Origin of the sequence: Pseudoalteromonas sp. MMG024, assembly GCF_021654175.1 — a bacterium.
Lineage (GTDB): Bacteria > Pseudomonadota > Gammaproteobacteria > Enterobacterales > Alteromonadaceae > Pseudoalteromonas.
This window is the reverse complement of record NZ_JAKFZO010000001.1, coordinates 173,014-288,356: the sequence shown is the minus strand read 5'-3', so window position 1 is coordinate 288,356 and position 115,343 is coordinate 173,014. Positions and strand designations below refer to the sequence as shown.

General features: G+C 41.2%; 110 protein-coding genes and 1 tRNA gene (1 of these 111 running past the window's edge). 58 read left to right on the top strand and 53 right to left on the bottom strand.

The genetic code is table 11. From position 1 onward, the window contains the following. Window positions 1-563, bottom strand: partial view of a DUF3025 domain-containing protein gene (locus L1068_RS01310; protein ID WP_237128720.1) — the 5' portion only. The gene continues 247 nt to the left of window position 1, outside the view; only the first 563 of its 810 coding nucleotides appear in the window; it begins with the start codon at window positions 561-563; the stop codon falls past the left edge of the window. A gap of 107 nt (window positions 564-670) precedes the next feature. Between L1068_RS01310 and L1068_RS01305 the strand changes: the two genes are divergently transcribed. Together L1068_RS01305 and L1068_RS01300 are read left to right on the top strand one after the other, a co-directional pair. Continuing rightward, the gene (locus tag L1068_RS01305; protein WP_237128719.1) at window positions 671-2,296 is read left to right on the top strand and encodes a M28 family metallopeptidase; all 1,626 of its coding nucleotides are present in this window, start codon (window positions 671-673) and stop codon (window positions 2,294-2,296) included. A 91-nt stretch (window positions 2,297-2,387) separates the two neighbouring features. Next, a complete protein-coding gene (locus tag L1068_RS01300; RefSeq protein ID WP_237128718.1) occupies window positions 2,388-3,545 on the top strand; it encodes a putative manganese transporter in 1,158 nt (385 codons plus the stop codon). A 37-nt stretch (window positions 3,546-3,582) separates the two neighbouring features. Here L1068_RS01300 and L1068_RS01295 read toward each other — a convergent pair whose 3' ends face one another. From L1068_RS01295 to seqA, 6 genes are all read right to left on the bottom strand, one after another. Beyond that, entirely contained in the window at window positions 3,583-5,130 is a 1,548-nt protein-coding gene (locus L1068_RS01295) for a dihydrolipoyllysine-residue acetyltransferase (protein ID WP_237128717.1), read from the bottom strand. Window positions 5,131-5,139: 9 nt separating this feature from the next. Then, window positions 5,140-6,117, bottom strand: coding sequence for a transketolase C-terminal domain-containing protein (locus tag L1068_RS01290; RefSeq protein WP_237128716.1), 978 nt, complete (start codon window positions 6,115-6,117; stop codon window positions 5,140-5,142). After that, window positions 6,117-7,331, bottom strand: a complete 1,215-nt coding sequence (locus tag L1068_RS01285) for a thiamine pyrophosphate-dependent dehydrogenase E1 component subunit alpha (protein WP_237128715.1) — start codon at window positions 7,329-7,331, stop codon at window positions 6,117-6,119. Before L1068_RS01285 ends, L1068_RS01290 begins: the two co-directional genes overlap by 1 nt. 288 nt (window positions 7,332-7,619) lie before the next feature. Then, complete coding sequence (astE, locus tag L1068_RS01280; RefSeq protein ID WP_237128714.1) at window positions 7,620-8,654, bottom strand: succinylglutamate desuccinylase; 1,035 nt, start codon at window positions 8,652-8,654, stop codon at window positions 7,620-7,622. A 67-nt stretch (window positions 8,655-8,721) separates the two neighbouring features. Further along, complete coding sequence (pgm, locus tag L1068_RS01275) at window positions 8,722-10,362, bottom strand: phosphoglucomutase (alpha-D-glucose-1,6-bisphosphate-dependent) (RefSeq protein ID WP_237128713.1); 1,641 nt, start codon at window positions 10,360-10,362, stop codon at window positions 8,722-8,724. Between the two features lie 18 nt (window positions 10,363-10,380). Continuing rightward, on the bottom strand, window positions 10,381-10,908 hold the full coding sequence (gene seqA / locus L1068_RS01270) for a replication initiation negative regulator SeqA (RefSeq protein ID WP_237128712.1): 528 nt from the start codon (window positions 10,906-10,908) through the stop codon (window positions 10,381-10,383). A 132-nt stretch (window positions 10,909-11,040) separates the two neighbouring features. On the opposite strand from seqA, the gene L1068_RS01265 reads away from it, so the two are divergent. The 5 genes from L1068_RS01265 to fur all read left to right on the top strand — a co-directional run bounded on the left by L1068_RS01265 (window position 11,041) and on the right by fur (window position 13,727). Further along, a complete protein-coding gene (locus tag L1068_RS01265) occupies window positions 11,041-11,811 on the top strand; it encodes an alpha/beta fold hydrolase (RefSeq protein WP_237128711.1) in 771 nt (256 codons plus the stop codon). 342 nt (window positions 11,812-12,153) lie between these two features. Then, window positions 12,154-12,375 carry a DUF2788 domain-containing protein gene (locus tag L1068_RS01260; RefSeq protein WP_010560163.1) on the top strand — a complete coding sequence of 74 codons (222 nt, stop codon included), beginning with the start codon at window positions 12,154-12,156 and terminating at the stop codon, window positions 12,373-12,375. Continuing rightward, on the top strand, window positions 12,375-12,653 hold the full coding sequence (gene ybfE, locus L1068_RS01255) for a LexA regulated protein (RefSeq protein ID WP_010560164.1): 279 nt from the start codon (window positions 12,375-12,377) through the stop codon (window positions 12,651-12,653). The genes L1068_RS01260 and ybfE overlap by 1 nt, the downstream gene beginning before the upstream one ends. 6 nt (window positions 12,654-12,659) lie before the next feature. Continuing rightward, on the top strand, window positions 12,660-13,187 hold the full coding sequence (gene fldA, locus L1068_RS01250; RefSeq protein WP_010560165.1) for a flavodoxin FldA: 528 nt from the start codon (window positions 12,660-12,662) through the stop codon (window positions 13,185-13,187). A gap of 96 nt (window positions 13,188-13,283) precedes the next feature. After that, window positions 13,284-13,727 (top strand): ferric iron uptake transcriptional regulator, encoded by a 444-nt coding sequence (fur, locus tag L1068_RS01245; RefSeq protein WP_237128710.1) that lies wholly within the window; start codon window positions 13,284-13,286, stop codon window positions 13,725-13,727. 134 nt (window positions 13,728-13,861) lie between these two features. Here fur and L1068_RS01240 read toward each other — a convergent pair whose 3' ends face one another. The 11 genes from L1068_RS01240 to lrp form a co-directional block, all read right to left on the bottom strand. After that, window positions 13,862-15,145, bottom strand: a complete 1,284-nt coding sequence (locus L1068_RS01240) for an ATP-binding protein (protein WP_237128709.1) — start codon at window positions 15,143-15,145, stop codon at window positions 13,862-13,864. Continuing rightward, window positions 15,132-16,499, bottom strand: a complete 1,368-nt coding sequence (locus L1068_RS01235; RefSeq protein WP_237128708.1) for a sigma-54 dependent transcriptional regulator — start codon at window positions 16,497-16,499, stop codon at window positions 15,132-15,134. The genes L1068_RS01240 and L1068_RS01235 overlap by 14 nt, the downstream gene beginning before the upstream one ends. A gap of 6 nt (window positions 16,500-16,505) precedes the next feature. Continuing rightward, window positions 16,506-18,902, bottom strand: coding sequence for an ABC transporter permease (locus tag L1068_RS01230; RefSeq protein ID WP_237128707.1), 2,397 nt, complete (start codon window positions 18,900-18,902; stop codon window positions 16,506-16,508). A 3-nt stretch (window positions 18,903-18,905) separates the two neighbouring features. Continuing rightward, complete coding sequence (locus L1068_RS01225) at window positions 18,906-19,628, bottom strand: ABC transporter ATP-binding protein (protein ID WP_237128706.1); 723 nt, start codon at window positions 19,626-19,628, stop codon at window positions 18,906-18,908. Window positions 19,629-19,640: 12 nt separating this feature from the next. After that, entirely contained in the window at window positions 19,641-20,804 is a 1,164-nt protein-coding gene (locus tag L1068_RS01220; RefSeq protein ID WP_237128705.1) for an HlyD family efflux transporter periplasmic adaptor subunit, read from the bottom strand. A gap of 329 nt (window positions 20,805-21,133) precedes the next feature. Next, complete coding sequence (gene serS, locus L1068_RS01215) at window positions 21,134-22,426, bottom strand: serine--tRNA ligase (protein ID WP_237128704.1); 1,293 nt, start codon at window positions 22,424-22,426, stop codon at window positions 21,134-21,136. 6 nt (window positions 22,427-22,432) lie between these two features. Then, window positions 22,433-22,819, bottom strand: coding sequence for a fluoride efflux transporter CrcB (gene crcB, locus L1068_RS01210; RefSeq protein WP_010560173.1), 387 nt, complete (start codon window positions 22,817-22,819; stop codon window positions 22,433-22,435). After that, window positions 22,806-24,149: an AAA family ATPase gene (locus L1068_RS01205; protein WP_237128703.1), complete on the bottom strand. Its 1,344-nt coding sequence runs from the start codon at window positions 24,147-24,149 to the stop codon at window positions 22,806-22,808. Before L1068_RS01205 ends, crcB begins: the two co-directional genes overlap by 14 nt. Next, window positions 24,142-24,807 (bottom strand): outer membrane lipoprotein chaperone LolA, encoded by a 666-nt coding sequence (gene lolA / locus L1068_RS01200; protein ID WP_237128702.1) that lies wholly within the window; start codon window positions 24,805-24,807, stop codon window positions 24,142-24,144. Before lolA ends, L1068_RS01205 begins: the two co-directional genes overlap by 8 nt. A gap of 1 nt (window position 24,808) precedes the next feature. Further along, a complete protein-coding gene (locus L1068_RS01195) occupies window positions 24,809-27,415 on the bottom strand; it encodes a DNA translocase FtsK (protein ID WP_237128701.1) in 2,607 nt (868 codons plus the stop codon). Between the two features lie 96 nt (window positions 27,416-27,511). Next, a complete protein-coding gene (lrp, locus tag L1068_RS01190) occupies window positions 27,512-27,979 on the bottom strand; it encodes a leucine-responsive transcriptional regulator Lrp (protein WP_054979927.1) in 468 nt (155 codons plus the stop codon). 146 nt (window positions 27,980-28,125) lie between these two features. On the opposite strand from lrp, the gene ald reads away from it, so the two are divergent. Beyond that, window positions 28,126-29,244 (top strand): alanine dehydrogenase, encoded by a 1,119-nt coding sequence (gene ald, locus L1068_RS01185; protein ID WP_054979926.1) that lies wholly within the window; start codon window positions 28,126-28,128, stop codon window positions 29,242-29,244. 70 nt (window positions 29,245-29,314) lie between these two features. Here ald and pssA read toward each other — a convergent pair whose 3' ends face one another. After that, window positions 29,315-30,640, bottom strand: coding sequence for a CDP-diacylglycerol--serine O-phosphatidyltransferase (pssA, locus tag L1068_RS01180; RefSeq protein WP_054979978.1), 1,326 nt, complete (start codon window positions 30,638-30,640; stop codon window positions 29,315-29,317). Window positions 30,641-30,885: 245 nt separating this feature from the next. Here pssA and trxB point away from each other — a divergent pair, with 245 nt between their 5' ends. The 4 genes from trxB (at window position 30,886) to infA (ending at window position 33,612) form a co-directional block, all read left to right on the top strand. Beyond that, on the top strand, window positions 30,886-31,839 hold the full coding sequence (trxB, locus tag L1068_RS01175; RefSeq protein ID WP_237128700.1) for a thioredoxin-disulfide reductase: 954 nt from the start codon (window positions 30,886-30,888) through the stop codon (window positions 31,837-31,839). Between the two features lie 40 nt (window positions 31,840-31,879). Next, window positions 31,880-32,599, top strand: coding sequence for a leucyl/phenylalanyl-tRNA--protein transferase (gene aat, locus L1068_RS01170; protein WP_237128699.1), 720 nt, complete (start codon window positions 31,880-31,882; stop codon window positions 32,597-32,599). After that, on the top strand, window positions 32,592-33,296 hold the full coding sequence (locus L1068_RS01165) for an arginyltransferase (RefSeq protein WP_237128698.1): 705 nt from the start codon (window positions 32,592-32,594) through the stop codon (window positions 33,294-33,296). Before aat ends, L1068_RS01165 begins: the two co-directional genes overlap by 8 nt. A gap of 97 nt (window positions 33,297-33,393) precedes the next feature. Next, on the top strand, window positions 33,394-33,612 hold the full coding sequence (gene infA / locus L1068_RS01160) for a translation initiation factor IF-1 (protein WP_010560183.1): 219 nt from the start codon (window positions 33,394-33,396) through the stop codon (window positions 33,610-33,612). A gap of 64 nt (window positions 33,613-33,676) precedes the next feature. On the opposite strand, the gene clpA is transcribed toward infA, so the two are convergent. Both clpA and clpS read right to left on the bottom strand, forming a co-directional pair. After that, window positions 33,677-35,947, bottom strand: coding sequence for an ATP-dependent Clp protease ATP-binding subunit ClpA (gene clpA / locus L1068_RS01155; RefSeq protein WP_237128697.1), 2,271 nt, complete (start codon window positions 35,945-35,947; stop codon window positions 33,677-33,679). A 23-nt stretch (window positions 35,948-35,970) separates the two neighbouring features. Further along, on the bottom strand, window positions 35,971-36,288 hold the full coding sequence (gene clpS / locus L1068_RS01150) for an ATP-dependent Clp protease adapter ClpS (RefSeq protein WP_010560185.1): 318 nt from the start codon (window positions 36,286-36,288) through the stop codon (window positions 35,971-35,973). Window positions 36,289-36,545: 257 nt separating this feature from the next. Between clpS and cspD the strand changes: the two genes are divergently transcribed. The 8 genes from cspD (at window position 36,546) to L1068_RS01110 (ending at window position 44,929) form a co-directional block, all read left to right on the top strand. Beyond that, window positions 36,546-36,761, top strand: coding sequence for a cold shock domain-containing protein CspD (cspD, locus tag L1068_RS01145; protein WP_010560186.1), 216 nt, complete (start codon window positions 36,546-36,548; stop codon window positions 36,759-36,761). Window positions 36,762-37,035: 274 nt separating this feature from the next. Next, window positions 37,036-39,264 (top strand): NADP-dependent isocitrate dehydrogenase, encoded by a 2,229-nt coding sequence (locus L1068_RS01140; protein ID WP_237128696.1) that lies wholly within the window; start codon window positions 37,036-37,038, stop codon window positions 39,262-39,264. 89 nt (window positions 39,265-39,353) lie between these two features. Continuing rightward, a complete protein-coding gene (locus tag L1068_RS01135) occupies window positions 39,354-40,022 on the top strand; it encodes an rRNA large subunit pseudouridine synthase E (protein WP_237128695.1) in 669 nt (222 codons plus the stop codon). 87 nt (window positions 40,023-40,109) lie between these two features. After that, the gene (gene mnmA, locus L1068_RS01130) at window positions 40,110-41,210 is read left to right on the top strand and encodes a tRNA 2-thiouridine(34) synthase MnmA (RefSeq protein ID WP_237128694.1); all 1,101 of its coding nucleotides are present in this window, start codon (window positions 40,110-40,112) and stop codon (window positions 41,208-41,210) included. Next, window positions 41,210-41,809, top strand: coding sequence for a high frequency lysogenization protein HflD (gene hflD / locus L1068_RS01125; RefSeq protein ID WP_100913301.1), 600 nt, complete (start codon window positions 41,210-41,212; stop codon window positions 41,807-41,809). Before mnmA ends, hflD begins: the two co-directional genes overlap by 1 nt. A gap of 28 nt (window positions 41,810-41,837) precedes the next feature. Then, a complete protein-coding gene (gene purB / locus L1068_RS01120) occupies window positions 41,838-43,208 on the top strand; it encodes an adenylosuccinate lyase (protein ID WP_237128693.1) in 1,371 nt (456 codons plus the stop codon). An 81-nt stretch (window positions 43,209-43,289) separates the two neighbouring features. Further along, the gene (locus L1068_RS01115; RefSeq protein ID WP_237128692.1) at window positions 43,290-44,459 is read left to right on the top strand and encodes a cupin domain-containing protein; all 1,170 of its coding nucleotides are present in this window, start codon (window positions 43,290-43,292) and stop codon (window positions 44,457-44,459) included. 8 nt (window positions 44,460-44,467) lie between these two features. Beyond that, entirely contained in the window at window positions 44,468-44,929 is a 462-nt protein-coding gene (locus tag L1068_RS01110; protein WP_237128691.1) for a GNAT family N-acetyltransferase, read from the top strand. Here the strand turns inward: L1068_RS01110 and L1068_RS01105 are convergent. From L1068_RS01105 to L1068_RS01080, 6 genes are all read right to left on the bottom strand, one after another. Next, window positions 44,913-45,353 (bottom strand): DUF4826 family protein, encoded by a 441-nt coding sequence (locus L1068_RS01105; RefSeq protein WP_237128690.1) that lies wholly within the window; start codon window positions 45,351-45,353, stop codon window positions 44,913-44,915. The genes L1068_RS01110 and L1068_RS01105 overlap by 17 nt on opposite strands. Before the next feature lie 68 nt (window positions 45,354-45,421). Then, a complete protein-coding gene (locus L1068_RS01100; RefSeq protein ID WP_237128689.1) occupies window positions 45,422-45,952 on the bottom strand; it encodes a DUF924 family protein in 531 nt (176 codons plus the stop codon). 1 nt (window position 45,953) lies between these two features. After that, entirely contained in the window at window positions 45,954-47,153 is a 1,200-nt protein-coding gene (gltS, locus tag L1068_RS01095; protein WP_237128688.1) for a sodium/glutamate symporter, read from the bottom strand. A 6-nt stretch (window positions 47,154-47,159) separates the two neighbouring features. After that, complete coding sequence (locus L1068_RS01090; RefSeq protein WP_237128687.1) at window positions 47,160-48,386, bottom strand: FtsX-like permease family protein; 1,227 nt, start codon at window positions 48,384-48,386, stop codon at window positions 47,160-47,162. Next, on the bottom strand, window positions 48,383-49,066 hold the full coding sequence (gene lolD, locus L1068_RS01085; protein ID WP_237128686.1) for a lipoprotein-releasing ABC transporter ATP-binding protein LolD: 684 nt from the start codon (window positions 49,064-49,066) through the stop codon (window positions 48,383-48,385). Before lolD ends, L1068_RS01090 begins: the two co-directional genes overlap by 4 nt. Then, window positions 49,059-50,255: a lipoprotein-releasing ABC transporter permease subunit gene (locus L1068_RS01080; protein ID WP_237128685.1), complete on the bottom strand. Its 1,197-nt coding sequence runs from the start codon at window positions 50,253-50,255 to the stop codon at window positions 49,059-49,061. Before L1068_RS01080 ends, lolD begins: the two co-directional genes overlap by 8 nt. Window positions 50,256-50,448: 193 nt before the next feature. Here L1068_RS01080 and L1068_RS01075 point away from each other — a divergent pair, with 193 nt between their 5' ends. From L1068_RS01075 to L1068_RS01035, 9 genes are all read left to right on the top strand, one after another. Further along, entirely contained in the window at window positions 50,449-52,110 is a 1,662-nt protein-coding gene (locus L1068_RS01075) for a SulP family inorganic anion transporter (protein WP_237128684.1), read from the top strand. Window positions 52,111-52,189: 79 nt separating this feature from the next. Further along, window positions 52,190-52,771 carry a PilZ domain-containing protein gene (locus L1068_RS01070; protein WP_054979907.1) on the top strand — a complete coding sequence of 194 codons (582 nt, stop codon included), beginning with the start codon at window positions 52,190-52,192 and terminating at the stop codon, window positions 52,769-52,771. Between the two features lie 60 nt (window positions 52,772-52,831). Continuing rightward, the gene (locus L1068_RS01065) at window positions 52,832-53,869 is read left to right on the top strand and encodes an agmatine deiminase family protein (protein WP_237128683.1); all 1,038 of its coding nucleotides are present in this window, start codon (window positions 52,832-52,834) and stop codon (window positions 53,867-53,869) included. Between the two features lie 2 nt (window positions 53,870-53,871). Then, entirely contained in the window at window positions 53,872-54,759 is an 888-nt protein-coding gene (locus L1068_RS01060) for a carbon-nitrogen hydrolase (RefSeq protein ID WP_237128682.1), read from the top strand. Window positions 54,760-54,774: 15 nt separating this feature from the next. Further along, entirely contained in the window at window positions 54,775-58,242 is a 3,468-nt protein-coding gene (mfd, locus tag L1068_RS01055) for a transcription-repair coupling factor (protein WP_237128681.1), read from the top strand. After that, a complete protein-coding gene (locus L1068_RS01050) occupies window positions 58,242-59,318 on the top strand; it encodes a CsiV family protein (RefSeq protein ID WP_275419442.1) in 1,077 nt (358 codons plus the stop codon). The genes mfd and L1068_RS01050 overlap by 1 nt, the downstream gene beginning before the upstream one ends. Window positions 59,319-59,330: 12 nt before the next feature. After that, entirely contained in the window at window positions 59,331-59,579 is a 249-nt protein-coding gene (locus tag L1068_RS01045) for an outer membrane protein assembly factor BamE (RefSeq protein WP_237128679.1), read from the top strand. Between the two features lie 238 nt (window positions 59,580-59,817). Further along, window positions 59,818-60,762: a LysR family transcriptional regulator gene (locus L1068_RS01040; RefSeq protein ID WP_237128678.1), complete on the top strand. Its 945-nt coding sequence runs from the start codon at window positions 59,818-59,820 to the stop codon at window positions 60,760-60,762. A 136-nt stretch (window positions 60,763-60,898) separates the two neighbouring features. Continuing rightward, window positions 60,899-61,351 carry a hypothetical protein gene (locus L1068_RS01035; protein ID WP_237128677.1) on the top strand — a complete coding sequence of 151 codons (453 nt, stop codon included), beginning with the start codon at window positions 60,899-60,901 and terminating at the stop codon, window positions 61,349-61,351. Here the strand turns inward: L1068_RS01035 and L1068_RS01030 are convergent. From L1068_RS01030 to L1068_RS01015, 4 genes are all read right to left on the bottom strand, one after another. Then, window positions 61,343-62,452: an isocitrate/isopropylmalate family dehydrogenase gene (locus tag L1068_RS01030; RefSeq protein ID WP_237128676.1), complete on the bottom strand. Its 1,110-nt coding sequence runs from the start codon at window positions 62,450-62,452 to the stop codon at window positions 61,343-61,345. The two genes, L1068_RS01035 and L1068_RS01030, sit on opposite strands and share 9 nt — an antisense overlap. Before the next feature lie 54 nt (window positions 62,453-62,506). Further along, entirely contained in the window at window positions 62,507-63,616 is a 1,110-nt protein-coding gene (locus tag L1068_RS01025) for a DUF3083 family protein (RefSeq protein ID WP_237128675.1), read from the bottom strand. Between the two features lie 239 nt (window positions 63,617-63,855). Next, window positions 63,856-66,450, bottom strand: a complete 2,595-nt coding sequence (locus L1068_RS01020) for a TonB-dependent receptor (protein WP_237128674.1) — start codon at window positions 66,448-66,450, stop codon at window positions 63,856-63,858. Window positions 66,451-66,845: 395 nt separating this feature from the next. Continuing rightward, the gene (locus tag L1068_RS01015; protein ID WP_237128673.1) at window positions 66,846-67,241 is read right to left on the bottom strand and encodes a hypothetical protein; all 396 of its coding nucleotides are present in this window, start codon (window positions 67,239-67,241) and stop codon (window positions 66,846-66,848) included. 335 nt (window positions 67,242-67,576) lie between these two features. Between L1068_RS01015 and ccoN the strand changes: the two genes are divergently transcribed. From ccoN to L1068_RS00955, 12 genes are all read left to right on the top strand, one after another. Continuing rightward, a complete protein-coding gene (gene ccoN, locus L1068_RS01010; protein WP_054980100.1) occupies window positions 67,577-69,007 on the top strand; it encodes a cytochrome-c oxidase, cbb3-type subunit I in 1,431 nt (476 codons plus the stop codon). 10 nt (window positions 69,008-69,017) lie between these two features. Further along, window positions 69,018-69,668, top strand: a complete 651-nt coding sequence (ccoO, locus tag L1068_RS01005) for a cytochrome-c oxidase, cbb3-type subunit II (protein WP_100913281.1) — start codon at window positions 69,018-69,020, stop codon at window positions 69,666-69,668. Between the two features lie 6 nt (window positions 69,669-69,674). Beyond that, window positions 69,675-69,863, top strand: coding sequence for a cbb3-type cytochrome c oxidase subunit 3 (locus L1068_RS01000; RefSeq protein WP_010560215.1), 189 nt, complete (start codon window positions 69,675-69,677; stop codon window positions 69,861-69,863). Continuing rightward, window positions 69,860-70,807, top strand: coding sequence for a cytochrome-c oxidase, cbb3-type subunit III (gene ccoP / locus L1068_RS00995; protein ID WP_237128672.1), 948 nt, complete (start codon window positions 69,860-69,862; stop codon window positions 70,805-70,807). Before L1068_RS01000 ends, ccoP begins: the two co-directional genes overlap by 4 nt. A gap of 158 nt (window positions 70,808-70,965) precedes the next feature. Next, a complete protein-coding gene (locus L1068_RS00990; RefSeq protein ID WP_100913279.1) occupies window positions 70,966-71,457 on the top strand; it encodes a FixH family protein in 492 nt (163 codons plus the stop codon). Between the two features lie 3 nt (window positions 71,458-71,460). Next, window positions 71,461-73,830: a heavy metal translocating P-type ATPase gene (locus L1068_RS00985; RefSeq protein WP_237128671.1), complete on the top strand. Its 2,370-nt coding sequence runs from the start codon at window positions 71,461-71,463 to the stop codon at window positions 73,828-73,830. Window positions 73,831-73,844: 14 nt separating this feature from the next. Further along, the gene (gene ccoS, locus L1068_RS00980; RefSeq protein ID WP_010560219.1) at window positions 73,845-74,015 is read left to right on the top strand and encodes a cbb3-type cytochrome oxidase assembly protein CcoS; all 171 of its coding nucleotides are present in this window, start codon (window positions 73,845-73,847) and stop codon (window positions 74,013-74,015) included. Further along, entirely contained in the window at window positions 74,005-74,667 is a 663-nt protein-coding gene (locus L1068_RS00975; protein WP_237128670.1) for a sulfite exporter TauE/SafE family protein, read from the top strand. The genes ccoS and L1068_RS00975 overlap by 11 nt, the downstream gene beginning before the upstream one ends. A 47-nt stretch (window positions 74,668-74,714) precedes the next feature. Further along, window positions 74,715-75,446: an FNR family transcription factor gene (locus tag L1068_RS00970; protein WP_010560221.1), complete on the top strand. Its 732-nt coding sequence runs from the start codon at window positions 74,715-74,717 to the stop codon at window positions 75,444-75,446. 80 nt (window positions 75,447-75,526) lie between these two features. Continuing rightward, entirely contained in the window at window positions 75,527-76,456 is a 930-nt protein-coding gene (gene uspE / locus L1068_RS00965; protein WP_054980106.1) for a universal stress protein UspE, read from the top strand. A 58-nt stretch (window positions 76,457-76,514) separates the two neighbouring features. After that, window positions 76,515-77,417, top strand: coding sequence for a tRNA 2-thiocytidine(32) synthetase TtcA (ttcA, locus tag L1068_RS00960; RefSeq protein ID WP_237128669.1), 903 nt, complete (start codon window positions 76,515-76,517; stop codon window positions 77,415-77,417). A gap of 135 nt (window positions 77,418-77,552) precedes the next feature. Next, a complete protein-coding gene (locus L1068_RS00955; protein WP_237128668.1) occupies window positions 77,553-78,545 on the top strand; it encodes an ATP-dependent 6-phosphofructokinase in 993 nt (330 codons plus the stop codon). A gap of 68 nt (window positions 78,546-78,613) precedes the next feature. Here L1068_RS00955 and L1068_RS00950 read toward each other — a convergent pair whose 3' ends face one another. Further along, window positions 78,614-79,174: a TetR/AcrR family transcriptional regulator gene (locus tag L1068_RS00950; RefSeq protein ID WP_237128667.1), complete on the bottom strand. Its 561-nt coding sequence runs from the start codon at window positions 79,172-79,174 to the stop codon at window positions 78,614-78,616. Between the two features lie 113 nt (window positions 79,175-79,287). On the opposite strand from L1068_RS00950, the gene L1068_RS00945 reads away from it, so the two are divergent. Continuing rightward, window positions 79,288-80,223, top strand: a complete 936-nt coding sequence (locus L1068_RS00945; protein WP_237128666.1) for an NAD(P)-dependent alcohol dehydrogenase — start codon at window positions 79,288-79,290, stop codon at window positions 80,221-80,223. A 145-nt stretch (window positions 80,224-80,368) separates the two neighbouring features. Here L1068_RS00945 and L1068_RS00940 read toward each other — a convergent pair whose 3' ends face one another. From L1068_RS00940 to L1068_RS00915, 6 genes are all read right to left on the bottom strand, one after another. Beyond that, window positions 80,369-81,193: a LytTR family DNA-binding domain-containing protein gene (locus L1068_RS00940; protein WP_010560227.1), complete on the bottom strand. Its 825-nt coding sequence runs from the start codon at window positions 81,191-81,193 to the stop codon at window positions 80,369-80,371. A 2-nt stretch (window positions 81,194-81,195) separates the two neighbouring features. Continuing rightward, window positions 81,196-82,260, bottom strand: coding sequence for a histidine kinase (locus L1068_RS00935; RefSeq protein WP_054980152.1), 1,065 nt, complete (start codon window positions 82,258-82,260; stop codon window positions 81,196-81,198). Window positions 82,261-82,727: 467 nt separating this feature from the next. Beyond that, entirely contained in the window at window positions 82,728-84,284 is a 1,557-nt protein-coding gene (locus L1068_RS00930; RefSeq protein ID WP_237128665.1) for a SulP family inorganic anion transporter, read from the bottom strand. Between the two features lie 198 nt (window positions 84,285-84,482). Next, window positions 84,483-84,941, bottom strand: a complete 459-nt coding sequence (locus L1068_RS00925) for an Lrp/AsnC family transcriptional regulator (RefSeq protein ID WP_054980111.1) — start codon at window positions 84,939-84,941, stop codon at window positions 84,483-84,485. 78 nt (window positions 84,942-85,019) lie between these two features. Then, a complete protein-coding gene (locus tag L1068_RS00920) occupies window positions 85,020-85,664 on the bottom strand; it encodes an MBL fold metallo-hydrolase (protein WP_237128664.1) in 645 nt (214 codons plus the stop codon). Between the two features lie 2 nt (window positions 85,665-85,666). Beyond that, a complete protein-coding gene (locus L1068_RS00915; protein WP_237128663.1) occupies window positions 85,667-87,424 on the bottom strand; it encodes a M14 family metallopeptidase in 1,758 nt (585 codons plus the stop codon). 106 nt (window positions 87,425-87,530) lie between these two features. Between L1068_RS00915 and L1068_RS00910 the strand changes: the two genes are divergently transcribed. Then, window positions 87,531-88,358 (top strand): SDR family oxidoreductase, encoded by an 828-nt coding sequence (locus L1068_RS00910; protein ID WP_237128662.1) that lies wholly within the window; start codon window positions 87,531-87,533, stop codon window positions 88,356-88,358. A 251-nt stretch (window positions 88,359-88,609) separates the two neighbouring features. Here the strand turns inward: L1068_RS00910 and rplT are convergent, their stop codons facing one another. The 4 genes from rplT to thrS form a co-directional block, all read right to left on the bottom strand. Beyond that, window positions 88,610-88,969: a 50S ribosomal protein L20 gene (gene rplT / locus L1068_RS00905; RefSeq protein ID WP_010387194.1), complete on the bottom strand. Its 360-nt coding sequence runs from the start codon at window positions 88,967-88,969 to the stop codon at window positions 88,610-88,612. Between the two features lie 15 nt (window positions 88,970-88,984). Further along, window positions 88,985-89,185, bottom strand: a complete 201-nt coding sequence (gene rpmI, locus L1068_RS00900) for a 50S ribosomal protein L35 (protein WP_010560234.1) — start codon at window positions 89,183-89,185, stop codon at window positions 88,985-88,987. A gap of 170 nt (window positions 89,186-89,355) precedes the next feature. Further along, window positions 89,356-89,913, bottom strand: a complete 558-nt coding sequence (gene infC, locus L1068_RS00895; protein WP_010560235.1) for a translation initiation factor IF-3 — start codon at window positions 89,911-89,913, stop codon at window positions 89,356-89,358. A gap of 62 nt (window positions 89,914-89,975) precedes the next feature. After that, window positions 89,976-91,886 carry a threonine--tRNA ligase gene (thrS, locus tag L1068_RS00890; RefSeq protein ID WP_237128661.1) on the bottom strand — a complete coding sequence of 637 codons (1,911 nt, stop codon included), beginning with the start codon at window positions 91,884-91,886 and terminating at the stop codon, window positions 89,976-89,978. A gap of 232 nt (window positions 91,887-92,118) precedes the next feature. On the opposite strand from thrS, the gene L1068_RS00885 reads away from it, so the two are divergent. Both L1068_RS00885 and L1068_RS00880 read left to right on the top strand, forming a co-directional pair. Beyond that, window positions 92,119-93,039 carry an endonuclease/exonuclease/phosphatase family protein gene (locus tag L1068_RS00885; protein ID WP_237128660.1) on the top strand — a complete coding sequence of 307 codons (921 nt, stop codon included), beginning with the start codon at window positions 92,119-92,121 and terminating at the stop codon, window positions 93,037-93,039. Window positions 93,040-93,134: 95 nt separating this feature from the next. Then, window positions 93,135-93,575 (top strand): DUF3010 family protein, encoded by a 441-nt coding sequence (locus L1068_RS00880; protein ID WP_105171482.1) that lies wholly within the window; start codon window positions 93,135-93,137, stop codon window positions 93,573-93,575. A gap of 64 nt (window positions 93,576-93,639) precedes the next feature. Here the strand turns inward: L1068_RS00880 and L1068_RS00875 are convergent, their stop codons facing one another. From L1068_RS00875 to cobU, 4 genes are all read right to left on the bottom strand, one after another. Beyond that, window positions 93,640-94,887 carry an amidohydrolase family protein gene (locus L1068_RS00875; RefSeq protein WP_237128659.1) on the bottom strand — a complete coding sequence of 416 codons (1,248 nt, stop codon included), beginning with the start codon at window positions 94,885-94,887 and terminating at the stop codon, window positions 93,640-93,642. A gap of 11 nt (window positions 94,888-94,898) precedes the next feature. After that, entirely contained in the window at window positions 94,899-96,281 is a 1,383-nt protein-coding gene (locus L1068_RS00870) for an amidohydrolase (protein ID WP_237128658.1), read from the bottom strand. A gap of 106 nt (window positions 96,282-96,387) precedes the next feature. Further along, window positions 96,388-96,987, bottom strand: coding sequence for a histidine phosphatase family protein (locus L1068_RS00865; protein ID WP_237128657.1), 600 nt, complete (start codon window positions 96,985-96,987; stop codon window positions 96,388-96,390). Next, window positions 96,968-97,492, bottom strand: coding sequence for a bifunctional adenosylcobinamide kinase/adenosylcobinamide-phosphate guanylyltransferase (gene cobU / locus L1068_RS00860; RefSeq protein WP_237128656.1), 525 nt, complete (start codon window positions 97,490-97,492; stop codon window positions 96,968-96,970). Before cobU ends, L1068_RS00865 begins: the two co-directional genes overlap by 20 nt. 69 nt (window positions 97,493-97,561) lie before the next feature. Between cobU and cobT the strand changes: the two genes are divergently transcribed. The 4 genes from cobT (at window position 97,562) to L1068_RS00840 (ending at window position 100,548) form a co-directional block, all read left to right on the top strand. Continuing rightward, complete coding sequence (cobT, locus tag L1068_RS00855) at window positions 97,562-98,575, top strand: nicotinate-nucleotide--dimethylbenzimidazole phosphoribosyltransferase (RefSeq protein ID WP_237128655.1); 1,014 nt, start codon at window positions 97,562-97,564, stop codon at window positions 98,573-98,575. Further along, window positions 98,575-99,342: an adenosylcobinamide-GDP ribazoletransferase gene (gene cobS, locus L1068_RS00850; protein ID WP_237128654.1), complete on the top strand. Its 768-nt coding sequence runs from the start codon at window positions 98,575-98,577 to the stop codon at window positions 99,340-99,342. The genes cobT and cobS overlap by 1 nt, the downstream gene beginning before the upstream one ends. Window positions 99,343-99,344: 2 nt before the next feature. Beyond that, window positions 99,345-99,941 carry a cob(I)yrinic acid a,c-diamide adenosyltransferase gene (gene cobO / locus L1068_RS00845; protein ID WP_237128653.1) on the top strand — a complete coding sequence of 199 codons (597 nt, stop codon included), beginning with the start codon at window positions 99,345-99,347 and terminating at the stop codon, window positions 99,939-99,941. Between the two features lie 256 nt (window positions 99,942-100,197). Next, window positions 100,198-100,548, top strand: coding sequence for a DUF3718 domain-containing protein (locus L1068_RS00840; RefSeq protein ID WP_237128652.1), 351 nt, complete (start codon window positions 100,198-100,200; stop codon window positions 100,546-100,548). Between the two features lie 95 nt (window positions 100,549-100,643). Here L1068_RS00840 and L1068_RS00835 read toward each other — a convergent pair whose 3' ends face one another. After that, window positions 100,644-101,348 carry a DUF445 domain-containing protein gene (locus tag L1068_RS00835; RefSeq protein WP_237128651.1) on the bottom strand — a complete coding sequence of 235 codons (705 nt, stop codon included), beginning with the start codon at window positions 101,346-101,348 and terminating at the stop codon, window positions 100,644-100,646. Between the two features lie 211 nt (window positions 101,349-101,559). Between L1068_RS00835 and L1068_RS00830 the strand changes: the two genes are divergently transcribed. Together L1068_RS00830 and L1068_RS00825 are read left to right on the top strand one after the other, a co-directional pair. Next, window positions 101,560-102,435, top strand: coding sequence for a fructosamine kinase family protein (locus L1068_RS00830; protein ID WP_237128650.1), 876 nt, complete (start codon window positions 101,560-101,562; stop codon window positions 102,433-102,435). A gap of 60 nt (window positions 102,436-102,495) precedes the next feature. Then, window positions 102,496-102,699, top strand: coding sequence for a CPXCG motif-containing cysteine-rich protein (locus tag L1068_RS00825; protein WP_237128649.1), 204 nt, complete (start codon window positions 102,496-102,498; stop codon window positions 102,697-102,699). A gap of 15 nt (window positions 102,700-102,714) precedes the next feature. Here L1068_RS00825 and L1068_RS00820 read toward each other — a convergent pair whose 3' ends face one another. Then, on the bottom strand, window positions 102,715-103,344 hold the full coding sequence (locus L1068_RS00820; protein ID WP_237128648.1) for a riboflavin synthase subunit alpha: 630 nt from the start codon (window positions 103,342-103,344) through the stop codon (window positions 102,715-102,717). 66 nt (window positions 103,345-103,410) lie between these two features. Between L1068_RS00820 and L1068_RS00815 the strand changes: the two genes are divergently transcribed. The 7 genes from L1068_RS00815 to L1068_RS00785 all read left to right on the top strand — a co-directional run bounded on the left by L1068_RS00815 (window position 103,411) and on the right by L1068_RS00785 (window position 110,659). Next, window positions 103,411-104,766 carry an MATE family efflux transporter gene (locus L1068_RS00815; protein WP_237128647.1) on the top strand — a complete coding sequence of 452 codons (1,356 nt, stop codon included), beginning with the start codon at window positions 103,411-103,413 and terminating at the stop codon, window positions 104,764-104,766. Further along, window positions 104,738-105,751 (top strand): DUF3080 family protein, encoded by a 1,014-nt coding sequence (locus L1068_RS00810; RefSeq protein WP_237128646.1) that lies wholly within the window; start codon window positions 104,738-104,740, stop codon window positions 105,749-105,751. The genes L1068_RS00815 and L1068_RS00810 overlap by 29 nt, the downstream gene beginning before the upstream one ends. A 182-nt stretch (window positions 105,752-105,933) precedes the next feature. Next, a tRNA-Val gene (locus L1068_RS00805) sits at window positions 105,934-106,010 on the top strand. 164 nt (window positions 106,011-106,174) lie between these two features. Then, window positions 106,175-107,287 carry a hypothetical protein gene (locus L1068_RS00800; protein ID WP_237128645.1) on the top strand — a complete coding sequence of 371 codons (1,113 nt, stop codon included), beginning with the start codon at window positions 106,175-106,177 and terminating at the stop codon, window positions 107,285-107,287. Continuing rightward, the gene (locus L1068_RS00795; protein ID WP_237128644.1) at window positions 107,284-107,925 is read left to right on the top strand and encodes a TIGR00730 family Rossman fold protein; all 642 of its coding nucleotides are present in this window, start codon (window positions 107,284-107,286) and stop codon (window positions 107,923-107,925) included. The genes L1068_RS00800 and L1068_RS00795 overlap by 4 nt, the downstream gene beginning before the upstream one ends. 20 nt (window positions 107,926-107,945) lie before the next feature. Further along, a complete protein-coding gene (aceK, locus tag L1068_RS00790; RefSeq protein ID WP_237128643.1) occupies window positions 107,946-109,652 on the top strand; it encodes a bifunctional isocitrate dehydrogenase kinase/phosphatase in 1,707 nt (568 codons plus the stop codon). A gap of 65 nt (window positions 109,653-109,717) precedes the next feature. Continuing rightward, window positions 109,718-110,659: a LysR family transcriptional regulator gene (locus L1068_RS00785; RefSeq protein ID WP_237128642.1), complete on the top strand. Its 942-nt coding sequence runs from the start codon at window positions 109,718-109,720 to the stop codon at window positions 110,657-110,659. A gap of 66 nt (window positions 110,660-110,725) precedes the next feature. Here the strand turns inward: L1068_RS00785 and L1068_RS00780 are convergent, their stop codons facing one another. From L1068_RS00780 to edd, 5 genes are all read right to left on the bottom strand, one after another. Continuing rightward, window positions 110,726-111,058, bottom strand: coding sequence for a membrane lipoprotein lipid attachment site-containing protein (locus L1068_RS00780; RefSeq protein WP_237128641.1), 333 nt, complete (start codon window positions 111,056-111,058; stop codon window positions 110,726-110,728). A gap of 97 nt (window positions 111,059-111,155) precedes the next feature. Continuing rightward, entirely contained in the window at window positions 111,156-111,434 is a 279-nt protein-coding gene (locus tag L1068_RS00775; RefSeq protein ID WP_237128640.1) for a hypothetical protein, read from the bottom strand. Between the two features lie 79 nt (window positions 111,435-111,513). After that, the gene (gap, locus tag L1068_RS00770) at window positions 111,514-112,518 is read right to left on the bottom strand and encodes a type I glyceraldehyde-3-phosphate dehydrogenase (RefSeq protein WP_237128639.1); all 1,005 of its coding nucleotides are present in this window, start codon (window positions 112,516-112,518) and stop codon (window positions 111,514-111,516) included. 1 nt (window position 112,519) lies between these two features. Continuing rightward, window positions 112,520-113,149 carry a bifunctional 4-hydroxy-2-oxoglutarate aldolase/2-dehydro-3-deoxy-phosphogluconate aldolase gene (locus tag L1068_RS00765; protein ID WP_010560260.1) on the bottom strand — a complete coding sequence of 210 codons (630 nt, stop codon included), beginning with the start codon at window positions 113,147-113,149 and terminating at the stop codon, window positions 112,520-112,522. Window positions 113,150-113,161: 12 nt separating this feature from the next. Next, window positions 113,162-115,024, bottom strand: coding sequence for a phosphogluconate dehydratase (gene edd / locus L1068_RS00760; RefSeq protein ID WP_237128638.1), 1,863 nt, complete (start codon window positions 115,022-115,024; stop codon window positions 113,162-113,164). Between the last annotated feature and the right edge of the window lie 319 nt (window positions 115,025-115,343).

The window sequence follows — 115,343 nt, the reverse complement described above, 5'->3', positions numbered from 1 at the left end:
CCAAGGTAAGGGCGTGTTGCCATCTCGTAATTAGCGTGGCCAAACATAAACGGATAAATCGTACTGTGCCAGTGTTCACGCTGATTAAAAAAACCTTCAATCCATAAATGATTTTTCAATAAATCTGCCTGTGCTTGGTCACATACGACTAACACGCCGCATTCATCCAATAATGTGATAGCATTGCGCTTTTTTGAGCGCTCGGTTTTACCATGTTTATTTATTTGCTCAATATGTAATTGATTAAGCAATGCCTTTGTCTTTGGAAAGAGTAACCAAATAAAGGCACCAAACAAATCGTGCCAGTTCTCCAAACGCGTTGGGATCTCTCCCTTATCAAAAATGATTTCTTCGTAATAACCGTGTTGCCAGTCAACATCGTCATTGGCAACAAATAAAATTTGCTGGTTATTTCGGTTTGTTATGTTTATAGCTAAGGAGTTTAGCCAATCAACTGTTGGCCAGTTGGAAAATTGCGTTAAATTAAATAAGGCGTTTAAATCGTCAAAGATCCCATGATGTAAAAAATCAGTCGTCCAATGTGCTGGGGCTTCAAATTTCATTCTGGTGATTTAAAAAGTAAAAACTAAAACGCGTACTTTAACGCATTTACTAGCACAACACTAAACTAGTTTTTATAATCGCCTAAATTTGTGACACAGGTTGAATTATGAAAAAACTAACGCCAATCGGTATTGCCGTCTCTTTATTGTTAAGTGGCTGTGCAACTACCAATGATCAACACGCGCTAGATGCTGCTTATAACAGTATTAATGCCGAGCAACTCGGACAACATATAAAAACAATTGCATCGGATGAGTTTGAAGGTCGTGCGCCATCAACTAAAGGTGAAGAGCTCACCCTAGCCTATTTAGAAAAACATTTTAAAGCATTAGGCTTTGTAGGTGGCAACAAGGGTAGCTTTTATCAAGAGGTACCACTTGTATCAATCGAAGCTTCACCTGATATGTCGCTAACGATTGATGGCAAAGCATATCAATACAAAAAAGATATGGTAATGGGTACGAGTCGCATGAGCGAGCTTGAAGCCATTGAAAATTCAGAGCTGGTATTTGTCGGTTATGGTATTAACGCGCCTGAGTATAACTGGAACGATTACGAAGGATTAGACGTAAAAGGAAAAACCGTCGTAATGCTGGTTAACGACCCTGGTTTTGCTACGCAAGACGAGTCACTCTTTACTGGTAACGCAATGACCTATTACGGCCGTTGGACGTATAAATACGAAGAAGCATCACGCCAGGGTGCTGCTGGCGCAATCATTGTTCATGAAACTGCCCCTGCATCTTACCCTTGGTCGGTGGTTGAAAACTCATGGTCAGGCCCACAATTTGGTTTTCAAAAAGAAAACAAGAATATGGATCGCGTAGCAGTTGAAGGTTGGATCACGCTTGATGTTGCCAATGAACTATTTACGAAAGCCGGACTTGATTTTGCTAAAGAGAAAGCAAAAGCCGCGAAAGGTGGCTACTCAGTTGACATGGGTGATTTAACGGCTTCTGTAACGGTTAAAAGCGAAATCAAAAAATCAGTTTCGCGTAATTTTATTGCAACATTGCCTGGCGCAGAAACACCTGACGAACACATTATATACTCAGCGCATTGGGATCACCTCGGCAAAGATCCAAGTAAAAAAGGCGACAACATTTATAACGGTGCGCATGATAATGCAACCGGTACAGCGGGTATGATTGAAATCGCAGAAGCATTTGCAATGCTGCCGAACAAACCTGCACGTTCAGTGACCTTCTTAGCAGTAACAGCTGAAGAGCAAGGCTTATTAGGGGCGAAATACTACGCTGCAAACCCAGTTATCGACGCAAGTAAGTCGGTTGCCAATATTAATATGGATAGTTTGAACCTGCTAGGTCGTGTAAAAGACATGAGCGTAGTTGGCGCTGGTAAATCAGAAATGGATGAATACTTAGCGCGTGCCGCGGCAAAGCAAAGTCGTACTTTATCAGGCGATCCGCGCCCTGCTGCTGGTGGCTATTATCGTTCTGATCACTTTGCATTTGCACAAATGGGCATTCCAGCAATGTACTCAGGCGGTGGCACCGAAGCGATTGACGACGAAACAGCCCGTTATCGCAAACGTATGGGACTGATTTTACGTGGATGCTACCACCAACCATGCGATCAATACCGTAATGGATGGGACCTTTCAGGTGCTGTAGAGGACTTACAGCTGTTTTATCAAGTTGGTTTAGATATCGCTGACAGCACGGCTTGGCCAAAGTGGTACAGTCAATCAGAGTTCCAACGAAAAAAATAATCACCACGATTGATTAAATTAAACGGTAATGTGATTGATTCGCATTACCGTTAGTACTATAGTGAAGCTAATATTCGATTAGGTACACTGTATGTTGTTTTCCCTCTCACAATTCGCGCTACCAAAACACGCAATTAAAAGCACTCTCGCTTATAAACGCTTGTTTTTACCAATAGCATTGCTCTGCCTTATTTTTAATGAGTCTACCCGCGCTGTAGTGCTTGGCGCACTCGCCGATGCGTTTTTACAAGTAACTATGTTTGTTGCTGCAACGCTTTATGGCTATTACTTATTGGTAAACCGATTTCCTAAACTCGAGTTAAGTTATATTGCACAGGTTACACCAAAACTTGAAATTCCGTTTGCCGCTTTGCTCGGTGCACTACCAGGCTGCGGCGGCGCAATAATAGTAGTAACACAATACACTAAAAAACAAGCCAGTTTTGGCTCCTTGGTAGCAGTACTCATTGCCACTATGGGCGATGCGGCATTCTTACTTATCGCGGCAGAGCCAAAAACAGCACTGTTGGTATTAACCATTAGTTTTACGGTTGCAACACTGTTTGGTTGGCTCGTGAACTTGCTGCACCCAGCTGATTTTCTTGCGCCAAATACACCATCATATCAACAATTACAGTGTCAAAAATTACCTAAGCCTGTTGGTTTTATTAGCCTTCAATTTTGGCGTATTGTCGCGTTACCGATGATACTTGCCGCTCTGCTTGTCGCATTTCAATATGACTTTGGTGAAAATATTAACCAAGGCTTAGGTTATATCGCTGCGGCCTGTTGTTTTATCGTGGCGCTATTGTGGGCGTGCTCATCTCCTGGTAAAAGTTATCAAGATGTCACCGCTGAAGACAACTGCAGTAAAGAAAGTTTAACGACAAAGGTACTTCAAGATACACACTTTATCACTAGTTGGGTGGTGGCTGCGTTTATTGGCTATGAATTATTCGTGCTGTGGTCTGATGTGAATATAGCAGCTCTTTTTCAAAACTACGCAGTGTTACTGCCGCTTATTGCCTGTTTAATTGGTTTACTGCCAGGGTGCGGGCCACAAATTCTTGTCACCTCACTTTATATGCAAGGATTAGTGCCCTTTTCGGCACTTATGGCGAATGCCATTTCAAATGATGGTGATGCCCTTTTCCCGGCGATTGCACTTGCACCAAAAGCGGCGCTAATAGCAACCTTGTATACCTCCATACCTAGTTTAGCTATCGGCTACTTAATCTTCTTTTTTTAGTCAATTAAAAAAGGGGTCATGTGACCCCTTTTTTCTATTAGCTCATTGCCATTAACATGGCACTTGGCGTTTCCAAATAGTGTTTCCACAAGTTATTGAATCGTGCCATCGTTGCACCATCAATAATGCGGTGATCGCCTGACCATGATATTTGCATAATTGCACGTGATTCAACCTCACCTTTTTCATTAAAGCGCGGTAAATGTTGTAGTTTACCGAGCGCCACAATCGCAACTTCTGGCTTATTGATAATTGGTGTTGCTGTTGTGCCACCAATTGCACCAATATTTGAGATTGAAATTGTGCCGCCTTTTAAATCGGCAGGCGTTACACGGCCTTCGCGCGCTTGCTCTGTTAAGCGAGATACTTCATTGGCAATGTCCACCATGTTTTTAGCTTGGCATGATTTGATATTGGGTACTAACAGGCCGAGTTTTGAGTCAACCGCCATACCAATGTTGTGGTCATTAAAGTATGTAAGCTCTGTGCAATCCGCATTAACTTGCGAATTGATCACAGGGAACTCTTTTAACGCTAAAGACAATGCCTTAATAAAGAACGGCATCATGGTGAGCTTAACGCCCTGCTTTGCATACTGTTCTTTAAGACTTTTACGCAAGCTAATAAGTTCTGTTAAATCAATCTCATCGCTCAATGTGAAATGTGGAATGGTCGATACCGACTCCATCATTTGTTTCGCCATCGCGGCTTGCATACCACGAATTGGTTCAACGCGCGTTGCTTGCGTTGCTACTGGGGGCGATGTGTCTTCTGTACGCTTAGAAGCTGTACTGCCGTCATTTAAAAAACGTTTAATATCATCTTTATAAACACGGCCATTTTTACCAGAGCCGTCCACTTTCGCAATATCAATGTTATGCTCTCGCGCTAAACGGCGTACCGCAGGGCTAGCAACGGCTTTGCCGCTCGCAACAACTTGTGAAGGTGCTGCTTCGACCTGCGTAGCTGAGGCATTTTGTTGGGCGTTAACCACTTTTTCTTGGATATTGATAACTTGTGCACTGGCAACTTGCATTTGGAAAAGCGGAGCGTGTACTTTGGCAATCTCACCTTTTTGATGGTAAAGCTTGGTTACTCGGCCTGTGTGTTTAGCAGGAATTTGTACCAGCGCTTTATCTGTCATTACATCACAAACCGCTTGGTCTTCTTTAATTTCATCGCCTTCAGCAACTAGCCAATCTACAATTTCACACTCAACAATACCTTCGCCGATATCCGGTAAAATAAAATCTTCAAGTGCGGTGCCTTGTGGCGCTTCGCTTGCCACTGGCTGCTCAGTGCTGGTTTCTGGCGCTACTTCTTGAGGTGCACTCGCAACCGCTGCACCATCAACATCCATCGCAAAAAGCGGCGCATGCACTTTTGCAATTTCACCTTTTTGATAATACAGCTTAGTGATCACACCATTATGCACCGCAGGAATTTGTACCAATGCTTTATCGGTCATTACATCACAAATAGGCTGATCTTCAGCTACCGTATCGCCTTCGCTAATAAGCCATTCGACTACTTCGCATTCAACAATGCCTTCACCAATGTCTGGTAAAATAAAATCTTGACTCATAACCACTCCTTAAAACTGCACTGACTGCTTAATTGCTGATAACACTTTTAATGCATCAGGAATATATTCTTTTTCCAGTGCAAGCGGATACGGTGTATCTAAACCACATACGCGACTAATTGGCGATTCTAAATGTAAGAAACATTCTTGCTGGATTGTTGCAGCAATTTCGGCACCAAAACCGCACGTAATAGGTGCTTCATGGCTGATGATTAAGCGGCCAGTTTTAGTTACTGACTTAGCGACTGTTTCAACATCCCAAGGTTGAATACTCCGTAAATCAATCACTTCACAGCTAATGCCATCTTGCTTCGCCATTTTAGCTGCTTTTTCAATGATTTCCATTTGTGCTCCCCATGCGAGCAGCGTGATGTCTGAACCTTCAGAAACCACTTCCGCTTTACCAATTGGGATAATAAAATCATCTTCTGGTACGTCGCCGATAGACGCGCGATATAAACGCTTAGGCTCAAAGAAAATAACTGGGTTATCGTCTTTAATACATGCACGTAACAAACCTTTTGCTTGGTAAGCGTTGCGTGGCACAACCAATTTTAAGCCGGGTGTATGAGCAAAATATGCTTCTGGCGATTGAGAATGGTATAAACCGCCGGCGATACCGCCACCGTATGGTGTACGAATAGTTAGCTTACCTACATTAAATTCATTACCACTGCGGTAACGGAACTTAGCAGACTCGTTTACGATTTGGTCAAATGCTGGGAAAATATAGTCAGCGAATTGGATTTCTGCGATGGCAGGAGCACCTGCTGCCGCTAAACCGTTAGCAAAACCTAAAATACCTTGCTCTGTAAGCGGCGTATTAAACACACGGTGTTTACCGTATTTTTCTTGCAAACCACTTGTTGCACGAAATACACCACCAAAGTAACCCACATCTTCACCAAAAATACAGGCAAGTGGATGTTCCGACATTGAAATATCAAGCGCAGAATTGATCGCTTGCAACATATTCATTTGTGCCATTATTTGATTCTCCCTGCGGTTGTCGGGTAAGCGTCTGGATGCGCTTTTACATGCTCTTTTAATGCTTCGAGTTGTTTTTCAAGTAATGGAATTGGTGTGTCGTACACATCTGTAACTAAATCTTCAATCGGTGGCTTAGCCACTTTTTCAGCTACTTTTACAGCGTCTAAAATCGCTTCTCGCAAGCTTTCATCTTCTGCGTTATCTTGCGTTTCATCTAACCAATCTTTGCTTAATAAGTAGCCTTTAAAGCGTTGAATTGGGCATTTAGTATTGGTGCTTTCTTCTTCTTTTGAACGGTAGCCCGTTGGGTCATCCGACGTCGAGTGCGCACCTAAGCGATATGCAATCGATTCAATTAAAACTGGCTCACCCGTTTCAACACTGTATTGACGTGCTTTTTGCGTAGCAGCATAAACTGCAAGTGCATCTGCGCCATCAACACGAATTGTTTTTATGCCATAACCAACACCGCGACTGGCAATACCATCGCCTGCAAATTGCTCGTCTGCCGGTGTTGAAATCGCATAACCATTATTACGTGCAAAAAAGATAACCGGCGCTTTTAACACTGCAGCCATATTCAAGCCCGCGTGAAAGTCACCTTCAGATGCAGCACCTTCACCAAAATAACACAAGGTGATATTATCAATTTCAGAATCAAGCTCGCCCGATTGTACATTGATGTGTGGAATTTTTTGCGAATATGCATAGCCTGTTGCTTGTGGAATTTGCGTTCCAAGCGGCGATGAAATCGTCATATAGTGCAATTCTTTTGATCCGTAGTGAATTGGCATTTGACGACCTTTACCCAAATCTTTCTCATTGGAGAACATTTGGTTCATAAACTGCTCTAAGCTAAAACCGCGATAACGCAATGCGGCTTGCTCGCGATACTGCGCCATAATCATATCGCTGTCTTTTAGCGCTGCGGCACTGGCCGTAACTGCGCCTTCTTCACCTAAACATTGCATATAGAACGAAACGCGACCTTGGCGTTGGGCTGCTTGCATACGTTCATCTAACGCACGGATGAATCGCATGGTTTTGTAAATTTTTAGTGCAGTGTCTTTATCAATGTTTGGATCTACCGCGCCTTTTACTAAATGACCATTTTCATCTAATAAACTAACAGTAGGTATGTCTAATGCGGATGGATCGATAAACTCGAGTTCCGTTGACGCATTTAACGACACATTTTGCGGGTTCGTCATAGCTTACCTCTAATGATGTAGCGCTTTAAAAATGAGTAAATATCCAATTTAGCAACATAATTAGCAATACGTTGAGATACGCATAACAGCTAGGTTATTTGAAATAAATGCATCAATTCAACTAACAATAACCATTAAACAACTAATTTATGCAAATGACTGGTATGATTAGTACATATCACCCATAAATTGGACTGATATTAAATTAAAGTTAGCTCGACTTTACGTTAACGTAAACGGATATTCAACTAATTTTAGCTGAATATCCGAAAAGGCGTGGCAAGATATTTATACAAAATCTGTTTTATTTTGTAGCGGGATAACAGTCAATAATGCGCGTTGGCCAAGTGCCACCTTTGCGTTAGGGAAAATAATGGCTTCGCCATCGACATCAGCAAAATATTCGGTATTGCCGTCGGTTGCCAATAGCGCTCCTTGTGCAAAGCCTGTAAAGTTTGCAGCGCTGTCGCTAAACGGAAAACTAAAGTTTTGCTCTGTACGATTAATGGTGCGGTATACATCGAATAACTCAAAGTCATCAAAGTTAAACTCCGGATATTGCATCTCATGTTGAGAGATCAGCTGAATTAAGCTCTGCTTTGCCTTTTCAAAGCGTGACATATCGTTTTCGCCAAACGGCCTTACTTTACCTAGTTCGATTGTGAACGCATCGGCTCCAAAGGTGCTGCTAGAAAAATAGCTGAATGTGGTTGCAGCAGATTTCATCATCATTACAGTATTTACACCGCAGCTTAATAAAAAGCTCAATTCTTCTTTTTTCCAGGGTTTACCGTGTAAAAATGGGTATACCGCGAATTTTTCATTCTTAGAATCACGAATGGCTGTGTGTAAGTCGTAATGGATACGTTTTCTGTCTTCAGCGGCTTCTTTATTAAAGAAATCACTCACGTAGTTTTCGAGTTTTGCCGCACGTATTTTTTCATTATTCTGCTCACCTGCTTTGTGTGCGCCACAAAACAAACGATTGAGGTTTTCTTCAACAAAACGCTTCGCAATATTAATAGATGCAGGGTTACCAAAAATAAACAGCACACGATGCGCTAGGGTTAATTTACCCTTAATAATGTTTTGGATTAGCTCATCGCAAATTTCTATAGGCGCAGTTTCATTGCCATGCACAGCTGACGATAACACAATGTCTTTTTTGCCATAGCTAGGAGGAGTAAACTCAATTATGCCTGTATCTTTAACGCTAACATGAGTGCCGTTATCTAAAGTGAACTCAAAAGGATCTAAATGCCATTCATGATTACGGGTAATTGATAAAAAATCGCCTGAAGTTGCTAGATTTGTTGTTGTCATAGTACTCATCTTTGTTCTTTACATAATAAAAAAGGCGGTAAACCGCCTTTTAAAAATTCTAATAATGTTATGAAATAACTGAATTAACTAAAGCGATGGCTTCAGTTTCAAGCTCGTTTAAATGTGCCTCAGAGACAAATGATTCAAGATAAATTTTATAGATATCTTCGGTACCTGAAGGACGGGCCGCAAACCAGCCATTAGCCGTTGTTACCTTTAAGCCACCAATTGCCGCGTCGTTGCCCGGTGCGTGCGTTAGCTTTGCGGTAATTTCATCACCTGCTAAGGTATTTGCACTAACGTCTTCCGCCGATAGTTTTGACAGTTTGGCTTTTTGCGCCGTATTTGCAGGGGCATCTAAGCGCTTATAAAGTGGTGCACCGAATTCGTCAGTAAGTGCTTTATAATGCTGACTAGGTGTTTTACCAGTTACCGCTAAAATTTCAGCGGCTAGTAAAGCTAAAATAAAGCCGTCTTTATCGGTTTCCCACACACTACCGTCGCGTCGTAAAAATGCGGCTCCTGCACTTTCTTCACCGCCAAACAGTAAACTTGATTCTAGTAAACCATCAACGAACCATTTAAATCCAACAGGCACTTCAAATACTTCACGACCGTGCTTGGCGACAACTTTATCAATCATGCCGCTTGATACTAAAGTTTTACCTACTTTGGCGTTGTCCGGCCAATCTGGGCGATGGCTAATAAGGTAATCAATCGCAACAGCTAAATAATGGTTCGGGTTCATTAAACCGTCGGGCGTTACAATGCCGTGGCGGTCATAATCAGGATCATTACCGACCGCAATATCAAACTTATCTTTCATGGCAATTAAGCTTGCCATTGCGTGTGGTGATGAACAATCCATACGAATTTTGCCGTCTTTATCTAACGACATAAACGAAAACTGTGGGTCGATTTGCTCATTAACCACAGTAATATCAAGATTGTATTTTTCTGCAATCAGTGGCCAGAAATTAATACCAGAACCACCAAGTGGATCAACGCCAATTTTAATGCCTGCTTTGCTGATTGCTTGCATATCAATAATGTTAGCCAAATCGTCAATATACGGTGTCATTAAGTCTTGGTATTGAATAAAGCCCGAACGCTTTGCTTTTACAAATGGAAATAGCTCAACTTCAACCAAGTCTTCAATTAACAATTGGTTTGCTCTATTTTCAATCCACTTTGTAATGTCGGTATCAGCAGGACCACCATTTGGCGGGTTGTACTTAAAACCACCATCCTGTGGCGGGTTGTGTGAAGGTGTAATCACGATACCATCCGCAAGTTCGGCACTGTGCGTTTTGTTGTGCGTGACAATCGCATGACTAATTACAGGTGTCGGTGTGAAATCATCATTTTCTTGCGTTACAACCTGCACTTCGTTCGCAACTAATACTTCAATAGCAGAGTTAAACGCAGCTTCTGATAACGCATGCGTATCTTTGCCTAAAAACAGTGGGCCAAATATATTGTTTTGTTTACGGTAATCACAAATCGCTTGAGTGATTGCCAATATATGAGACTCGTTGAATTTTGTGTCTAACGAACACCCACGGTGTCCTGATGTACCAAAAGCAACGGCTTGCTCTGGGTTTTGCTCAATATCTGGTTCATACAAATAATAAGCTGACATCAGTTTAGGAATGTTGACTAAATCAGATTGTACGGCGCGCTGCCCTGCTCTTTCATGGTTTGCCATGATTCACCTTCAATATATTTATAAGTAATCGCGTAGCTTTTCGGCTTCTTCTTCACTGTAGCCTAATGATATGGCAACTTCGTGAACCATCATTTTTTTACGTGTCGTGTTTGAGTTCGTCATAACCCAATAGCCACTATCCATAATATTTTTTGGGTTAGTACTACTACCCGATGCAATTAAATCTTCTTTATTGGTTGCAAAATAAATACGGTCGCGCCCTTTAATGTCCAGTACACGATTAAAAATGCCTTTATGTGTACGGTGCAACGCAGAAAGAATAAACAAAAAGCGGCCAACCACGCCTTTTTGCATTGCCAACTCTTCTTTATTAAGAATATTAAATACGTTGTCGCATTTATGTTCTTTTTGTTCTGGTTGGGCGGCTTCTGGAGACTCTTCTTGCGTTTCTGTTACTGCCTTTTCTGGGAGTTCCGTATCCAGCTGTAACAAACGGCGCAATATTTGCGATGCACTTTCACCAATACTCTGCGTATTACTTGCTATATACTGATATAACTCGTCGTCGATTTCGATTTTTTTCATGGTTATCCTAATTGTTAGACGAATTTAGCAAAAATCCCGCATAGTATACCCAGTTTAAATTCATTTCTCTATGTTTGCTTTTTCAAGTTTCACTCGGCACAATGCAGCTTTTACATTAGCTTAGCGACCCCTATGCAATTAAATTACACTCAGCTAGGTGAGAAAACCGACGCACTGCCAATTGTCATTATTCATGGACTATTTGGTTCAAAAGAAAACCTAAATGTAATCGCCAAACCTCTGAGCGAACAAAATAGTGTAATCAACATTGATCTACGTAATCACGGACAGTCATTCCACAATAGCGAAATGACATACACTGCGATGGCAGATGATGTTTTTAAACTATTAGATGAGTTAACTATTTCTCGTGCAATTGTGATTGGTCACTCTATGGGTGGTAAAGTCGCAATGCAAATGGCGTTAACAAATAGTAACCGTATTGAAAAACTAGTTGTACTCGATATCGCGCCAACTAAATATTCACCTCGTCATCAACAAGTATTTAATGGATTAAATAATGTTGATTTACAGGCAATCACAAACCGCAGCGACGCCGATAAACAATTGGCAGAGTACATTCAAGAGGCTGGTGTTAGGCAATTTTTATTAAAGAGCCTCGCTAAAACAGATAGCGGGTTTACATGGCGCTTTAATTTGTCTCAATTAATTGCATCGTACGATAATATTTTAGATAAGCCGCAAGGTGATGCGTTTAAGAAGCCAACTTTATTTATAAAAGGCGCTAACTCAGACTATATTTTAGAAGCACATCGCGGTGAAATTGCAGCGCTTTTCCCAAATGCGAAAGCCAAGATCATCGCAGGTGCAGGTCACTGGTTACACGCTGAAAAACCAAGCCAAGTGAATTTGGCAATAGCGCAGTTTTTAAGTGCGGATTAATTAGTTTTGTTTTTATAAAGAGCCTAGCTGTTTTTAGCATCCAAACGATTCGTTAGGTTCTTTTCCTCTCCATGTCTTATACATTTAGTAAATTGCTATTCATTACATTCACTAAATTCACGCTTTTGTACGTGATGTTATTAGCGTACGCGAAATTTACAAAACACACTAAAATGCTTTAAATACAAAACAAAAACACACCAAGTGGATTTACTTATTTGTGATTTTGTTAGCCTTAAAAACCACACTTTTTAAAGTGGTACTATTTTTGATCTTTGATAATGTATTTAACGGCTTACTATGCTATAGTTGCGGCCGTTTTCGCGCAGATACAGAATAATAATGTTAGATAAATTATTAGATGGTATTGATATACTTGGACTCTATTTCGGCTTAGCCGGAATATTCTTTTTAATCGGTATGGCAATCCAAGACGTTTTAAAAAAAGGTGACGTTCCTAAATTTGGGCGTTACGTCGTTTGGTTAGTGCTGTTTTTAGGCTGTTCTGGGTTTATTGCGAAAGGGCTTATTCAGGTATTTTGGCAAGGTGCTGGAGTTGGATAATGGCCAAAGCGGAATCTGACAGAACGACCCGAGACTTATTTGAACATGATAAGCGACCGGGACGTCCAAAAACCAACCCCTTACCACGAGAATTACAGCTTAAAATCAATAAGCGTAATCAGCTTAAACGTGATAAAGCACGTGGTTTAAAACGCGTCGAATTCAAGGTGTCTTCAGAGCTATATCAAGCATTAAATGATATGGCTGAAGAGCAGAACGTGAGTCGAAGCGCATTAATAGAAATTATATTACAAGAGAAATTAGCGACAAAAAGGTAATAAACTATGGCAAGCGTAGGCATTTTTTTTGGTAGTGATACAGGTAATACAGAGCACGTCGCCAAGCTAATTCAAAAAGAGCTAGGTAAGAAAATGGTTGATGTTCATGACATCGCTAAAAGCTCAAAAGAAGACATTGCTGAATTTGATTTAATTTTATTTGGTATCCCAACTTGGTATTACGGTGAAGCACAATGCGATTGGGATGATTTCTTCCCTGAACTGGAAGAAATTAGCTTCGACGGTAAGCTAGTTGCTATTTTTGGCTGCGGTGACCAAGAAGATTACGCCGAGTACTTCCTTGACGCTATGGGCATGATTAACGATATCGTTACTGAACGTGGCGCTATTGTTGTTGGCCATTGGTCAACAGAAGGTTATGAATTTGAAGCGTCAAAAGCATTAGTTGATGACAACCACTTTGTTGGTTTAGGTATTGATGAAGACCGTCAGCCTGAACTAACAGAAAAGCGCATTAAAGATTGGTGTGCTCAAGTGTATGATGAAATGTGCTTGGCAGAATTAGAAGATTAAAGTTAAACCTGCGTTTACATTAGGCTATATCTAGTATAGCCTTACTAAAACGTCGTGCAAATATAGACAAAACAATAGAAAAACGAGACCAAGTTGATGACTGATCACAATTTAGAGCTAAAAAAAGCAGGTTTAAAAGTAACACTGCCGCGAATCAAAATCTTAGAGATTTTACAGTCGCCAGATAATCAACATATCAGCGCTGAAGATGTTTATAAAATCTTATTAGATAAAGGCGAAGAAATTGGTCTTGCCACTGTTTACCGTGTTCTTAACCAATTTGATGATGCAGGTATTGTTACCCGTCACCACTTTGAAGGCGGCAAATCAGTATTTGAACTAGCTGGCAGCACACACCATGATCACTTGGTATGCTTAAAGTGCGGTAAAGTAGTTGAATTCGAAGACGACGTGATTGAAACGCGTCAAGAAGAAATTGCTAAAGACAACGGCATCACGCTTACAAACCACTCGCTTTATCTTTATGGTGAGTGTGAAGATAAAGACGCATGTAAAAAATATGCAGACGATAACAGCTAATTGTTAAGTCGATGATTTAAAAGCGCCAATTGGCGCTTTTTTTGTTTGTATTATGTTGTTTTTATTTATGTAGTTGCTGTACATTTTAAATGCTAAGGCAGTTAGCACTATATTTAGTCCGCTAGTATGATCAGCTACTTAAGTGAATTGGTATTATTAATAACCCGTTCTAATGCAAATTGCACCCACGCCCCACCCTCTGTGTGGTTTTGAAGTTTAATTGCCGCACCATGATTTTCAATAATTACGCGTGACAACATTAAACCAATACCATTACCTCCGCTTTTTGTTGTATAAAACGCAGTGCCGGCGTCTCCCAAATTAGAAAAGCCAGGTCCAGTATCGATTACATCAAATATAATGTCTGTTTCGTTTGCGCTAAGGTTTAAAAACACATGTGGTGATGGACTAGATGCTTCACGTGCATTATTAATTAAATGACAGAGCACTTGTTTTATCTGACTTATATCGAAAAAGCCAAACAAGCTTTGCTCATATTGAATTCTGATATCTGGGTAAATTGCCGTTAACTGCTCGCATAACGTATCACAGCTTTCAATGTTTTTGTGAGCCGCTGGTAATTTTGCCAGTGACACATAGTTATCCATAAACGACTTTAAGTAATTCGCACGTTCATTAATTAACGTTAAACCCGTTGCAAAACTATCCTTGTCAATGTCATTTTCGAGCCGTTTATTTAGGCTGCGCGCTACTGTGCCTATTGGCGCCAGAGTATTATTAATCTCGTGACTTAGAATACGAACAAACTTTTTAAGCGCGTCTTTTTCTTGTTGATATAAAATAGAATCCAATTGCTTTAATACTAACAAAATGTAATTTTGTTCACCGATACGACAGTACGATTGCTCGATTAAAAATGCATGCTGTTTGCCATTAATTGTTAAGGCGACTTTTCCTTGTTGTTGATTGGCTAGTAACGCCTTGTACCAAGCCCACATATTATTTTGATCACTTGCATCGAATGTTTGCGCCGCGTATTGATTTCTGAATATACAGCTGTGTTCGTTAAACACCAGTAATGCAAAATCAACCTTCTCGATAACCTGTGCTAGTAAATCTTGTTGCTCGGTTACTAACCGCTGGTCTCTTTGCATTTTAGTTGCAAGGGCATTTAAGTGTTCAACCGTAGAGCTTAACGCGCTATCTTGTGCCTCATTTGCTCTAATTGCATACTCACCTTGGCGTAATGAAATCAATAACGTATCGATTAAATTAATAGTATTGCGTTTAGCTATCGCATCGCGATAGGTCTCGATTAAAAACCATAATGCTGAGGTTAGGTTTACCAATAAAATAAGCGCTAACGGATAACTATGAGTGATCAGTAAGCCATTGACGAGTATCAATAACAGCAGGCTTGTCAGCCAGCGCCCTGAAAATGCGTTAAACCGCATCATACTTAGACATTTTGCGATACCAAGCACTGCGCGACATACCTAAACTTTTGGCCGCTTTTGATGCATTGCCATTAAAGTGTTCGAGTCGCGTTAATAACGCTTGTTCTATGACTTCATCGATACTGAGCGTCATATCAACTGCGTGTTGTACATTTGGTTTATTATAACTTGTTGTTGAACTTAACATTAAATCTTGAGCAGTTATCTGCTGTCCATTCGCCATAAATATAACGCGCTCAATAATATGTTTCAGCTCCCTAACATTACCCGGAAAACCATAGTTAAGCAGTGCCTGTTTGGCGCACTGTGTTAGTGACAGAGCAGGCTTATCGTATTGCTTACAGAATGACGTTAAAAATTGGTTTGCTAGCGGTAAAATATCGTCTTTGCAAGATCTTAACGGTGGGATTTCAATTTCAACTGTGTTTAAACGGTAATATAAATCTTGGCGAAATAATTCGTTTGCAATTGCATCAGATAAATCCGCATTGGTTGCAGAAATAATACGCGCTTTATTTTCTAACACCTTGCTGCTACCAAGGGCCGTGTACTTTCGCTCTTCAAGCACATGCAATAACTTTGCTTGTGATTGCGCAGACAAATTAGCGATTTCATCTAAAAACAAGGTGCCATCTTCAGCTAAGGTAAACGCTCCTAAACGGTCTTGGCTTGCGCCAGTAAACGCTCCTTTTTTATGCCCAAACATTTCTGAATTAAACAATTCATCAGTAAAAGCTCCCATATTGAGTGCAATAAAACTGGCATTAGAGCGATTAGAGTGCTGATGAATAAACTGCGCGTAATAGCTTTTCCCTGTGCCGTTTTCACCCGTTAGCAGTATATTCATATCACTCTTTGCAAGGTTTTCGAGTTGACTCAATACTTGTTGCTTTTGTGGGCTATATGCTAATAATGACGATTGACTTAAAGCCTCACGTTGTTTTTCTTGGGTTAAGCGCGCTAAATCTTGTTTGTCACGTCGCGTGCTTAGCTGAAGTTTAATTGCATGGGCTAAGCGTTCGTCTTGCCAAGGTTTCTCGATGAAATCGGCAGCCCCTGTGGTTAACGCTTTAACGGCTAAATCAAACGTTGCCCAGCCCGTCATTACAACCACGGGCAAAAGTGGGTCTAATTCTTTCAGCGCTTCAATTGCACTTAAGCCTTCTGCGCCACTTGTTGTATTTTGGCTAAAATTCATATCTAGCAGCACTAAATCGACATTGTTTTTTGCAACATAATCAAGTGCTGTATCAGGTGAAAGCACACCGTGACAAAGATACCCTTCGTCTTCTAAAAAAAACTTAAGACTCGCTTGAATATCAAGCGAGTCGTCGACAACTAAAATTGTTTTCAAGAAACCTTAATCCATTCTTAAACTTGTTGCAGGCTGCTGTTTAATAACGTGCCTTACTGGTACATATAATGCGAGACAAACCGCTGCAAGTACCACAACTACAGTCAATGCACCTGCCTCTAACATAATGTTAATTGGCACATTTCCTCTTAAAAAGCTTTCTGCAAGATAACATAGAATGCCAAACACTAACAACGACGTACCAATGCCGTACAAAATATGCGTAATATTCTTTTTAATAAATAACCGCATGATTTGACTATCTTTAGCACCAATCGCACGGCGAATACCTATCTCATAACGGGATTTGTTGATATTACTAATACCCATCGCATAAATACCGATTAGTGACAGCGTTAAAGCGAAACCACCTACCATTAAAAATACATAAATAATCGCTGCAAATGAATTAATCATAGATGTGTGGTTATCGTAATGGTCGAACATGTAATACATGGTTAAATCATGAGATAACTGCATCTTAACGCGATAGAAGTCCTCCAACGCCTCATTAGCCGTGTTATTGGTCAATAATCGAATGTTTACACTGTCATCCATAAAATGGGTTTGGCGTAAACTAAAGTAAAGCTCATGGCGCGAGTCACCTGATACTCCGCTGATTACATCTTTTGCAACGCCGATAATTTCAACACTTGGCCACATTGCGTCTTGCAACATTAGCTGAAACCCGATCACATTTTGATTACCAAACAAAGCGTTAGCAAGTGACTCACTAATGATTACTACTGGTTTTGATTCACTGTTGTCATTGCTATTGAAATTTCGCCCAGTTAACAACTCTCGGGCAAACAAATGTGACTCTGCACTAATACTGATAAACTTCTCATTATAGACATCACCATTTGGGTACAGTACGTCAGCATGGATATGCGAATCAAACACTTCCGCGTCAATAATATTGCCTTGCTTTGAAAGCCCCGCCGCTAATGTATTTATTAGCGTTAATTGTTCGTCGTTGGTTAGCTCATCATTATTATCAAAATCCAGATAAACCGAGTAAACGCCTTTTTCTCGCTCGCCATCAATATTCGTTGCAATTGAATACATCACATAGCCAACAGTACTTGCAATCATTAGCAAAAAACTCACCAACGATACTTGCACGCATAATAAACGTCGCGACATCAATGTGGTTTCTTTACCCGTTGCGCCTCGTGTACCATCGCGCAGTACATTACTAATATTAAACTTTGCCGATTTATATGCTGGTAGTAGCACGGCAAATGTAAAAATAATGGCTAATAATAAAAGCGAGACTAATACAGTTTGCATATTTAAATGCCAATACCACCAATACGGCATTTTTCCGCCAAACATCACATTCATGTAAAAATTCAGTATTTCCAGCCCTAACGATGTAAAGATCAGGGTAAATATCCAGCTAACAATGCAATATATTAAACCTTCTGTAACATGCTGCTGGATCACACGCTTTTGTGTTGCACCGATTGCTGCGCGAATAGCTGACTCCTTTTGCTTTTCCATAATTTTCGCAAACAGTAAGTTGCCAATATTCACCCCAGAAATAAACAGCACAATCACAATACCAAACACAAACAAACCAAATACGAATACGGCTTCGCCATCGGTATTGAGTTCAACCAAAGTGAGTGACTCAATACGCACACCCTTCCCGGTTTGTTTATCACTGTCACTTATCTGGTCTTTGATTGCATTGTAAAAATAATGAGCGATTTGTGTTTCGAAGGTGCGTTCGAATTCGGCATTTGGCAGCTTATAAATAATATCGATACCATCATCAGGCTTCATATTCGCCTGCTTTAGCGGCAGCCAAATCTTTGAAAAAATGGGAAAATGATTACGCTTTTCCATTACGCCAACAATAGTATGCGGCTTACCTGCCACGTTTAATTGTTTACCGAGTACAGCGCTATCGCCCTGAAATAGTTGCTGCCACACGATATGTGAAATCACTACCACATCGGGCGCATTATTACTGTAATCGACGTTCGTAAAGCCTCGCCCAAGCACCGGTTCTTGTCCCAAAAACTTAAAAAATGACGGGTCAACATAAGATGCTCGAAAATGCTTACCATAATGTTGCGTGCTTAACCATAAACTGCTGCGCTTAATGGTGATCCAGCTATCAAGGGATTCGACCTCATCCAGTTGTTTAAAGCCATCTAACATCGAATACGTAAATTCTCGTTGCGATGTTAACGAATTCAATACCTTTAAGATGCGAATGTCTTCTTTGTTGTGATTAAAACTTGAGTGCGAAAACGCGATGGTATGAATAAAGTTAAACCCTATCAATGAAATGGTTAAACTCCCTACCATAATAAATATCATTAACAGTGAAAAACGCAGTGATTTAACGATATTACGCAGCGCGTAGCGAAAGTCTAATAACAGCCCCATAACTTATACCTCTAACGCCACTGAAAGATTAGTATCCGAGGTTTTCTGTTTATCGCGCACAATTGCACCGTCTAACATGTTCAACGTACGACTGGCATAGTGCGTTGACTCTACATCATGGGTTACCATGCAAATTGTTTTACCCGAAAGGTGTAAATCTTTTAGTAACTGCAGTACTTGTTGCGCGTTTTTCGAATCTAAGTTACCGGTTGGTTCATCCGCTAAAATTAAATCAGGCTCATTAATGAGCGCGCGAGCTACCGCAACGCGCTGCTGCTGACCACCTGATAACTGTGAAGGAAAGTGATTAATGCGATTTTCAAGGTCAACTAACATCAACGCCTTGCGCGCTTTTTCAATCATTTCTTGTTCAGAGTAGCCACCGATATAGGTCAGTGGCAACATCACATTTTCAAGTACGTTTAAGTCACTTATAAGGTTAAATGCCTGAAAAATAAAACCAATATGATTTGCCCGAACGTGTGCTCGCTGGTCAGAGCTTAAATCTACGGCTTGTTTGCCGCTAATGGTATAGTCCCCAGCTGTTGGTTCATCAATCAGCCCTAACACCGAGAGTAAAGTCGATTTACCGCAACCAGAAGGCCCAGTGATGGCGACAAACTCCCCTTGATTGACTACGAGATTAATACCGTTTAGTGCTTGCGTTGCAATTTCATCCGTTTTGAATAACTTTTCGATGTTTTTTAACGTGATAACTGGGTTCATTGTAATTTCCTTCTAGCGTACAAGCACTTGCGTGTCGTTGGTGTATTTTTCCATATCGGAAATAATAATTTCTTGGTCGATTGTTAGCCCTGCCACAACCTCTATATAATTCACTGAGCGTTTGCCAAATTTAACCGGTTGTTTGGTTGCAAGATGCTTTTCCAACACAAATACGTTGTTTGTACTCTCGGCAATAGCGTTACGCGGTAGCGCTACATACAAGGTGTGTGATTTGAAGCTGGTATTAATAATGCCTTCGATATTGAGTTTATCGCGCGCCTCGGAGGGGATCGCATCAGTTATTGCAAGCTCAACCTCCACATGGCCGTTGTTCACCTTTGGCGATACACGAGTAACTTGTGCATCTAAGCGAGAAGTATAGGTATCAATTGTAGCCTGCTGGCCTACTTTAACGTTAGGTGCGTCGAGTTCTGCTACATTTATTTTGGCAATTAGTTTGGTTTGATCTGCAACTTCGGCAACTGAGCCTGTACTTGCCAGCTGCGTGCCTAGCTCAACAAACACATCTTGGATTTGCCCAGTAATTGGCGATTTCACATCTAATTGTGAAATATGTTGGCTAAGCAAACTGATTTCTGATTTTAAGCTTTGCTGCTCTGCTTGTTGCGCGTTTTGTTTTGCGGCGAGTATTTCTTTTTGCGTCGCCACTTTCGCTTTTTGTAACGCAAGTTGCTTTAAACTGCGCTTTACGGTGAATTCGCTGCGCTGATGTTCAAGTTTCGAAATGGTACTATTGCCTTGTGCGATTAAGGTTGCCTGCGCTTGCCATTCCATTGTGTTGGCTTTATGCGCAAGATCAGCATCATGGTAGGCGGTTTCAGCTTCTTGAAGATAGGCTTTTTGCTGTGCCAACTCCGCTTTATGTTGCGCAACCATTTTAAGTAAAAGGCTATTTTTTTGAATGAGTGTCTCTTTGATTTGCGGGTTGTCTAAGCGCGCTATAATGTCGCCTCGCTCAACATATTCACCCGGCTTTACCAACACTTCAACAACCTTTCCGCCCGCATTTGTCGTTATCAAATGGCGTTTTTCAAGTGCTAGACTGCCCAGCCCTTTAACGTCTATCGCAAAATCGCCCTGTTTAACTTTTGCGACCAAGATTTCGTCTCGTTTAACTAAGTTTGACGCACCTTGGGTATAATGACGAATAAACATAACAGCGCTTAGTAACAGACACGCAAAAACTGCGTAGGTCAATGGCCTTTTAAGCTTATGTGATTTGTTCTCTATTTTTATGTCCATAAAGCATAATCCAATAATTGCATTACATGGTTAATTACAATTATCAGGCCAAAATTATTTTATATATTTTTCAAACGTTTATAATTTAACATTAGAATAAATCCAGATAACTGTGCCACTTCCGATACAGTTTCTATTTTTAATGTGTGTCGATAGCGAAACACTATTTTGGGAATAACAGATAGGCTATTCAACAGGCATAAAAAAACCGGCATATCGCCGGTTTTTAATATTATTAACTATTATGCAGTAATAACGTCTAAGCCGCCCATATATGGACGCAGTACTTCTGGTACAACTACCGAGCCATCTGCTTGCTGGTAGTTCTCTAGAATCGCTACAAGTGTACGACCCACAGCTAAACCAGAACCATTTAGTGTGTGCAATAACTCAGGCTTTTTCTCACCTTGACGACGGAAACGTGCTTGCATACGGCGTGCTTGGAAATCTTGCATATTTGAGCAGCTTGAAATTTCACGGTAGGTGTCTTGCGCTGGCAACCATACTTCTAAGTCGTATGTTTTGCTTGCGCCAAAGCCCATATCGCCTGTACATAAAATTACTTTACGGTACGGTAGTTCAAGTGCTTGAAGAATACCTTCTGCGTGGTTAGTTAGCTCTTCTAGCGCTTGCATTGAGTCTTCAGGCTTCACAAGTTGTACTAATTCAACTTTATCAAACTGGTGCTGGCGAATAAGACCACGCGTGTCACGGCCATAACTACCTGCTTCACTGCGGAAACACGGTGTATGTGCAGTCATTTTTAATGGTAATTCAGCTTCATCAAAAATAACATCGCGGCCAAGGTTAGTTAATGGTACTTCTGCCGTTGGAATTAGGCTAAACCCTTCATTGTGCTCACTGATTGCTTCAGTGTGGAATAAATCTTCAGCGAACTTAGGTAACTGACCTGTGCCGTATAAGCTGTCTTTGTTTACTAAATACGGTACATACATTTCGGTATAACCGTTTGTGTCTGTGTGCGTATCTAGCATAAATTGCACAAGCGCACGGTGCATACGTGCTACTTTACCGCGCATTACAGTAAAGCGTGCACCTGACAGTTTAACACCCGCTTCAAAATCTAAGCCTTTTGCTAAACCTTCACCTAAATCAACGTGATCTTTTACTTCAAAGTCATACTGTTTTGGCTCGCCCCATTTAACCACTTCAACGTTATCGTCTTCGTCGTTACCAAATGGCACTTCGCTATCTGGTAAGTTAGGGATCGTTGCAGCAATGGCATTTAATTCAGCAAGGATTTCGTCTTGCTCTTTTTTAGCAGCGTCTAGCTCATCACCTAATGAACCTACCGCAGCTAATAGTGGTGCAATGTCTTCACCTTTAGCTTTTGCTTGACCAATTGCTTTGGAGCGTGTGTTACGCTCATTTTGTAATTCTTGTGTTTTAACTTGTAGCGCTTTACGCTTTTCTTCAAGCGCTTGAATTTCTGCTACGTTTAATTCAAAACCTCGGCCTTTTAGGCGCTCTGCGGCTTCTTCGATATCCTGACGTAAAAATCGTGGGTCTAACATTCTTTTTTAACCTTTTTGCATTGCTAGCTGCATACCTAAATAGGCAACAAAAACACAACCAATTACATTTAAAAATACATTGAGTGTTGCTTTCAACCAGTGCCCTTGCTGTAACAGCAATAGCGTATCTATCGAGAAGGTTGAAAACGTTGTTAACGCCCCTAAAAAGCCAATTCCGATGAGTGATTTGGTGGGGTTAACAACAATTAATTCTTTTTCTAGTAGGCCATATAAAACGCCTAACATTAATGAACCGAGAATATTAACTGTCAGGGTAGCAAAAGGGAATCCCTTTCCCAAAAGTTTTATCATTGATTCACTAATAAAATAACGAAGACACGCACCTGTTGCACCGCCAAGAGCAACGTAAAAATAGAGTTTAATCCCTGTCATAACGTTTCCTAGTGGCTAAATTGTCTTGCTCGGTTAAATAATCGAGCTTTGCTTTTATCTTTTGCTCAAGACCGCGCTCTGTTGGTTGATAGTATTTTCTATCTGAGATTTCTTCCGGCAGATATTTCTCACCTGCAGCATAAGCACCTGGTTCGTCATGGGCATAGCGATACTCTGCACCATATCCAAGGTCTTTCATTAGATTGGTAGGTGCATTACGAAGATGATGCGGCACTTCAAAGCTTGGCTCATTGGCGATATCGAGCTTTGCTTGCTTAAACGCTGTGTAAACCGCATTACTCTTTGGTGCGCTGGCTAAATAAATCGCAGCTTGGGCAAGCGCCCTTTCACCTTCAGAAGGCCCTACACGATGATAAATATCCCAAGCATTAAGCGCTACTTGCATCGCACGAGGGTCGGCGTTGCCGATATCTTCAGTAGCAATCGCTAATAATCGTCTACCAACGTAAAGCGGGTCGCCACCACCTGCTAAAATACGGCACAGCCAATAAAGCGCGCCATCAGGACTAGAGCCGCGAACTGACTTATGAAACGCTGAAATCAGATCGTAAAATAAATCGCCGCCTTTATCGTATTTTGCAATATGTGCAGGCAGAACATTCGCCAACACATTCTCGCTCACAATCAGTTTATCATTTTGTTGATCGGCCATATCAATGGCTTGCTCAAGTAAATTAAGCGTGCGTCTAGCATCGCCATCTCCTGCGAGTGCCAGTTTTTCAATCGCAGCATTATCAATTTCGATATGTTTTTGCTGTAGCTGCTCATCGTTATTAAGCGCGCTATGTATGGCTTGCATTAAGTCTTGCTGTTCAAGCGCTTTTAATTGATAGACGCGTGCACGCGATAAAATTGCATTATTTAGTGAAAACGAAGGGTTTTCCGTTGTGGCACCAATAAATATAAAGGTGCCATCTTCGATGTGTGGTAAAAACGCGTCTTGCTGCGACTTGTTAAAGCGGTGCACTTCGTCAATAAATAACAGTGTACGCTGCCCCTGCATTGCTAAATGATCTTTTGCCGATGCAACGCTTTCTCGTATTTCTTTCACACCTGAGGTAACTGCTGATAAGCGGATCACGTTTGCATCTGCATGATGGGCGATGACTTCAGCTAATGTTGTTTTACCAACGCCGGGTGGCCCCCATAAAATTAAACTATGGCAACGACCGGCTAAAATAGCGTTGTATAGCGGTGAACCTTCGCTAAGCAGATGTTTTTGCCCTATATATTGACTTAAATTAGTTGGCCGCATGCGTGCTGCAAGCGGCCTAATTTCTGGGGCAAATGAAAAGCTTAAATTACTCACCTTGACTTTGATCGTCCACTAATACATCAGCTGGAATGGTGAATTGAAAATACGCATCATCAATGGTTTGATTAACTTGCTGTTTTGAGAACACATAAACAGATGTTTGACCTGTGTTATCAAACACTGTCATCGAGCGTAATGCATCTGCATCAAATTTAAGCTCTAAGCGCTCTACTTGGCTTTGTCCTTGATTGGTCGGTGTAATCACAAACGCGTTATCTGCGTGCGTTACTGCGTAATGTTGCCATAAGCTTTCATCCGCAGATGTTAACAACGCAAACGGCGTATTATCGATTAGTTTTTTACTATCTAAAATAGTGACTTGTTCAGCAAACTCATCGTAATAAAAGGTTTTAGTGCCATCAGAAACCAGCACCGTTTCATCTGGTGATGTTTGCTTCCAATAAAGTTTTTCTGGGCGCTTAATTTTTAATAAACCCGTACCTTGCATAATTTCGCTACCGGTATTGTCAATTACGGTTTGAGAAAAATCTGCTTGTAAGTTGTTTAGCTGTGTTAAACGCGTTTTTAATTCACTTTGCGCTTTGCTGTCTACGACGTGTTGCGCTGTTTCTGTTTGCGCGCGCACTGCTGTTACACTTGCCGTGCTCATCGCTAATACGCTCGCAACAATTAATGTGATTTTTTTTGTCATATTATCCTGCATTATTCGGAACAATTACTTCACGAGTGCCATTATGCCCCGGCGCTGATACGATACCGGACATTTCCATCTGCTCGACTAAGCGTGCTGCACGGTTGTAACCAACACGCAATTTACGCTGAACACTCGATACAGACGCACGACGACTTTCAATTACAAATGCAACCGCTTCATCATAAAGCGGGTCGCTTTCTTCGTCGCTTTCGGCAGTCTCACCTGGAAGTAAGACATCTTCAACGGCTTCTCCGTTCAATATCTCGTCGACATAATTTGGTTTACCGCGCGCTTTCCAATCATTTACCACCGCGTGAACTTCGTGGTCATCAACAAATGCGCCATGCACACGAATTGGTACACTAGTACCTGGCGGCAAGTAAAGCATGTCACCCATGCCTAATAAATGCTCTGCGCCTTGCTGATCTAAAATCGTACGCGAATCAATTTTACTTGATACTTGGAACGCCATACGCGTTGGAATATTCGCTTTTATAAGACCGGTGATCACGTCAACCGATGGGCGCTGTGTTGCAAGTACTAAATGAATACCCGCGGCACGTGCTTTTTGAGCAATACGTGCAATTAGCTCTTCAACTTTCTTACCAACAATCATCATCATGTCGGCAAATTCATCAATAACCACAACGATGGCTGGTAGCTTGCCTAAGTCAGGCGCTTGTGTTTCCATACCATCTGTATCTTTCCATAGCGGGTCTTTAATTGGGTCACCTGCTTCAATGGCATCTAACACTTTTTGGTTGTAGCCCTTTAAGTTACGTACACCCAATGCAGACATGAGTTTGTATCGGCGTTCCATTTCACCAACACACCAACGCAGCGCATTAGCCGCTTCTTTCATATCTGTTACAACTTCACACAACAGGTGTGGAATGCCTTCGTAAACCGATAATTCAAGCATTTTCGGGTCAATCATGATCATGCGAACATCATCAGGAGTTGACTTAAACAGTAACGATAAAATCATCACGTTTACACCAACTGATTTACCAGAGCCTGTTGTACCGGCAACTAGAAGGTGTGGCATTTTTGCAAGGTCAGCAACTACAGGCACGCCTGCAATATCTTTACCTAACACCATTGCTAAGTCAGACGGGTTATTAGCAAATTTTTTCGCACCAATAACTTCTGAGAGGCGTACAATTTCGCGGTGCTGATTGGGTAATTCTAAACCAACATAGGTTTTGCCAGGGATCACTTCCACAACTCGCACGCTTACTGCTGAAAGTGAACGCGCTAAATCTTTCGCGAGGCCGCTAATTTTCGCGACCTTAATACCCGGTGCTAAATCCAGCTCAAAACGTGTAACGACAGGACCAGGATACACTCCTACTACCTGAGCTTGTACACCAAAATCTAATAACTTGGTTTCAACTAAGCGTGAAACAGCATCTAGCTCTTCTTGTGTAATTGGGTTTTCTTTTTTATCTGGTCTATCGAGCAAGTCTAACGTCGGCATTGGCGTTGCTGGCGGTGTCGCCTCAAGTAAGTCTTCAAACTGTTCTTTGGCTGTTTTTGGCTTAACATAAGTAGATTTGCGTGCTGGCTCTGTTGGAGTTTCATTTTCGCTCGGTTGCGCAACAGCAGCCAACGTAGGCTCTGCATCTGATTGTGGTTCTAGCGTGCTTAGAAAATCTCCCGATACTGCCTTTGGCGCATTCGTTTGTTTATCGTCATCAAACGGAATATCGTCAAGCGCTGAGAAACTCAAGTCATCACTAATGATCTCATCGAATTCTTGTAATGCCGGGTGCATTTCGCTTTTATTATTCGGCTCAGGCTGTTTTGCTGTTTCAACCTCTGTATTTGCAATGTCATCACCAAAAGTTGGCTCGATTGTGGTTTCAGGCTGAACATCGATTGTCGGTTCCTGTGGCTCAGCGCTTACTTCTTGCTCTGGTAATTCGTCGACATGATAGGTTACTTGTTTTGGTGCTTGAGAAACCGATTCATTAGTTACGGTTTTAATCGGTGCGTTATTCGCCTCTTTTCGTTCTGCTAATAGTTCTGGTAACGCTTTTAACCATAGAAAAGCATGCATTGCAAAACGGCCAATTTGGTCGACAAACTGTACCCAAGAGACCCCTGTTAGCAGGGTTAAGCTTGAAAAGAAAAAACACAGTAAAATGATACTTGTGCCAGTAAAGTTAAAGGTCGGTAACATGGCGTTTGCAAACACATCGCCAATTACTCCACCTGAAGAAAACTCATAGAAGTCATCGAAATTAATGCTGCTAATTGCCGTTGATGACACGACAAACAGCACCAAACCAACAACGCGTAATGACAAAGTGAGGTAATCTAGCTTAAATACTTGGTGTGTTTTTTTGAACAGTAAATAACCGATGACTTGAATAATAACAGGGACAAGTAACGCCAACCAACCAAAACTAAAGTACAGTAGATCGGCAGTCCACGCCCCTGCTGTACCTGTCATGTTTTTTACTTTGATATAGTCACCCGTTTGAGACCAAGACGGATCGATTGGGTCAAATGTTAATAAAGCAACTAACACAAACGCTGCGAATGCAGTCGTTAAAATAAGGCCTGCTTCTAATAATCTTTGAACACCATTAAGGCGCATTACAACTCCCCTTTTTATTATTCTTTACTTCCGACTACATCAGCGCAAATAACACTTTCTAAGATACAAATAGTGTGTAGTGTGCTTATTCTATTACTATGGTGCTACTTTTAGAAGCGAAACATCATCACTTTTCACTTCTTCCATGACAACATAAGTACGACTTTCTGAAACTGCCGGTAAACGTAGCAATATATCACCTAATAAGTCACGATATGCAGACATATCTGCTACACGGGTTTTTAATAGAAAGTCAAAATTACCAGAAACAAGGTGACATTCTAAAATCTCATCATGGTTTTTTACTGCGCTACTGAATTCTTCAAATACATCGGGTGAGGTTTTGGTTAGAGTAATTTCAACGTAAACTAATAACGCAGCACCTACTTTTTTTGGGTCGACAATGGCTTTATAGCCTTTTATATACCCTTCCCTCTCGAGTTTTTTTACTCGCTCCAAACAAGGCGTTGCACTTAAACCTATGCGGCGCGCAAGTTCCACATTCGAAATTCTGCCATCTTTTTGTAATTCGACTATTATCTTTTTATCAATGCGATCTAACACTAGCTAACCAAATTAGAATATTAATCTTTGTTTTTTGATTATATGGTTTTATTAACCAACTTTTCAATTAAATAAAGTTACATCGACTAATAAAAGCTAGATAAAATAGTATTATCTATTACCACAGTTCAAAGTAAGGTGAAGTTATGATTATCGGTGTACCTAAAGAGATTAAAAACCACGAATATCGTGTAGGTATGGTTCCGGCAAGTGTTCGTGAGTTAATCAACCACGGTCACAGTGTGTTTGTAGAAACGAATGCAGGTATTGGCATTGGTTTTACAAACGAAGATTATGAAGCCGCAGGTGCTGAAATTCTAAATACTGCTGAAGAAGTTTTCGCTAAAGCAGACATGATTGTTAAAGTGAAAGAGCCTCAAGCAGTTGAGCGTGCAATGCTACGCGAAGACCAAATTCTATTCACTTACTTACACTTAGCACCAGATCTTCCACAAACTGAAGACCTAGTTAAGTCTAAGTCTATCTGTATCGCTTACGAAACAGTAACAGACGCACGCGGTGGTTTACCACTTCTTGCGCCTATGTCAGAAGTAGCGGGCCGTATGTCAATTCAAGCAGGCGCACAAGCACTTGAAAAATCAAATGCAGGTCGCGGCATGCTGCTTGGTGGTGTACCAGGTGTTGAGCCAGCAAAAGTTGTTGTTATTGGTGCGGGTATGGTTGGTAACAACGCAGCGCAAATGGCAGTTGGCATGGGCGCTGATGTAGTTGTTCTTGATCGTAACGTTGATGTTTTACGTCGTATCGATGCACAGTTCGGTAACCGCGTTAAAGCTGTTTATTCAACTTCTGATGCATTAGAAAAGCACGTACTAGACGCTGATCTTGTAATTGGTGGTGTACTTATTCCAGGTGCTGCAGCTCCTAAACTAGTAACAGCAGACCACATCAAACGTATGAAGCCTGGTGCTGCTATTGTTGACGTTGCAATCGACCAAGGTGGTTGTATTGAAACTTCTAAAGCAACAACGCACGCAGATCCAACTTATATCGTTGATGACGTTGTTCACTACTGTGTTGCAAACATGCCAGGTGCCGTTCCTCGTACGTCAACATTTGCACTTAACAATGCAACATTACCTTACATTATCAAGCTAGCTAACAAAGGCTACAAAGCTGCGTTACTTGAAGACTCACACTTCATGAATGGCTTAAATGTATTCAAAGGCAAAGTCACATGTAAAGAAGTTGCTGAAGGCTTCAACATGGAATACGTAGCGCCAGCAGATGCTTTAAATAGCTAATCATTCTGCAAAGCACAAAAAAAGCAGCGAAAGCTGCTTTTTTATGTGTGTTTTTTATATTAAACATTACTTAAATAAAGCGCTTAATAATAAAATCCACTTTAACACGCTTTGCTTGCCCTAAAAGTTTAGCAACCGGTTCTGGGTAATCATGCATTGTTTGCAGCTCTTTGTAGCCGTTTAACTTAGTACAATGCGTTAATATTTGTTGCTTCTCTTGCTCAAGTACATCAGTTAATAAACCTTGGCTGTCATCAAATAAAATACCGTTTTCGATATCTAAACCCCACGCTCGAGGGTTTAAGTTGTGTCCTGTCATCATTTGATAACGGTTATCGACACTAATGCCCTTTAAGTGAAAAGAGTTGCTGTCGTGACGCCATAGATGCACATTTAAAAGGCCATCTTGCACAAATTTATCATTAAGTTTTAAAAACTTAGCCAATATGGTTTCGTACAAATATGGCAACGCACCAATTTTACTAAACGGCTTATCGGGCGAAATATAAAAGTCGTTCGCGGTTTTATCACCCACAACAATGGTCACTTTAAGGCCTTGTTTTAATTTCTTTCTAAGTACACGCAAGAGTGGCGCCGGAAAATTAAAGTAAGGGGTATAAAGAACCAGCTCTTTTTCACCGAGTTCAAACAGATTTTTAATCGCTCGGTTAAGCATATTGCCGCGACGACCAAAACCTAAGAATAAAAAGCTATCAATTGGGCCTTCATCAGTTGACGTAACATACGGATACTTGGCACGTTTTAGCGACTTCATCAGAGCTTTATGGTCAGATTTGCACTCTGCTAACTTTTTAATCGGACGTACATCAAGACGAATTACCGCACTTGACGCAATCAGGTAATCATCAACAAACTGTGTGAATGAATCTGCCAACGCTTGATTCGCAATAGTGAAATAACGATCAAGGCGATAGCGCTCTTCATATTGTAAATAAACATTATTTAAGCTCGCACCGCTGTAAAGCACGGTATCGTCAATCACCATGCCCTTTAGGTGCAATACACCAAATACTTCTTTGCCTTTTACCGGAACGCCGAAAACTCGCACACGATTTTTATAGGCTTGTTGTAGTTTTAAGTAAAGTGCGGCATTACCTTCACTTTGAGCTTCACCAATTAAGCCACGCTGGGCACGGTGATAATCAACCAAAATGTCGACGCGTAGTTCAGGGTTCGCATTTGACGCTTGATGAAGTGCCTCTAAAATTTCACGGCCTGCTTCATCATCCTGTAAATAGAGCGCGGTAATAACAATGCGCTGTTTAGCATTTTTAATTAACGATAATAATTTTGCTCGATAAGACGACGCATCAAGCAATATTGATATTTGCTCGCTATCAAGTTTAAAGCTTGGCTCTTTTTGCCAAAAATCCAAACGCACGCTGTTATCCTATAGCATCAGTTTTGTATAAAAGCGTCAACATAACAAATTATTAGATTAAACGCACAATTTTTGAGAGAAAGATTTGCTAAGTGGCTAAATTTACGACGGGTGTTACGTTAAATTGACGCTTACGCTAAGTTAGTAATATCAAATTCCGTAAAATAATTTACATCTGCCTTGTTTTTAATAGAATCAACCGCATTAATTAGCAAAAGCAGTATTAATTAGGAAATGCGATGAGCGCAAGCAAACACAGTAAATTACTTATTTTAGGCTCAGGCCCTGCAGGTTACACAGCTGCAGTTTACGCCGCACGAGCAAACTTAAACCCTGTATTAATTACAGGTATGCAACAAGGTGGTCAGCTAACAACGACAACTGAAGTTGAAAACTGGCCTGGTGATGCGCACGGTTTAACCGGCCCTGCTCTTATGGAACGTATGAAAGAGCACGCTGAACGTTTTGAGACTGAGATCATTTTTGATCATATTCACACTGTTGATGTAAATAACCGTCCATTCACCCTAACAGGCGATTCAGGCACGTATACATGTGATGCACTTATTATTGCAACAGGTGCGTCTGCTCGTTACTTAGGCTTAGAGTCAGAAGAAGCATTCAAAGGCCGTGGTGTTTCAGCATGTGCTACTTGTGACGGTTTCTTCTACCGCGATCAAAAAGTAGCGGTTGTAGGTGGTGGTAACACAGCTGTTGAAGAAGCACTTTACCTATCTAACATCGCGTCTGAAGTACATTTAGTACACCGTCGTGATACTTTCCGCAGTGAAAAGATCTTAACCGACCGTTTAATGGATAAAGTTGAGAACGGTAACATTACCCTGCACCTAAACCAAACGCTTGATGAAGTACTTGGTGACGATATGGGTGTAACAGGTCTTCGTACTAAATCAACCACAGACGAAAGCACTAACGAGCTTGACGTTGCAGGTGTATTTATTGCTATCGGTCACTCGCCAAACACGGGGATGTTTGAAGGCCAGCTTGACATGAAAGACGGCTACCTAGTTGTTGAGTCGGGCTTAAACGGCAATGCAACTCAAACCAGTGTTAAAGGTGTATTTGCAGCAGGTGACGTAAGCGACCACATTTATCGCCAAGCAATTACCTCAGCGGCTACTGGTTGTATGGCTGCACTTGATGCTGAGCGCTACCTAGACAATCTCAAGTAAAATTCGCTAAACTGAAGGCTGCCACTAACGCAGCCTTTTTATGACAGCACAACTTACACTACTCGATTCATTATCAACCCAATTTCCTCCCGCAGATCTTGCTTTAGCCGAGCCTGATGGTTTGCTTGCAATTGGTGGCGACTTATCAACGCCACGATTAATAACCGCCTATCAAAGTGGTATTTTCCCTTGGTTCAATCAAGGTGAGCCAATTATGTGGTGGTGTCCAAGCAACAGAGCGGTATTAAATATCGGCGACATCAACATCAGCCGCAGTTTGCGTAAACTAGCTCGCCAAGGTAAATACACCATTACTGTAAATCATGATTTTAGCGGTGTTATAAATAATTGTATTAAGCAGCGAGAACAACTTGAAGGTACGTGGATAACCGATGATATGAAGGCAGCCTATATCGCACTTCACAATCAAGGGTATGCGCATAGTATCGAAGTATATAATCAAGACAACATGTTAGTTGGCGGGCTTTATGGCATTATGGTTAACCACGTGTTTTGTGGTGAATCTATGTTCCATTTTGAAAGTAACTGCTCAAAACTCGCATTTTGGGCGCTACATAATCACTTACGAAATCATGATATTACCTTGATTGATTGCCAAATCGAAAACCCGCATTTGTCGTCATTAGGTGCTACTTGCATTACACGTGAAGAATTTTTAGCTAAACTTACTGTAAAAGATGATCAACCAATTCATCCCACTATGTGGAATAAGGCAAAATTGACGGATATTTATGACTGAGCATATGCCGGTAAAATTGGGGATAAGCCAACAATTCCCATGCAGTTATATCGATAAAGAGCAAGAGCGTTTACTAGTGGTACTAGACCACGATTTTTATACCCATCAGCGTTTTGAACACCTTCTTGCGCTTGGCTTTCGTCGTTCTAGCGACCAAATTTATCGTCCACATTGTGCTAATTGTACAGCCTGTGAAGCTATCCGCCTTGATGTGTCACAGTTTTCGCCAAGTAAATCACAAAAGCGCATCATTAAAAAAAGTAAGCAGTTCGAACTTAAAGTAAGTAGTGTCAGCAAAGATATTTATTACACACTGTACGAAAAATACATCACACTAAGACACCAAGATGGCGCTATGTTTCCGCCATCTGTTGAACAATACGAAAGCTTTTTGACCTGTAGTTGGTTACCAATTAACTATCTTGAACTTTGGCACGACAACACGTTAATTGCAGTTGCGGTAACAGACACATTGAGTAATGCACTTTCAGCTATTTACACTTTCTTCGATCCTGATTTCGAAGATTACAGCCTTGGCACCATGATGATTTTGAAACAAATCGAATTTGCTAATAGTATCAACAAGCAATATTTGTATTTAGGTTACCAAATCGATGAATGTCGTAAAATGAACTACAAAACTAAATTTAAACCTTACCAAAAGCTCAATAATAATGTTTGGCATCTGGAATTATAAAAAGATGACTGTAAATGCCAATCATAGCTTTACATATGCATGGGTTTTCGGCAAAATCTGCAGCTTTAAAGAATACAACTGAGGTTATACGCTCAATATGGCGAAAGAAGACGTAATTGAAATGCAAGGCACTGTCCTTGACACACTCCCTAACACTATGTTCCGCGTTGAATTAGAAAACGGTCACGTGGTTGTTGCACACATTTCTGGTAAAATGCGCAAAAACTATATTCGTATTTTAACAGGCGACAAGGTTACGGTTGAGTTAACGCCATATGACCTTTCGAAAGGTCGCATTGTATTCCGTGCTCGCTAATTTTTAAGTAGTATCGAATATAAAAAAAGCCCGCTAATTGCGGGCTTTTTTATTGACGTTTTATTTATGCTTCAACGCTTTCATTTTCGTAACTAAATGTAAGCTGCTTATCTTTAATGCTTACCTTCACGTTACCACCATCACTGAGTTCACCAAATAGAATTTCATTGGCTAATGGCTTTTTAAGCTTTTCTTGGATCAGGCGAGCCATTGGACGAGCGCCCATCGCTTTATCGTAGCCTTCTTTTGCAAGCCATTTACGTGCAGGCTCGGTTACTTCCAGTGACACTGATTTAGCATCGAGTTGCGATTCCAGCTCAACAATGAACTTATCAACCACTTGCAAGATCACTTTTTCATCTAAGTGATTAAACCAAATCGTGTTATCTAAGCGGTTTCTAAATTCAGGTGTAAACGTTTTATTAATCTCACTCATCGCATCGTGGCTGTGGTCTTGTTGTTTAAAGCCAATTGATTTACGAATTGTTTCTTGCACACCCGCATTAGTCGTCATCACGAGTACAACGTTTCTGAAATCTGCCTTGCGGCCGTTGTTATCCGTAAGCGTTCCGTGATCCATTACTTGCAATAATACATTGTAAATATCAGGATGCGCTTTTTCGATTTCATCAAGCAATACCACGCAATGAGGTTGTTTAATCACTGCATCAGTTAATAAGCCACCTTGTTCATAACCCACATAACCAGGAGGTGCGCCAATTAAGCGACTTACCGCATGTTTTTCCATGTATTCAGACATATCAAAACGTACAAGTTCAACACCTAAACACTTTGCAAGTTGCTTGGTGATCTCGGTTTTACCGACACCCGTTGGACCTGCAAATAAGAACGAACCAATCGGTTTATCTTCGCTAGACAGACCTGAACGCGATAATCGAATTGCTGCACTTAGCGCATCAATGGCATCATCTTGGCCAAATACCACCATTTTCAGATTGCGATCAAGTAATTGCAGAACTTGTTTATCTGAGTTTGATACATTTTGCTCTGGAATACGTGCGATTTTCGCAATAATGTGTTCAATATCCGATACCGTTACCGTCTTCTTACGACGCGATACCGGTAATAAACGCTGGCTTGCACCTGCTTCGTCAATCACGTCAATCGCTTTGTCTGGTAGGTGACGCTCATTGATATACTTAGCTGATAGCTCAGCAGCAGCTTTTAGTGCTGTTTGCGTATAGCGAATGCCATGGTGCTCTTCATAACGTTCTTTTAAGCCCATTAGAATCTTAGTAGTGTCGGCAACTGACGGCTCAACGATATCGATTTTTTGGAAACGACGTACTAACGCGCGGTCTTTTTCAAAAATATTTTTAAATTCGTTGTACGTGGTCGAACCCATACAACGAAGCTTACCGCTTGATAGTAACGGTTTGATTAGGTTTGATGCATCCATCACACCACCAGAGGCTGCACCCGCGCCAATAATTGTGTGGATTTCATCAATAAACAAAATTGCGTTTTTGTGTTGCTGAAGCTGTTTTAGCAACGCCTTAAAACGTTTTTCAAAATCGCCGCGGTATTTTGTACCAGCAAGCAACGCGCCCATATCGAGTGAAAATACTGTCGCATCTGAAATAACTTCTGGCACTTGCTCGTTAAAGATACGATAAGCAAGACCTTCAGCGATTGCGGTTTTACCAACGCCCGCTTCACCCACAAGCAATGGATTGTTCTTTTTACGACGGCATAACACCTGAATCGTGCGCTCAATTTCACTGTCGCGCCCAATCAGAGGGTCGATTAAACCAAGCTCTGCTTGCGTATTAAGGTTTGTGGTAAAGTTTTCTAGCTTAGATTTTTCATCCGCGCCCTGCTCGGCACTGTTTTCAATCTCTTGCTCTTCTTCACTTGGGTGGTGACTTTCTTCCTCGTCTAAACGCGAAATACCGTGTGAAATGTAATTAACGATATCGAGTCGAGTAATATCGCATTTTTTAAGTAAGTAAACAGCTTGGCTTTCTTGCTCGCTAAAAATTGCAACAAGTACATTAGCACCGTTCACTTCACTTTTACCCGACGACTGCACATGAAATACAGCGCGTTGCAATACGCGCTGAAAACCAAGCGTTGGCTGTGTTTCGCGCTCTTCCTCTAAGTCGGGGATTAATGGTGTGGTTTCATCGATAAAATCTGATAACGCAATTTTAAGTGATTGTAAATCGGTGCCACAGCTCGACAACGCATCAATTGCCGATGGGTTATCTAATAGCGCTAACAGTAAGTGCTCCACAGTCATAAATTCATGCCTGCGACTACGCGCTTCTCTGAATGCGGAGTTTAAGGTAATTTCTAAGTCTTTATTAAGCATAATAAACTCCTCTAAATACTTCTTTATTCGGGCTCAAAACTACATAACAGTGGATGTTCATTATCACGCGCGTATTGGTTCACTTGCGCTACCTTGGTTTCAGCGACTTCCGCACTGTAAACGCCACAGACAGCTTTGCCGTCATAATGGACCTTTAACATAATTTCAGTCGCCCTGTCTGAATCCATATTAAAAAATCGTGCTAAAACTTCAACAACAAAGTCCATTGGCGTGTAATCGTCATTATTTAAAATGACTTTATACTTGCGCGGCGGCTTAATACTTTGTCGCTGTTTTTCCTTTTGGCTATCTACTAAATCTGAAAATTGTGTCCCACTCATAATTTAATATAGTCATCTCTTGTAAACTCAAGCAACTTTGAGTCTTAAAAATTAAAAAATTATTTAAATTGTTAAAAACAATTAAAAAAAACTTGACTGTTTGGTCAATTAAACTACAGTCAATATGTGATTATTTACTAAGCAATTTACGAACGAAAGCTTGTGTAATCCGCAGCACTGGTTCGTTTTAAGCTTGTTAAGTAATTTACCATGTAGAATAACATGATTTTAGTCAACTTATAGAAGGATGTTGAGGTATGGCTTGCGGAAAAGTCAAATGGTTCAATAACGCAAAAGGGTTTGGGTTTATCGTAGAAGAAGGCAGCACGGAGGATATCTTTGCGCATTTTTCAACCATTCAAATGGATGGATACAAAACACTTAAAGCCGGCCAAGATGTAACATTTGAGTTGCAACAAGGTCCGAAAGGCCTACACGCGACCAATATTGCGCCAACTGAAGGCGAAGTCTAAGTAGTACTGCTTACGACACATTATAATAATAAAGAAGCGGATCGCCCGCTTTTTTTATGCCTAAAATTTACCCTCCCATGTCAATTGAACATTTTGTGATTGCTAATTCTTTTTATTTAAACTAGCCCTGCTATACTATCGGCCAATTGTCAGCACTATAAATAACGCTAGACTAAGTCAATTACATTCAGTTTTTGTGATTTTGCAAAATCACGCCCCTTTCAATGTAAGTATTGAACGCCATAGTAATGGCATTTAAAAGTTAGGAATAATAATGACTAGTAAATCTAAGATAATTTATACAAAAACGGATGAAGCACCGGCACTTGCCACGTACTCGTTTTTACCAATCGTTAAAGCCTTCAGCGCTGTATCTGACGTAAACGTTGAAACACGTGACATCTCTCTTGCAGGTCGCGTAATCGCAAACTTCCCAGAGTACTTAACCGAAGAACAACGTATCGGTGATGCACTAGCTGAATTAGGTGAACTAGCAAAAACACCTGACGCAAACATCATTAAACTACCAAACATCAGTGCATCTATTCCTCAGTTGCAAGCAGTAATCAAAGAATTGCAAGCTCAAGGCTACGCACTTCCTGAATACCCAGAAGAGCCTAAAAACGAAGAAGAAGCGAAAGTTAAAGCAACTTACGACAAAATTAAAGGCAGCGCTGTAAACCCAGTACTACGTGAAGGTAACTCTGACCGTCGCGCACCTGGTTCTGTTAAAAACTATGCGAAAAATAACCCGCACTCAATGGGCGCATGGGCAAGCGATTCTAAATCACACGTTGCATCAATGAACGAAGGCGACTTTTTTGCATCTGAGCAATCAGTAACGCTTGATTCAGCTGATGATGTACGTATTGAATTCGTAAACGATAATGGCGATGTTGAAGTATTAAAAGCATCAGTTCCATTACTTGCAGGCGAAATCATCGACAGCTCTGTAATGAATGTTGCAGCGTTAAATACATACTTAGAGCGTGAAATCAACGCAGCAAAAGACGAAGACGTATTACTTTCATTACATATGAAAGCAACGATGATGAAAGTATCTGACCCAATCATCTTCGGTCACGCTGTAAAAGTATTCTACAAAGATGTATTTGCAAAACACGCTGCAACGTTTGAAAAGCTAGGTGTAGATGCTAAAAACGGTATTGGTGATGTTTACGCTAAAATCGCACAGTTAGATGACGCAACACGCGCTGAAATTGAAGCTGATTTACACGCTGTTTATGCAAACCGCCCTGCACTTGCAATGGTTGATTCTGACCGTGGCATTACAAACCTACATGTACCAAGCGACATCATCATTGATGCTTCAATGCCAGCATGTATTCGTTCATCAGGCCAAATGTGGGGCCCAGATGGCAAACTAAAAGACACCAAAGCACTTATTCCAGACCGTTGTTATGCAAGTGTTTACCAAGCAACGATTGATTTCTGTAAAGAAAATGGCGCATTTGATCCAACAACTATGGGTAGCGTACCAAACGTTGGCCTTATGGCTCAAAAAGCGGAAGAATACGGTTCACACGACAAGACATTTGAAATTAAAACAAAAGGTCAGGTTCGCGTAGTTAATCAAGCAGGTGTTGCTGTAATGTCTCACGACGTTGACGCGGGCGATATCTTCCGTATGTGTCAAGTTAAAGACTTACCAATTCAAGACTGGGTTAAGCTTGCAGTAAATCGTGCACGTGCAACTGGCACGCCAGCGGTATTCTGGTTAGACGAAAAACGTGCTCACGATGCACAGTTAATTAAGAAAGTTAACCAATACCTACAAGACCACGATACTAACGGCCTTGATATTCGCATTCTTGCACCATTTGAAGCAACGCAATTCTCATTAGCACGCATCAAAGAAAGTCAAGATACTATTTCAGTAACTGGTAACGTACTACGTGACTACCTAACTGACTTATTCCCCATTCTTGAGCTTGGTACAAGTGCTAAAATGCTATCAATCGTTCCATTAATGAACGGTGGTGGTTTATTTGAAACAGGCGCAGGTGGTTCAGCGCCTAAGCACGTTCAGCAGTTCGAAAAAGAAAACCACTTACGTTGGGATTCACTTGGTGAATTCTTAGCGTTAGCGGCTTCTTACGAGCACCTTGCAGTAAACGCAGATAACACTAAGGCACAAGTATTAGCAGATACGCTTGACGCGGCAACAGCTAAATTCTTACTTGAGAACAAATCACCTTCTCGTAAGGTAAACGAATTAGATAACCGTGGTAGCCACTTCTATCTAACGATGTTCTGGGCACAAGAACTTGCTGCACAAGACAAAGACGCTGAACTTAAAGCAAAGTTTGCGCCAATTGCAGAGCAATTAACAGCAAATGAAGCTGTTATCGTTAAAGAGCTTAACGATGCACAAGGCGTTGAAGTTGACATTAAAGGTTACTTCCAGCCTAGCGAAGAGCTTGCATACAAAGCAATGCGTCCAAGCGAAACATTCAACAACATTATCGCGCAAATCGCATAATCGTAATGTTTGAATAAGAAAAAGGGCAACATGTTGTTGCCCTTTTTTATTTGCTACAATACCTACCTTGCTTGTAATTAATCAAAGTCATGACTCGATTATCTAAACCTAAATCTGTACAAATTACTAAAAAGCCAACACGACCAAATAAACAACGTGTCGCCGCAGCTAAAAAACACATCAAAACGCGCGATGTAAAGCCTCACCAAGGGCCAACGCATATCGTGCTATTTAACAAGCCTTTTGATGTACTAAGCCAATTTACCGACGAAGGTAATCGCAAAACACTGGCTGATTTTATCGACATTAAAGATGTCTATGCAGCAGGTCGTCTCGATAGAGACAGTGAGGGATTATTACTGCTTACCAATAACGGTAAGCTCCAACATAAAATCGCGTCACCTAAACATAAATCACCGAAAACCTACTGGGTGCAAGTAGAAGGTGATGTAACACAAGATGCCATAAACGCCCTATCGCAAGGCGTTGTGCTGAAAGATGGTAAAACCCTACCGGCAAACGTTAAGCGCATCAATGAGCCTAATGTTTGGCCCCGTAACCCACCTATTCGTGAGCGCAAAGCAATTCCGACAACTTGGCTGTCAATCACCATCACTGAAGGTAAAAATCGCCAAGTTAGACGCATGACAGCACATGTTGGCTTTCCGACGTTACGCTTAATTCGTTACGCCATTGGTAAATACACCTTGGACGGTATTGAAAATGGCGAATATAGACTTATAACAGAGAACAAATAAGCACCTTACTCGCGCATTTTAGAACATGTTTTATTAAAACAGCTATGATATAATTCGCGCCTCAAATTTTCGGAGTAATTCAATACCATGAGTGATAACAGTAACATCAAAGTCATCGTTGGCATGTCTGGCGGTGTAGACTCTTCCGTTTCAGCTTATTTACTTAAGCAACAAGGCTATCAGGTAGAAGGCTTGTTTATGAAGAACTGGGAAGAAGATGATACTGATGAATACTGTGCAGCTGCGGAAGATTTAAAAGATGCGCAAGCTGTATGCGAAAAACTGGGTATTGAGTTACACACGGTAAACTTTGCCGCAGAATATTGGGATAACGTGTTTGAGTATTTCCTTGCTGAATACAAAGCAGGCCGTACACCTAACCCCGATATTATGTGTAATAAAGAAATTAAATTTAAAGCGTTTCTTGAATTTGCTGCTGAAGCACTCGGTGCAGACTATATTGCAACCGGTCACTATGTTCGCCGCGCTGAAAAAGACGGTAAAGCTACATTAGTGCGCGGCCTTGATGACAATAAAGACCAAAGCTATTTCCTATACACCCTTGGTCATGAGCATGTTGCGCAAACCTTATTCCCAGTAGGCGAAATTGAAAAGCCTGAAGTACGCCGGATCGCGGAAGAACAAGGCCTGATTACCCACGATAAGAAAGATAGCACAGGTATTTGCTTTATTGGTGAGCGCAAGTTTAAAGACTTCTTACAAAAATTCTTACCAGCTCAACCTGGCAAAATTGAAGATTGCGAAGGCAACGATGTTGGCGAGCATGAAGGTTTGATGTATCACACCCTAGGTCAACGCAAAGGCCTACTCATTGGTGGTATGAAGGAAGGTTCGGGTGAGCCTTGGTATGTTGTAGATAAAGATATTGCGCGTAACGTACTTGTTGTTGGTCAAGGTAAAAATCACCCTCGCCTATATTCAAACGGCCTAATGGCAAATCAGCTGCACTGGGTTGACCGCGTAGGTCCGCAATCAACGCTACGTTGTACAGTGAAAACCCGTTATCGCCAAACTGATATTCCATGCACTTTACTGGTTGGTGAAGACGGCGTTGCACGCGTGTTATTTGATGAGCCGCAAAAAGCCGTTACCCCAGGTCAGTCTGCGGTATTTTACCTAGATGAAACATGCTTAGGTGGCGGTATTATTGATTCGGTGATCCGCTAATGGATAAAAATCAGGTTATGGCGCTTGCCGCCATGTGCCAAATTACCAAAGCAGTGCAAAAAGTTGCGCAAACCGGTTCAATTACCGATTATGAAATGCAGCAACTACTTTCGGGTATTTTAGTAACTAATCCAGATGCACCATCAGATGTGTTTCGTGATATGGATTTACGCCAAGGTTATCAATTAGTTGTTGAACAACTCGAATCAGGCCAAAATAAAAGCATTGAGCTTGTAAAGTACGTTGGCGGTTTAATTCAGTTAGAACGTGCTTTAAATGCAAACCCCAAAGCATTAAACGAGCTTGGCTCACGAATTAATTCAATCGACGCACGATTGGCACATTTATCAATTTCAGATGACGCCATTATTGCAAGCCTTGCGGACATTTATGCCGATGTAATTAGTCCGCTTGGACAACGTATTCAAGTATTTGGTAAACCAGCATTGTTACAACAAAAATCGGTGCAACATCGTATTCGCGCCCTGTTGTTAGCTGGTATACGCGCCGCAGTATTATGGCGCCAAGTGGGTGGTAAACGCCGCCACTTTTTCTTTGGCAAAGGTAAAATTGTCAAAATTGCAAAACAGTATTGTTAATCTCTAGTACAAATATTTAGGAGTGATTATGGAGCTTTCAGCGTTAACTGCTATTTCACCTGTTGATGGTCGTTACGGCAGCAAAACAACTGAGCTTAGAGAAATCTTTAGTGAGTATGGCCTAATTAAATACCGCGTTACTGTAGAAGTTCGCTGGTTACAAGCACTTGCTGCTGCCGAGGGTATCGACGAAGTACCATCACTAAGCGCTGAAGCAAATCAAATCTTAGATAACATCGTTGCAAACTTTAATGAAGAAGATGCAATGCGTGTTAAAGACATTGAGCGCACCACAAACCACGACGTGAAAGCGGTTGAATACCTACTAAAAGAAAAAGTAGCTGACAACGCCGAGCTTAATGCAATCAACGAATTTATTCACTTTGCATGTACCTCAGAAGACATCAATAACCTATCGCACGGTTTAATGTTAAAAGAAGCACGTGAAAACGTTCTTTTACCTTACTGCGATAAGCTACTTGATGCTGTTCACGCACTTGCAAGAGAATACCAAACAATTCCGATGATGTGTCGTACACACGGTCAGCCGGCTTCACCTTCAACTATGGGTAAAGAAATGGCAAACGTGTACATGCGCTTAAAGCGTCAACGCGACCAAATCGCTAATGTTGAACTACTTGGTAAGATCAATGGTGCCGTTGGTAACTACAATGCACACCAGAGTGCTTACCCTAACTACGACTGGCACGCGCATGCTGAAAAGTTTGTAACAAGTCTTGGTCTTGAGTGGAATGCGTTTACAACACAAATCGAGCCACACGATTACATCGCGGAACTTTACGATGCAATTGCACGTTTCAATACTATCTTAATTGATTTTGACCGTGACGTTTGGGGCTACATTGCGCTTAATCACTTCAAGCAAAAAACAATTGCAGGTGAAATTGGTTCATCAACCATGCCACACAAAGTTAACCCAATTGATTTTGAAAACTCAGAAGGTAACTTAGGTATTGCGAACGCTATTTTTGCTCACCTAGCGCAAAAACTACCAGTATCTCGCTGGCAGCGTGACCTTACGGATTCAACCGTATTACGTAACTTAGGTGTAGGCATGGGTTATGCGTTAATCGCTTACCAAGCAACACTTAAAGGTATTAGCAAATTAGAAGTTAACCAAGAGAAGTTACTTGCTGAACTTGACCAGAATTGGGAACTACTTGCTGAGCCAATCCAAACTGTAATGCGTAAATATGGCATCGAAAAGCCATATGAAAAACTTAAAGAGTTAACACGTGGTAAGCGCGTTAACAAAGAGATCATGGCTGATTTCATCGATAATCTTGATTTACCAGAAGCGGTAAAAGAAGAATTAAAACAACTTACACCTGCTAATTATATTGGCCGTGCAGTTGAATTTATCGACGACATCAAATAACCAGCAGTTTTAGCTTGAATAAAAAGCGAAAGGTATTTCTAATATCTTTCGCTTTTTTATTATAAATTTTTAGAGACGTCTATGTATCAACTCAGTTTCAATATCAAAACACCAGACGGTGTTAAAACCCTCTCTCAGCAAGAATTTATTAATGAGTATTGGCAAAAAAAACCGGCATTGATTAAGTCAGGGTTTGCTGACTTTGTTGATCCAATTAGTCCAGATGAACTTGCAGGCCTTGCGATGGAGGAATGCATTGAGTCGCGTCTTATTTCAAACCACAACAATGAATGGCAAGCACACCACGGCCCGTTTGAAGATTTCGAATTATTAACACCAAAAAACAGCACACTTCTTGTGCAAGCCGTTGACCACTGGCACCCTGAGGCTGCCGAGTTAATCGAACCGTTTCGCTTTATTCCAAACTGGCGTATTGATGATTTGATGATCAGCTTCTCTACGCCTGCTGGCGGCGTTGGTCCTCACTTAGATCAATACGATGTATTTATTATTCAAGGCCAAGGTAAACGACATTGGCGCGTTGGCGAATCTAAACAAGCCTTCAATGAAGTTATTCCGTGTAAAGATCTGCTGCAAATTGACGGGTTTGATGCCTGTATTGATGAAGTACTTGAACCAGGCGATATTTTATATATTCCACCTGGCTGCCCTCACGAAGGTTACGCTGTCGAAAATGCAATGAACTATTCGGTTGGCTTTAGAGCGCCAAATCAGCGCGAATTATTGTCGTCATTTTCAGATTACCTCATTGATAACGATTCGGGTAACACACGTTACAGCGATCCAGCACTTCGATTACGTAATAACACCGGTGAGTTTTTAGCAAATGAAGTCGCAGATGTTAAACAACAAATGCTAGATGCACTTAATAACAATCAAGATTTTAATTTATGGTTGTTACAAAGTCTGAGCGAAGCTAAACACGATCTCGATTTAGCGCCGCTTGAAGATGAATACGAGCCAAGTTGTGTACTTGAATTACTAAACCAAGATATTGAAATTCATCGTCTAGGTGGTCTTCGCTGCTTTTATTTATCAACAGAAAGCAATGTGTTATTTGCAGTAAACGGTGATGTACTTACCCTACCACTTTCGTGCCTTTCATGGGTAGAAACACTTTGCCAAAACGTAACAGTGACATCCGATCAGATTAAAAGTTCCACAACTTGTTCACACTTTATGCAAAACTTTACTAATCTTTTAAATGAGGGCTATTGGTATTTCGATTAGTAGAGGAAATGATGAGCTTCACATTTAAACAGGTCACATGGCGAGAAAAGCGTAACGAACTCAAACAAGTGAGGGAAAAAGTATTTGTTTATGAATACCATATCCCAAAAGACGTTGAATTTGATAAGTGCGATTTAAGTTGTCAGCATCTGCTTGGGTTTGATAATCACGGTAACAGCATAGCAACCGCAAGAATTACGCAACACGGTGAAATTGGCCGCGTTGCTGTGCTGCAAGCTTACCGAACTCATGAGTTTTATAATCTAATGTTTGAGCAGATTGCGTTGTGCGCGAAAGAATTAGGTGCCGAAGAGCTAAGTTTCAATTGTAATATTGTTGAGAAAGAAAAGTTTAAGCGCTGCGGTTATGCCGAACAAGGCAATGTGTTTATGGAGGCTGGAATAGCGCGACAACGATTATCGTGTCCGTTATCGCGTTTTGATCCTAAACCCTTTACTTTGGTTCATTAGTCCAAAGTTTTTCATTGCTGTATAAGTCATACAGACCTTCAGCACGGTTCACAAGCAAGTTAGCAAAATCGATTTGCGCTTTGTCACCTGCACTATTTTTTGCAAGCTCGTCTGCTTTTAATTGCCATTGAAAAGAAAAATGGCGAAGTGCGTCACGGGCATTTGTTGCCGCAGTCACTTCAACGTGATCGGTCGGTAAATTGCCAGACACAACCCAATAAGTTTTGCCTTGTTGGCTTTTGATTTTCCAAATCGCACACATCGGCGCAATATAACGGCTTTCTTTATCTAGAATTGTCTTTGGAATAACGCCTTTTTCTGCTAAGTGTTTATTAGCGCGATCAAGTGTAGAGCGGATCCATTCATTTTGAGCAGCTTGAATTTCTGCTTGAGTTGGTTGTGGTTTTTGTTCTTGGTTTTCCATAATACATCTTTAGAAAATTTCAATTTCATCACTGTACTGTGTCACCCTTTGCAAAGCAAGATGTAACGTTAAAAAGATGAATTTGGTTGTGTCAAAAATGTTAACTCTTGCTCACTCGCTTTGCGGCCTAATATGGCGTTACGGTGTGGATAACGCCCAAACTGGTCGATTATTGCCTTATGCGCCACTTCAAACTCATAACTAGGGTGATCTTTATACAACGTCATCGCCAATTCATGAATTTTCGCGCTTTCACTGTGCATAAATGGCAAGTACATAAACCCGACTTCAGTTTCATTAAGTTGCTTATCAAAGCCCTTATCAATTGCTGTTTGCGCCAAAGCTAACGCCAACGGATCTTGGCGAAACGCCTCTGCTTGGCCTCGGTAAATATTCCTTGAAAACTGATCGAGCACTATTATCTCACACAGTGACCCCATCGCTGTGCTTCGCCAATGATGTAATTCGCCTGCAATCACTGCATCAAGAATAACCTTAAATTTATTGTTGATTGTTTTATCTAGCGCTTCATTGACAGAAAACCAATCATTCGGTGTTAATTCCGTAAACCAAAAGTCATATATATCTTGATAGTTCATATCATCCCAGCCAACTAATAAACTGATTAATCACCAACGCATTTACAATATCAATAAAAAATGCGCCCACTAAAGGTACAACGATAAACGCTTTAGCTGAAGGCGAATAATGTTGCGTTACCGCCGTCATATTAGCAATTGCTGTTGGTGTCGCGCCTAAGGTCAACCCAGCATAGCCAGAAGCCATTACCGCTGCGTCGTAGTTCTTACCTAAACTCGGAAATACCACATAGGTGCTATAGAGTATTGTCGCCAACACTTGAAAAACAAGTAATACAACAAATGGCATTGCTAAACTCGTCAACGTCCAAATCTTGATACTCATTAACGACATCGCTAAAAATAGCCCTAAGCAGACATCGGAAATAAATGACAACGATGCACTATTAGTGGGCCAAAGTTTAACTGACATTAAACGTGGCACCGTGTTACTAATAATGATGCCGGCAAATAGACAACAAACAAAAAATGGTAATTCAAAATCAAAATAAACTAATGCAGCTTCAATACGATTACCTAATCCAATTGCCAGTAAAATAACAAAGATACTGATCAGAAACTGATCTATGTTAACACTTGCAAATTTAGCATTGTCATGGGAAACCCCTACTTTCAGTGGCTTAGCAGAATAAACCGTTTGTTTTAGCTGGTGTTTCTCTATTATGAACTTCGCGATAGGACCACCAAGCACACCACCAAAAATTAAGCCAAATGTCGCGCACGCCAAAGCGAGTTCCAACGCCCCTTCAATCTGATACTGCTCACTAAAAAATGGAGACCAAGCGATTGCCGTGCCATGCCCACCGCTTAATGAAATCGAGCCACCTAGCAATCCGCTCACCGGTGGCATGCCAAACGAGGTAAAGACACCAATCCCAACAAGGTTTTGTAAGATTAAAAAGCCGACTGCCAGTAGTAACAGAATCATTAAGCTTTTACCGCCTTTTATTAGGCTATCTAACTGTGCATTTAAGCCAATCGTGGTAAAGAAAATGATGAGTAGCACATCGCGCTGTTGAAGTGAGAAAGTGATTTCAGTATTGAAAACATAAAACGAGAAAGCGGCTAAACTTGAAGCAACAATGCCGCCAGTAACGGCTTCTGGAATATTAAAGCTTTGTAACGGCTTATAACGACGGTTTAACCATTTACCTAAAAAGTAAACCAATATTGCCGCCATTAAGGTAAGCCGTTCATCCATCAGCATCTAATGTCCTAGTATTTTTGCAGGGTCCGTTTTGCTGGCTTTAACTGCTGGATAAATGCACGCAATTATCGCCATTGTAAACGTAATCACCGTGGTGATCAGTAAATCGTTTACGTTAAGTTGACTTGGTAGATAGTCTATAAAGTAAACACCAGACAACACATTTTTGCCTAACAAATCACTTATTAATAAATAAATATCGCTTACTGTCAGCGATAAAATAATGCCTAAAATCAGGCCAATACCTAACCCTATTGCCGCTTGATGAATACCTTGCAGTAAAAAACAGCGCACAATTGTGCCATCGGTTGCACCCATGGTTTTTAAAATCGCAATACTTGCGCTCTTTTCTTTCACTTCCATAATCAAGGTAGAGACAATATTGAAGCTGGCAACAGCGACAATTAAAAACACCGTGATGTAAACAATTAAGCGCACCATCTGTATATCTTGATACAAATTGCCCTGACTACGGTACCAGGTTTCGATATACACCAATTCATCTAATTTTTGACCTATCGCAAGGGCGCTGTTTCGCACATTAAATACATCACGTATCTTAACTTGCAGCCCATCAAACTGGGTATTGCTCACGTTTTTTAGCTGTTGCGCTTGGCTTAATGCAATTTGGCCAAAATTCATATCAAGTTGACCACCTAAATTAATGGTGCCAACTAAGCTTAAATTAATTCGCTTAATACTCGCGAGCGATTGAGTGCCCGGCTCTGGCAGTAACACAAATACCGTATCGCCAATTTCCAGCTGTAACTTATTTGCCAGAGCCTTACCGAGAATAACCTCACCTTTTGCAAGATTAACGCTGCTTTTAGGAGAAATGTACTTAGCACTGTCTGACACGGTCTCGTCTAACTCTGGCACAACGCCTTTTAATAGCACGCCATGCATTTTACCTTTGTGCGACACCATTGCATTTAGCTTGATATAAGGGGCAATTGCGACCGCTTCTGGGTGACTGAGTAGTTTTTCTTGGTGAGAGGCAAAATTATCCAGCGGTTTTGCTGGCGCATAATACTCAATATGCGGAATAACGCTTAATAAACGCTCTTTTAGTGCAACTTCAAAGCCGTTAATCACCGACAGCGCCAAAATAAGCACCGCCACACCAAGTGAAATACCAATTGTTGATGACTTACTAAAAAAGCCACTAACCGTGGTATCGCCTTTGCCGCGTCGAAAACCTTTAACTAAATAAACACTCAAACTCATTGGCTAACCAACTTTCCCTGTTTAATAAACATGGTTTTATCAAGCTTTGCCGCTAACTCTAAATCATGGGTCACCACAATAAACGCAGTATTGTGAGTGGTTTTTAACTGGTTAATCAGTTCGTATATGTTCTCACCGTTATCTTTATCAAGGTTACCTGTCGGTTCATCAGCCAGCACTAATGCAGGTTTGGTGATAAGCGCTCGGGCAATGGCAACACGCTGACGTTCACCACCCGAGAGTTGATCCGGTTTATGCGTAATTCGATGGCTTAATCCCACGTTTTCGAGCATTTCGCTTGCTTGAATTTTGGCGTCTGATTTTGCCATTCCCCCAATCAATAACGGCAGCATCACATTTTCAAGCGCACTAAACTCCATCAATAAATGGTGAAATTGATATATAAAGCCAATGTGTTTATTACGAAAATCGGCTTGCTGCTTGCGATTAAGCATCGTTGTATCGACACCTTTTATTTCGATTTTACCAGTATTAGGCTTATCTAATGTGCCAAGCAAATGTAATAAGGTACTTTTACCTGAACCTGAGCTGCCAACTATGGCAAGTGTTGTACCCGCTTCGAGGGTTAAATTTAAATCATCTAAAATATCAACTTTAACATCGCCATCTTGATAAGACTTAGCGAGGTGTTCACATTTTACTACAAGGTGATTATTCATATCGTAAAACCTGTGCTGGTGCTAATTTCGCAGCGCGTCGTGCGGGATAAAAGGTAGCTAAATAGCTCATCGCAATACTTAACGTAAAGATCACACCTACTTGTAACCAAGATACATCGATCGGTAACTGCATACCTGCAATAATTTGAATGCCAATCAGTGCTAATATTTCATTAATGTTTAGCGCAACAGCCAAACCAAGTAATACCCCAAGTACACTGCCAACTAAGCCATTGTATAAACCTTGTACCATAAATACCTGTAACACACCGTTGGGTGTTAAACCTAAGGTTTGTAAAATCGCAATTTCAGACTGTTTTTCAGATACCATCATGGTCAAAGCCGAGAGAATATTAAATACCGCAACCAAAATAATCAGTCCAAGTAATAAGCTCATAATGCGCTTTTCCATTGCCACTGCAGAAAAGAGCGAGCCTTGCGTATCTTTCCAATCTGCTACTTTTAGCGTTTTAAGCTCTGGCATGTCTTTAATTAGGTCATCTAATTTAAATGGATCGGTTAAATACAGTGCAAATTCATTAAAACTCGATGGTTTTATACGATTAAGCCTTAGTAGGTTTGGTGTACTCGTTAAAATTACCTGACTGTGAAACGCGCTGTTATCAAGCAGTACTGCAACGGTAAATAAACGTTGCGATGGCATACGTCCAACTGGGGTAAAGGTAGTGACACTCGGTAGCATTAAGCGAATTTTATCGCCGACAGAAACATTAAGCTCTGTTGCTAAGCGCCGCGTAATCGCCACTGAATATTTAGTGTTTGCCAGTTGTTTAACGGTTTCACTGTTAAGCATGGCTGTCAAAGGCGTGTCTTGGCTATCATCTATGCCATAAATTTTTGCCGCTAATAATTTGGTATTCGACACAACCAACCCTTCACTGCTTTTAAAACGTGATATTGAAGTGACATCTGGATGTTTTGCCAAGGTTTGATACAAGGGGTGGTTTTGCTTGTCAGGTAGTGCAACAGATAAATGCGGCGTAATTTGCAGCATAGATTGCTTAAGTCGGTTCTCAAACCCGTTCATTACACTGGTCACACAAATTAGCGCAATGATACCGATCGTAATACCGGCGATAGAGAAAAATGAAATAAAAGAGATAAAGCCGTTGCCCTTGGCTAATTTCGCATAGCGCATGCCAATAAACAAACTAACTGGCTGAAACATAGATTACTGATTGTTTAATAAGTGTAATTTTTTGGAAGTTTAACACTTATTAATAAGAAGTGTATTATTTTCTAGGCAATCTCAGAATAACAGATCTGATCAGTGAAATTTTTGCCATAATTCCAGCTAAGCTACTGTAACTATTTAAACAGTCTAGGTAGAATACCGCGTCTGCAATATAGAGGTATGCCTTTTGTTCGAGCGATTTAAGCACTTTCAACTCCGTGGTGACTTATTTGGTGGTGTCACTACTGCAATTATCTCACTACCACTTGCCCTAGCCTTTGGTGTGGCGTCAGGCGCGGGTGCCGAAGCCGGTATCTGGGGCGCTATTTTAGTGGGTTTATTCGCTGCACTGTTTGGTGGTTCTAACTCGCTCATTTCTGAGCCCACCGGTCCGATGACCGTGATAATGACGGCGGTACTCACTGCAATGATGGCCAAACACCCAGAACAAGGCATGGCAATGGCCTTTACCGTGGTGATGATGGCCGGCGCATTTCAATTTTTGCTTGGTTCATTAAAACTGGGTAAATACGTTACCTTAATGCCTTACAGTGTTATCTCCGGTTTTATGTCAGGCATTGGTGTTATTTTAATTATCTTACAATTAGCACCACTTTTAGGCCATCAAACGCCATCTGGTGGCGTAGTCGGCACGCTTACTGAACTCCCCAGTTTAATTTTCAATCTTCACTTTTCAGAATTATTTTTAGGTCTTGCAACGCTCGGTATCTTATTTTACTTCCCAAAGCAATACCGTAAGTATATCCCCGCTCAACTCGTTGCACTTATCGCAATTACGCTTGTTTCCGTTATTTTATTTAGCGATGAATCGATTCGCCGTATCGGTGAAATTCCTACTGGTTTACCTAATTTAGTCTTCCCGACATTTACCGCCGACCAATTCGTTACCATGATCATTGAAGCCATGGTACTTGGCACACTTGGTTGTATCGATACCCTGTTGACTGCCGTAATCTCGGATTCATTGACGCGTCAAGAACACGATTCAAATAAAGAACTCAAAGGTCAAGGTATTGCTAACATGATCTCAGGTTTGTTTGGCGCACTGCCGGGCGCAGGTGCTACCATGGGCACAGTGGTGAGTATTCAAGTAGGTTCTCGCTCTCCTGCCGCGGCAATTATCCGCGCCGTTATTTTGATGCTTGTGGTATTGGTTGCGGGCAGTTTAATTGAGCCAATTCCAATGGCGGTGCTTGCAGGTATCGCGCTGTACGTTGGGATCTCGATTCTCGATTGGAGTTTTTTACAGCGCGCACACAAAGCCAGCATGCAGCAAACCGCGATTATGTATGCGGTAATGCTATTAACTGTCTTTGTTGATTTACTTATTGCTGTTGGATTAGGTGTATTTATCTCAAATATCATCGTGATTGAACGATTAAGTCGTGAACAAGCAAAACAAGTCAAAGCGATTAGTGATGCTGATGACGATGATGTACCGTTAAATAAACAAGAGCGCGCAATTTTAGACAAAGCAAAAGGCAATATTCTGTTCTTTTACCTGTCGGGTCCAATGATTTTCAGTGTATCTAAAGCGATTTCTCGTCAGCATTCTTCTGTACATAAGTACAAAGCGATGATCCTAGATTTAAGTGATGTGCCGATGATCGATATGACCGTTGGCCTCGCCTTAGAAAATGCCATTAAAGATGCTATAGAGGCACGCTGTGAAGTCTTTTTATATTGCCCAAATAATGATGCTAAACATCAACTTGAAAGGCTTGGCATTGATGAATTAATCGGTAAAGAACGTTTTGTAAATACACGACTTGACGCACTGAATCAGTCGTTAGAAGTTATCGAGAACGTCCCGTTCACCGGCAGCTAACTGAAAGTTAAATAAATTCTTTGCCTGAACTCCCCTGTTCAGGCTAAGATTATTTATTATTTAATGATTTACAGTGCATATGTCCGACCTCATCGAACAATTTAATCAATACTTTCAAATCGAACACGCAATTAGCGTTAACTTAGAACAGGTTAACGAAGATAAATTGCCTAGCGATGACAGTGACATAGACAAAATAATCCCACCGCTATTTAAACTAGCCAATGAAGTAAACGTGCTAGAGCAAACCGCCCTTCGCCCACTCAGACAGTTAGGTGATGTAGCAGATGATTTAGCGCAGTACCTTAAATTACAGTCACGTAAAATTGACCTTATTTTGTCGCATATATTAGCAACGGAAAATGAAGATGAAGCTCAGCTAGAAACGGTAAGTTTTGGTGGCAGCGGCTTTGTACTGCAAACAAACACTTGCTATACCCCCAACAGTTTTTTCCGTAGCAAACTGTTTTTAGCGGATGAAGCGGCAGCGGTGTTTTGCTTTACCCAAGTTGTGGATAGTGAACCGCACCAAGATGGATATAAGACACGATTTATATTCAGCCACATTCGAGAACAAGATCAAGAACTTATGGTTAGAGCAAGCCTGCATACACAAGCCAAAGTGTTAAAAAAGAAGCAATCAAAGAAAAACATCAATTAAACACTAATAAATAGTGTCGCCATTTGCTAATATTGGCCAAAATTACCCTTGTTAACTACTATGAACACTGTTTTTCCAGCTGAATGGGCATTGCAAGATGCCGTGCTTTTAACTTGGCCGCATAAAGATACTGATTGGGCCGATATTTTGCCTCAAGTTGAGCTCACCTACCTTGCTATCGCAAAAGAAATTCTGTCGCAGCAAGCACTTGTGATTGTTGCGCATAACGATGCGTTAAAACAACATATTAGTGCGCTTTTTCATAGAAACGATCTACCATTAGACAAGGTCCATTTTGTTGTATGCCCAACTAATGATACTTGGGCGCGTGACCATGGGCCAATTAGCACATATCGTGGTGACACTCTTCATGCCCTTGATTTTACCTTTAATGGCTGGGGTAATAAGTTTCAATCAGAACTTGATAATGCGATTAATCAGCAGCTATTCAACACAGTATTAGCCAATAGCGCGTCATCACAAAAAGTGCCGCTAGCACTCGAAGGTGGCGGTATTGAAAGCGATGGTAACGGCACACTGCTAACAACCAGTGAATGCTTGTTAAACGACAATCGTGAAAACAATTTAAACAAAGCAGAGCTAGAAGAGAAGCTATCAGGATTATTAGGCGTTAATCACTTTCTTTGGCTTGATCACGGTTACCTTGCAGGAGACGATACCGACAGCCATATCGACACGTTAGTGCGTTTTGCGCCAAATGATGCCTTAGTTTACGTTTCATGCCCTGCTCAAAACGATGAGCACTTTCAAGCGTTAGACGCAATGGCCAAGCAGTTACAGACATTCACTACACAAAGTGGCAAACCTTATACTTTGCACGCCTTACCTTGGCCAAACGCGAAATACGATAACGATGGTGAGCGCCTTCCCGCAACCTATGCCAATTATTTAATTATCAATAACAAGGTATTGGTACCTACTTACCAAGATGCTAATGATCAAGCTGCACTTGATGTAATCGCAGCAGCCTACCCTCAACATCAGGTTGTTGGTATTGACTGTGTGCCATTAATTCACCAATTTGGCAGCTTACACTGTATTACCATGCAATTACCTAACGGTTTTTTACGGAGCTAATTATGTCTCAAACGATTAAAGTCGCGGCAATTCAACATTCAAATAGCGGTGATTTACAGCATAACCAAGACAAAACCGTACTTGGCATAAAAGAGGCCGCAAAAAATGGCGCCAAGTTAATTGTATTGCAAGAACTGCATCGCAGCCTTTACTTTTGCCAAGTAGAAAGTACCGATAACTTTGACTTAGCAGAATCAATTCCAGGCCCAAGTACCGCGCTTTACGGTGCGCTTGCCAAAGAGTTAAATGTCGTTATTGTTACCTCATTATTTGAAAAACGTGCAACGGGCTTGTATCACAATACCGCCGTTGTACTTGATGCTGACGGAGAAATTGCGGGCACTTACCGAAAAATGCATATTCCTGATGACCCTGGCTTTTATGAAAAGTTTTACTTCACACCGGGGGATTTAGGTTTTCAACCTATCGATACCTCAATTGGTAAACTTGGCGTGTTAGTATGCTGGGATCAATGGTTCCCTGAAGCTGCGCGTTTAATGGCAATGGCAGGAGCAGAGTTTTTAATTTACCCAACCGCAATTGGTTGGGATTTAGACGACGACAGCGCTGAACAACAACGTCAACTCGATGCTTGGGTTATTGCCCAGCGTGCTCACGCTGTATCAAATGGACTGCCTGTAATTGCCTGTAACCGCCAAGGCCATGAAGCTGATCCGAGCGAGCAAAGTAAAGGAATTCAGTTCTGGGGCAATAGCTTTATTACAGGTCCACAGGGCGAAATTTTGGCGCACGCGTCAAATAATGACGATGAAATCCTGTATGCCGATATCGATCGTGCACGCAGTGAATCCGTACGTCGTATTTGGCCGTATTTACGTGACCGTCGTATCGACCATTACCAAGATCTAACGAAATTATACCGAGATTAGTAAGGAGTGACATTAATGCAAAGTCAGTGGCTTAACTTACCCTGGATCAAAACCCAAAACGACAAAATTGCGTGGGGCAATTTAGCAGGTTCAGCCTTAAGTTTAGCAATTTCAGATGCGGTAAAAAGCCATGCTGGGTTTAAATTAATTGTCACTCAAAACACGCAGCAGGCGCTTAAGCTTGAAGCTGAGCTAAATTACCTGTTGCCTAATATCCCAGTTAACTTGTTTCCAGACTGGGAAACCTTGCCTTACGACCATTTTTCACCGCACCAAGATATAATTTCGCAGCGTTTAAGCCTATTAAGTCAGCTTAGAAATCAGCATGACGGAGTGTTGATTGTGCCTATTGCGGGGCTTATGTTGCGCACCGCCCCGTGTGAATTTATTTACGGTAAGGCAATCAAATATAAAGTTGGTGACACACTCGATAGCATGACGTTGCGCACCGCACTCGAGTCGGTTGGCTATATCAACGTACAACAAGTAATGGCCCATGGTGAATTTGCGATTCGTGGTTCCATCATCGATCTATTCCCGATGGGCAGTAATACGCCGCTGCGTATTGATTTATTTGATGATGAAATTGACTCAATTCGCCAATTTGATCCGGAAACCCAACGCTCACGGGACAACATTCAAGAAATTGACTTATTGCCTGCGCACGAATTTGGTACCGACGAAGACGACATAGAGCGTTTTCGTATTAACTATCGTGAAACCTTTGGCATGGCACATGAAAAAGGCTCTGTCTATTCACAGGTCAGCCAAGGTAGTTTGCCCGCAGGTATTGAATATTATTTACCCTTATTTTTTGATACCACTGCAACCCTGTTTGATTATTTACCAAGCGACAACGTTATTTTTACCTTGGGCGATATTGAACACAGCTGCCGTGAAACTTGGCAAGATATTGAAAAACGCTTCGAAAATCGTAAAGTTGATCCATTACGCCCACTGCTCGAACCGTCTAAGCTTTATCTTAATGTAGAAAACTTATTTTCTGCGCTCAATGATTCTCCGCGCGTTGCGCTCTCTCAAGCAATGCTTGGCACGAAAGCAGGCAATAGCAATATCGCCCTTGATGCTGTGCCTGATATCCGTGTAAACCATCAACTTAAGCAGCCGTTTGAACACGTCTTAAACTACATTAGCGCGTTAAAAAGTAATAACACGCGTATTTTATTTTCGGTAGAAAGTGACGGCCGCCGTGAATCATTATTAACCTTGCTGAAACCAACTGGGTTAAAGCTTTCAGAGTTCGAGTCTATTGATCAATTTAGTGCAGCAAACAGTGATGTTGGCTTAATTGTTTCACCGCTTGAGCAAAGTATTCACCTTACTACGCAGAACTTATGCATTATCACTGAGCAAGAGCTTCTTGGTGTAAAAATATCTCAAAGACGCCGTCGCAAACATAAATACGAAGTCAGTCAAGATTCAATTATTCGTAACCTTGCTGAACTGCAAATTGGTCAACCCATCGTACATTTAGATCACGGTGTCGGCCGTTACCAAGGGCTAGAAACCATTGACGCCGGAGGTGTCAGTACCGAGTTTGTTACCATTCATTATTTAAACGACGCGAAGCTTTATGTGCCTGTGGCATCACTGCATTTATTATCGCGTTATTCAGGTGGCGACTTAGAAACTGCACCACTCAATAAACTGGGCTCCGAAGCGTGGGAAAAAGCCAAACGTCGTGCCGCCGAAAAAGTCCGCGATGTTGCCGCTGAATTACTTGATATTTATGCCCAGCGCGAAGTTAAGCCAGGTTACGCATTTAATCACGACAGCAGCGCTTATCGCCAATTTGCCGATAGCTTTCCATTTGAAGAAACCGATGACCAACAAAATGCCATTGGTGCCGTGCTGAATGATATGCAAAAAGCGCAAGCAATGGATCGTTTGGTGTGCGGTGATGTTGGCTTTGGTAAAACTGAAGTTGCAATGCGCGCCGCGTTTGTCGCGGTAAACGACTCTAAGCAAGTAGCAGTTTTAGTGCCAACTACCCTGCTCGCTCAACAGCATTTTGAAAACTTTAAAGACCGTTTCGCCAACTCTGCCGTTGAAGTCGCCTTATTGTCGCGATTTAAAACTGCAAAAGAGCAAAAACAAACGCTTGAAGGCTTAGCCGAAGGTAAAATTGATATTGTTGTTGGAACACATAAGTTACTGCAGCAAGACATTAAGTTTGATGATCTTGGCTTACTGATTGTTGATGAAGAACACCGTTTTGGCGTACGCCAAAAAGAAAAAATTAAGTCGTTACGTGCTGATGTTGATATTTTAACGCTCACCGCAACGCCAATTCCGCGTACGCTGAATATGGCAATGAGTGGCATGCGCGATTTATCAATTATTGCCACACCACCGGCTAAACGTTTAGCAGTCAAAACCTTCGTTCGTCAAAACGACGATGAACTGATTAAAGAAGCAATCATTCGTGAAATTAAACGCGGTGGTCAGGTTTACTTCTTACATAACAATGTTGAAACCATCGACAGCTTTGCGAGCGACATTGCTGCATTAGTACCTGAAGCAAATGTTCAGTACGCCCACGGGCAAATGCGCGAGAAAGAACTCGAATCATTAATGTCGGATTTTTATCACCAAAAATTTAACGTGTTGGTGTGTACCACGATTATTGAAACTGGTATTGATATTCCAACCGCAAATACCATTTTGATTGATAGAGCCGACCGTTTTGGTCTTGCACAATTGCACCAATTACGTGGTCGCGTTGGTCGAAGTCATCACCAAGCCTACGCTTATTTACTGACACCAAATGAAAAACTGATCAGTAAAGATGCGAAGAAACGTTTAGAAGCGATTTCATCACTGGAAGATCTTGGTGCTGGTTTTACTTTAGCGACGCACGATTTAGAAATTCGTGGTGCGGGTGAACTATTAGGTGATGAGCAAAGCGGTCAAATTGAGAGCATTGGCTTTAGCTTGTATATGGAAATGCTCGACCAAGCTGTTGAAGCGTTAAAACAAGGCAAAGAGCCAAGCCTTGAAAACTTGCTACGCAAACAAAGTGACGTTGATTTAAAAATTCCTGCGCTTATTCCAAACGACTACATTCATGATGTAAATACGCGATTAAGCATGTACAAACGTATTGCAAGTTGCACCGAAAAAGATGCAATGGATGAATTGTCTGTTGAATTAATTGACCGATTTGGTTTACTACCAGAAGCATTGCAAAACCTATTTGCAATTCAACAACTCAAAATTACAGCCTCTAGCCTTGGTATAACTAAGATAGATGCCAATATCAAAGGCGGTTATTTTGAATTTGGCCCAGATACTAAAGTCGATCCGAGCTTTATTATTGGATTACTGCAATCCAATCCGCAATTTTATAAGATGGAAGGCGCCAGTAAATTGCGTTTTATGATTGAAGAAAAGAATAACCAAGAGCGCTTAAAGCTCGTTACTGCAATGCTAAAAGACTTTGCCCAAAAGGTTGTAAAATAATGATAATAAAATATGTTTTGCCGTTAAGCCTGCTTAGCGCAAGTTTTATGGCTAGCGCCAATTTACGTTGGTTTGATATTGAATTGATCTTTTTTGAAAGACCTACCGATAGCGAATTAAAAGAAGATCTTTCAGCCGAAGACTTCCCAGCGATTAACTACACTAACAGTAAAGACATTATCGCTGAAGCGTATCAAGAACTGCAAAATGTGAAATATAAAGAATGCATGGGCATCGAAGTCGATACCGAAAATGGCGAACAGATTGACGGCCTTGACCAGCCTGCCATTAGTAAAGACGTTAATGAAGCATTTGAGACATCATCGCAAATTAACAACGATGATGAACTTGATAACTTAGCGCAGCTTGAGTGCCAACGTTATATTAATGTAGCCGAATTAGACGCGTTACCGCTTACACCTGAGGCACTGACGTTCGAACACACTGATTACATTTATTTGTTATCAAAAGAGCAGTTAGAGCTTAACGAAACCGCAAGCCGCTTAAAACGACGTGGCTTAACGCCGTTGCTGCACACGGGTTGGCGTCAACCTGAAAGTAATATTCGTAACGCGACACCTATGTACTTGTATGGTGGCAAGAACCTATCGGCAGTTATTAATAAATCAGAAAATGATCAGTCACTTGAACAAATGCTTAATGAATATACGCAATTTGAACAAAGCGAGGTAATTGATTTGAATGGCGTGCCGCAAAGTTCAGACATAGATGCGTTTCCAAGCGATATTGTTAACGACGTTGAACCGTTCGAAAACACGCCTAGTCCGCTTTTAACTGAACAAACATGGCAGCTACAAGGCAAATTTAAAGTATTTATTCGTCGCAATTATCTCAATATTGAAGCCGATTTTGATCTTAACGAGTTAGTGGAACAGACCGTTGACAACATCAACTTTACAGATGGTGACAACGGCTTAGCTTTGCAACAACTCACTGAAACTGTATTAAAAACCGAACGATTTTCACAATTCCGTCGTGTGATAAGCTCCGAAATACATTATTTCGACCATCCAAAGCTCGGCATTATTATGCAAATTCGTCGTTATAACCATTAAGGACTTTGTCTTATGAAAAAATTATTTATTACTGCTGCTGCACTACTTACGCTAACTGCATGTTCAAAAGTGACCTTAGAAAACTACGAAAAAATTAAAGTAGGTCAAGACAAGCAGGAAGTTGAAGCGATCCTTGGTAGCGCATCACAATGTGAAGAAAAAACCATGCACTCAGACTGTACTTGGGGCAATGATAGCACAAACATTAAAGTAACCTTTGTCGGCGGTAAGGTAACCCTTTATTCAGAGAAAGGCCTTTAATCGCTTATTGCCAATACCATATAAAAAGCCGAGCTATCTCGGCTTTTTTTATTTTTAAAAACACTAAGTTTAACTAATACTAAGCCGTAATCACCGCACAAACATATTTATTATTAAGCTAAGTGCATTCACATCTAACTGTTCTAAATACATATGTTTATGTGCGAGAAGCATCGCATAAATATTCAAATTGGTATAAGTTGTACTCTGATTTAACGCAAAGCTTGTACAGAAACTTATGAATATTCGTAATATTGACCTAAATCTGCTGGTATATTTAAACGTCTTATTAGAAGAACGAAATGTTTCACGCGCTGCAAACAAGCTTGCTTTAACACAGCCAACTGTCAGTGCGGCATTAAAACGACTACGCGAATATTTTTCTGATCCTTTATTGGTTCGCACCGCAGGTGGCATGCAACCAACTGAAAAAGCATTAGCACTTAAACCGCAGATCAATGAATTTATTCGCCTTAGTGAATCAATCACCCAATCCGACAGCCAATTTGACCCGGCTACTGCGCAACACACCTTTAAAGTTTTAACCAACGATTATATTGAAAGCTGTTTACTGTTTCCGTTTATAGCCAAAACCGCTGAGTGTTATCCCAATATTAGCTACAACATTACGTCCCCTGGCGACAGTTCACTTGCTGAATTGCAAGAAGGCAGTGTCGATATCGCAATTAACCGCTTTAAACAAGCGCCGACGTCATTTCACCAAAAACGATTATGGCGCGATAATTTTAGGGTGATCTGTCATCAGGACAATCTGTTTGCACAAACGCCAAACCTTGATAGCTATTTAACACAGCCACATATTTGGGTGAGTCGCAGTGGTATTATCAGTGAAAACCGCATTTCAAAAGATAGCCATCCTAGTAAGCTTGGCGAACTTGACGAAGCCCTTTGGCAGATGGAAAAAAAGCGTAATATTCAAATCTTTACCCGCCATTTTCAAGCACAAGCGTTAATCAGCGGCAGTAAAAGTTTACTGCTAACTATTCCTAACCGCTTGGCATTGGCGAGTTTTCAAAACGAACCATTGGTTACCCTGCCATTACCATTTCAAATGGTGCCGCAAGAGATCAGCATGGTTTGGAGCCCCATAAAGCACTACGACCCTGCGCACACTTGGCTACGCCAGCAACTGACAGAGTTTGCATCGAGTTTACCGAGTTAAACTTAGGTTTAGCACAACAATATAGACAACATCTATATCAATAATTGAATTATTCAATTTTTAAATTTTGTTTAGGTTAGTTACTCTTTTTGTTAAGGCAAATGCCAATTTATCAACAAAAAAGAGGAACATTACAATGAGCTCAGGTCAATTTCATAAACATCAATTCTTATACATTGAAGAAAACTTATTTAACCAGTTAACAGCAACTTACCATTTAGATAACGCAGAATGTCAGGCGCAGTTTATCGAGAATTACATCAAACTATTGAAAGAATTTGGTGGCAAAATCAGAAAAGCGATTACTAAGCCATGTGAACACACTATTAGTAATGAGTCACTCTGTGAACTTGCAAGCGTTAAAACACCAAGCATTACGGCTCGCCTGTTGGCTGGTGAAACCTTAGAAATTAAAGATAAATACAGCTGCCCCACGCCAACGTTAGTATTTGCAGCTTTTATTGCTGCAGCAGGTAATGCACAAGTCGTTGATGTTAAAAACATTGATGCCGAGCTGCTGTCGGTATATCAGCAATGCGTTGATTACTTGCGACCGCTTTATCAATCACAACTAAAACTATCAGCCTAATGTTAAGGCTAATGTTTCTTGAAATTGCTTAAAGGATACTGTGTTATCCTTTAAGCTTTTTTCCGCCTCAAATAAACCCTTTGTTAGGTAGTTAGCCGCTTCTAAACAACCCAAATGATAAAACAGCGAAACAACCGCATTTATCAGTGCCACTGGGGTTATCTCATCACTCCCTACTAAACTGTGTAACGGTCCGTGTTTTGGTTCAAAAATACAAATTTCATTGCCAAAATTAGTTTGGCTTACCTTGTTTATTTGCCCTAAGCTACCCGTAAAATATTCATTTAAAATGGTCGCTAAATAGTTAGCTGAAATATAAATGGTATCGCCCTGCTCTGTGCGGTTTTGAGTGAAAAACTGCAGCAAAGAGCACACATCAATTGCAATATCATCAATATATTTTGGCAATGAATTTTCGTCTGAGTTCTGACCATAACGCTTAATTGAACTGAGCGCCCAACGCACAACACTGCCCTCAGAAATCGGTAAACTATTGGCATGGTGCACTATGGTGATGCGTTTGATATTACGCGATTTTGCGAGCTCGATTGCAGAAGATAGCAACATATCTACGCCACTTTTTGAAATGTATTTAAGTGCCATCACACTTTTTTCTGCCAGTGGCACCTTATTGACACCGAGCTCTTCTTTTAAAAATGTCGCAAGTAAATTGCCATCAAATGAATCCGTTTGCCACTCAAGCTTTATCGGCAAATCTTCACTGTTATCGCGCAGTACATAAAAGGAGTTACCATTATGTGATACATATCGTGTATACGATGCGCGCAGTCCAAGTTCGTGGCGTAGCGCGACATTAAGGGATTTAAAACCATATCCTATCGGTGCGGTAATAGGCCCTATTAATGCGCATTTGTATTGTTCGATTACATTCAGTGTTTCTTCAGGAAACCAATCACCTTGATACTGCGCTGCGGCTTTCTCACCGCAAAGTACAGCTTTCCAAATAATTCTACGCTGCTCGCCATAGCACTTTTTAAGCACCTGCTCAGCGACGGTACGGGCATAGGTCATTAACTCAGGGCCTACACCATCACCTTCAACGTAAGGTACACAAAATTCTTGATTAGGCTGGATTGTCATAGTGCGGTTGATAAATTTATTTTCCTACACTATGACAAATATGTAAGCTTAGATTCAAGCTTTATAACTAAAGTGTTGATAAAACCTTAGTAGCATGGCTTTGTCGTGCTCGGCTAGATGCAATTTTTGACCAAGTTTATCAATCAATTTAATCACCTTGTTAATGTAGGCAGCATACCCAGCTTTCACTACACAGTTTTCAGGCATGTAAAATACTAAATAGGCGTTACTATTGATGTAGTCGTCGTCAATCAGTTGGATTACTTCATGTTCTGTATTGCCAAAATTTAAACTCACTAGCTCACCGTTTTGATTAGCACTGCCAGAGACTAAGTTTGATTTAACAACTGGGTAGCGATTCGATGCAACATAGGCTAAGTGACTTATGCCCGCTTCTTGAGCAAGTTGAATAAGCAGGTGAGATACTTCACCATGCATCTGACTGACATCGTACTCATGATTCAGCACTTTTTCACTAAGCAGTTCACCAAAGTTGGCTTTTACCACAATAAAGGCTTTACTGTTGCGCTCTTGTGGCAAGGTTAAACCAGAGCTTTCATAACGTTTTTCAATAACACGAAAACCATGGGCTTTAGATTGGGTCGCCGATGAGTGCTTTTCAAGCCCAAAACTAATGTGTTGGTGATCTTGCAGTTTAATTGCATCAACAAAGCTAAACGCCGCTTTGATTTCATTTACCAACATCACAACTTTTTGATGAAATAACGCTGCATTTTCACGTAAATTTTCGCCGGTAGCGAAACACACTAAGCGAAAAGAGTGGATGGCGTTTGCATCGTCCGCACATACACCCACAACGCCTTTACTTTTTTCTGGGTTGTAGTAAACGATGTGCTGCTCATTAGTGGTGTTAATTTCATTATCAACACCATAACGTACTCGGATAAACTTGTTTGACGCAATCAAGGCAACAAAGTCTATCTCATGGTTTGCGACGATACGTCTTACTTTGTTAAGCAATAACGAAAGTAATTCTTTTGGCGATGGGTTAAGTGTTTTGTCAGATAATTGTGCAACAAGCGCGTCATTTACTGCGAGCTCTGCAATCACATACTGATTGTCCCTTGAATCAGCCGGTACATAAACGCGATTATCTTGCTGCTTATTACGACTAATTAAAGTTCTATTCCTGATGATTCCCATGTGCTTTCAACTCAATTGTGGATTTGCCGAGAGCTTAGGCGGGTTTAATGACAATTAGTTTACAGTTTAGTGACAGGTAAATTAAATAGGCAAGCAATGCATTCTAGAACTAGTTTACAACACGTTTTATTCGATAATTAATGCCAAATATTACAATTGAATGGCATAGCGATGATCGTTTTGAGAATAAAAAAGCCGCAGGTTATTAACCTGCGGCTTTATCGCTAATTATTCTTAAATTAGAACTTAACGTTTACACCAGCGAAGAAACGACGACCAAGTACATCGTACGTGTACGGGTCAGTGTTTGAATCGTTGTTACCTGTGTAGTAAGGCGCTTGCTTGTCAAATAAGTTGTTTACGCCAGCTTGCAATGACACAGTGTCATTAAGCATGTAAGAGCCGCTGATGTCGTGGTAAACCACAGTACCAACACTTGGTACTAAACATTTTGCGTCTGCTTTTTGGCATGAGTAGTCATCAACACCGTCGATCATACGCGCTTCGTACTGTGCATCCCAGTTGTCGCCAGACACTTTAAGGTTTAAGTTAGTTTTTAGCTCCGCGTAGCTACCTAGACCCGAAGTGATTAGGCCTGCGTAATCTACGCTGCCTGCACCTGCCGATTCAACTGTGTATTCGTCTAGAATGGTTACATCTAGACCTGTACGCCAAGCTAAACCAAGTGCATCGAATGTATACTTAAAGTTTACATCGTAACCTTTAGTGTGCTCAGTACCAATGTTTTTAAGTTGGTTGTTAAACGTTACACGACGTGTTTTGTCGTTATATTTAACAGATGCGAACTGACATAGTGCTAAATCGTTATTAACGTTTTGACCTGTCGCGTCAAGACATGTTTCAACAATGTATTGCTCGTTTTCACGTGCGATTGCATTTTCAATTTCGATATCGAAGTAATCAACCGTCATTGAGAAACCGTCTAACCAAGATGGAGCGTATACAAAACCAGCTGTTAATGTGTCAGCTTGTTCTGGTGTTAGGTTTTCGTTACCGCCAACCGTTACTTCAGCTTGCTTTTGAGCATATGGTAAATCGATTTGCTCGAATGACGGACCTTGACCTGCATATAGTTCGTTAACTGTTGGTGCACGGAAAGCGGTTGAACGTACTGCACGAGCCATAAACTCATCATTTACACGCCATGTTAAACCTAGCTTCCATGTTTCGTCAGAACCAAATGTGCTGTAATCGAATGCACGTACTGCTGCACTTAAATCAACCATTTCAGCAAACGGTCCGTCAGCTAGAAGTGGTACTGCTAATTCAACGTAAGCTTCGTTTACGTCAAAACGGCCACCTGTAGGATCAACTCGCGGGTCATTAGCTAAACCTTGTGATGTAAGTGAATCTGGCACATACCATGCTTTTTCTTCACGGTGCTCGATGCCTGCAGCGAAACCTACGTAACCTGCTGGTAGTTCCATTACTTCGCCGTTTAAACCAGCCGAAAGAACTAATAACTGGCTACCACCTGAGTTGTTTTCAGTGTAGTTGTAAGGCTTTAAGCTCTCTTTTGACCAATCGCTTTGATCTAATGGGTTGAATTCTTGCTTGCTGATAGCGTCTTGAATTGAGCCCATGTTTAGTAAGTTTGTAGCGCGGTCAACTGAGTCGTTACGACCGAATACAACTGACGTATCCCAGCCCCAACCGTTATCGAATTCACCGTTTAAGCCAATTACTGCGCGAACTGTATCAACAACTTGCTCGTAACCACGAGGACCAACGTCAGTCATACGACGACCGTAAGAGATCTCCTCACCATCAACTACACCGTGAGATAATAGTGAATCACCCATTGCGTCAGCATCGTATTTAAAATCAAACCATACTGGCTGTGGTGCCATTTGCTGATCTGACCAACGCTTTGAGTAAGTGAATTCAGTTACTAAACGTGTATCGTCAGTTAGGTCAAAGTTACCAACACCTGTCAGGTTTAAACGACGCATTGGCGTATATAAATAGCTCGCCTCTGAGAAGTTATAAGCATCGTTTTCAGTTACATAGTCATGCCAGCTGCCGTCTGCGTTACCTTGAAGGTCAGCGGTGTCACCCCATACGCGACCGAACGGTGAGTAAGGGGAACCACCACAGTAGAAGCTACCATTGTCGAAATCTTCTTCGATTGGGCAATCAGAGAAATCACGGTCTGCTTGAGACGCATCACCACGGTCTGTGTATTGTAAGCCAATTACCACGTTACCGCGGTCAAAGCTTGAACCCATTGTGATATCAAATGATGTTTCGTCTGCATCGCCCTCGCCGCTAATCGCGCCGTTAAGGTTCATATCAAGACCTTCGAAATCATCTTTTAAGATAATGTTTACAACACCCGCTACTGCGTCAGTACCGTATACTGCCGAAGCACCATCTTTTAGTACTTCAACCTGTTTGATCATCGACACTGGAATTGTGTTTAAATCAACGGTTGATGCAGCACCTGTACCTGAGTTGATCATACGACGACCATTAACAAGTACTAGTGTACGTTGTGCACCTAAACCACGTAAATCAACACGCGCATTACCACCAGAACCATTGTTTACTGCTGGGTTAGTCATTGCACCGCTTGCAGCAGTCATTTTTTGTAAAACGGCATCAATTGACGCTGCGCCAGAGGCACGAATTTCATCAGCACCAATCACTGTTACCGGGCTTGCTGTTTCCATATCAGTACGTTTGATACGTGAACCTGTTACTTCGATACGTTCTACAGCACTTGCTGACGTTTCTTCAGCTGCTACAGCATTATGAGCAGAGAATAGTGGAACTGCTGCGGCAATCGCTAAGCCCAATTTAGTTTTATTCATAATAAACCTTTATTAGTTGTCTAACCCTTTAGTTGAAAGCACTTCAACTAAGTGAATAACTTGTTGCATTACCCACTTTCAGATACAGATTGTTGTTCCTAAATTGACGCTAGAAACATGGCTTCGGATATAAAACCAGGGAGAAATCTGAAAACGGATGCAGCAAACTAGGCTTGTGAAAATGAATGAAAACTGAATGCGAGTTCAGCTTTTGTTCAGGCATAAAAAACGGCGCTTAGGATGCGCCGTTTGTTACTATTAGATTAACAGAAATAACATCTTTACCGCTTATTTTTCATTATATTACACACTATCAACGTACTTTTATTGACACTCGTTTTCGTGCGTTACCAGATGTAATCAATTGTAACCAAGCTACATCTGTAGACGCTCAGTTAAGCATTTGTTACGACAAAGTTGAGAGTTGCTGTTTTTTCACGCTGGCCTGAAACATCACGGTAACGTAGCTGAATTTGCCACACCATTTCGCGCTTGCTACATACCCCAACCATGCCCATGGCGTGATAAGTTGAGTCATCTTTTTGCGAAAAAAATAATGGGATTTTTCCCATATACATATTTACCCCTTCAATATGCGCGTCGATGATTTCAATTTTATTAAGCGGGGTAAAAACAATCTCAAACTCGGTTTCGGGTTTGACGGATTGTTCATTAATTTTGAGCTCAGAAGAATTTATGTGTTGCTCTTTGCTCGATGCTTTTTGTGAACGACTAAACTCACCACAGCTTGTTAAAATTAGTGCTGTAAAAATGATGGTTAAAATGCGCATTAATTTCTCTTCAATAACGGGCGTTTGTAAGATGGCCGCGAATTTAGACTAAATTTGCACAAAAATAAATCACCCTCACCGAGAATATTTGATTGAGGTCATAATTTTGGGCAAATGCGCTATCTTTTTAAAAGCAAAAATTTTATTATTTCTCATGCAAAAAAAGAGTTTTACTGGGTTTGTTTTCTTGCCAGCTTAATCTTTGACTTTAGTCGTACAAAAAAGTTCGAGTTAGTAAGGTAACGAATTTGGTAAATATTTTAGAGGCCCCATTTCTTTAATTAGAACTGGGAAATTCATTTCTTATTGCAATTTATTGCAGCGGAAACCGGAAAATGAGCCAAACAACAGTAGCATCACAAACAGAATACAACTATAAAGTTGTACGCCAATTCGCCATTATGACGGTGATTTGGGGCATTGTTGGCATGGGTGCCGGGGTTTTCATCGCAGCTCAGCTAGTATGGCCTGCGTTAAACTTTGACATTCCATGGTTAACTTACTCTCGACTTCGTCCGTTACATACGAACGCAGTTATTTTCGCATTTGGTACAAGTGCACTATTTGCAACGTCTTACTACGTTGTACAACGTACCTGTCAAACGCGTTTATTCTCAGACAAGCTTGCATCATTTACCTTTTGGGGTTGGCAACTTGTTATTGTATTAGCAGCAATTACACTGCCTCTTGGTTTCACAAGTGGTAAAGAGTACGCTGAGCTAGAGTGGCCAATCGACATCCTAATTACGGTTGTTTGGGTTGCTTATGCAGTTGTATTCTTTGGTACTTTAATCAAGCGTAAAGTGTCGCATATTTATGTTGCTAACTGGTTCTATGGTGGTTTCATTATCACTGTTGCTGTTTTACACATTGTAAACAGCATGGCAATCCCAGTTTCCCTGACTAAGTCGTACTCAATCTACGCGGGCGCAGTAGATGCCATGGTGCAATGGTGGTACGGTCACAACGCAGTAGGTTTCCTACTGACAGCTGGTTTCCTAGGTATGATGTACTACTTCGTTCCTAAGCAAGCTGGTCGTCCAGTTTACTCTTACCGTTTATCGGTAGTTCACTTCTGGGCACTAATTTCTCTTTATATTTGGGCGGGTCCTCACCACCTACACTACACTGCTCTACCTGACTGGACTCAGTCTTTAGGTATGGTAATGTCAGTAATCCTATTTGTACCATCGTGGGGTGGTATGATTAACGGTATCATGACGCTATCTGGCGCATGGCATAAACTTCGCCACGATCCAATTCTTCGTTTCTTAGTTGTTTCACTATCGTTCTACGGTATGTCAACGTTCGAAGGCCCAATGATGGCAATCAAATCTGTAAATGCTCTATCTCACTACACTGACTGGACTGTTGGTCACGTACACTCAGGTGCATTAGGTTGGGTTGCAATGGTATCAATCGGTGCGGTTTATCACTTAATCCCTAACCTATTTGGTCAAGCTCGCATGTACAGTACTAAACTTATCAACACACATTTCTGGTTACACACAGTAGGTGTTGTTCTGTACATCGTTGCAATGTGGATTTCAGGTGTAATGCAAGGTCTAATGTGGCGTGCAGTTAACTCTGACGGTACATTAATGTATAGCTTTGTTCAGTCACTTGAAGCATCGTATCCATTCTACTTCATGCGCTTTGTAGGCGGTGTATTCATCGTTGTTGGTATGCTAATCATGTTATACAACGTTGTTAAAACTGTTGCAGCTGAAAAAGGTGCATTGCAAGCTGAAGCTCAGCCTGCTTAAGGAGTAATGTATGAGCCAGAATAATTCACAAAACAAACACGAGATTGTTGAAAAGAACGTTGGCCTAATGGCTATCCTAACGGTTTTCGCAATCAGCTTTGGTGCACTTGTGGAAATTACACCACTAATGTTCCAAGAAGATACGACAAAACCTGTAGATGGCTTACGTCCGCTAACAGCGTTAGAAATGGAAGGTCGTGATATCTACGTGCGTGAAGGTTGTTACAACTGTCACTCACAAATGATCCGTCCATTCCGTGACGAAGTTGAGCGTTACGGCCACTACTCGGTAGCGGGTGAAAGCGTTTGGGATCACCCATTCCAGTGGGGTTCTAAGCGTACTGGTCCAGATCTAGCTCGCGTAGGTGGTCGTTACTCAGACGATTGGCACTATGCTCACTTGGTAAACCCACGTGATGTAGTTCCAGAGTCAAACATGCCAGGTTACCCTTGGTTAGCGACAAACAAAGTTGACACAACGCATACACTTAAGAAATTACAAGTGTTCCGTGACAACTTTGGTATTAACCAAGAAGCGTATCCAGGTCGTGGTTACGGCAGTGATGAAGAATTACAAGCTGATGTTAAATCTATTGAAGGTAAAACTGAAATGGAAGCGCTTATCGCGTATCTACAGCAGCTTGGCACTCACTTAAAGTAAACCACTATGGATTACGGCACATTCAGAGGCATATTTACTCTGGTATTATTAGTACTTTTTATTGCCATTGTATGGTGGGCTTACAGCAAACGTTCTAAAAAGAACTTTGATGAAGCAGCAAACGCGATTTTCGAAGACGAAAACGTACATAACAATACAGTTGGCGAAAAGGAAAAAAAGGAGTCTGAGAAATGACTACGTTTTGGAGCATTTGGGTTATTGTGTTAACCATAGCATGCTTAGCAATCTGCTTCGGACTACTAGTTTGGAACTTAAAGAACTACGTAGGCGTTGAAGAAAATGAAACATGTGGCCACGAATTCGATGGTATCGAAGAGATAAACAACCCACTACCTAAGTGGTGGACAATTATGTTCTTCGCAACCTTCGTATGGGGCGTTGTATACCTTATCCTTTATCCGGGTATGGGTAACTTTAAAGGTGTTTTAGACTGGACGAGTTCAAACCAAGGTGTTTTGAACATCCAAGAGTCGAAAGACGCTGTAATAGCTAACGCAGACAAACGCGTACAGCTAGATAAAGAAATGGAAGCTGCAGAAGAGCGTTTTGGTCCGGTATTCCAGCAATTCGCAAAACAAGATATTAAAGATCTTGCGACTAACGAAGAAGCATTAGAAATCGGTCAACGTTTATTCTCGCAAAACTGTGCACAGTGTCACGGCTCTGATGCACGTGGCGGCCAAGGCTTCCCTAACCTAACGGATAACGATTGGTTATATGGCGGTTCACCAGAAGCTATCAAACAAACACTTCTTCACGGTCGTGTTGCTGCAATGCCAGCGTGGATTGATGCACTTGGTGAAGATGGCGTTAAAGAAGTAACAGCCTATGTACTAAGCCTTTCTGGTCGTACTGTTAACCAAAAAGATGCAGCTGCAGGTCAAGCTAAATTTGCAATGTGTGCTGCGTGTCACGGTATGGACGGTAAAGGTAACTACGCGTTTGGTGCACCTAACCTAACAGATAACATTTGGTTATATGGTGGTTCACAACGTGCAGTTGAAGAAACGCTTCGCAATGGCCGTGCCGGTGTAATGCCAGCGTGGAAAGATATCCTAGGCGAAGATAAAGTACATATCTTAACAGCGTACGTATACAGCTTATCTCAAGATAAGTAGTTGATTAGTTAAACTTAACGCGTTATTTAAACTAATTTTAAAATTGCGTTAAGAGTACGAATCTAGATCAAAAAAGCTCCCAATTGGGAGCTTTTTTTTACCCTTTTCACACCACATCAAGTAGAATAACGCCACATTTGATTTAACGATTATTCACTATGTCTACAACCCCTTGGTATAAACAATTTTGGCCTTGGTTTATCATCTTTGTACCAGCGAGTGCCGTTATCGCATGTATTACCCTGCTTTTTTATATGTCTGACAAAGGGCCTTCAATGGTTGTTGACGACTATTACAAAAAAGGCAAAGCAATTAACTTAGAACTCTCTAAGTTTGACCGTGCTAAAGCACTTTACTTGCACGCAGACCTAACCGTTAGTAACGGTGTTGTTACCGTTAATTTCACAAAGGGCGACTCACTTAAGCCGGCAGCACTAAAAGTATCGTTTTATCACACCACATTAAAAGATAAAGACGTTGACTTAATGCTAGCACCTAACGCCAACGGTGCGTATTCAGGCGTTAGCGAAAAATTGCTTGATGCACGCTACACGGTATTTATTGAACCGATTGGTGGCGAATGGAAATTAAAAGAAAACATTAAACTACCTTACGACAGCGCATTTAAGATTAAGCCAGAATATAAGTAACTTATGTCTAAAAACTGTTTTCATTGCTTAGAGCCTATTCCAGCAGGTATTTCATTAAGCATTACCTTTGAAAATGACGAAAAGCCGATGTGTTGTTTGGGCTGCCAAGCAGTTGCCGAGGCGATTATCGACCAAGGTATGTCGGATTATTACAAATACCGCACCGATAGCGCAGGTAAAGTTCAAGAACTTGTGCCGGAACAGATAAAAATGTTCCAAAGCTACGATGATGAAGATATTCAGTCAGAATTTCTCACCAAGCAAGGTGATATTGCAGAGATATTGTTGAGTGTTGAAGGTATTAGTTGCGCGGCATGTGCTTGGCTTATTGAAAAACAGTTACTTAATCTAGGTCACGTGGTGCGTGTTGATGTTAATACGTCAACCTATCGCGCCATGGTTAAATGGGATCAGTCAAAACTAAAACTCAGTACCATTATTGAGTCATTGGCACGCATTGGTTACCGTGCCTACCCCTTTCAACAAGATAACGAAGAGCAGCAAAAGCGACAAACAGCCCAATCCTATGTGCGCAGGTTAGGTGTCGCTGGCCTGATGACGATGCAAGTCATGATGTTCGCTTTTGCCATGTACTTTGGTATGTTCTCAGGCATGGATGAAGGCTTTGAGCAATACTTCCGTTGGATCAGCTTAGTACTTGCCACACCGGTTATTCTCTACTCTGCCCTACCATTTCTTACGTCAGCTATTCGCGGTTTAAAAGCCAAGCAACTGAATATGGACTTACCGGTATCACTCGCTATTTTTGGCGCGTATGGTGCAAGCTGCTGGGCAACCGTGTTTCAAACTGGCGAAGTGTATTTTGAATCTATCTGCATGTTTACCTTCTTATTATTGTTAGGTAAATATCTAGAATTCCGCGCCCGATTAAAAGCCTCTGAATTTACTGCCAACTTGCAAAAACTGTTACCGCTTACCGCCCGTTTAGTAAATGATGATGAAGAGATCATTGCGGCAAAGCGTCTTAAATTAAACGACAAAGTGATGATCAAAGCAGGTGAAACAATCCCTGCGGATGGGATTCTAATTGACGGTAAAACATCTGTTGACGAAGCAATGATGACAGGCGAACACGCCGCCGTTGCTAAAGCGGTTGGCGACCAAGTTTATGCCGGTACGGTCAATCACGATGGCGTTATTAGCATTGAAGTAAACCAAATTGGTCAAGACACGCTTATTAATCAGATAGTTCGCCTGCAACATCAAGCGCTCACTTCTCGCCCTAAAATCGCAGAAATTACCGACAAAGTAGCACAATGGTTTGTCGCATGTTTACTTGTATTTGCATCGATTACCGCTTTTTCTTGGTACCACATCGAACCAGAACATGCGTTTTGGGTGACTATCGCAGTACTTGTAGCTACCTGCCCATGTGCACTGAGTTTAGCTATTCCCACAGCGCTTACCTGTGCTGTTGCCAAACTCACCCAGCAAGGGGTACTTATTAAGCGCTCCCACGTACTCGAAACCTTAACTAAGGTTACAAATATTGCGTTTGATAAAACAGGTACGTTAACTGAAGGTAAATTCACCTTGCTTGATACCAAACTGTTTGATGACAGCGTGTCATTAGAACAGGTGTACGCGCTGGCAAAAACCTTGGAAAGCTATTCAGAGCACCCTATTAGTAAAGCTTTTACCGAATTAGATGTGTCACCTGTTGCAATTAGCTACGTTGAAATTGAAACAGGAAAAGGTATCTCTGCAGTATTTCAACAGCAAACGGTTGCTATCGGTAAAGCAAACTGGCATTGCCAAATAGCAGATACAACGCATGACGTGTTTTTATACCTAAACGAGCGCGTGATCGCGGGCTTTAAATTGCAGGATAAAATTCGCGACCATGCGGCAGATACATTAAGTACACTCAAAGCTAATAACTTGCAGCTTCAAGTTTTAACGGGTGACCCTTCGCTTGCAGGTAAACAGCTAGTATCAAGCTTAGGTATTAATCATGTAAAAACAGGTTGTAGCCCCAGCGATAAACAAAAAGAGGTTGAGCAACTTTCGCATCAAGGCAAGATTGTTGCGATGGTCGGTGATGGCGTGAATGACAGCCCGGTATTTAATAGCGCGCATTTATCAATTGCGATGGCATCGGGTGCAGATATCTCGAAAAATACCGCCGATGTCGTTTTGCTAAACAGCGAACTTAATGGCATCAGTCGATTATTTAATACCGCTAAATTGACTCGCCGAGTGATAAAGCAAAACCTTGCTATTTCGCTATGTTACAATGGTTCTATACTGCCACTTGCAGCAATGGGCATGGTACCGCCATGGGTTGCTGTTATCGGTATGTCGGCAAGTTCACTAATTGTAATCGGTAATTCATTACGTTTACTTAAATAAAGGGGCACGTAACTGTGAGCATTATTTATGTATTAATTCCCATCGCTATTTTGTTGGTAATTGTCGCAATTGGCGTGTTCTTTTGGGCTGTTCGCAGTGAGCAGTTTAATAATCTTGATAAACAAGCACACAGCATATTATTCGAAGACGATAAAGAGCAGCACAACAAAAGTAATGACAACTAGTCACTTAATATCAGCGCTTGTTATGGGGTTGTTAGGCAGCGGGCACTGCTTAGCAATGTGTGGCGGTGTTGCGTCATCATTAACGCTTGCCGTTAAAGACAAAGCACAAATAAAACGCTATACCCTACTCTATAATTTAGGCCGCGTACTAAGCTATTGCATCGCCGGTGCACTGGCCGCAGGCATTAGTCAGCAGTTTGCTTCGCAATCAACCACATTTTCATATGCTTTATCAATATTAAGCGGTGTGTTTATGATTTTGGTTGGGCTATATATTATGCGTCTTACGTTTTCGCTTAATTGGATTGAAAGTTTTGGTAAAGTCGCTATCTGGCAACATTTAGTAAAGCTAAACAAACGTTTATTACCAATTAACACAAAATCAAAAGCACTCGCTTATGGCATGTTGTGGGGCTGGTTGCCTTGTGGCTTAGTCTATTCTGCCCTGCTTTTTGCTGTATCAACCCAATCAGCAGTGCAAGGCGCAACCTTTATGTTGTTGTTTGCCATTGGCACGTTACCAGCCATGGTTGGCCTGGCATTTGCGGCAGAAAAATTTAAGCAAATACTTAATCATACGATGATGCGTATGGTGTTTGGTAACATCTTCATTTTCTACGGTTTATACCTTTTGATAATTGCGTTACTATAAGGTTTTAGTATAAATTATTCTGGTATTTCCTTTTCTCTAGGTGTGTCATGGAATTGAACAAAAAATCAGTATCGAAAAACTGCGCGATTAAGTGTCAGGATTGTAGTATCAGTCAGCTGTGTATTCCGGTTTCTCTTAACGCGGAAGAAATGGGTAAATTAGATGACATCATCGAGCGAAAGAAACCGCTTCATAAAGGTGATTACTTATTTGAAGCCGGACAACCACTTCGTTCTATTTACGCTGTGCGTTCGGGCTCGTTTAAATCATATACCCTAACTGAAAGTGGTGAAGAGCAAATCACTGGCTTTCATTTAGCGGGCGACATTGTTGGCTTTGATGGCATTAGTACGATGAGCCATAAAAGCTACGCACAAGCGATGGAAACAGCTATGGTATGTGAAATTCCATTCACTACATTAGATGACCTTTCGGGTAAATTGCCTAAATTACGTCACCAAGTGATGCGTATGATGAGCAATGAAATCAATTACGACCAAGAAATGCTTCTGATGCTTAACAAAAAAACTGCTGAAGAGCGCCTAGCAGCGTTTTTAGCTAATCTTTCTACCCGTTTTGGTGAGCGTGGTTTTAGTAAAAAAGAATTCCGTTTAACCATGACCCGTGGTGAAATTGGTAATTACCTTGGCCTAACCGTTGAAACTATCAGCCGTTTATTAAGCCGCTTCCAAAAAGCCGAGATCATCAAAGTTGAAGGTAAGTTCATCACCATTTTAGATGCTGACGAATTATTCAAAGTCGCTTCTATTAAGTCTTGATCTAAAACAAAATAATCTATTAGAAACCTTTCAAATTAGTATAGATCCAGTACACTGAATTTATAATTTGGGAGGTTTTTATGAATACCATCAAAAAAATTCTTGCGGTTATCGACCCAAGTAAAGATAAGCAAATCGCGCTAAACCGCTCATTCGAGTTGGCAAGGAAGTCGGGCGCTCAAATTACTGCCTTTTTGTCTATTTACGACTTTTCATATGAAATGACAACTATGCTCAGTCGTGAAGAGCGCGATGCCATGCGCGACGCGGTTATCAACGACAGAAAAGAATGGATCACATCTTTAATTAACCAGCATGGCGGTGACATAAAAGTGGATTGCCAAGTGGTTTGGCATAACCGTCCTTTCGAATCCATTATTGAAGCGGTGCTTGAGCAAAACTATGACATGGTTGTAAAAGGCACGCATCAGCATGATACGCTTAAATCGGTTATTTTCACGCCGACCGACTGGCACCTAATTCGAAAATGCCCGGTGCCTTTGTTACTCGTAAAAGAGCATGATTGGCCAGCAGGCGGACAAATTTTAGCGGCCGTTAATGCATCAAGCGAAGAAGAAACCCATCAAGCGCTTAACCATACAATTATGAAAGAAGCCGCTTATCTGGCTGATTTAATTGATGGTAATCTTAACTTAGTCAATGCCTATCCAGGTACGCCGGTTAATATTGCAATCGAAATTCCAGAGTTCGACGCGGGTCAATACGCAGAGTCAGTAAAAGCACATCATGTTGCAACTACCCATAAACTTGCAGAGCAATATCAAGTCGAGCCTAGTCATTGCTATATTAACGAAGGCTTACCTGAAGATGTACTGCCACAAGTAGCAAACCAATTAGATGCAGAACTGGTTGTAATGGGCACCGTTGGGCGCACTGGCATTAGTGCAGCGCTTATTGGTAACACCGCTGAACATGTAATTGATAGTTTAAATTGCGATGTATTAGCCTTAAAACCACAAGGTTATAAAAGCCCTTTAGATAAGTCTTAACCTCATTAATATTTTCACCTATAATACGCCCCTTTATTTGTTCTAGGGGCGTATTTGTATGTCGCATTCAGCAGAAGCTAAAGCGAAATATAACCTTAATAAGTTACAGAAACGACTTCGTCGTTTTACTGGTCAAGCAATTGCAGACTTCAATATGATTGAAGAAGGCGACCGCATAATGGTGTGCTTATCAGGCGGTAAAGACAGCTATACGCTGCTTGACATTCTGCAAAACTTGCAACGCTCTGCGCCGGTTAACTTTGAGCTATTTGCAATCAACCTAGATCAAAAGCAACCTGGTTTCCCTGAGCATATTTTACCTGAATACCTGGAGTCTCTGGGCATTGAGTATAAAATCGTAGAAGAAGATACCTACAGCATCGTAAAAGATAAAATTCCAGAAGGTAAAACCACCTGCTCACTGTGCTCACGCTTACGTCGCGGTATTTTGTACCGTACAGCAAAAGAAATGGGCGCAACTAAAATCGCACTCGGTCACCACCGTGATGACATGATTGAAACCATGTTCTTAAATATGTTTTATGGTGGCAAATTGAAAGGCATGCCAGCAAAATTATTAAGCGATGATGGTCAGCACATGGTTATTCGCCCACTTGCCTACTGTAAAGAAAAAGATATTGTAAAATACGCTGAAGCAAGAGAGTTTCCAATTATTCCGTGTAACTTATGTGGTTCGCAAGAGAACTTGCAACGTAAGCATATTAAAGCAATGCTCAATGAATGGGATAAAACCCACCCAGGCCGTGTAGAAACGATTTTCACATCAATGCAAAACGTGGTGCCATCGCATTTAGCGGACCCATCAATTTTTAATTTTGCTGAGTTAAATAAAGATTCGCACATTGATGAAGGTGATATCGCGCTTGATAAACCTGATGTACCTGCGCTACCTGTTGGGTTAGAAATTGACGAACAAGACGTGAACGTTATACAACTCTAATCAATTTGCTACTTATCTCTTTAAAAAAAGGAAGCGTCGGCTTCCTTTTTTCTTTTTCATATCAAACAACTATTTAATTTAATGCTATTTTTTACTAGTATTGGCTTATCAGCCCTCAATATGGCTCGCGTTACTATGTCTAAAAAAATTGCGTTAATTACTTCTGGCGGCGATGCGCCTGGCATGAATGCCGCAATTCGCGCCGTAACACTGCAAGCTGAAAAATATCAGTATCAGGTACTCGGTTTTATCGGCGGTTATAACGGGTTAATTGACAACCATTTTATTACCCTTGATTGCCATAAAGTCGACGATATTATTCGTAAAGGTGGCACCATTTTAAAGTCAGCGCGCTGCCCTGAAATGCTTGAAAGTCACGGCCCTAAAAGTGTGGTTGAGACATTAGACAACAATAACATCGACGCATTAATCGTGATTGGTGGTGATGGCAGTTTTAAAGGCTGTTTAGCCATTAGCGAACTGTGGCAAGGTAATATCATTGGTATTCCAGGCACCATAGATAACGATATTAACGGTACTGATCAAACAATTGGATTTTGGACCGCAGTAGAAACCGCACTCGACAGCATAGATAAAATTCGCGATACCGCTAACGCGTTTGAGCGTATTTTTATTGTTGAAGTAATGGGCCGAAACTGTGGATTTTTAGCGGTTGAGTCCGCCATAGGTTCTGGTGCCGAACATATTGTTTGCAAAGAAATTATTGAAGATGAAGTTCAGTTTATTGATAACCTCCTCGTCAACATCAATAAAGCCATTCGCAACCATCGGACCGACAGCTACATTATTGTTATGGCGGAAAATTCGCTTAGCTTTAGTGCGCATGACTTGAGTAAGAAAATCGAACGCTATACCGGTGTAGACAGCAAGGCGGCAATTTTAGGGTATATTCAACGTGGTGGCAGCCCTGTTGCGCCTGACAGAGTACTCGCGACTCAGCTAGGCGTCGCTGCGGTTGAAGCGATAAAAGAGAATAAAAGCAACATTATGGTTGGCATGCTAAATAACACAGCCACCGAAACTGCCTTCAGTGCAACCAGTTATAGCAATACCTATAATCAAAAAATTATTAGGCGCCTAAACCAGTTGAACTTTAATTTAGATTAAAGCCGATTAGCTTTGCCCTACCAAGTCCGCGCCCAGTAACCACTTTAATTACTGGGCGACAAGCCTTATTACTTAGTTAAACTGCCACGCACAGCCTCTAGCAAGGTACTTGCGATACGCTCACTCTCAACAGGCATAAACTTACCTGTTATTGAATAACCTTCGACAAATGACACAAGCAGTGCTGCTGATGTTTTAAGCGTGTAATCATCACGACTTAACGGCCTTAGCACATCGCATATAACCGTAAACACCGTTTCATAGTGGCGGCGTAAATATTCATTTATATCGTCATTTCGTGTTGAAATCGCCCAATACTCTCTAAATATTCGACACATATCCGATACTTCTCGAGCATAATTAAGCTGAGATGTAATTAACAAATGCAACTGCTCAAAGTTCTCAAGCGGAGTTTGTTGCTTTAACTGTGTCACGCAATCATCAAAATATTGATCTGCTATTGCCTGAAGCAAGACGTTTTTGTTGGTGTAATAATATTGTACGTTACTAAGCGACATACCTGCTGATGTTGCTACTTTGCGCATCGTCAAGCCCATGTCACCTTCACTTTTTAATAGCTGAGTCGCCACCTGCAATATCTTTTTATTCTTATCGTTTTGTTTAGTCATTACGGAATATCGACCAACGTTAAAATTTTAAATACACCAACCATTGACATTTTAGGTCGATTGACCAAATGCAACAACAGGTCGAGTGAACTAATAATTATATAAGGTGAAGTATGAAAGGACTTGTCGTTGAAAATAGGCAATTAGTGATTAAACGCGATTTGAACATGCCACAGGTTGGTGAAGGTGAAGTACTAGTTCAAGTTAAAAGCACAACGATTAATTTAATCGATTTAGAGTTTGCGAAAGGTAAGTATGATTTATTTCTTAAATTGGCAAGAAATAACTACACAGTTAAAACAGGTATCGAGTTTTCAGGCCTAGTGGCAACGGATGATCAAACATTTAAAAAAGGCGACAGGGTTTTTGGTTACGTCAATCTGCTAAAAAGCGATAAAACCCACCAAGAATTTGTTAGCATAAGCGAGCAATACATTGCAAAAATACCCGCGAACTTATCGTTTTCACACGCAGCTGCCCTACCGCTTGGTGCGCTAACAAGTTATGTTGCGCTTAACGAGTTAGCTAAGCTCACCAGTAACAGCAAAGTGCTTATAATCGGTGCATCAGGCGGACTTGGTGTATACGCAATTCAAATTGCTAAGCGCGCCGGTGCACACGTCACAGGGCTTACACGTGATGATCATCTGCAATTTTTAAAATCACTTGGCGCCGATGATGTAATCGACTATCACGCGAGCCCTTTAGAATCTTTAACAGACGAGTACGACGTTGTTTTAGATTTATCCAATACAAAATTATATAAACAAGTAAAACACCTGCTAGTGAGTGACGGGGTTTTTATACCTGCTGAGCCTAATAAACACTTTTTAAGTTTTGTTATGAATGCATTTAGAAAGCAAAAAATCAAATACTTGTACGTGGATAAAGGTGATAGCGCAAAATTAACACAGATCGTAAATTGGGTCGCGCAAGGAGAAATGAAAACCTGTGTTGATAGTGAGTTTCTATTCGAAGACTACCAAAGTGCTATTTTACGATTTTTACAAAAAGGGCGGCGTGGTCGTGGTGTGCTCAATTTCGAATAATTTGGCTATTGGCAATTAGCCGTTGAGAAGTGAAATATAAGAACCGCGATTAAATTGCCACAGTGAAAATGAGGCAACACGCCTTAAATAAAGTATCTGTTGCTCGATATGAGCACCAGATACTTTATACTTGCGATTTTTCAACTTAGCTCGCTAATGCGGCTTTTACTTTATCGCGGTAGCTGCGGCTTACTTTTAATTCTTGGCCGTTTTCTAGTACCAGTAAGTATTCGCCACTCACTTGTGTTACTAACTTATTGATTTGTTTGCTATTTACAATGGCGCTACGGTGTACGCGCACGAACTCTTTTGGATCAAGTTCGGCTTCCAGCTCTTTCATGGTTTTGCGTAAAATATGTGTTTTACCATCAGCACAGTGTAAACACATGTAGTCGCCTGCGGCGTCAACCCATTGAATACTGCTCACCTGCACACGAACAATTTCACCCTGCTCTTTTACCGCTATGGACTCTGGGAAACGGGTTTCTTCTAGTTTATCGCCAGCAGCAAGCTTTTTAAGAATTTCTTCACAGTTGTTACCCGTAATACCCGCTACAAAGCTAGCAAGTTTACGTTTATGGCTTGTATCTTCTTGTGATTTTAAATATGTTTGCACTTTTTCTACCGCCTTCTTCAATCTGTTGTCGTCTACTGGTTTAAGAAGGTAGTCTAATGCGTGAATTTCAAATGCTTTCACTGCGTATTGGTCAAATGCAGTAACAAATACAATTGCTGGGATCCCTAACGCCGATTCAGACAGTTGTTTTACAACTTCTAACCCCGACAACCCAGGCATTTGTATATCTAAAAACATTAGATCTACTTGCTGACGTTTACATTCCGCCAACGCTTCTTCACCGTTTTTACAAAGGCCCACTACTTCAATTTGTGGGAAATCTCTTAACCTTATTGATAACCCCTTTCGTGCGAGAGGTTCGTCATCAACAATAAGTGTTTTTATTGTGTTCATGGTTATCCTTTTTCAAACGGTATACGTATATTAACAACAAGACCTTGCGGCTGATTGTTAGATAATACAAATGAATAGTTATGTTCGTAAAGCGTCTTTAAGCGATCTTGCGTATTTGCAAGCCCGACGCCTGAACTTTTCACTAATTCACCCTCACTGATATCCGTACCAGGACCGTTATCGGATACTTCTAATAATAATTCGTTAGCAAACACCTGTGCCTTGATTGCTATCGCACCGCCACTTTCTAAATTGGCAATGGCGTACTTAATTGAGTTTTCAATCAAGGGCTGCAAAATCATACTGGGTACCAGCGCATGTTTTGCTTCCTCGCTTACATCAATTTCAATGCTTAAGCGGTCGTCAAAGCGTACTTTCTCAATATCAAGGTATAGCCCTAAAACATGTAGTTCTTGTTCAAAAGGCACGCGTTTAATCGGATCGGTGTTTAAGGTATAACGTAAAAACTCACTTAACTTAGAGACCATTTGGTTAGCGTTTTTATTTTCTTCTACCAAAATCAACGTCGAAATTGCGTTAAGCGTATTAAATAAGAAATGCGGATTTAGTTGATAACGCAACATTTTTAATTGCGCTTCATGTGCCATGGTATTGGCTTTTAAAGCCTTTTGTTTTTCGCCTTGCAGTAGTTGATAGTATTTAATACCAAAATACAAACCACTCCAACACAGCACAATATAAACTGAATCTAAGCCTTGTTTGAAATAGTAAAACCACTCATCAGGGCGATAGCCATGGCGATAAATTTCCCACAAGTTAAATTTTTGAATAACTGACCAAGATGTACCGACAATATACGAGGCAACAAATACCACAAAAATTAAAAATAGCGGCTTGGCATTCCAAATCTTACGATATAAATAACGCAGAGGGATTGTTAACAAGCATCCTGCATAGGCATTTAGCACGATAACAAATACGTAGATGTCGCGCATTTCGAAAACGCGTGAGCCAATATAGTTTACTAGGGCATAACCAATCCAACCGGCTATTTGTAATACCCAAAAAAACTTTTGTCTGTCTTCTACTAGTCTTTGCCAGTTCAAAATTCTTAAATTCATGTATCCTTGGTATCTCTTATTATAAGAATGTGGGCCAGAAAGGCACTGACAGCTACCTTGCTTTCCATGCAACTCATCGCAAGCCAGTTGCAATTTGCCATAAAAAAAGCTGGCAGAAGCCAGCTTTCAAGGGTCTGTTGACCTTTCAAGTTCGTTTTTGCGCAGTTTGATTGGGGTTTATACAAGGCAGAGGCTGCGTGGCATAGTTAGTCTATGTGAGCCAGCCGATAACACAGTAGAAAACCCAATCAATCGCTGCCGAACGGTTCTTTTGAGCTCACTTTTCTCATTGTTGCCTACACGGAAGTAGGTAAGGGGCGTGAGCAGGACGCGGAAGCTTTGCTCGATATTCGCTTAGATTGCTAAGCCACACATCGAGCGCCGCGATAAAAGTACGCTCAAAAAGAACAAAAATAGAACAGCAAAGGTCAACAGACCCTAGGGTTTCTAAATTAACCTAATTTATCAGACGCAACTTTATAGGTTGGATCTTCTATTACGTTCACCTCGACTAAGTCTTTTGCACGAGACAATAACTTCTGACAGTCTTTAGAAACATGACGCAAGTGAAGTTTTTTACCTTGCTTAGTGTAACGTTCAGCAAGATTGTCGATTGCTTCAATGGCACTGTGATCGGCAACACGGCTGTGTTTAAACTCAACAATCACATCCGCTGGGTCATTTTTAACATCAAATAGCTCTAAGAAGTTTTTAACTGAGCCAAAGAATACCGGACCGTGTAATTCATATACTTTTGAGCCGTTTTCATCGATGTAAGACGTCGTGTAAATATGTTTTGCGTGCTCCCAAGCAAACACTAATGCAGACACAATAACACCTACACATACCGCTACGGCAAGATCTGTTACTACCGTAACACCCGATACTAACACAATCACAAACGCGTCTGTCTTAGGCACCTTTTTCATAATACGGAAGCTTGACCACTCAAATGTGCCAAGTACTACCATAAACATTACGCCTACAAGCGCTGCAAGCGGGATCATTTCAATTAGGCTGGCTGCAAACAAAATAAACATCAGTAACATAACTGCCGCTGTAATACCTGAAAGACGTGAGCGACCGCCTGAGTTAATGTTGATCATTGATTGACCAATCATTGCACAGCCCCCCATCGCACCAAAGAAACCACATGTTACGTTTGCCGCACCTTGGCCAATACATTCTTGGTTACCGTTACCACGTGTTTCAGTGATTTCGTCAATTAAGGTCAGCGTTAATAACGACTCAATTAGACCAATTGCCGCAAGTACTAAGGCGTACGGTAAAATAATCCACAGGGTTTCAAGTGTCATAGGTACGTTCGGGATATGGAATTCAGGTAAGCCGCCTGCCATCGTAGCGTTTACGTCACCTGTCATATCTTTTAAGAAATCAACAACCGTACGTGCTTCTAAATCTAAACCAAGCACCAAACCAGTTACTACAACAATCGCCACAAGTGACGAAGGTATCGCAGATGTGAGTTTTGGTAAGAAATGAATAATCGCCATAGTTAACGCAACAAGGCCTGCCATAATAAACATTGGCTCACCTGTCATCCATTGCATTTCGCCATTTGCATCAGGCGCTTTAAATTGCCCAAGCTGCGCTAAGAAAATCACAATAGCCAAACCATTAACAAACCCGAGCATTACTGGGTGCGGCACCATACGGATAAACTTACCAAGCTTCAGCACACCCGCAAGTATTTGTAAAATACCCATCAAGAGTACTGTTGCAAATAAGTATTCAACACCGTGGGTGACAACTAGGCTCACCATAACCACTGCAAGTGCACCGGTTGCACCTGAAATCATACCTGGGCGACCACCAAATACAGCAGTAATTAGACCAACAATAAATGCTGCATACAAGCCAACCAAAGGTTCTACGTGCGCAACAAATGCGAAAGCCACCGCTTCTGGCACAAGGGCTAGTGCGACGGTTAAACCAGACAGAATATCGTTCTTTGCCGATTTAGGGGCTCTAGATAATAAGTTAAACATGGATCTCCCATTGAGTAGCACAACATTGAGCAAAACTTGCTGTAATGCGTTTATTTTAGTCTATTTTGAGGGCGCGAAGTTTAGCAGAATCGACGATTTATAACAATTTATTAAATTTCACAAAAAAACCGCCTAAAGACGGTTTAAATACAAATTTTGTTAATTGTGAGCACCGTTGTAATGCTCAATAAGTCGAAATTATAACGGTAACGAAGTTGAGCGTTTTACGCAGGTCATGGTTACATTCGAGTGTACTTCTTGAACGTAATCTAAACTTAATAATTTATCACGAACAAACTGCTCATAGCCTTCGATGCCTTTTGAAATAATACGAAGCATAAAGTCCATCGTGCCCGCCATGGTGTAACACTCGGTTACTTCATCATAGCTTTGAATAAGTTCTTCAAATTCAGCTAGCTGCGTGCGACCATGGCTCGACAGGCGAACATGCGCGTAAACCAACATATCAAAACCGAGTTTTTTCGGCTCTAAAATTGCTACCTTGCCTTTAATATATCCTTCTTGTTCTAAACGAGAAATACGACGCCAACAAGGAGACTGTGATAGTCCTACTTTGTCAGCAATCTCTGCCGTTGATAAGCTCGCGTCTTTTTGAATCAATGCGAGTATTTGACGATCTACTTGGTTTAATGACATAGCTTATTCTTAAATTTACACATTAATGGTTAAATAATACTATACAATAGTCTTTGCGTCTGCTGATTTATTAATAATTTAGCCAAAGCGACCACTGGTAAATGGGTTGGTGCGTTTTTCATGACCTACAGTTGTGGTTGGTCCATGACCTGGGTAAACCGTATAATCTTCTGGCAGCGAATAAATCTGTGATTCTATCGACTGTTTTAGCTGCTGTGCATTGCCACCTGGAAAATCAGTGCGCCCTACCGAACCGTTAAACAAAACATCACCAACGAATATCCGTTTAGAGTCATGTTCAATAAAAATAACGTGACCTGGCGTGTGTCCCGGGGTAAAACGCACTTCTAGGGTGATTTCACCAAATGAAAAGGTATCACCTTCCGCTAGCCATGTATTAGGTGTAAACACCTCAGCAAGCGGAAAGTTAAACATTTCACTTTGTCGTGGCAGCGCGTCTAGCCAAAACTTATCGCCTAAATGGGGACCAACAATGTCAACATCATAGGTTTCGGCCAATTGCTTCGCAGCACCAACATGATCTAAATGGCCATGTGTTAATAAAATCGCTTTTAGTGAGGCATTTGCACTATTAATTGCCGCGATTAACTTTTCAATATCCCCACCGGGATCAATAATCGCAGCTTGTTTAGTTGTTTTACACACTAATAAATTAGCATTTTGTGCAAACGGCGTAACAGGATTTGTAAAAACGTCTAACATAATCACTCATACTCAATTAAAACGGGATAATTTAAGTGCCCACCATCGTAAAACGGGGTTTTGCTATACAGCCACGCTAAGCGTTTTTGCGCACTGTTTTTAAACTCACTATCGCTGTTTAGCTTTTCGTCAAACGCGCGCTTTAATTCAGGGTCATTTGCTAGCATTTTTTCTGCAAGTGGCAATAACGCATAGTTTTCTGAATATTCAGTGCGCTGAAAAATACTATTAAAAAAGCCCCACTTAAAGAACGAGTCTTCCGCTTCCGGTTGCAGTAAATGTACCGCCAATTTACCATTTGGTTGCGCAGTGCTTATTTTGTAATACGTACTTAAATCAACTTTAGCGGCATTTGAATACTCAAATTGGCCGGATACCTGCAATCGGCTTTCAAATGGTGTTGATGCAAAAGTGTGATCGGTAACCGTAATTGCTTTTAAGTTATTTACAACACCATAGGCACGCTCAAGCTTAATGCCATGTTGCTGTAATTTAGCTGCGATATTACTCCACGCTTTTGGTAAATAATATGCGGCAGGCACTTTCACTTTTTCAACTACCTCTTTGCGCCAAAAAACCGGTAACCCTTTGTAAGTTTTTGCCTTACCGGTGTAACGCACTTCTTGTTGAGCGCTTAATTCGCTGAAGTACTTTTCATATTCAATACCCAAAAAGTCAATATTTACCGGCACCTTGCTATAACTACGGGCAACGACTAATTCACGCGGCATAAAGTCTTTTTCAATTTTCACAGTGCGGCGTAACTTGCTCAAATTATTTGAAACGGCGTCAATCACACCATCTAAAAATACATAAGTGCCAAGTACACGTTGTTTGTATGGTTTTAATGAATGATTCTCTAATAAAATGGTTGGTAAATTAGTAATATCACCCCAGCCATTAGAATAGCGCGGCGTTGCAACCCAACCTGCTAACCCTTCGCTCATTTCACGCTTATTCATAACAAACACCAGTGGACCTGGGATATGGCCAAAACGTGACAGCTTAGCGTCAATTACCGGATTGATTTTTTCTGCAATAAACTGCGCAATTTTCGGCGAGTCTGAAGCGAAACTAGGCGTTGAGCCATAGGTAATATCATACTGATAATCCGCACCATCGGTTACATGCATATCAACATACATATCAGGTTGATATTGATTAATCACGCGCATCACCGCCTGAACGCCAGGGGTTTCAAGCTTTGTGTAATCACGGTTTAGGTTTAAATTGCGACCATTAGTGCGAAACCCCATTACCTCAGGGCCACGCTGATTAATGCGGTTAAAGCGGCTCGCATTTTCATGTCCATCGACATTTAAAATAGGAATAAACAGTAAATTTACGCGTTTTAAAATATCATTTCGCTGCCCTTGAGCAATATCACGAAGCAACATAAAGGTGGCATCTTTGCCATCTATTTCACCAGAGTGAATTCCCGCTTGTAGCAAAATAGTCGCTTTATTCTTATCGATTTGACCTGTCTCACTGGCGATAAGCATTTTTATTGCGCGACCAGCATCACTGGTACCAATTGACTCGATTTTAAACTGCTTACTATTTGCCTTAACCAGTTTATCGAGATACACCATGGTATCGTGATAGTTTGGGGATTCCATACCACCTGAACGTTCAAATTGTGTTGCCAGCGGATTGGTTGGTTGTAATAGGCGTTCACTTTGCCCTTGCCACGCTGTAAGTGGCGGTAAGTGGTCAACTGCAGAAAGGCTCGCAGTCAGTAATAAAGCGTTTAAAAACATGCGTGTTATTTCTTTATAATAATTTGGCTTTACGGTAATCAAATTAACTTGAATTTGCAATTGAACGCGTTAAGGTAGGGCCAATTATTCTTTAAAATCAGAACATATGACTAAAACAGTACTAATAACAGGTAGTTCAAGCGGCATTGGCTATTACTGTGCAAAAGCGCTCGTTGAACGTGGCTATAAGGTCGTCGCAAGTTGCCGTAAATTAGACGACGTTGCGCGCCTACAACATGAAGGTATTCACAGTGTCCAGCTTGATCTTGCGAGTGAAGCCAGTATTGAGAGTGGTTATCGCCAAACGCTCGATATTCTTGGTCATATTGACGTACTATTTAATAACGGCGCATATGGCCAACCGGGCGCAGTAGAAGACTTGCCAACACATGCACTGAGAACCCAATTTGAAACAAACTTATTCGGTTGGCACCATTTAACTTGCCTAGCCATAAAGCATATGCGTGAACGTGGCCAAGGCCGCATTATTCAAAACTCGTCTGTGTTAGGTTTAGTCACTTTACCCTATCGTGGTGCCTATAATGCCAGTAAATTTGCACTAGAAGGCTTAACGGATACACTGCGCCAAGAGCTATCAGATACCAATATTCAGGTTAGTTTAATTGAGCCAGGGCCAATTGAATCGAAATTTAGAGACAATGCATTAGCCGCATTTTTTAGTGCTAATATTGATGCTGAAAATAGCCCACACCATGAAAACTATTTAAAACAACAAGCGCGCCTTGAAGTAAAAGGTAAAGCGCAACCCTTTACACTTGGTCCAGAAGCTGTTTATAACAAGTTACTGCATGCCATTGAAGCTAAACGAGCAAAGCCACGTTACTATGTGACCTTCCCTACCTATTTATTTGGCTATTTAAAACGTATTTTATCAACCCGCTTAATGGACAGCATTTTAACCAAGTCGAGATAGGTTCAGGTGTCAGGCGAATTGTAACCACAATAATATCGGGAATATTATTGAACAGTGATACTGGCCCAGAGGGTGTAAGGCAGGATGCCTGAAATAACCTACGTCTTGCAGTGCAATGAGGTGAGGTCAAGGATGACCGATGTAACCCAGCTTCATGGACGAATTGCTAAAAACAATTCCTCATCATGTACTAAGCATTAAAAAAGGGAGCAAAAGCTCCCTTTAAATCTGTAAAGCGTTTTAATCAAAGATTAAGCAGCTAGACCTTCTTTTGCTTTAGCAACTAGTGCTGCGAAAGCTACTTGGTCGTATACAGCGATATCTGCAAGGATCTTACGATCGATTTCAACAGATGACTTCTTAAGACCGTTAATGAAACGGCTGTAAGATAGACCGTTCTGACGTGCAGCCGCGTTGATACGTGCAATCCATAATTGACGGAAAGTACGTTTCTTAGCGCGACGGTCGCGGTAAGCGTATTGACCTGCTTTAGTTACTGCTTGGAACGCTACGCGATAAACACGTGAACGTGCTCCGTAGTAACCTTTAGCTTGCTTTAAAACTTTCTTGTGACGTGCACGTGCGATAACACCGCGTTTAACTCTTGCCATGACTAAAAACCCCTATTAAGCGAATGGTAACATACGGTTGATAAGGCCGATATCGTTCTTATGAACCATAGCCTTAGGACGTAAGTGAAGCTTACGCTTAGAAGATTTCTTAGTCAGAATGTGACGTAAGTGCGCTTGTTTACGCTTGAAACCGCCTGAAGCAGTCTTTTTGAAGCGCTTTGCAGCACCTCTGTGGCTTTTTAATTTATAGCCCATTGCAATAACTCCAATTGATATTGCTTTAATATTCAGCAAGTAGGCGGAATTTTCATTCACTTTGCAGGCCTAACTTACTACCAATTACCGGTGGAACAAAGTTCACTTTAACCGGCTAAACAAGGTGGAGGCTAAAAGCCCCACTTTATACCTAGTTTATCTGTTCACCATTACTTTTTAGCAATTGGTGATAACATCATAATCATTTGACGGCCTTCCACTTTTTTAGGGAAAGACTCAACTTGAGCGATGTCTTGTAAATCGTCTTTAATGCGGTTTAATAAATCAATACCGATTTCTTGGTGCGCCATTTCACGACCACGGAAACGAATAGTAACTTTTGCTTTATCGCCCGCTTCTAAGAACTTAGTTAAATTGCGTAATTTAACTTGATAATCACCGATGTCAGTACCTGGACGGAATTTAATTTCCTTAATCTGGATCTGCTTCTGCTTTTTCTTCTGTTCTTTTTGTGCTTTGCTTTTTTCAAAGATGAACTTACCGAAATCCATCACTTTACAAACAGGTGGCTCTGCATTTGGGCTAATTTCAACTAAATCAACACCGGCAGCATCTGCTTTATCAAACGCTTCTTGCAGACTAACTACGCCTAACGGTTCACCTTCAAAGCCGACTAAACGGACTTCTTTTGCTGTAATTTCTTCGTTGATACGATTTTTTTGAGCCGCTGGGCCCTTTTTTCCGCCTCTAATGGTTCGTTCCTCCACGAAATACCAAGATTAAAAACAAGGTGCGTAATGTACATTATTTATACACACCTTGCACTATTTTATTTTCTATTTTTAACTTCTTCAGCAAGCTTAGCAATAAAGTCATCAACTGATAACTTGCCAAGATCTTCTCCAGTACGTGTTCTAACTGCTAGTTCTTGTTGTTCTACTTCTTTATCACCAACAACTAGTAAATACGGAATACGTTTTAAAGTATGCTCGCGAATTTTAAAGCCTATCTTCTCATTTCTCAAGTCAGCACAGGCTCTAAATCCAAGATTATTCAATTTTTCTACAACTTCTGTCACATATTCAGACTGTTTATCGGTAATATTCATTACCACAACCTGTTTTGGTGCCAACCAAGTTGGGAATAATCCCGCATATTCTTCAGTTAAAATACCAATGAAACGCTCAATTGAACCTAAAATCGCACGGTGGATCATTACTGGCGTTTTACGTTCGTTATTTTCTGCAACATATGTTGCACCTAAACGACCTGGTAATGCAAAGTCTAACTGAACCGTACCACATTGCCACGCACGCTCTAAACAGTCGTATAATGTGAATTCAATTTTCGGACCGTAGAATGCACCTTCACCTGGTAGGTATTCAAACGCAATACCATTTGCATCAAGTGCATCAGCCAGTGCTTTTTCTGACTTGTCCCACATTTCGTCTTCACCAATGCGCTTTTCCGGACGCGTTGATAGTTTTACCACGATTTTTTCGAAGCCGAATGTTTCATATGTGTCGTATACCATTTTGATACACGATGATACTTCTTCCATTACCTGTTCTTCAGTACAGAATACGTGCGCATCGTCTTGTGTAAAGCCACGTACACGCATTAGGCCGTGTAGTGCACCCGATGGTTCGTTACGGTGACAACAACCAAATTCAGCCATACGCAGTGGTAAATCACGGTATGATTTTAAGCCTTGGTTAAAGATCTGAACGTGGCCTGGGCAGTTCATTGGCTTAATTGCATATTCGCGCTTTTCAGATTCAGTGGTAAACATCGCATCGCCATATTTATCCCAGTGACCTGATTTTTCCCAAAGTACACGGTCCATCATTAATGGGCCTTTTACTTCTTCGTACTTATATTCACGAAGTTTTTCACGCACAAAGTCTTCTAGTTCGCGGTAAATGCTCCAACCGTCATTGTGCCAAAACACCATGCCTGGCGCTTCTTCTTGCCAGTGCCATAAATCAAGTGCTTTACCAATTTTACGGTGATCACGCTTTTCAGCTTCTTCGAGACGCTTTAAATACGCTTTTAATTGCTTTTTATCTGCCCACGCTGTGCCGTAAACACGTTGTAGCATTTTGTTGTCTGAATCACCACGCCAGTAAGCACCTGCCACTTTCATAATTTTAAAGTGCTGACAGAACTTCATGTTAGGCACGTGTGGGCCACGACACATATCAATGTATTCTTCGTGGTGGTATAGACCCGGCGTGTCATCACGGCTGATGTTTTCGTCTAAGATTTCCATCTTGTACGTTTCGCCACGCGCTTCAAATGCATCGTGTGCTTCTTGCCAAGTAACAACTTTTTTAACAACGTCGTAATTTGTTTTCGCAAGTTCTAACATGCGCTTTTCTAATTTTTCTAGATCTTCCGCTGTTAATGAGTGCTCCATATCGATGTCGTAGTAGAAACCATTGTCGATTGTCGGACCAATCGCCATTTTAACATCAGGGTAAAGCTGCTTAATTGCATGACCTAAAAGGTGAGCACATGAGTGACGGATAATTTCTAAACCATCGTCATCTTTTGCGGTAATAATTTCCAACTGGCTATCTTCGGTGATTAACTGGCATGCGTCTACGCGCTCGCCATTAATGCGACCAGCAATGGTTGCTTTGGCTAAACCAGGGCCGATATTTAGTGCAACGTCTAATACAGAAACAGGATTATCAAATGCTCGTTGTGAGCCATCTGGAAGAGTAATAATTGGCATGTTTTGTCCTTGCTACAGTGGTGATGCCTACAATGCATCACATGCAGTTAATAAAGTGAGTCCAGCATTCAAAACACTTTTACAATAAGTGTGGTTACTTAAATACTCGGCTCATGAAAGTAAAACAGTTATTTTAACTAGCAAATTCTGAATTACAAGGAGAAACCGAGCCGATTGACTAATTTTCCAAATCACACATACTTAGGGGTAATCAGCAAGCGAAGTAAAGACAATGTCACTTACCATAGCCTCTCTAAATTTATGCAATTACTGCAAGCCACCTTACAGCTTTTATGACTTCGAATCGACCTACACTAAAGCGCAATGGCAGCAAAAAGAAGCGTGGCTGAGTCAATTGTTATTAAAGACCCGCCCCGATGTCATTTGTTTTCAAGAAGTATTCTCAGTATGCGCATTAACTGAACTAATCGCTCAATGTGGGCTTCCCCACTTTGCTATTTGCGATGAACCTGCGATTGATGAGCACAATCCTTATTTATATAAACGTCCAATTGTTTTAATTGCATCGCGATTTCCAATTACCAGTGTCAGGCGTATTGATGTGCCGCCGTTTTTAAAAATGTCGGCGCTGTCGCGTGAAATTATTAATTGTGAAATCACTCACCCTGAATATGGCCATATTCGGTTATACGGCACACATTTAAAATCAAAGCGCGCAACGGATATCGCCGACGAACTGCCTAACGCAGACGAAATCTCGCCTGTCGCGATTGCCCATATTGGCCGAATACTATCTGATAAACAACGTGCCGATGAAGCCATGGCTCTGTATTTTGATTTTATTAGTCAGCAACTTAAACACCCGCTTCCCAGTTTTATTATGGGAGATTTTAATCAACAAGCGGTGCAATCGAACTTAGCATTTTTTACCGAAGAAACTGAATTTAAACAAGACCTTGATGGCGATTTAAAACTACTCGACAGCTTTTATTTAAGCCAATTACAAACCCGTAAACCGACTCACTATTATTATGGCAAAGGCAGTGTGCTCGACTACATCGTTTGCCCTGAGTCGATTTTAAGCGAATTAAATTTGAATACACTCGATTTCAAGGTGCAAGACGAGCACATCAGCCAAGACGAAATCAACGTAACAACCGACCATGCAATGGTCTGTATCACTCTTTCCTAACAACGCCCTTAATCATCGTAATTTATCTGAACACACTAATGTTATTTATAAGGCCTGTGGTAAACTAGCGAAAATTTTTAGTTAGGAATGCCCCAATGAGAACATGTGGTGTTGAAATTAAAGGCTCTGAAGCCTTAATTTGTGTATTAGCAAAAGACAACGACGTATTTGATATTCGTGATGTGCGCCAAACACGTTTTGTATTACCAAAAAGCGATGATGCTGAAGAAATCCGTAAATTTCAGTTCGATTTTGCAAAACTAATGCAAGATTACCAAGTTGATAGCATTGCTATCAAAGAGCGCCAACAAAAAGGTAAATTTGCGGGCAGCCCACAAGGCTTTAAAATTGAAGCGGCACTGCAATTGATTGACGATATGCGTGTGGTATTACTTAACCCAACGGCAATGAAAGAACAGCTGAAGAAAAACCCGTTACCAATTGATTTTGAAGATACTGGCCTTAAAAAGTTTCAAGAAACGGCATTTGTTACAGCCTACATAGACTTAACGCACCGTACTTATAATAAAGCTTAAGTAAAAAAGGCGCCAATTGGCGCCTTTTTTGTATTTACTGAGTATTACTAAACAATAAATTTAGTTACTTAGTGTAAGCTCGTGGCATATTGGTTTCAGTCATATAGCGGTCACGTAATTTATCGTGACGCGACTCAGTCGATACTTCAACACCATTAATCATCACCTTTTCAAGTGTAGTGCTGAACTCGAATGGGTCTGCCGACCATACCGCTAAATCTGCAGCGTTGCCAACTTCAATGCTACCTGCATCTTCAATATTAAAGATGTCAGCAACATTACTCGTAATCGCTTTCAGTGCACCTTCTCGGCTCATGCCATTGGCAATTGCATTACCTGCGTCATAACGCAGTTGATACACATTGTGGCTGCTATCGCCTGCAATAGTAAGTGCCACCAGCACGCCGGCTTTTTCTAACTCGCCTGCTGTTTCAAGTGACGCATTTAACGAATCAAAATCACCCGGTAAATTTGCCATCGCACTTAAAATAACAGGTACCTTAGCTGCCGCCAGTTCTGCTTTGATTGGCAATGCATCTTCCGCGCCTGAAATCACTAAATCGATACCAAAGCGCGCTTTCACTTTAATTAGCTCAAGCATGTCTTGTGCACGTGATACACGCACAACAACAGGTTTTTCACCGTTTAATGCCGCTGTTAATAGCTTTTCTTTTTTAGAAGGCTCTGCTTTATCGTCTTTTTTGTCAGATTTTTTTGCTTTCGCAATTTTTGTTTGCTGCTCTTCTAGCGTATCGATGAATTCGCTTAAAGACGCTGCACGTGAACCATCTTTAGTACCGCCTAAATTAACAATAATGGCATTTTGGCTATCAACCACACTCGTACCAAACTCGCCGCTTAAATTAACCGTTGAGCTTAAGCCAACAAATGGACTTTCACCCCAACTTGGCGCAATAACATCACGGGTGATCCCGCCTTTACGTGCATACGCAATGAGTGTTGATTTTGGGTTAAACGCAAGTGATGGATCAAAGGTAATACCACCTTTTTTCTCGTTGCCATCACGCGATGAAGCAACGGCGCCAACTTCCACTAAACCAAGTTGGTTCATGCTGCCAATAAAACCAGGCGTTACAATTTTACCTTGTGCATCAATAATCACATCTGCGGTTGCTGCGTCAGTAGTAACGGCTTTGATTTTGCCGTCTTCTATGATCACACTACCGTTTTTAATAACACCTTGCTCAGATGCAGTATGGATTTGTGCGTTAATAATTGCAGTTGTTTGCGCCATTGCGCCTGCTGAACTTAACACCGCTGCAGCAAGTAAGGTCTGTTTAAATAATTTCATCACTGTATTCCTTATTGCTGACCTAACATAAAGTCGCTTTTCGCTTGGTATTTATCATCATTGCGGTCATATACTTTTGCGCCGTCGATAAATACTTGCTCTGCCTGTGCATAAACACTAAAAGGACTTTGATTCCAAATAACAACATCAGCTTGCTTGCCCGCTTCTAGGCTACCCACTTTATCTTCAACACCCAGCGATTTCGCAGCGTTTTGCGTGATCCAACGAATTGCATGCTCTTCTTTAATATCAAAACCGTTTTCGTTAGCACGGTACATTACTTTTGCCGCTTCTTGGTTTAGACGCTGAATTGTTGTGTCTGAATCAGAGTGAACGATGGCACATGAATTTTTAACCGCATCAACAATGGCAATGTTTTCTTGCACCATGTCGTAAGCTTCCATCTTAAAGCCCCACCAATCCGGCCAAAGTGCAGCACAGCTGCCGTTATCTGCTAGTAAGTCTGCAATTTTGTATGCTTCAATACCGTGGTGGAAAGTACCTGCGTGGTAACCAAATTCTTTCGATAGGTCAATCATCATCGCCATTTCTTCTGCTTTGTAGCAGTGGTTATGGATCATGAACTCGCCATCTAAAACGCCACGTAATGTATCTAGTTTAATATCACGCTCAGGTGCATCAACGGTTAAACCTAACTTGTGCTCGCGATCGTATTTTTCCCACGCAAGTTTGTATTCTGTCGCTTCAGCCCATGCGCTGCGATAGCCAGCCATGTTACCCATACGTGTTGCTGGTGACTCTTTGCGGCTACCATATACGCGTTTCGGGTTTTCACCACATGCCATTTTTAAACCATAAGGTGCATCTGGGAATTTCATTGCTTGCATGGTGTGCGCTGGCACGTTTTTAAGCGTTACACCGCGACCACCAAATAAATTAGCTGAGCCTGGTAAAATTTGCAGTGATGTAATACCACCAGCACGGGCAGTATTAAAACCAGGATCTTGTGGCCAGATTGAGTGTTCAACCCATACGTAAGCAGTATTCGGGCTAGTCATTTCATTGCCGTCTTGGTGCGATTCAACCGACGGGCTTGGGTATGCACCTAAATGCGAGTGTACATCAATAATACCCGGAGTAACCCACTTGCCGTTAGCGTCAATTACGCGCGCACTTACATGACTTAAATTTTCGCCTACTTTTGAAATTTGGCCATTTAAAATCAGTACATCTGCATTATCAAGACGTTCGCCAGTACCTGTTAATACGGTAGCATTCTTAATCAGTAACTCTGTACTTTCATAAGGTTGATAAGTACTCGGGTATGGGTTTTTGTTAATTGAAACGTGCTCACCTTGTGGTGCTTGTTTATTACAAGCTGCCAGCCCAAGTGACATAGCAACAACTAACGCAGAAGGGATAAATCTTTGCATTATTGTTATTCTCCGAAAAAATACTGCTCAAATGTAGCGAATAAAAGCCGCAATTGCACATTTTTACGGTAAACACCCGCTTATTTGCTATAAACAAATGTAAACGCTACAAATGTAATCGGTAAAAATAGTCACCCTTGTCATTTATCACGCTAATCTTTAACAAACAAGCGTAGGCTAAATCAATGGATTGGTGAAACTGCGCATCGGATGGTTGTACGCCGAGTACTAACTGAAGAATTTCGCGCATCACGCCAGCGTGACTTACCAATAATAGATTCTTTCCTTGATACTGCTGACAGACAAATTTAAACGCTGTGGTTACACGTTGATTAAACGCCACCATGGTCTCACCATTAGGCGGTGATATCGAATATGGCGATTTAAAAAATGCCATAATTTGGCTGTTGTGATGCTCAAATAATTCGCTAAATGGTTTGCCATCCCAATCGCCAAAGTTCATTTCAGCAAAATCACTCATCGTTTCAAAACTGAGGTTTTTGTCATCGGCATACGTTTTAGCAAAGTGACAACAACGTTTAAGTGGCGAACTTACAACCGCATCGATAGTTAGCCCATCGCTTGCCTGCTGCATTTGTGAAAACCCGTGTTCGGTGATCGCAAAATCCGTCAATCCACGTAAGCACTTATCACCCTCCGGCAATCCATGACGTAGTAAGTAGATGTTAGTCGTGTTTGAGATCATAAGGGATCCCTGCAATGGTAAACGTAACCGTGCTTGCAATACGCGCAACATCTTGATTTAACCAACCTTGTTCATCGGCAAATTGGCGCGCTAATGCATTATCGGGGGTTATAGAAAACCCCACTTCATTACTTACCATAATCACAGCATGCTTAGTTTGCGCTAACCAATCAAGAAAGCGCTGCTTTTCTTCTTGCCAATCAATTTGTTTATAATACAAACAGTTATTTAGCCAAACTGTTAAGCAATCAATCAATATAATGCAAGGTTCTTCAACTGCATTCAATGAATCAACTAGGTTTGGCCCGCTTTCAATGGTTTGCCACTGCTTAGGGCGCGTGTGTTTGTGGCGCTCAATACGGCTTTTCATTTCATCATCAAATGCTTCAGCGGTTGCAATATAAACAACCGGAAGTGCGAGCTGAGTTGCGTATTCTTGCGCTGTTTGTTCGGCATAACGGGATTTACCAGAACGCACACCACCAATTACTAAGTTTTTCTTCATTAAAAGCAAAAGCCCTTGTTCCTGCTGGGTTTGTCACGCACAATAACTAAAAAATATTTGGAAATCCAGATGTCTACCAGCAACAATATTGCCGACACAATTCAAAATACCATTAATGGTAAGATTAAACCGCTAGGCTCACTAGGTAAAATAGAACAACTTGCAGCGCAAATTGCTACGCTACAACTTACCCCAAGCAGTGCAAATTCATTATCTATTTTAAATCCTACGTTACTTGTGTTTGCTGGCGACCATGGTATTGCTAAACACAATATCAGTATTGCTCCGAGTGACGTTACTACACTGATGGTGAGTTGCTTTTTAAATGGGCAAGCAGCAATCAATAGCTTTATAAAGTCAACAAATTGGCAATTAAAGGTGGTGGATTGCGGTATTCAGACCCAATTACCAACGCATAATAATTTAATAAACGCGCGCTTGGGTAATGTTTGTGGTGATATTAGCGTAGAGCCGGCTTTAACTGAAACACAGTTCGATGAAGCACGCTTGCATAGTGAAAACTTGTTACAACAGCTAGATACTAATCTAATAGCCTTTGGCGAAATGGGCATCGGTAATACCAGTCCAGCAAGTGCTATATTTGCAAAACTATTTACGCTACCAGTAGAAAATGTGGTTGGGCATGGCACTGGCATTGACCAGCAACAATTTAACAACAAACGTTCGCTTATAAGTAAGGCGGTTAACCGTGTAGACAGCGACCAGCCGCTCGACATTTTGCGCCAACTAGGTAGTTTTGAGATTACTACTATGACCTTTACCATGCTGGAAGCTGCTAAACACAACAAATTAATATTGGTTGATGGATTTATTGTAACGAGCGCAGCGGCCATTGCCCTGGCAATCAAACCTAGTATTAGAACTAATTTAGTCTTTGCCCATAAATCAAACGAATCCGCACATGGCCTAATGTTAGAAAAACTAGCGGTAGAGCCATTACTTGATCTTTCTTTAAGACTGGGTGAAGGCACTGGCGCCGCACTTTGTCTAGGGTTAATTGAGGCAGCCGTTAACTTTTACAATGATATGGCCAGTTTTGAAGATTTGGGAATTTCCTTGTAATGACGCTACAACATGAAATCGCATTATTTAAATTAGCGCTCAGCTTTTTAACGCGTATTCCCATTCATATAGACGACTACAGTGATGACAAACTCAACAAGGCGTCTGGTTATTTTCCACTAGTTGGCGTATTTATTGGTTGTTTACTCGGGTTATGTGTTTACCTTTTACAACTCGTGTTGCCAATTAGCGTATCGGTTGTACTGGTTTTAATTATTGGTTTATTACTTACGGGCGGTTTTCATGAAGATGGCCTAGCAGATGTTGCCGATGGCTTTGGCGGTGCATTCGATGCCCATAGAAAACTGGAAATAATGAAAGACTCGCGCCTTGGCACCTATGGTACACTAGCTCTGATTTCGCTGTTTGCAATCAAGTATCAAACACTGGTTACAACAAGTCATATTGTCATGGCATTAATCGCTGCACATGGTATTAGCCGTGCATTTGCCACCAGTATTATTGGCACATGCCCCTATGTCACAGAAGACGCCACAAGCAAGGTAAAACCAATTGCCAAACACTTGCCAAGCAGCGCTCAGAGCCGTTTATGGCTTGCCTTTTGTGTACTATGTGCTGTGTTATTTTTATATGGCATGAGTTTACTACAGCTTATAGTACTCATTGTGACCTGTTTCGCGGTTCGCAGCGTACTTATCGCTTGGTTTAAAAAACACATTAATGGCTATACCGGAGATTGTTTGGGCGCGGCTCAGCAAATTTTCGAAGTGTTGATATATTGCTTAGTTTTATTATTTTTGGAATAACAATGTCAGATAAATTTGAACAACATCAAAAGCGTCAAGAAAAAATCAAAAAAGCGGTCGATGAGAAAGTTGCCAAAGCAACCATAGAGAAAGGACTATTTCTCGTTATCACTGGTAATGGTAAAGGAAAGTCGACCAGTGCATTTGGCACGGTTGCACGTGCTGTAGGCCATGGGCAAAAAGCAGCAGTAGCACAATTTGTTAAAGGTGGTTGGGAGTGTGGTGAGCGCAATTTACTTGAAAATGCCGGCGCCACCTTTTTTGTTATGTCGACAGGCTTCACTTGGGAAACACAAAACCGAGAATCAGATACACAAGCCGCGCAAGCAGTGTGGCAAGACATCAAAAAATGTTTATCAGATGACACAATAGATTTGGTGGTACTTGATGAAATCACTTATATGATTAATTACGACTATATTGACCTTGATGATGTATTAATGGCGATTGCAAACCGCCCAAAAGAGCAATCCGTTATTGTGACCGGTCGCGCTGCACACCGTAACTTAGAAGAGCTCGCTGACACTGTCTCCGAAGTACGTAATGTGAAACATGCATTTGACAACGGCGTAAAAGCGCGTAAAGGCATCGATTGGTAAATTCATGCAAAGCAACGTGTAATTACTTCAGCAATGAAAAAAGTTAAAAAATAATTTCAGCAATTTATTGCAAATGTCACATATTAACGCCATGAAAAGTGGCGTTTTTTATGCGCCAGTGACACATTTGAAATACTCTTTTACACCCTGTCACGTTAGGTTAACAGCATTTTTTCGAGTTTCAGCGACTATATAAGTACGTTCAATTAAAAACGTGAACACTTACTTTAATTAATGTTGGAATGAGGAATTTAACATGAAAGTTTTAGCAGCAGTACTTATTAGCACCACCCTATTCGCTTCAGTAAACGCATCTGCAGATACACAATTTGTCGCGGCAGATAATTCGCCGGGTACTGCGCTTTGTATGGCAATGACAACAAACAAACCGCTTAAACTACATCGTGAACTTAAAGAAACTTATCTTAAAAAGCATTCACTAGCGGATAAACTAACGTGTAATGATATGTCGCTGGCGAAATTTGCAAATACTTATAGCCTTAACCGCACTGGTAAATATTTAAATTTAGAAGTTAAAACATCAACCAGTATTCAAGACTTAGCAATGGCGAAAAAACAAATCATCTATGTTTCAGGCAGCAAGTAACCTTAACAGGGTGTTTGAATAATGACGGGAATAAGACAAGAAAACGGAGGCTCAGCCTCCGTTTTTACGTAATGCTCTTTAAGAGGTAGCCGACTTTAAATAAAATGAGCAAGTAAGCCAAATAAACCACCGAATACGCCACCCCAAACAACCAACCAGCCTAGGTGTTCTTTAATAAGGTTTTGAATAAGCTCTTTGACAAGTTCAGGCGTTAACTCGGTTAAACGCGCCTCAATAATCGCTTCAATTTTTGATTGGAGCTTTTCTGCACTGGTGTTAGAGGTTAGCTGTGCTTGCACTGTTTTATGGAATACTTCAGAGCTACTGATCTCAATAAGCGATGACTGCATTTTTTCAATAAACGGCTGTTTCATTGGTTCAAGTACTGCTGTCCCACCAAACATGCCAAGCATCGCGCCAAATTGCGAGTTTTCAACCACATCTACCAACGAGTCAAACGCAGGGTTTAAATCAGTATTTTCAATGATCGGCGTGAAATCAATGCCATTCTCGCTATTATCCAGCTCTGCTGACATTAGCTTATTAATATTTTCTTGAGTAAAGAACTGCGACATAAATAAGCGCTTAATGGCTAATTTAATCTGTTCAAACTGATTTGGAATAACACCCGAACCGTAAAGACCGGGTACTTTTTCAAATAACATGTGCACAGCAAGCCAGTTTGTTAGCGCACCTGATAACGCAAATAAACCAATGCTAAGTAACCACGGTAAAGACAATACAAAACCAGTCACTGTCAACACCACAGCGACAAGATTGGTGATAGCGTGCTTGTTCAACTAACCCTCCAAATTTCAGCTAAACCCAAATCGCCGCTATTTTAAAGTTTGGGTTTGGCTAGAAGCAAGGGCAAAAAGCCGAATTTCTTCTTATTTTATGTGCTTTTTTGTAAACGGTGCTCAAAAATAATGAGCCTTGACTATAGTTAGTGTGTTGCTCAACTTTGTGCTTGCGCCATTAGCAAACTAAATCGCTGCGAAGGACTTAATTATGTGGAATGCCCTAATCACCGAACTGTCAAAAACCCTACATTGTAACCTCGCTATATCGAACAAAATTCAACTGTCGAACTCTGGAGATGATCTGCTTTATAAACTTTCAGATGATAAGCAGAATTTTTTTGTTAAAGTCGCAAGTAAAGACAAACTCGATAACTTTGAACAAGAACGCATTGGTTTAAACACCCTTACCAAAGAAAGCACTTTTTACGTTGCCGATTCGCTGCTTGTCGGTCAAAGTAACGAGTTTGCCTACCATGTAATTGAATGGCTTGATTTAGATGACGGCAGCGAAACTGATTGGTATCACTTTGGTGTGACATTAGCTGAACTTCATAAAAAACATCAACAACAAATGTTTGGCTTTGATTTAGATAACTACATTGGTTTAACAGCGCAGCCCAATGAGTGGCATAAAAAATGGGATACTTTTTTTGCCGAACAGCGAATTGGTTTTCAACTGCAACTGCTGGCCGAAAAACGCGTTCAATTGGTGGATATTGACCGCTTTGTCGATTTAATAAAGCAAATACTACATACCCATCATTGTCAGCCATCATTACTGCATGGTGATTTATGGCGAGGCAATGTAGGCTTTTGCCAACACAAACCGAGCGTGTTTGACCCAGCATGCTACTATGGCGACCGCGAAGCCGATATTGCCATGACCGAGCTGTTTGGCAAATTTCACCATGATTTTTATGTTGGCTATCAAGATACCTATCCACTGCCCAAAACTTACCAAGAACGAAAGCATATTTATAACTTGTACCACGTGCTTAATCATGGAAATATTTTTGGTAATCAATATATTGAAGATGCGCATATGCAAGTTGTTAAAATCCAGCAACGATATGGTCTAGACTAGCGGGTAAAATTAAGGTTTTCGACTACACTTTAACAAGTGTCTTTATTGTTGGAAACTGCTATGAGAGACCATAAATTTCAACGGATCACTTGCCCGCATTGTGGCAATCATGTCGATGTAGAACTTGATACAACACTCGGCGACCAAGAATACTACGAAGACTGTGCAGCCTGTTGGAATCCTATCCATTTAAATATGCACATAGATAGGATTTACAACAAAGTGGAACTCAGTGTCGACAGTGATGACGAACAGGTTTTTTAAACCTTTCGGCAGCAATTAGAGACCTTTCGCTTTCATATAACGTTCGATGGTTTCAACGATAGTATAGGTTTGTTGGTCCACCTCGATATTAAATTCGCTACCAATGTGTGCAAGGCCCAAATTGGTTACTTCTAGCGTTTCTGGAATTAGGTATAGGTAAAATCCGTTGTGAGTGACCTCGCCAACCGTTAAGCTGCAGCCGTTTACACTGATAAAGCCTTTGTAGTTAATGTATTTGAGCCATTTTTCCGGTAACGACAGAAACATTGCGCAGTTATCTTGCTCACGTTCAATACGCGTAAGCTTTGCAACGGTATGGATATGCCCAGAGACGATATGTCCGCCCAACTCAGTACCAAAGGTAACCGAGCGTTCAAAGTTTACTTTTTCACCTTGTTTTAATTTACCTAAGTTGGTGAGCTTCAAGGATTCGTCGATCACATCAAAATGCACTTGGCCAACTACGTCTTTATGTCCGAGTTCGTATTCCACCACAGTAAGGCAACAACCATTGATTGAAATACTCGCACCAATGTCCAAATGATTTAAATATGCGTTGGGAGTAGACAAAACTAGGCGCATAATTTCACCACTTTTGGAAACAGATACCACCGACGCCTTTGTTTGTACAATACCAGTAAACATTTAATTCCTATCTATCTCTACATTCAGTAAACTACGATTTTCCTTATTTTGCTAGAATGCGCAAGTATGTCCTTTAATGTTTTTGAAGCGAGATTTATTCTTCGCTTGGCTATCCCTGTTTTTATTGCCCAAGTTACCATGATTTTAATGGGCGTTGTGGATACCGTAATGGCGGGCCAAGTAAGTGCCTATGATTTAGCAGCGCTTGCCATTGCGTTAGGTATTTGGAACCCAGTTTTACTGACACTACTGGGTGTATTATTGGCTTTAACGGGTATGGTGGCGCAAAACTTTGGGGCGAAGAAGTTATTTGCGATTCGCCATGATATGTATCAAGGGTTCTACTTAGCTTTGGTGCTTGCAGCACTTGGTTTAGCACTCATATTCTTTGTTGATGTTCCGCTTTCTTATATCAAAATGGAACCTGAAGTCGCAGGTCTTGCCCTTGGTTATATTAGCTATGTGAAATGGGGCTTACTGGGCTTTTTAATTTACAATGTACTTCGCTGTGTCTGCGAAGGTATGGCATACACCAAGCCCGCGGTTTACATTGCCGCAATTGGCTTAGCAATTAATATTCCCGCCAACTATATTTTCATTCACGGTGAGTTCGGTATCGACGCCTATGGCAGTGCAGGCTGCGGAATTGCCACGGCTATTGTGTATTGGTCAATGGCGTTCAGTTTGTTTATTTATATGCTGTACTCAAAACGCCTAAAAGGTCGTTTTCTATTTTCTCGCGCAATTAAACCACACTTTGCTACACAGCTAACGATTACCAAGTTTGGCACCCCCATTGCCCTTGCACACTTTTTTGAAGTAACGCTATTTGCCTGTATTCCACTTTTTATTGCACCGCTTGGGGCAATTGCAGTATCAGGTCACCAAGTGGCAGCAAGTGTATCAACGGTATTATTTATGATTCCACTGAGCCTAGCGCTCGCCATTTGTATTCGTGTTGGCAATCTTACCGGACAAAAAAACTATGCCGCAGTAAAAAGTACCGTATCAACTAGTTTGTTATTAGCACTGATGATTTCAACGCTAGTGGCGCTTATTACTTTCTTATCACGTAGTGTGATCGGTAGTGTTTACAGTGATAATAGCGAAGTTATCGCCCTCGCCAGCGCGATTTTAATTCTGGCGTGTTTTTATCAATTACCCGATGCGTTGCAAGTCGCTGCGACGGGTATTTTACGTGGCTTAAAGTACACCGCGCCTATTTCGTATATTACATTTATATCGTACTGGTTAATCGGTTTTAGTTTAGGTTACGTATTAGCATTAACTGATTTAATTGTTGAGCCTATGGGACCAGAAGGTTTTTGGCTCGGCATTATTGTTGGGTTATCAACCGCAGCCGTTTTATTAATTTATACTGTGAGGAAGCGCCTTGCTAACGCGCCATTTAATAACGCTTAGTACCACAACCTTAATTATTTTAATACTTGCTGGGTGCTCAAAAGCACCTAGCGAGATTAATTTAGAGTACCACACACGCTTAAATACACAGCTCACGTTACCCGAACTTACCCCCTATCAAGACAATAAAAAGTTGGTTGTGCCAACCTTTTCCAATATCGATGCCAACACTATTGGCATTCTACAACTTAATAAGTTACAACACTGCCAATTAGGTCAATTGATTGCTGAGCGCAATTCACAGCTGGGGAAAGTCAGCGGTCCAAGCAGCGAGTTTGTATATAACGTGCGTTTTATCCAGATGGTACCTAATTGTGTTGCGACACTTAACGACGCTGAGCTTACGAAGCAGCTCAACGAAGTAAAACAACACAAAGCTGGCTTGCTGTTTACCTATTGGGAAAAAATGCTGTTTTTAGACAAGCAACTTGCCTCGCTTTATTTACCTGTATCTTATTCACTGCTTGATGTTAACCAAACGCAAAAGCAACACACGCTCAATACCTTAAATTATTTAGCGAGCGTTAAAAGCGCGTTGGTAAATCAAGAATTTAACCAAATAAACACCGCTGAATTAGAAGCACATTTAGCAACACTATTTAAAAACAACTATTTGCCAAGTTTATTGCGTGCTTTGTACGAGCAGATTTTTATACTGCAGCAGCAAAATAAAGCGCTCGAATCTGTCTCGTTTAGCGAAATTTGTAAAACCGGTCATAACAATCAAAGCGCAACCGTACTCACAAATATTTTTAGTAAATTCTATGGCAGCAAAATACAAGGCTATCACAACGATCTGTTGCAGGAATATATGCAAGTAAAGCCAGCATTACTTGGCCTTTGGCAAAATCAGAATCAACAACCTTACAAAAGTGATTTAAAAATTCATCCGCTTTCACTCGATAACAGGCTCAAACACTATTCAGTTGCACATGTTACTTGGTGGCAACAACTGTATAAACGCTGCAAAATTCAACCAGGCTAAGCCCGATGTTCTTTTGTGGTTGAGTTGGCGTCGTCTTAGACTTATGTTCAATACCTACATCCGTCTAACATGAATATAAAAGAACCCAGCAAACTGCATATAAATCCATCAGTTAAACGCGTTTGGTGAAAATTCTGCTTGTGCAACAAAAAATTCTATGTAGAATGCGAACCATAAATAGAGGGTCTGTAGCTCAGTTGGTTAGAGCGCCACGTTGACATCGTGGAGGTCGGTGATTCGAATTCACTCAGACCCACCATTTACTTCCAAACTATATTCTCGCTTAAATATTCGTTGTATCTAATTTTACTCTTCGTTACTAAATTTCTTCTATTAGCTTCAGCGTCTATGCGTTTTTCTAGCTTCTCGCTTTTGAAATCAGTAAACTGGCATCTATCACTTAGCTTACTTATTGATGTTTAAATGAAGTTTAATGTTCTACTTTCTTTTCTAGTTTGCGTTATATACTCAACTCACCTGTTCGCAAATTCTTTTTCAATTAGCAAACAAACGCCGCCAACAAGCCTTAAAATTAATACTGACAGCAACAAGCTTTGTCAGGTTGCGGGTAATACCCTTGCCTATCGTGCACTGGGCAAGGAATACGACCCTGCAGTGATCCATGCAAATAAACTTGCGCGATTTGGTATTACAGAGAAAGACATCGAACGAACGTTAAAATCACTGTGTGAATTTGCCAAACACGATGATATGAATAAGACTCATCAGCTTACAAGTTTTGATTTTCTAACAAAGTACTATGATTTCTATCGTATTAGTTCAGACACAAAACATGCAAAAAAACTAAGTAACAAAAAACCATTACTTAAAAATCTCACCGCCGATAAAGTGTTAATGACAAAATACTATGTGCATTTAGCGAGCGGCAGTGACAGCAAAACAACCGCAACACCGTTTCCACTTTATGCGCTACCGTTTGATGAACAACATCTATCGCTAGAAGACGCAAATACACAAAAACACCTAACGCGATTCAAATACGGTAAACAAGCTATTTTAGATGGTGTGATTGACGCCAATAAACTTGCAAAACCGCTTGTTTATCTGTCACGAGAAGATTTAGAGTCAGCGCTTTTACAAGGCACTATCGTCGTTGAGGTTAGCGGGCAGCAGCGTGTTTACAATGTGCATCGCAATAACGGCATTGCCTACGACCGTGCAATTAAGCCATATTTGCAAAATCGTTACTGGTACTTTAAACAAGTGGATGGCATTTTAGGCTATGGCAAAGACGCAGACCATAAAATTGAAGTATTACCTGAAGTAACGTTTGCAGGAGATATTTATCAATTCGGGCTGGGCGCATTAGTTTTTGCGCAATTTGATTTTAAAAGTCATAGCGAATACCGCATGGCAGTGATGGCCGATACCGGTGGTGCATTTGAAAATAACTTGTATCAGCTAGACTATTTAGCGGGCAGTTACCCAGGCATTAACGCCTATTACGATGCAAACCGACATATGCCGGATTATATTGACGCATGGTTTATGGTATTAAAAGGAGATGCACAATGATCGATGATTTAAAGGGTGACGAATCATGGCGCATGTTTCGTATTATCAGTGAGTTTGCCGATGGATTTGATAAATTATCAGATACAGGTCCAGCCGTCTCAATTTTTGGCTCAGCACGCTTAGAGCAAAGCGATGAGTACTATCAAGCAACCGTCGATATTGCCAAACGCTTTGTCGAAGAAGGGTTTGCAGTAATTTCTGGCGGTGGCCCTGGCATCATGGAAGCGGCCAATCGCGGTGCAACAAACGGCAAAAGCATCGGCCTTAACATTGAACTGCCACACGAACAAGTACCTAACCCATACCAAAATCAACCTCTTGATTTTCGCTATTTTTTTACCCGTAAAGTAATGTTTTTAAAATACTCTATGGGCTATATTTGTATGCCTGGTGGCTTTGGTACACTCGATGAAACATTTGAATCACTTACTTTACTGCAAACTGGCCGCATTTCAAAAATGCCTATCGTGCTATTTGGCTCAGAGTTTTGGCAAGGGCTGGTTGATTGGATGCAAGCACAGCTAGTTAAAAAAGGATTGATTGACCAAAGTGACTTTTCGTTGTTCACTGTAACCGATGATATCGAAGAAGCGGTGGCGATTATTGTTAAACACGCTCGGGGTCGTCAACACCCATAATAACAATAAAGGATATAAAAATGCAGTTGAGCCAGGTTATTGCTAACTTAATTTTAAAAGGGTTTAGCCATCACTATTCGTTGTTCCAAGGATTAACCTCGCAAGCTCAAGTGCATTTTGCCAATGCCGATTGGCAATCAATGCAACGCATTAGCGCTGAACGTATTAGTTACTACGACAAGCGCGTAAATGAATGTATTGAAAAGTTAAAACGCCGCATTGATGCCTCACATATTGATACCGAATTATGGCTTGCCACGAAAGCCGAGTACACCGATTTACTGAGTTTTCACCCGCAAGCCGAGCTGGCTGAAACTTTTTTTAATTCGGTATTTTGCCGCTTATACCACCGCAAATATTTTAATAACGATTTTATTTTTGTTGAAAGTACTTTAACCGCGCCACTGGTCCCGGTTGAAGAAGAATACAAAAGTTTTTTTCCTGTCGTCGATGGCCTTTTGCCCACCATTAAACAAATATTCGCTCAATTCGACTTAAAAGCAGCGTTTATCGACCTTGAATCAGATATAAAAAATATTGTTAAGGCCTTTGTTAAGCAAGCACCTAATGTAAACTCGCGCAACCACCAAATGCGCTTTGATATATTGAAAGCACCGTTTTATCGCAACAAAGCAGCTTACATTGTCGGCCGTATTGTCAGCAAAAATGGCGTACAGCCGTTTATTATTCCTATTTTGCACAAAAAAAATAAAGGACTGTATATTGATGCCGTGCTAACAAACTCAATCCAAATGCGTGTAGTGTTTGGCTTTGCTCGGGCGTACTTTATGGTCAATACTCGCTCGCCGTCTGGCGTTGTAAGCTTTTTAAATCAGCTTATGCCAAACCGCACACCCGCTGAGCTATACAACGCTATTGGTTTTCATAAACAAGGTAAAAGTGAGTTTTATCGCGAATTTTTAAACCATCTAGCCTCGTGTAAGGAAGATTTCGAAGTAGCCGCAGGTACGCCGGGTATGGTTATGGAAGTATTTACCCACCCTACTTTCCCGTATGTATTTAAAGTTATTCGCGATAAATTTGGTGATGGTAAACCCTTTGGCAGACGCACCGTACTTGAACGATATCAATTGGTAAAACAGCACGATAAAGTCGGACGCATGGCCGATACCATTGAATTTTCAGATGTTGCCTTCCCAATTTCTCGCTTTCCAGAGCCTTTATTAAACCGGCTTAAGAAATCAATTGCTGGTTCACTCGAATTTGACGGTGACTTATTAATTATTAAGCATCTTTACATTGAAAGGCGTATGACACCGCTTAATTTGTTTTTACAAGATGCAAACGAGCAAGATAAACGCCATGTGATGGGCGAATATGGCCAAGCACTTAAAGAGATGATGTCGGCCAACATTTTTCCAGGCGATATGCTGTTAAAGAACTTTGGCGTAACAAAGCACAAACGCGTTATTTTCTATGACTATGACGAAGTGCAGTACTTAACCGATATGAATTTCCGCGATTTACCTAAATCAGACGGTTATTTTGATTACCCCGATGCCTACTCAGTTGCGCCACAAGATGTCTTTATTGAGCAACTCACCACATTTGTTACCACAGATCCACATATTAAAGCTTTGCTGCTCGACCAACACCCTGAGCTCAGTACCGCAAGTTTCTGGCGTGATGAACAACAAAAAATAAAACAAGGCATAAGTACAGATATTTACCCTTACCCCGAAAGTCTAAGATTTAAATTACGATAACATCTTGTTATTTATTCATTCGTTTATTAAAGTCTTTTATAAAATACTTTAGCCACATAAATAAAATGAATATTAGTAAAGTCGATTTAAACCTGTTGGTGTATTTAGATACCCTGCTAAGAGAATGTAATGTGACGCGTTCAGCGAATCAGTTAAACATTACACAACCCGCTATGAGTAACGGTTTAAAACGCCTGCGAGCACTGTTAAACGACCCAATATTGGTGAGAACCAGTGATGGCATGGTACCGACTGAGCGCGCTAAAGAACTACAGCCTGTGATCCGTGGGGTATTATTAACCCTTGAAGAAACACTGCAGCCTAACCGGGATTTCGAACCAGCAAGCAGCAATCGCGTGTTTCGTATCATGGCCAGCGACTACGCTGCAAGCACCCTCGCACCTATGTTATTAAGCCGCTTACAATCCTTAGCCCCTGATACAACGCTCGATATTGTTACGCCAAGTGATGTTACCTTTCACGACGTAGAAAATGGCAAAGTCGATATGGCGATTAACCGGTTTGATAATTTACCGCAATCGTTTCACCAAAAACGCATATGGAAAGACAGTTTTTCGTGCGTGGTGAACGCCAACAATCCCGTATTAGAAAACTACAGCTTAGATGCATACTTAAAAGCCCGTCATATTTGGGTAAGTAAAACAGGTTTTGGTGTGGGTGTGGGCATGGACCCTGCCGATGTACAAAAACTTGGCTGGGTCGACGAAGCGCTTGCTCACTTTGGGAAACACCGCAATATTGCATCATTCACTCGTAATTACCATGTGGCTATACACCTTGCTAAAGCACAAAACCTAATCGCCACGCTACCAACCAAAGTAGCTAAAATTTATGAAAGCGATAACGCACTAAAAATAGTCGAGCCACCATTCCCAATTCCACCGTTTGAACTCGATATGATTTGGAGTCCATTATTACACCGTGATGCGAGTCATATTTGGCTGCGCCAACAAATTGCCGATGTAGCAGAAACGCTTTCAAGCTAACTGAAGCTGTTGATAACGTATAAAAAAGCCGACAAAACTAGTGTCGGCTTTTTTCTAAATGGAAGATTATTCCTCGCGTTTGGTGAGCTTAACACCATCGACGGTCATGACCCACTGTTCGTTTTCAATCGAAGGTGGTTCAGTTACATCAAAGGTGGTCGTTAAAAATCCTATACCCACAATGAAATCATCCCCTTGAAACTCTTTAAGTGGCCCATTAACCTCGGTGCTACCGCCGCCCTTTAGGCGCTTATAAGATACTGTACCGTCAGGTAAGATTAGCAAATACATTTCTTTACTCGACCACTCCCCAGCATACGATAACCTATCGTCCGGTAACGGTTCGCTACATGCACTTAAAAATAATAAAGCAAAAATAACCAACAATGATTTTTTCATATTCCCTCACAAAAACTAAAACAAAAACAAAATAAACGTAAATAAAATTAGGTGATAATGCGCATTTTATAACAAGCTTACAGTGACCATAAGACTTTTATAACTTAGAGTCTGACTCATTCGTTTCAAGTAAACGATAAATGGCATACAGATAGAAACACGGATAAAATCCACCAATAAATAACACTAAGCTGCTCGAACTAAGTAAATCAGTAAACGTAAGTGCCTTAAGATCCTGCTTAAGTGACATTTGATCAAACATCAACCAAAGGGCAAGAAACAGTAAAGCGAAATGAAGAAGTGAAAATACGATAACGCGCAATTTAGACTTGGCAATTGAGTGCGACCATGTCGCAGGCTGTGATACTAAACTCATAAACAATCCTTTGTTTTTTAGCATTGTAAAACAAAAACGGCTGCAAATGCAGCCGTTTTAAATTAGTCAGTAGAGTAAATTATAAAAACTTACCTAATGCTGTTACTTGGTCAAGCATGCGGTTTGAGAAACCCCATTCGTTATCGTACCAAGCCATTACTTTAACTAATTTACCATCAACCTTAGTTTGCGTTGCATCAAATACTGATGATGCAGGGTTGTGGTTAAAATCAATTGATACAAGAGGTGCTTCGTTGTACTCAAGTACTTCTGCCATTGCACCTTCAGCTGCTGCTTTAACCGCTGCGTTTACTTCTTCAGCTGTCGTGTCACGCTTAGCAACAAAGGTTAAATCCACAAGTGATACATTGATAGTTGGTACACGTACCGCCATGCCGTCTAGCTTACCAGCAAGCTCAGGTAATACTAAGCCTACTGCTTTTGCTGCGCCCGTTTTAGTTGGGATCATGCTTTGTGTTGCACTACGTGCACGGTATAGATCGCTGTGGTACACGTCCGATAGGTTTTGGTCGTTAGTGTAAGCATGAATTGTTGTCATGCTGCCTTGCTCAATACCAATAGTATCGTTAAGCGCTTTAGCAACAGGCGCTAAACAGTTAGTTGTACATGACGCATTTGAAATAATAATGCTATCAGCGTTTAACACATTTGAGTTAACACCGTGAACAACTGTTGCGTCCATATCTGTGCCTGGCGCAGATACGATTACACGTTTTGCACCCGCTTCAATGTGTTTTGCTGCTGCGTCACGCGATGTGAAAAGACCCGTACATTCAAGCACGATGTCCACAGCTAAATCAGCCCAAGGCAAGTTTGCAGGATCGCGTTCTTGTACTAATGCAATTTCGTCGTTGTCGATAACCAGCGTGTTTTCAGCAAGCGTTACTTTTTTACCAAACGTACCATGCACTGAATCATATTGTGTAAGGTGTGCATTTACATTAGCTGGTGCTAAGTCGTTAATTGCAACAATTTTAATTTCTTGTTCGCGATTTGACTCATAAAGCGCGCGTAATACGTTGCGTCCAATACGGCCATAACCGTTAATAGCTACTCTGATCATCTTATTCACCCTCATTCACTTTACTTGCTTGGCGCGCTAACTCTTCGATTGCTTGCCAGTCTTTATTTGCGATTAATTCTTTATCTAACATCCAAGTACCACCTACACACACTACATTCGGTAGTGCTAAATAGTTAGGTGCACTGGCAAGGCTTACACCGCCAGTTGGGCAAAACTTAACATGTGGTAGTGGACCAAAAATTGACTTCAACATTGGCACGCCACCGGCGGCTTCTGCTGGGAAAAACTTTAAAAAGCCAAAGCCTTTTGCTGCCAGCTGCATCACTTCACTTGGTGTTGCGGCACCTGGTAAAAATGGCACATCAGTTTCACTGGCAAGCGCTAATAACTCATCGTTAACACCAGGGCTCACCATAAAATCAGCGCCCGCTTCAATTGATGCGTTAAAAGTTGCTTTATCTATTACAGTGCCAGTACCAACGTACGCTTCTGGCAATGCTTGTTTAATTTGTTTAATTGCTTCTACCGCTACCGGTGTACGCAGGGTAATTTCTAATGCGCGCAAACCACCGTTGTACAATGCCTTTGCAAGTGGCACTGCATCTTCAAGGTTATTAATAACAACAACAGGGACTACCGGTGCTGCTTGAAGAATTTTTTCAATACTCATTTTTACTTCCTGTTATTGGTTTGTATTTGGGTAGATAAGACCAAATGCACTGGCACCTAAATCTGCGCTAGATACCGTTTGGCGAATACCTTCAAACAACTCACGACCTGTACCAAAAGTTTGAACTTGTTCGCTAATTTCAATTTCACGCTGTGCAAATTCATCATCAGCAACATGCACTTTTAATACGCCATTTGGTGCATCAAGTGTTACCACATCACCTTCGCGGATTTTTGCGATAAAGCCACCCTCGACTGCTTCCGGCGCAAGGTGAATAGCCGCTGGCACTTTACCTGATGCGCCAGACATGCGGCCGTCAGTAACAATCGCTACTTTAAAGCCTTTGTCTTGCAGCGTTGCCATAATTGGCGTTAGCTTGTGAAGCTCCGGCATGCCTTTCGCTTTGGGGCCTTGCTCTTTAATTACAGCGATAAAATCAGTTTCAAGCTCGCCGCGAGCAAAGGCATCTTGTAATCCCGCTTGCGAATTAAATACTTTTGCAGGTGCTGTCACTGTTTGATGCTGCTCTTGTACCGCAGATACTTTAATCACAGCATGGCCCAAGTTACCCGTTAATAGCTGTAAGCCACCTTGCGGGTTAAATGGATTTGTAACTGGGCGAAGTACTTCTTCATCGTGCGAATTTTCTGGGCAATCTTGCCATTTCACTTTCGCTGCAATTTGGTTGTCGGTAGCAATTACTGAAGTATCAATTACTGGCTCTTTGGTGTAATCGTTTAGGCTATTACCAACAATGGTCTTCACATCTTCATGCAAGAAACCGCCTTTTAATAGTTCTTTCACTAAGAACGGTAAACCACCTGCTGCATGGAAGTGGTTAACATCTGCCGAACCATTTGGGTAAACACGTGCAAGCAATGGCACAACTTCAGAAATATCCGACATGTCTTTCCACGTAATTTCTACGCCAGCTGCTTTTGCCATTGCAACTAAGTGAATTGCGTGGTTAGTTGAACCGCCCGTCGCAAGTAAACCAACTAAACCATTCACAATAGTTTTTTCACTGACAATTTCACCAATTGGATTGGCATCTTGGCTGGTGATCAGCTGGTTAAGCATCATTTCTACTGCGTTAACCGTTAAGCCATCACGTAATTCTGTGTATGGATTTACAAACGAGCTGCCCGGCAGGTGCAGACCCATAATTTCCATCAACATTTGGTTAGAGTTAGCAGTACCGTAGAAAGTACATGTACCTGCACTGTGATATGACGCGCTTTCTGCTGCAAGTAGTTCATCACGACCGATTAAACCTTGCGCAAATTTTTGACGAATACGTGCTTTTTCTTTATTTGGAATACCTGATGGCATTGGGCCTGCAGGTAAAAAGAAAATTGGTAAATGACCAAAAGATAATGAACCAATTACCAGACCAGGGACAATTTTGTCACACAGACCAAGGCAGAATACGCCGTCAAAAACATCGTGCGACAGTGAAACAGCCGTAGACATTGCAATCACATCACGGGAAAAAAGTGAAAGCTCCATGCCATCACGGCCTTGCGTTACACCATCACACATAGCAGGTACGCCACCGGCAACTTGTGCAGTGGCATTAAATTTGGTTGCAACCTTTTTAATAAGATCTGGGTATTCTTTGTAAGGCACATGCGCTGAAAGCATGTCGTTGTATGAATTGATAATACCTAGATTAGGTTGTTCGTCTTTGGTTAATAATGCTTTGTCTGAGCTTGAACAGGCTGCCATTACGTGTGCAAGGTTACCGCAACCTAAGCCAGCACGTACGCGTTTTTTAGATTTAGCTGCTGTCATACGCGCTAAATACGCTTGACGCGTTGCTTTACTGCGTTCAATGATTCGTTCGGTTACTTCTTGGATTCTTGGATGTAGCATTTTCGCACTCATTCATAAAGATTTGGGAAAAAGGCTCAGTACTTAAATTAGAGACTCCTGCTAGTCTAAGTACCGAGCGACTTTGTCTACCCGTTCAAAGGTCCGATATCGAGCGTCTCTCACAACCACTCCATGACACCGGTGTCACATTATTAAAACCGATCCATGACACCGGTGTCAACCCTAATTTTAGTGCTTTTCTTGTGAACTGCCCAATTTATCTACAATAAAAAGCATGAATTGAGTTCAACAAGTGACAATGACATTAAAATGACAGAAAAAATAATTTACGAGGAACGCTTAGATATAAGGCGATAAA

Bases quoted from the DNA above. Each gene is read 5' to 3' on its own strand.
- fur (WP_237128710.1), top strand. From the start codon at position 13,284: ATGACTGATCACAATTTAGAGCTAAAAAAAGCAGGTTTAAAAGTAACA.
- L1068_RS01225 (WP_237128706.1), bottom strand. From the start codon at position 19,628: ATGAACCCAGTTATCACGTTAAAAAACATCGAAAAGTTATTCAAAACG.
- L1068_RS01240 (WP_237128709.1), bottom strand. From the start codon at position 15,145: ATGATGCGGTTTAACGCATTTTCAGGGCGCTGGCTGACAAGCCTGCTG.
- clpA (WP_237128697.1), bottom strand. From the start codon at position 35,947: ATGCTTAATAAAGACTTAGAAATTACCTTAAACTCCGCATTCAGAGAA.
- ccoO (WP_100913281.1), top strand. From the start codon at position 69,018: ATGAGCCAGAATAATTCACAAAACAAACACGAGATTGTTGAAAAGAAC.
- L1068_RS01290 (WP_237128716.1), bottom strand. From the start codon at position 6,117: ATGGCACAAATGAATATGTTGCAAGCGATCAATTCTGCGCTTGATATT.
- L1068_RS01220 (WP_237128705.1), bottom strand. From the start codon at position 20,804: ATGTTTATTCGTCATTATACCCAAGGTGCGTCAAACTTAGTTAAACGA.
- gap (WP_237128639.1), bottom strand. From the start codon at position 112,518: ATGATCAGAGTAGCTATTAACGGTTATGGCCGTATTGGACGCAACGTA.
- serS (WP_237128704.1), bottom strand. From the start codon at position 22,426: ATGTTAGACCCACGATTTTTACGTCAGGATATCGAAGAAGCCGCAGAG.
- cspD (WP_010560186.1), top strand. From the start codon at position 36,546: ATGGCTTGCGGAAAAGTCAAATGGTTCAATAACGCAAAAGGGTTTGGG.
- clpS (WP_010560185.1), bottom strand. From the start codon at position 36,288: ATGAGTGGGACACAATTTTCAGATTTAGTAGATAGCCAAAAGGAAAAA.
- trxB (WP_237128700.1), top strand. From the start codon at position 30,886: ATGAGCGCAAGCAAACACAGTAAATTACTTATTTTAGGCTCAGGCCCT.
- L1068_RS00910 (WP_237128662.1), top strand. From the start codon at position 87,531: ATGACTAAAACAGTACTAATAACAGGTAGTTCAAGCGGCATTGGCTAT.
- L1068_RS00825 (WP_237128649.1), top strand. From the start codon at position 102,496: ATGAGAGACCATAAATTTCAACGGATCACTTGCCCGCATTGTGGCAAT.
- fldA (WP_010560165.1), top strand. From the start codon at position 12,660: ATGGCAAGCGTAGGCATTTTTTTTGGTAGTGATACAGGTAATACAGAG.
- L1068_RS01295 (WP_237128717.1), bottom strand. From the start codon at position 5,130: ATGAGTCAAGATTTTATTTTACCAGACATTGGTGAAGGCATTGTTGAA.
- L1068_RS00870 (WP_237128658.1), bottom strand. From the start codon at position 96,281: ATGCAAAGATTTATCCCTTCTGCGTTAGTTGTTGCTATGTCACTTGGG.
- ald (WP_054979926.1), top strand. From the start codon at position 28,126: ATGATTATCGGTGTACCTAAAGAGATTAAAAACCACGAATATCGTGTA.
- L1068_RS00765 (WP_010560260.1), bottom strand. From the start codon at position 113,149: ATGAGTATTGAAAAAATTCTTCAAGCAGCACCGGTAGTCCCTGTTGTT.
- L1068_RS00840 (WP_237128652.1), top strand. From the start codon at position 100,198: ATGAAAGTTTTAGCAGCAGTACTTATTAGCACCACCCTATTCGCTTCA.
- L1068_RS01285 (WP_237128715.1), bottom strand. From the start codon at position 7,331: ATGACGAACCCGCAAAATGTGTCGTTAAATGCGTCAACGGAACTCGAG.
- L1068_RS00865 (WP_237128657.1), bottom strand. From the start codon at position 96,987: ATGATCTCAAACACGACTAACATCTACTTACTACGTCATGGATTGCCG.
- L1068_RS00885 (WP_237128660.1), top strand. From the start codon at position 92,119: ATGTCACTTACCATAGCCTCTCTAAATTTATGCAATTACTGCAAGCCA.
- aat (WP_237128699.1), top strand. From the start codon at position 31,880: ATGACAGCACAACTTACACTACTCGATTCATTATCAACCCAATTTCCT.
- L1068_RS01260 (WP_010560163.1), top strand. From the start codon at position 12,154: ATGTTAGATAAATTATTAGATGGTATTGATATACTTGGACTCTATTTC.
- edd (WP_237128638.1), bottom strand. From the start codon at position 115,024: ATGCTACATCCAAGAATCCAAGAAGTAACCGAACGAATCATTGAACGC.
- L1068_RS00830 (WP_237128650.1), top strand. From the start codon at position 101,560: ATGTGGAATGCCCTAATCACCGAACTGTCAAAAACCCTACATTGTAAC.
- L1068_RS01305 (WP_237128719.1), top strand. From the start codon at position 671: ATGAAAAAACTAACGCCAATCGGTATTGCCGTCTCTTTATTGTTAAGT.
- ccoN (WP_054980100.1), top strand. From the start codon at position 67,577: ATGAGCCAAACAACAGTAGCATCACAAACAGAATACAACTATAAAGTT.
- L1068_RS00975 (WP_237128670.1), top strand. From the start codon at position 74,005: ATGACAACTAGTCACTTAATATCAGCGCTTGTTATGGGGTTGTTAGGC.
- lolD (WP_237128686.1), bottom strand. From the start codon at position 49,066: ATGAATAATCACCTTGTAGTAAAATGTGAACACCTCGCTAAGTCTTAT.
- L1068_RS00970 (WP_010560221.1), top strand. From the start codon at position 74,715: ATGGAATTGAACAAAAAATCAGTATCGAAAAACTGCGCGATTAAGTGT.
- mfd (WP_237128681.1), top strand. From the start codon at position 54,775: ATGCAAAGTCAGTGGCTTAACTTACCCTGGATCAAAACCCAAAACGAC.
- L1068_RS01165 (WP_237128698.1), top strand. From the start codon at position 32,592: ATGACTGAGCATATGCCGGTAAAATTGGGGATAAGCCAACAATTCCCA.
- L1068_RS01090 (WP_237128687.1), bottom strand. From the start codon at position 48,386: ATGAGTTTGAGTGTTTATTTAGTTAAAGGTTTTCGACGCGGCAAAGGC.
- hflD (WP_100913301.1), top strand. From the start codon at position 41,210: ATGGATAAAAATCAGGTTATGGCGCTTGCCGCCATGTGCCAAATTACC.
- L1068_RS01030 (WP_237128676.1), bottom strand. From the start codon at position 62,452: ATGACAATCCAGCCTAATCAAGAATTTTGTGTACCTTACGTTGAAGGT.
- gltS (WP_237128688.1), bottom strand. From the start codon at position 47,153: ATGGATGAACGGCTTACCTTAATGGCGGCAATATTGGTTTACTTTTTA.
- L1068_RS00945 (WP_237128666.1), top strand. From the start codon at position 79,288: ATGAAAGGACTTGTCGTTGAAAATAGGCAATTAGTGATTAAACGCGAT.
- L1068_RS01020 (WP_237128674.1), bottom strand. From the start codon at position 66,450: ATGAATAAAACTAAATTGGGCTTAGCGATTGCCGCAGCAGTTCCACTA.
- L1068_RS01265 (WP_237128711.1), top strand. From the start codon at position 11,041: ATGCAATTAAATTACACTCAGCTAGGTGAGAAAACCGACGCACTGCCA.
- L1068_RS01115 (WP_237128692.1), top strand. From the start codon at position 43,290: ATGTATCAACTCAGTTTCAATATCAAAACACCAGACGGTGTTAAAACC.
- purB (WP_237128693.1), top strand. From the start codon at position 41,838: ATGGAGCTTTCAGCGTTAACTGCTATTTCACCTGTTGATGGTCGTTAC.
- L1068_RS00880 (WP_105171482.1), top strand. From the start codon at position 93,135: ATGAGAACATGTGGTGTTGAAATTAAAGGCTCTGAAGCCTTAATTTGT.
- L1068_RS01105 (WP_237128690.1), bottom strand. From the start codon at position 45,353: ATGGAAAACCAAGAACAAAAACCACAACCAACTCAAGCAGAAATTCAA.
- pgm (WP_237128713.1), bottom strand. From the start codon at position 10,362: ATGGCAAACCATGAAAGAGCAGGGCAGCGCGCCGTACAATCTGATTTA.
- L1068_RS00780 (WP_237128641.1), bottom strand. From the start codon at position 111,058: ATGAAAAAATCATTGTTGGTTATTTTTGCTTTATTATTTTTAAGTGCA.
- aceK (WP_237128643.1), top strand. From the start codon at position 107,946: ATGCAGTTGAGCCAGGTTATTGCTAACTTAATTTTAAAAGGGTTTAGC.
- L1068_RS00990 (WP_100913279.1), top strand. From the start codon at position 70,966: ATGTCTACAACCCCTTGGTATAAACAATTTTGGCCTTGGTTTATCATC.
- L1068_RS01100 (WP_237128689.1), bottom strand. From the start codon at position 45,952: ATGAACTATCAAGATATATATGACTTTTGGTTTACGGAATTAACACCG.
- L1068_RS00820 (WP_237128648.1), bottom strand. From the start codon at position 103,344: ATGTTTACTGGTATTGTACAAACAAAGGCGTCGGTGGTATCTGTTTCC.
- L1068_RS01050 (WP_275419442.1), top strand. From the start codon at position 58,242: ATGATAATAAAATATGTTTTGCCGTTAAGCCTGCTTAGCGCAAGTTTT.
- seqA (WP_237128712.1), bottom strand. From the start codon at position 10,908: ATGAAAAAAATCGAAATCGACGACGAGTTATATCAGTATATAGCAAGT.
- L1068_RS01300 (WP_237128718.1), top strand. From the start codon at position 2,388: ATGTTGTTTTCCCTCTCACAATTCGCGCTACCAAAACACGCAATTAAA.
- rpmI (WP_010560234.1), bottom strand. From the start codon at position 89,185: ATGGGCTATAAATTAAAAAGCCACAGAGGTGCTGCAAAGCGCTTCAAA.
- thrS (WP_237128661.1), bottom strand. From the start codon at position 91,886: ATGCCAATTATTACTCTTCCAGATGGCTCACAACGAGCATTTGATAAT.
- L1068_RS01025 (WP_237128675.1), bottom strand. From the start codon at position 63,616: ATGGGAATCATCAGGAATAGAACTTTAATTAGTCGTAATAAGCAGCAA.
- cobU (WP_237128656.1), bottom strand. From the start codon at position 97,492: ATGAAGAAAAACTTAGTAATTGGTGGTGTGCGTTCTGGTAAATCCCGT.
- rplT (WP_010387194.1), bottom strand. From the start codon at position 88,969: ATGGCAAGAGTTAAACGCGGTGTTATCGCACGTGCACGTCACAAGAAA.
- L1068_RS00875 (WP_237128659.1), bottom strand. From the start codon at position 94,887: ATGAAATTATTTAAACAGACCTTACTTGCTGCAGCGGTGTTAAGTTCA.
- uspE (WP_054980106.1), top strand. From the start codon at position 75,527: ATGAATACCATCAAAAAAATTCTTGCGGTTATCGACCCAAGTAAAGAT.
- L1068_RS01230 (WP_237128707.1), bottom strand. From the start codon at position 18,902: ATGGGGCTGTTATTAGACTTTCGCTACGCGCTGCGTAATATCGTTAAA.
- L1068_RS01195 (WP_237128701.1), bottom strand. From the start codon at position 27,415: ATGCGCCTTAATGGTGTTCAAAGATTATTAGAAGCAGGCCTTATTTTA.
- L1068_RS01045 (WP_237128679.1), top strand. From the start codon at position 59,331: ATGAAAAAATTATTTATTACTGCTGCTGCACTACTTACGCTAACTGCA.
- ccoP (WP_237128672.1), top strand. From the start codon at position 69,860: ATGACTACGTTTTGGAGCATTTGGGTTATTGTGTTAACCATAGCATGC.
- L1068_RS01080 (WP_237128685.1), bottom strand. From the start codon at position 50,255: ATGTTTCAGCCAGTTAGTTTGTTTATTGGCATGCGCTATGCGAAATTA.
- L1068_RS01000 (WP_010560215.1), top strand. From the start codon at position 69,675: ATGGATTACGGCACATTCAGAGGCATATTTACTCTGGTATTATTAGTA.
- L1068_RS00800 (WP_237128645.1), top strand. From the start codon at position 106,175: ATGAAGTTTAATGTTCTACTTTCTTTTCTAGTTTGCGTTATATACTCA.
- L1068_RS00815 (WP_237128647.1), top strand. From the start codon at position 103,411: ATGTCCTTTAATGTTTTTGAAGCGAGATTTATTCTTCGCTTGGCTATC.
- L1068_RS01040 (WP_237128678.1), top strand. From the start codon at position 59,818: ATGAATATTCGTAATATTGACCTAAATCTGCTGGTATATTTAAACGTC.
- infA (WP_010560183.1), top strand. From the start codon at position 33,394: ATGGCGAAAGAAGACGTAATTGAAATGCAAGGCACTGTCCTTGACACA.
- L1068_RS01140 (WP_237128696.1), top strand. From the start codon at position 37,036: ATGACTAGTAAATCTAAGATAATTTATACAAAAACGGATGAAGCACCG.
- L1068_RS00985 (WP_237128671.1), top strand. From the start codon at position 71,461: ATGTCTAAAAACTGTTTTCATTGCTTAGAGCCTATTCCAGCAGGTATT.
- L1068_RS00775 (WP_237128640.1), bottom strand. From the start codon at position 111,434: ATGAGTTTAGTATCACAGCCTGCGACATGGTCGCACTCAATTGCCAAG.
- astE (WP_237128714.1), bottom strand. From the start codon at position 8,654: ATGACAACAACAAATCTAGCAACTTCAGGCGATTTTTTATCAATTACC.
- L1068_RS00920 (WP_237128664.1), bottom strand. From the start codon at position 85,664: ATGTTAGACGTTTTTACAAATCCTGTTACGCCGTTTGCACAAAATGCT.
- L1068_RS01060 (WP_237128682.1), top strand. From the start codon at position 53,872: ATGTCTCAAACGATTAAAGTCGCGGCAATTCAACATTCAAATAGCGGT.
- crcB (WP_010560173.1), bottom strand. From the start codon at position 22,819: ATGACAGGGATTAAACTCTATTTTTACGTTGCTCTTGGCGGTGCAACA.
- L1068_RS00925 (WP_054980111.1), bottom strand. From the start codon at position 84,941: ATGTCATTAAACCAAGTAGATCGTCAAATACTCGCATTGATTCAAAAA.
- cobO (WP_237128653.1), top strand. From the start codon at position 99,345: ATGTCAGATAAATTTGAACAACATCAAAAGCGTCAAGAAAAAATCAAA.
- L1068_RS00955 (WP_237128668.1), top strand. From the start codon at position 77,553: ATGTCTAAAAAAATTGCGTTAATTACTTCTGGCGGCGATGCGCCTGGC.
- cobT (WP_237128655.1), top strand. From the start codon at position 97,562: ATGTCTACCAGCAACAATATTGCCGACACAATTCAAAATACCATTAAT.
- L1068_RS00785 (WP_237128642.1), top strand. From the start codon at position 109,718: ATGAATATTAGTAAAGTCGATTTAAACCTGTTGGTGTATTTAGATACC.
- L1068_RS00795 (WP_237128644.1), top strand. From the start codon at position 107,284: ATGATCGATGATTTAAAGGGTGACGAATCATGGCGCATGTTTCGTATT.
- L1068_RS01070 (WP_054979907.1), top strand. From the start codon at position 52,190: ATGTCCGACCTCATCGAACAATTTAATCAATACTTTCAAATCGAACAC.
- L1068_RS01035 (WP_237128677.1), top strand. From the start codon at position 60,899: ATGAGCTCAGGTCAATTTCATAAACATCAATTCTTATACATTGAAGAA.
- L1068_RS01015 (WP_237128673.1), bottom strand. From the start codon at position 67,241: ATGCGCATTTTAACCATCATTTTTACAGCACTAATTTTAACAAGCTGT.
- mnmA (WP_237128694.1), top strand. From the start codon at position 40,110: ATGAGTGATAACAGTAACATCAAAGTCATCGTTGGCATGTCTGGCGGT.
- L1068_RS00940 (WP_010560227.1), bottom strand. From the start codon at position 81,193: ATGAACACAATAAAAACACTTATTGTTGATGACGAACCTCTCGCACGA.
- L1068_RS00930 (WP_237128665.1), bottom strand. From the start codon at position 84,284: ATGTTTAACTTATTATCTAGAGCCCCTAAATCGGCAAAGAACGATATT.
- L1068_RS01110 (WP_237128691.1), top strand. From the start codon at position 44,468: ATGATGAGCTTCACATTTAAACAGGTCACATGGCGAGAAAAGCGTAAC.
- ybfE (WP_010560164.1), top strand. From the start codon at position 12,375: ATGGCCAAAGCGGAATCTGACAGAACGACCCGAGACTTATTTGAACAT.
- cobS (WP_237128654.1), top strand. From the start codon at position 98,575: ATGACGCTACAACATGAAATCGCATTATTTAAATTAGCGCTCAGCTTT.
- L1068_RS00950 (WP_237128667.1), bottom strand. From the start codon at position 79,174: ATGACTAAACAAAACGATAAGAATAAAAAGATATTGCAGGTGGCGACT.
- lolA (WP_237128702.1), bottom strand. From the start codon at position 24,807: ATGACAAAAAAAATCACATTAATTGTTGCGAGCGTATTAGCGATGAGC.
- L1068_RS01065 (WP_237128683.1), top strand. From the start codon at position 52,832: ATGAACACTGTTTTTCCAGCTGAATGGGCATTGCAAGATGCCGTGCTT.
- ttcA (WP_237128669.1), top strand. From the start codon at position 76,515: ATGTCGCATTCAGCAGAAGCTAAAGCGAAATATAACCTTAATAAGTTA.
- L1068_RS01135 (WP_237128695.1), top strand. From the start codon at position 39,354: ATGACTCGATTATCTAAACCTAAATCTGTACAAATTACTAAAAAGCCA.
- L1068_RS00915 (WP_237128663.1), bottom strand. From the start codon at position 87,424: ATGTTTTTAAACGCTTTATTACTGACTGCGAGCCTTTCTGCAGTTGAC.